We start from the raw sequence: 115,343 nt of genomic DNA, 5'->3' as shown, positions 1-115,343 counted from the left end.
CTCGCTATTTAGGTTTAAGAGCAGTCATTGCCAAAAGTTTTGCCCGTATCCATTGGCAAAATCTGATCAATTTCGGCATTTTGCCTTTAACCTTTAAAAATCCTAAGGATTATAATGCTATCCACCTCAATGCTGTGGTTGAAATCAAAAACCTTCCGGACATTCTGGAGAAAAAATCATTCACGATAAAAATAAACGATAAAGACGTAGAAGTGGAACAAACTCTATCCCAACGCCAAATCGAATTATTGGTTGAAGGCGGCTTAATAAATTGGGTGAAAACAGATTTGAAAAAGAAAAATAAAAGCAAATAAAGTGGAGAATTGCTCTACGATTAATCAAAATTCAATTTTGGCCCTAAAGGTACGATTTGCGTTGGGTTTATGGTTTTATGACTGAAATAATAATGTTGCTTAATATGTAAAAAGTTTACCGTTTCACGCACTCCAGGATGGTGATAAAGACGTTTCAGATAGGGTTGGAGCCCTTCATAATCACTAATTCGTTGCTGGTTTGTTTTGAAATGACTGTAATAAACGGCATCAAAACGGATTAATGTCGTAAAAAAACGCCAATCAGCCTCTGTTAACTGTTCACCTAACAAATACTTTTGGTTACGCAAGCGCACATCCAGTTCATCAAGCAAAAGAAACAATTGGCCATAGGCCTCTTCATAGGCCTGTTGTGTGGTTGCAAAGCCACAACGATAAACACCATTATTAATTGCATTATAAATTCGGTCATTCAAGGCATCGATTTCAGGACGAATTGGTTCCGGGTAAAAATCTTGATTATCCCCTGTTAAATGATTAAACGCCTGATTAAACTGACGAATAATTTCTGCTGATTCATTATTAATAATCGTTTTTTCTTTTTTATCCCATAAAACCGGTACGGTCACTCTGCCCGTATATTTATCATTTGCTTGCAGATAAAGTTCGTATAAATAATTCAATCCATAAAGCCTATCTCCAGTAGCGCCCATCCCGTTCTTAAACTCCCATCCTTTTTCAAGCATGTGCGGATGCACAATCGAAACCTCAATATAATCCTCGAGTTTCTTGAGCTTTCTGAAAATCAAAGTACGATGTGCCCAGGGACAAGCCAGGGAGACGTATAAATGGTAACGTCCCTTTTCAGCAGGAAATCGAGCATTTGGTTCATTGGTGATTGCAAAGTGAAATTGGGATGATTCTCTTTTGAACTCCCCTCCAGTTTTAGAAGTATCATACCAGACATCATGCCACTGACCATCAACGAGAAGCCCCATGATTTTTCCTTGTGAATTTAAGTCATTCTGAAAAGAGCGCCTATTAACCGACTGCTTTTTTCATAATCATAGATGATGTTATAGGTTTAGGCCACAGCAGAAAACAATCCAATCCCGGCTGTGCAGCCTGGATTTATAGGTCTACTCTAGAAAACCCAGGTGCCGAGCACAGTTCTGTTTCTCTACCCTCGAATACCGAAATGCAATCTGATTAGCGCCATTTAATGTTCCTTTAATAATCAAACGATATAATGGATCAACATCATGTATTTTGTGCAAGCAAGGATGCCTCATTAACGAATCTTAAATATGAGGTAGAGAAAATGAACAGCAAAGAAGAATATTACATTGGCGTTTGTGTCAAAGATACGAATCAGGAGAACGGGCCTGGACATGTATCAACATTTGTTCACAAGGTCAAAGATGATACCCCGAAGACCCATCACTTTAGTTTATTCCCAGGACTAATTGGAAGTATACTTAATGGATTATCATTCGGATCAATCCCTGTTCAAGGACAATATGCTCAAGATCATAAAGAAGATATCAAAGAAGCAAATGATGTGTTACTTAAAAAGGTAAGTAAAGAGCAATACAAAAAGGCGAAGCAAGCACAAAAAGAAATAAAAAAAGAAGTAGACAACAACCAATGCATTTATTCGGTGTTCGGAGAACAAAATCCACTTGCATCAGCGTTTACCAAGCTATTTACAGGTGGTACAGGAGCAAAACTATCAATAGAAAACCATCAGAAGGAAAATGGTTGTTTCGTACCAGAAGATTTTGACGGCAGTATTGGCACTCTGTATCGAGATCATCATCATCCAACTTCAGAACCGAAGATTAAAGTCGAAAATTGTGCTTCTTCTGTAACCAAGATATTAAACCAAGCTAATATTTCCGTTACAAATCCCCAAATACCAACTTTCTTTAAACAAGTAATGCAAGAACAGGGCTTCGTTAACGTTAAAAAAGAAAATTTAAGTACTTTTGGTATAAAACTTGATTAAACTCCTAAGAACCTTCGGGAAATCTACCTGCTTAACGGACCATTCCGTTGAGCTCGTATGATTCCCGAGTTTCTGCTTCACGCACCCGGACTCTTATTTTAATTTCTTGTTCTCATGCTATGATGCATAACTCAATCATTTTTTAATCCATTAATGAATAGAAAAATAATATGCATTGGCGGTATCACCATTGATCGAAAATTAACATCAATTCATAAGTTGCAATTGGGAACTTCTAACCCTGTTTCATCTATTTCAACCTTTGGCGGTGTGGCTCATAATGTAGCTCAAAATCTTGCTTTGTTGACTGACAAAGTTCATCTTTGCAGCGTGGTCGGTCAAGATAATTATGGACTAGAAGCAATAGCCCATTTAAAAAGTCTGAATATCCAAACCAAAAATGTTCTTACCCTTCCTAATAAACCGACAGCTCATTATGATGTCATTCTTGATCAAGAAGGAGAATTATTCTTTGCTTTAGCGGATATGGACATTTTTGATCATGTTCCGTTTCATTCGTTTACCCAATCCTGGGATGAATGGGATAGTGACACACTTGTTTTTTTGGATACCAATTTACCGAAAGCAATTATCGAACATACAATTCAAATAGCACGTACTAAAAATATTAAATTATGCATTGATCCGGTCTCTGTAACTAAAGCACAAAAGCTCCCCACCCGCCTGGAACACGTTTTTCTACTGAAACCCGATCGTTTTGAAGCAGAAGCACTGACTGACATCCGCATTCATTCAGTAGCGGATTGCATCAAAGCAGGTCATTTATTATTGGATAAAGGGGTAAGAAATTGCATTATCAGTTTGGGTAAATCAGGCTATGTACTGGTTAATGAAACGGTACAGGAACATTTCCCAGCATTTTTTATTGACCCGATTGTTGATGTCAGCGGCGCAGGCGATGCATTTGTTGCAGGAATTCTGTATGAGTTAAAACACCATGCCACCTTAATTGATGCCTGTAAAACAGGGGCAGCGATGGCTGCTTTAACCATACAATCTTGCCATACAGTAAATCAACAAATTAATCATGAGACATTAAAAAACCTTCAGTTAACCCAAACATTAAGAGAAACCGATCATGCAGCAATTTTTTGATTATTCCCCAGAAGTAAAATTAGCTCTTGAGCATAAGAAACCGCTATTAGCATTGGAATCCACCATCATTTCTCATGGCATGCCCTATCCTGATAATTATGAAACGGCTCAGGCAGTAGAGCAAATTGTCCGCGACCATGAGGTAACGCCCGCAACCATTGCGGTGATTGATGGAAAAATAAAGATTGGTTTAACCGCAAATGAATTGCAACAATTTGCATGCAATAAAGATGTTTTGAAAGCCAGTCGACGTGATTTACCTTTCATCGTTGCCAATAAATATTCTGCTGGAACTACAGTTGCTGCCACCTTATTTTGTGCTGCGAAGGCAGGAATTAAATTATTTGCTACAGGTGGGATTGGTGGCGTACACCGAGGTGATGCGCACGATATTTCCGCAGATTTAATTGAAATTTCAAGAACACCGATCGCAGTCATTTGTGCTGGTGCGAAAGCAATTCTTGACCTGCCACGTACTTTAGAATTTTTAGAAACGATGAGTGTACCCGTCATTGGTTATCGCACTCAAGTTTTACCTGCTTTTTATACTGATTCTACTGATTATCCGTTATCAACCTGGGTAGAGGATGTACCAACTCTTGCTAAAATATTAGCTGCTCATTGGGAGATAGGTATGTCTTCAGGTATCTTAATCACTAATCCGATCCCTAAAGAATTTAATATTCCAATAGAGATCATCGAACCGGTAATCAGGAATGCCATCCAAAAAGCCGCGCAAAATAATATTTCTGGAAAAGCATTAACCCCTTTTCTACTCGCCGAAGTGGCTCAACTGACCCAAGGAAAAAGTTTACTTGCCAATATCGCTTTAATTAAAAATAATGCTCGCCTAGGGGCTGAGCTCGCACGTGCAATTTTCTAGTTCATTATAAGATATGAATCTCCTCTCCCACTTATAGGAGGGGAGTAGAAGTGAGCGGTTAGAAGGGAAAATTCCGACATTAATTAGTAGTCCCTTTAGCCATATAAGCTCCAATTGTGTCAGTTGTTCGTTCTTTTGCAACTAAAGAGCCTGACTCCGATGCTGAATAGTTCATATGCAGAGGATTACAAATCATGGCGCGAATCACTCTATGCCCCATTCCAGGCATACCTGCATGCATGACTTTTTTATTGTCTATGAGGAGTACATCCCCCTTTTCCCATAAACAGGATGAATAATAATTTCGCATTAATTGGGCCAGTTCTTTAACTTCTTCCTTATTAAAACAACTTCCTACTTTCACTGTATTCAAGGAAGAGCGTTTTATTTTTCTGCTGGCTTTAAAATGAGTTAATTTGGTGCGCAAAATTTTATACGAATTGGTAGGTGAGTTAAAAAAAGAAATAAAAATAATTGCAAGTTGTTCTACTGAGTTAAAAACTGAGGTGGGTAATTTCCAAAAAAACCGATGCCAAAACCATTTCTTCCCTTTATAGTCATTCATAAAGCATTTTCTCAGCTCATAGTTCAGGGTAGGAAGCTCAAACATATTGATTTGTAATGCTTTTTCTTTAGTAATCGGGTGTTCTAAGACACTTGGTTTATACATTAAAACAAACTGCTCCTCTCCCTCGCCAATCACCGGGAGTTTAAAGTCATTACATATTTTATGTACCGCATCCTGGCTAATCTGGTATCGGTCAGCCACTTCTGCAATGGACCATTTACAAACAAAAAAGGAATTTTTTTCCAATTTCTGTCTCAATGCATCGTGCAAATGGCTGTAAATTTTTTGTGTATTGATCAAACCAGTTTCACCACCTAATTCTGAAGGTTGAAAACAACAAAAACAAAGATAACTAGGCACATCAGCTGAATAATAATTTTCAGTATGAAATCCACCAAGATAAAGTGTTCCTCCAGTTTTATATACTGAATTGGTATGTAAAACATATTTGAGATTATTCACATGAACCCGACCATTTTCAGACATAAACGCTTCGCTAATACCGCGTAACTCAGGAATACTTAAAATGATCCGTTCAAATTGTTCATCCGTCTCGATATTAAAGCCTCTTAAGAGCACAGCTCCATAACGAGCCATATCATCGAGGATTTGTAGGGAATTGGATGCTAAAAATTGTTGCAGATATCCGACATCCGAAGATCCATTTGCTTCGATAACTAATGGCATTTCATGTTCTTCGGATAGAATAAGTCGTTCCTCCTGGCGGAGAAATCGGGTGACCACACCTTGGTATTCCTTGCGCATATCCCAAAACTTCCTTATTAGATAGCCATAAAAAACTATACCATAAAAAATGTAACTGCGATCAAAAGCGTTGTTGCTGAAAGAGTTCCTTCGCAAATAATATGATCTTCGAAGGAACCAAATGAAGCCCTTAGTTTGATTTAGAGTATTGCACTTTTTCAGAAAGCGATATTGCCAAGTTATATTCTTGCTGCCTATAAAAATCAGGCCAAGCTTTAATAAATTGGCTTAAATTTTTATTATCTACAAGAATTTTTCCTCTAATGTTTTGATTGGTTATTGGATCGGGAATAGGAGCGCTATTACTCACTGTAGGGAGATTAACGTATTTACTGTTTATCCATGTTTCTATAGAACTTTTTTCAAATGAATGTCCACTAGGACTTAAAACAGGCTCCTTCAGGGTGTTTAAAAGTATCGGATCCTTGATATCCTCTTCTACTTTCTGCAATTTTGCCCAATACTCTTCGGGACTTAAAGAAGTTGCTGAGACGTAATTAATAATCGTCTTAAGTTTGATATTGGGATAAAAATCCTTTCCTTCCTCCAAATCAGGATGAAGCATCAATAACTGAGAACGTTCATAGCTAATACCATCAGCCACCCATGTAACCGGATCTTTCATCACTTTCATTTGGCCAGAAATTATTGTTACCAATGGGCAAGAAAGTGCAATAAGTATCCCTTCTGGCAAATTGACAGTCGTCGATTCCAGTTTCGATCCCTTGGAGCCGTGTTGGGGAACATCGGCGTCAGTGCGGTAGGAGGTATAACCTTTCGATGGTGTTTCTTGTCCAAATTTAGGATTTATTCTATTTTCTACTTCATAACCATTTGCAGATAGAGTTTTTAATAATCCAGGAAGGTGAGGTTGTGTATTCTCATCGGTCATGTGAATTATCCCACCCACTGAATCAGCAATAACAAAAAAATCCTCAGACTCTGGATGCGCATTATTCAAAACCCACCCGTAGTCATTTGACAACATAAAACGTTGGGGTCCATCCGCTTGCCATTGTGCCAATTCTTTATTCCAGCTAATGGATTGAACCGTGAGCAATCCATCAACTCGGCTGTCACGGATCAACCATAATTTTGAGCCGTTTTCTTGCAAAAGAGCGACCTTTGAGGAGCAGTTCGATTGATTGCTTAACCAGGCAACCCTAGAAAAAAGAATGAGATTGGTTGCATCTGGACCCATTTTACCATAGATAAAAACATTCGCTTCTTGAGTATCTTCTTCTATCTTAAGTCGCATTTTTTCTCCTCATTATCAATGGGTATGCTTTGAACAAAGCAAAGGTTGTAGTTGGGACCACAAAACAATTTATTTTATTAAGGATTATTGATAATTCATGTTGCTAAAATCCCGCGATGTGTTCGCGGGATGCCGGACTAAAGCAAATTAGTAATAGATTCTAAATCGACTATTTGCAATTTTTTGATTAAAAATAAGAAACCATCCCAAAAAACGACTGGTCATCGAGTAGAAGCAACGGGTATTAATTACAAGCTCACTTTAGATATTTCATGATTATGTGCTTCGTCTTCTTTTTCTGGAGCATTATTTTTTTCTTGCCACCAAGACTTCAGTTGTTGGCCACCATGAACGGCTGCTTTATATAAATCGGGAAGAATGGATACAATCGCATCAAGAAAATCAGTAAATCCACCTTTATTAAAACCATAAATGCAACGGCTAAATTCAGCACCCTTTTTACTGAGGGCTATGGTATCGTCTTTCTTAGAAAAAAATCGATCCGTCTTAAAACCTAATTCGAATCTTTGTTCATAATCTTGTAATTCCTTGGCAAATACTTCCTCAACATCATCCGCAATCAAATGTCTAACTTGCACTTCAGTAAGAACCGGATAAAGTACAGCCATCATAGCCCGTATTGCTTCATTCTTGGTGAGATTAGGAATGGTATCTTTACGCTCCTCAGGACCTTGTCCAAGGCTCCAGTTACATGCTCCAACTAAAAGTGTTAATGCTTCATGATATTCAGCATAGGCTGTGGCGCGTTGGTTTATAAAATAAGCGGTAGCGGCCCAGCCTACCCAACCTAAAAAACCTACCACAGGAAGAAAAGACAAGGCGGTTGCGGTAACACCAAAAACAACACTTCCCGCAATTTTTTGATCAGTACTTTTTAATAGATTTGATTTTTCTTTAACAAGTGTAATGCATTGATTTAAAAATTCGATATGTTGTGGATTGGATGTTCTAAAATCCTGCCCCTTTTTAGTGTGAATAGCCAGCTTATTGCCATCAGCAGCCTCAGCAGCACTTTCAATAGTAAAATACTGCTGTGATTCTATTTGCCGTTTGTACAGAGCATTATTGATACCCAGTTGAGGAACTGGTGTAGAAAGTTGCTTTTTTATCCCTAGAAATTCGAATACTGATGGCATTTTCGCTTACCCTTAATAAAAAAAGGCATTCTAAATTTTCTTTAGCGGAATAACAATAAATAGATGCGCAAAAAATAGTTCTTATGAATTATTTAATACCGTAAAAAATCGTAGTGAAGTTGAGGACGCTCATTAATTTGAATTATTATGAGTCGGATAGATGAATTGATGTATTTAGATCTTTTTAGCGATTAATTGTTTAATATCAATTGCTATTTCTCGAATGGTTTGTTCTTTATAAATATCATTACGAATATCCAAATCAAACTCATCCTCTAAGTCAAAGAACAAATTAACCAAGTCCAGAGAGCTAGGAACTACCTGGTCAATTGACTGATCCAAATCAATTTCATCAGGTGGAATTTCTTGCGTTCTAGCAATTAAATTAACAACACGACGTTCTACTGTCTGCTCCATAAAAAATCCTTTTTTTATTCGACCGATATCATTTATGTCAAGACCTTTTATGAGTATACAACCTGCCTCCATTCAACTCCATTACTATTTATCTCTAACTTATTTCGGGAAAATTTTTCATTTCAAGTTCGGGGTGTCGATTTAAAATCCAAAACGTTTAAAACACTGTGCGCCCAATGATTTCATTGCACTGCATGGAATGATTGTAGTTGTCGCATCGGCATCATTGGCTATCTGAATAACATAGGAATGGCCATTAGAGCAGGCAACATTCCAATATGCTGCACCATTTTTATCGACCCCTTGATAAAAAGAACCAAGAGGAATACAGGGTTCGCCTGCTGCATTGATAATACCGCTTAATATTTGCGTTTTCTGATCGGATGTTCTGCTTAATAAGATGTCATTGGCAATATTGGCATAAATACCGAAAGAAAATGCCAAGAGGAAAAACATCATCATGGACTTACGCATAATACATCCTTTAATAGAATTGTATCCCCACAGGAAAATTTTGGTCTATATGATGTTATTCTAGGATATAGAATGGATTTCTCCATCTCTATTGGAAAAATTGATAAACAGATATATTAAAATTTTTACGATCGCGGTATGGGAGAACCCGTTCCAAAACTCATTCCAAACCGCAATCAATTAACGCTTAGCGTTCGTCACAAACCGTATAATATCCATGGCGAAAAGGATTGCTACGCGCTCTAAACTGATAATCACGACAATGTTGCCCGTGATCATCGGTATATCGTCTGTCCAAACGAAATGAAAAATCACCGAAATTCATATCTTGTTGCCATTCTCGTTCTTGACGGGCTCTATCTTCTTCGTCCATGTGTTTCAAAAATTTACTGAGTTTACTGGCATGACCTACAGAGAAAAAAGAAGCCATAAGTACAAGCACGATTATTTTTTTCATAACTAGACCTTAAAAAACACAAAAAGCATGTTATTAAACCATAATTGTTTTAAATAAACAAAAAATTAAAGGAACAATAAAGTATGTGTATACTATGAGATATTTAAGCCATTGAATTACAGGGATTTCTACATGACAGGACAGCCATTTAAAATCACTCTGCCTTTCTTTTTGTTCAGCATGATATTTTATCTTATAGTGCTTTCTTTTATTCAGTTTCCTTTAACTACCTTACTTAAACCCATTCCCATTGCGTTACTTATGCTCTTTGTCCTACAAATTAATTGCCACAAACAAGTAAAAGTCTTGTTACTTTTTGCCTTAGGATTTTCACTCATTGGCGATATTTTTTTAACCCTACCCATAAAAATGGCATTGCAAGTGGGAATCTTGGCATTTATGGCAACGCACGTTAGCTACATTTGTTTATTTTTAAAAAATAGGCAATTTCGAAGAAAAAATGTTCTTTCTTTTTTACCTGTCTTGGTATTCGTCTTAGTCAGCTTCTATTTTTTATCCCCCTATTTGGGAGAGATGAAAAAACCAGTAGCAGCTTATTTATGCCTGCTCACTTTAATGGTATTTTGTGCATTTCAAGTAAAACGGCAATCGCTTTTGACTCGGCTTGGAGCGATCCTTTTTTTATTGTCTGACTTTGTTTTGTCCTTAAACTTATTTGTTTTAGCAAACAATAAACCCATAGCCGTGCTCGTTATGCTTTTATATTACACCGCTCAATTTTTATTGGTCGTCAGCATCACACAGACCAAAGAAATAATCTTCCTTACATTGTATAAGCTATTTCGAGGGTTAAAACTGGCTTAGTAGGTTAGGTAACAAGGGAAAACAATCTCAAAAAATGTAACAAATAAGTGACCAACATAACCGTGGTGATATTGGCAATGAAACCCATCTTGTTTCTTCCTAAAATCAGCGAAGAAACGTATCTTGCCAATTCAGTCATGAACAATAAAATCAAATAGGTAGCCAAAATGATGAAGAATGCCCAATAAAGACATTCCTGGTTAAAATAGAAAGGAACAAATTCGCTAGTGAGGCCTGTCCCTTTTTTATAACATAAATTAAAAAAATAATGCCGGTCATAGATAACTAAAAAAATTATCGCGTACAAGCGAAGAAAATGGATATTGTACAACATAGTCATTCTCTGATTCCTTCAGATTTATGCTCAACCGTATTTGATGCAGCAACTGTCTTGAAAAAACGTTCAAGACAGTTGCTGCATTGATTGAGCTACATGATGCTTGAGTGTTTTTATCCTATTTTTTTATAGGAGTCATGGCCAATAAATCGAGCACCGGGTCCCTCATGAGTAATATCGGTTGCTTGCTTGTTCAGTATGGAAATTGCATCAATATTTTGTTCCTTTTTATCAAAATGACCACTCACACTCAATACTGACTCACACATGGGGTAAACAACGCTGAAAGAGAGCACATTTCCTACCTTATAACCGGTAATAGGTCTTTTTTGATTGATTGCTTGCGGGCAGGTTTTGGAGGCGACTGCCGTGGTGAAATAACCTTCTATTTTATTATCTGCCAAGTCAGTAAGCACTAAAATTGAACCGCGTTCATTTTTATAGGTCACTTCTTTTTGCGCAGCAAAGACAGAGTGTGCAAATAAAGAGGATAATGCTAGTGTCGCGCAAAAAAACGATTTAAAACTCATTCAGATACTCCCGGGTAATTTATATATTTGCAGCGGTTTAACAACGAGTTGGTGTGTAACATTTTAATCAGATAAGGTCAAATAGTATCGGCATTTCTACTGCTTTGCATCAATTCACGAACTCTTTTGACACGCAGAATTCTTGGGAATAATATACGTAATTAAAACCGTAGTAGTATATCTGTTGATATTCCTGCAGTATAAACAAAAAAGATCAGGATGATTTAAATGCGTAAATTGCTGTTCCTTGGATTGACTGTCTTACTGTTAACAGCCTGTGGGGAAGAAAATCAATCTTTTAGTGGGTATATTGATGCAGATCTTGTCTATTTTTCTGCCGATTTTGCTGGACGATTGACTGATCTCGCCGTACTAAGAGGACAACGAGTCAAAAACAATCAATTTCTACTTAGACTGGAACAAACCAGCGAGCTTTATAATGTACAAATGAGCAAATTAAATAAAAAAGATTTGCTTGCTCAACGACAACAAACTTTGACCCAACTTCAATACAATGAAATCAATTATCGTCGTGTTCAGGAGATGCGGAAGCAAAATGCAGCAAGTCAAAATGATCTTGATACAGCGCAAAGGGATTTAAATATTTCTAAAGATCAACTTGCTGAGATTGACGCGAAAATTAAAAGCAATCGGGTTGATACTGCTGATAAAAAGTGGCAGGTGACGCGCAAAGAAAATTTTGCTACCGATAATGGAATTGTATTTGATACTTATTATACAAAAGGTGAATTTGTCCAAGCAGGAGCCCCAGTTCTTTCGCTAGTGACCCAAAAAAATATTAAAGCCATATTTTTCGTTCCAGAAGAAAAACTCGATGGATTACGCCTAAATCAACACGTTACAATCAAAACCGATCATAATCCTCATTTTGCCACAGGCCATATCTTCTACATCTCAAACATTGCTGAATATACTCCCCCCATCATTTATTCTCGGGAAGAACGTCAACGTCTTGTATTCCGCATAGAAGCCAAAATTGACTCGCCCGATCTCGAAAAAATTCATCTCGGCCTTCCTGTCACTTTGGAAATAACTCAATGAGTGATCTAACAATTGATGTTAAAGGATTAACAAAGAAATTTGATCAAAAAATCGCGGTTGATCACATCAACTTACACGTTGAAAAAGGATCCATATTTGGATTCTTAGGTTCGAATGGTAGTGGTAAAACGACAACGATCCGAATGATTTGTGGTCTTTTAACTCCCACCGATGGAGAAGGGACTTGTCTTGGTTATGATATTCGCACCCAGAGTGATGAAATAAAAAAACGTACCGGTTATATGCCTCAAAAATTTAGTTATTATACCGGATTAACGGTTCATGAAAATCTTCGTTTTGTTGCGGATATTTTTCAAATAAAAAATTCGGCTAAAGCAATAGAAGAAATTATAAAAGATCTTGAGCTTGAAGAGTATCAAAAGGTACAAGCAGGCAATTTATCTGGAGGGTGGAAACAACGTTTGGCGCTGGCATGCAGCTTGCTGCATAAACCTCAACTATTATTCTTGGATGAACCTACTGCTGGTGTTGATCCCAAAGCTCGTAAAGAATTTTGGGATTACTTACATAAAATTTCCTCACGTGATGGCACCACAATCCTTGTGACAACTCATTATATGGATGAAGCGGAAAAGTGCAGTAGCCTAGCGTATATTAATGTGGGCAAGCTCTTATATACAGGCAGCACCAGAGATTTGATTCCTCACTCCCAAGTCAAAACTTATATATTAAAAGTGGATCGAAAACAACAAAGTCAGTTCCTGGAAAAGGTAAATGATGCTTATCCTAAGCTGTTGGCCTCAATTGTAAATAACGAGTTACGGATTTCATCAAAGGATCATCAAGCACTCAAACGGATGATTGACGAAAACAGTGAACTGTCTTTTAAAGAAACTACTCCTTCTTTTGAGGAAGTTTTTATCGGATTAATGCGATGAAATATAAGAATCTATTACATGGATTATCTATAGCGCGTCTCGACGGGTTAATACGCAAAGAATTTATTCTAATCACTCGGGATCGCGGCACTATCGCGATGTTAGTCATCTTACCAATTATGTTGCTTATTCTCTTCGGTTTTGCCATCGAATTTGATCCCAAACATCTCCCTACTACAATAATTAGCTATGATAATTCTCCATTCACTCGAAGTTATGTCAGCGCTCTTGAGGCTTCAGGATATTTTAGCGTGATTCATGATGAGAAAATGAACGAAAATAAGAAAAATCAGGATTTCGCCAATGGAAAAATAAGCTTCGCCTTTACTATTCCCCCTAATTTTACTCGCAAATATATTCGTAACGAAAATCCACAGTTACTGGTCGAAATCGATGGTTCAGATCCCGGAAGCAGTGCCAGTGCACTGAGCAATGCACTTCCCATTCTGAACCAGACTATGGAGACCTTCAATAAACAAGGTTTAGGCTCCCCATCCCCTACCCAGTCAAAGCGAAGTGTCAATCTCACCATTCATCGACTTTATAATGAATCGAATACAAGTTCTTATAATATTGTTCCAGGGTTAATCGGCGTACTACTGACGCTAACCATGGTGATGCTTACATCAACCGCCATCACCTCAGAAAAAGAGTCTGGGACAATGGAAATGTTGTTAAGCACGCCATTAAAACCAACCGAAATAATTCTTGGTAAAGTCATACCCTATATTGTATTAGGTTATGTGCAACTAACCAGTATTTTAATTTTTGGTAAATTATTAATTCATATTCCTACTGAAGGAAGTATCTTCTTGCTTTATATCGCAGTTGCACCGTTTATTATTGCCAATTTAATGGTGGGCATGATTTTTTCCACCCTGGCACGTACTCCGATGCAAGCAATGCAATTGAGTGTTTTCTATCAACTCCCTTCAATGTTTTTATCAGGTTATATCTTTTCTTTTTATGGAATGCCTACTTGGGCACAGATGATAGGGTACTGTGTGCCCATGACGTACTTTATACGGATTGCACGTGGAATTTTGCTAAAAGGCAATACGTTTAGCCAAATTGTTCCCAATATTTTTCCTATTTTATTAATAGCATTCATTTTGATTCTTTTAACAGGGAAAATATTTAGAACAAAGCTCGACTAGGGTCTGTTTACAATTCGTTCGCTTGAGCCAAGACAATAGAAGTGTACCTAACCTAATTAAATTTATTTTAAATTGGCACAATTATGAAAATAAAAATTATCTTATTTAATCTATCCGCCATTTTGCTTGCAGGTTGTTGCAAAAACTGCCTTATTCCTGAAAAAGTAAATTATCCTAAAAATTCGCGCAGTGGAATAAAATACCTCGATAATAAAAGCGACCTAAGTCGAGTCGCATGGTGGAAAAAACTGGATGATCCAGAACTTAATCAGCTGATTATGCAGGCGTTGACTTGTAATGATACCATTAAAAGGTCGTATGCAACGATAGAGCAAGCACAAGCTCAACTTAAGGCAGCGCAATATGCATGGCTCCCCACACTTGATGCGACCGCTACGGGTTTTTCTGGCGGAACCTGGAATTCCCATGTTACTCCCAGAGGCCAATTGGCGAATAATCCTTTTTTTTCAAATCTTTCTCACATGAGATTTAGAGGATACTACACTGGCTTTACTCCAAAATACACAGTGAACATTTTAAATAATATTTATAATATCAAATCAGCCAAAGCCTCTTTAGCCATGGAGCATGCCCAGGCTCAATCAACAAAGTTAGGGATTATCAGCCAAATGAGCGGCGCCTACTTTATGCTCTTAAGTCAAAGAGAACAACTGGCTGTTGAGAGAGAACTGCTTCATGATTTAAGGAAACTGCATCAACTGGAACAGATTCGTTTCAAGAAAGGAGCCAGCAATATTGAAGTACCAATCAACATCGATCAACAGCTGGCCCAGGAACAAGCTAAAATTCCTCAAATTGAAAGTGTCATCGCGCAAAATGAGAATACCATCCACCTCTTATTGAACCAAAATCCTGGTCCGATTACGACGCATCGAAGCGTGCTTTCGTTGAACTTAAATCATTTGATTCCTAAATCCTTACCCTCATCGGTCTTGAAAAATCGCCCAGACATCATGATTGCGTTAAATAATTTAAAAATAGCTCAAGCACAAATTGGAATGGCTTATTCGGCTTTTTTCCCAACCATCGCATTAACCAGTTTAATTGGAGGTGCCTCTATTGATTTAAGAAATATTTTAAAAGTGAGTACGAATATTTGGGTTGCCCAAGCTGCCGCATCAACCAAAATTTTCAATGCCAGCTCCTATGAAGACATCAAATCAACTAAAGCGGGATTCAAAGCAACTTATTATGAGTATTTGAGTACGCTGCATTCCGCATTTGCAGATGTAGATGATGCGCTGACGAATGAACAGAAAAACCATTTATCCTATTTGCTAATTGAAAAAGGATATTGGGCAGCAAAAAAAGCATATGCTGTCGCTTTAGCGCAATATAAAGCAGGAGCCAAAGACTATCGTAATGTCATCAATGCAAAAATAAATCTTGATCGCAGTAAATTGAGTTTGATTCAAGAAAAAGCCCAATTACTTGATAGTATTGTCCAGGTATATGATGAAGTGGCTGGTGGGTATGATGTTGCTTAATATGGGGCGCTTTATGCTGCCTGTTTTTTAGAATTCTTTCCCTCACCCCCGCCCCTCTCGCGAAACGGGAATGGAGATGTTATTACTCCTCAATTTCTCATCTCAAAACAAGAAAGGGGATTTTTATAGTGCTCCAATTTTTCTGCTGAAATGAGGAATAGGATTTTATAAGGTATAGCAATTTCACGTCACGGAAGAGGAGTTTTTTATAGTGTTCCTAAATCCCTTCTCCCCTAAGGGGAGAAGGTGCCTGCTAGGGTGGATTAGGGTTTGCATTAAGCTTTTTCGTCAAGGGCCTTTTCTACAACTTTAACCAATCGTCCTGCCTCAGGAGAGGTAGTTGAATAGAAATAATCGATTAGCTCCCCTTTGCGATTAATAATGTATTTATGGAAATTCCATTTTGGTGCCGTACCAAATCCTAATTTCTCTCTAGCCCAAAGATAAAATGGATGTGCATTTTTTCCTGAAACTACCTCTTTGGCAGTCATTGGAAACGTAACCCCATAATTGACCTGGCAAAAACTTGCAATTTCTTTCTCAGTTCCTGGCTCTTGGCCACCGAAATCATTTGACGGAACTCCCAAGATGACTAAACCCCGATCTTTATATTGTTCATAAAGCTTCTCTAACCGCGCATATTGAGGGGTAAAACCACATTTTGAGGCCGTATTTACGATCATTAACACCTTTCCTCTAAATGATGATAGGGGTAATGGTTCATTCCCACGTAATGTATGAAAGGAATAATCATAGGCATTATCATTGAGTTTAGGTGAATCAGCTGCTGCGGTATTAGAGGTCATAATGTAACATCCTAGTAAAATAGTTAGAAAACGCATGGTTATCCCTTAAATGTTCGTTCAGGAGCTGAATCGCTGGGATGTCTATTAACTCCTTTATCATAAAGGAATGATCCTGTATTGCAAGAAAAACCACTAATGAGAATGCAACTGCTTTCTAATTTTTTCTTGCACTTCAAGCATATGATATTCATCTCTATAATGAGTTCGTGGCCAAAAAAAGCCCTTCAGCCCATCGTGTTTGTTTCTGGGAACTATATGGATATGAAGATGGGGTATGCTTTGACTGATGGTGTTATTCATTGCTATAAAACTTCCTTCCGCGTCCATTGCTTTTTCAACCGCTCTGCCAATTCTTTGCGTTAATGAAAAGAGCGGCGATAGCATCGAATCTGGCAAATCATAGAATGTTTTAATATGCATCTTTGGGGCCAATAAAGTATGCCCTGGAAAAAGCGGACGAGAGTCCAAAAAGGCGATGAACCCCTCGTCTTCAAAAACAATCAAAGATTTTTCTTTTTTTGCCACAATTAAATCAATAACACATTCAACTGTCATTTTTATATCCCTATTCATCCAAATGGATCATTTAAACAGTTAGCGCTTTATCCATCGCATTATATGTTTTTCCTTTATGTTCCAACAAATTCTCTTTTTCATCTTTATATCTCATCTTGAGCAAACGACTAAAAAAACCATCCGGACAATTGGCAGAGGACTTAATTGCATGAGGCGTTTCTTCAGCAAGCTCTTCTATTTTTTCTGCATTGATGCGATTGCGCCACCTATAGGCTAATCCGGGAAGAGCGATAATAACTCCTCCAGTATAACCTGCCGCTACACCATAAATCCCAAGTTTCGTCTTAAGTCCAAGAAGTGCAGATCCCGTTATTCCCAAAGATAATGCGGAAACTGAAATCATCGTTGAACCTCTAAGATCCTTCAAAACTCTTAATTGCTGTAATAGATTATACCGTGCCGAATCCAAAATGACTCCTGCCGACATGATGGGCGCCAAATATTTAAGCATATCTTTGACTTCATTAGGATTATTTCCCATCACCAGTACACCGGGCATCACTGCAAAAAATAAAGGGACAGGGGCGGTGTAAATCAGAGTAGTTAATAATCCATACTTTCCCATACTGCTTGCATTTTGATATTTTCTGGCGCCCATCAGTCGATTCAGTTCTTGTGAATTACCCTGCCCAAACCCTGCTAAGAGTAAGAAATTAAAGAATATATACTGATTTAAATCAGTGATGGCGGATTGTTCCTTAGTTCCCAACATACCTGAGAGAATGCTTACTGAAAGAGACATCGCCATTTCACTTGCAACAGAAAAAGTTATCGAACCACCTATCGCCAACAGCTCTTTAAGTTGTGCAAACTGGCCGGAAAATTTTTTAAAAATCTTGAAAAATTCGTACTGACTAAAATCTTTATGTTTTGCCAAGTAAAGAGCATACGCCAAGGAAGTTAAATAAGCTTCAATGATATAACCGATAGCAACACCATCTCCTCTCATCTTAGGCATTCCTAAACCACCAAATCCGAGCCAGGAAGAAATGCCTGTCCCCACTAAAAGACTGGCAAACCCCATAAACATCGCAGCTTTAGAACGTCCAAAACTAAACATCATTTGCTCCGTAGATATTCGCGTCAATACCCCGGCTACTGCAGGTGAATAAACTCGTAAAAAATGCTGCGTAATCTCTGCGACCTGGTCTTTCTGCCCAAAAATAGTAGTTAATAAAGGTTTGGAAAAGATCATTCCAGCCATAATCGGTGGGGTGAGAGCGGCAGATAACCAAAGACCATTACGATTGATGCCAGCAATATACTCACGCTTTGCTTGCAAGACTACTTCGTTGGTCTCCCCTTCTTTTTCAGCTTCGGTAAGTTCACCAATTTTATTGCTTGCAACCACACTCATGGAAAACAACGGAGCCATGCCAACGACTAAAAGGGTGTTGATCATAGTAGAAATTAATGTGGCTGAAGCAGCTTCATCTTCATTTTCACTAAGTGCATTAAGCAATACAACAATTAAAAAAATCTCAAAGCTAAAAGTAAATGAAAGCGCCATTGGAACAGAAAGCGAACTTAGCGATTTAAAAACATCCCAAAGTCCATATGCAACCTCATCTACGCTGTCAGAATTATTAATTGGCGTAATTAACGCTTCATCGTCATCTTCCAATGAGACATGATCTAATGATTCCTCAGAAGCATTGGCAGCATCAGAAACATTGATTATTATTTGTTGGTTTTGTGGTTCTTCAGAAGCTGCATTAATACTCTTTCCTACTTTTTTTTGATTTCTTGATTCTTCAATTTTTTTTTGCATTACCATTTCCTTTAAAACAACTCATTCCAACTATTAAGGGACACAACCTAGACTTCATTTAGAAATATCTCAATCAATGTGCCAACAAATTAAATTCAGTGACAAAATATTGGGCGAGACTTGGGGGCGTGAATTATATCAATCTTTAAAATCTTTGCACCTGAATTTTTTTATTCAAAAGATTGTGTAAGTACTTAATTGAAGATAGGCAAACACTGCACTATCATGTGTTTTTCTAATCTAAGAATTCACAGCGGCTTTTTCTTTCAATTAACTCATTTTTTAAAGGTTGGAGTAAAAATAAAATGAAAAAATATTCTCTGCTTTTGTTTTTTGCATTCTCTTTTTTTCACTGTCATGGTTTTGCAAATACGTTCACTATCGAAAGCCCATCCTTTAAAATGAATTCCATGATCCCGGACCAATATACGTGCAGCGGAGTGGATCAATCCCCCCCTTTAACCTGGCAAAATATACCAAGCAATACCCAGTCACTGGCCTTAGTTGTTGATGATCCGGACGCAGCTGAAGGTACTTGGAGCCACTGGATAGTATTTAATATACCGCCCACGGTAAAAGAATTAGGAGCAGGAGGCCCGATTCCTCCTGGAGCCGCAAATGCAAAAAACAGTTGGGGAGGATTAGGATATCGAGGTCCTTGCCCTCCTTTTGGTTTAGCTCATAGTTATCATTTTAAATTATATGCTCTGGATACCGTATTAACTTTGGGGGACGGGACGACGCGAGATATACTTTTAAATGCGATGACTGGACATGTTATTGGTAATGCGGAATTGATTGGACTTTATCAGAGATTAAAAAACAATACTCCTGCTCAGTAATTGTAACCGAGCATTGTCTCTTTAAAGAGATTAGGTTGGGACCTCTTGACCCAACCTACATCCTATTTAACTACTCCCATTACAACTTATCTGAGCTTACGCCAAACCATTTCTTATAAATTTTTTCATAGGTCCCATCGGCTTGCATTTCTGCTTGGGCCTTGTTAACCACTTTAACCAATTCCTGATTTGCTTGATTCATGCCAAAGCCTAATGGCTGAGGCGCATTAGGGACAGCAGCAAGAATTTTCAATTCGGGATGGTGCTCAACATAATAATAAGCTACAGGAAATACCTTCATCACAGCCCCAACCCTACCTGCGATTAAGTCATCTATAGCCAGGTTAAAATTTTTAAATGGATATATTTTTATTCCGCGGATTTGTCCCTTTTTTTGCATCTGTTTGGCGATATCAAAATCGGTCGTTTTGGCTTGTACACCCATAGTCAGATTGTCTAAATCAGCAATCGTTTTTGCCTGCGGTGTTTTTTTGGTATTAATCAGGATGCTTAAGGTCGTTGTCATATAGGGCTTGGAAAAGGCAATTATTTTCTCGCGCTCTTTGGTGATCGTAATCGCTCCCATAATGAGATCATAGTGCTGGTCTCGCAATTCATTTATAATTTGTTCCCATTGGGTGTTTCTAAACTCTAAATGTAAATGCAGTCTTTTGGCAATTTCGCGAATTAAATCCACTTCAAAACCAATTTCCTGTTTATTTTTTAAATATTCAAACGGCGGATTGGTAAAATAAGTAGCAACAATAAGGGTTCCTGGTTTCAGAGTATGCAATGCAGGATGATTTTCATTGTCTGAATAAGCCAACCTGCTCGTAAAGGAAGAAAATAGAAACACAAAAAAACAAAGAAATAATGTTCTTAAACATTGTCTTAACATACATAACTCCTTTTGCATTCATGTAGAACCTATCTCACGCGTAGTCATTTTTTTTGTGAGACTCTTTTAATCAATAACGGTATAAACCCCAAGAGGATACCTCCCAATGCAACAATATCCGTCACTAAATCGAATTTAGGGATACTAAAGCAGGCGATAAAAACCAAAAATAGCGCACTAAAAGTAGGCCAAATAATATAGCCAAGTAATTCAGCACTACTTTTCCACAAAAACCGATGGTACCAAGCACAGGCAAAACCCGTTAACGAATAATAAAAAGCAACTAAAAGGCCAAGTGCATGTACCGAATCTTTAATAATTAGGTTTACCGTTGAAAAATTAGAAGAAAGTACTAATAAAATCACTCCCAAAAACCAGATAAAAAGAATAGCTACCCACGGGGTATTTCGAGATTTATGTAAGGTCGCATAACGTGGATGAATTATTTCATCCCGGGCCTCAGCAAATAAAGTTCGTGTAAACTGAACAATGGTAGTCTGCAAGGTACCGATTGTACTGATCATCACGCAAAGAACTGCCAAGTAGCTCCATGGACTGGGTACTATTTTTTCTGCGACTGCAAAAATTACATTTGTCCCTGCATGCTTTATTTCATCATCATTGAGAGCCAGGAGGGTTACAATAGCAAAACTGACATAGATGCAAATAATAATCAATACAGACCAAAAGGCTCCGATCCCCGGCGCATGCCGAGTATTCTTAGTTTCCTCATTTAAGTTAAGGGTAACATCCCAGCCCCAGTAGAAAAATACGGCGGTTAATGCTCCTGTTGCAAATAATTCGGGAGTGAAGCTGGTAAAAGAAAGCCAGGAAAATGAAAAAGGATGTGCTGGATGAGGTGCAAATTTGATAAAACCCACACTAATAATTGTAAATAGGATAAGCACTTCAAAACCAGTCATTAAGATTTGAAGATATGCCGTGGGTTTTATTCCAGCAATAGCGATTACTGAAATCATGGTTACCCAGAGTATGCTGGTAAAAGTAACCCAGCCAGGGCTTTCCACTAAATGAGGCGCGACGAGTAACAAAGTTGCTGTAGCTGCAGGAATAGAACCCGAAACCATAAATACAGCGGATGAAACTAAAACGGCCCATCCAGCAAAAAAACCTAAATACATTCCAAAAATTTTGGATATCCACGCATATGAGGCCCCTGCATTAACAATCACTTTATTCAGGTGAATAAAGGCCAAGGAAATACCAAACATGATAAATCCACAATATAAAATACTTCCCGGGGCTAAAGTACCCACCGTAGCCACAAGTGTTGCTGTCGCAGCGGCAACACTAAAAGCGGGCGCGGCTCCTGCCGTTCCCATAATGATGGATTCACCTATTCCCAGAGAATCCGCAGCAAGCTTCCCTTCATTCTTAATATTCATTTGGTCAAAGTTTCCAACTATAAAATTAAGTCATCTTTACTAAGCATATCAATTTTTAAGGAAATATGTGCTGACCACCAAAATTTCTCAAAAAAATTTAACCCTTTCGCTTTGACAAAAAATAAATCAGAATAAATAATTAATTATCAAATAAGAATGAAACAGGACTTACAGAAACCGCTTTATTGTGAGCGTCACGAGAGATCTCCACTCAAGCACAGGGTTAAGTGCGAGGGAAGTTCCCTGGTTACGTTTGGGTTGAGGATTCGTAAGCGCTGTAAAATTCCATTCACTCAATGAATTGAGAGCAACTATGCAAGCAGATCTCTTTTATACAGTAGATAGTGTCAGACCAATCCCTCTTTATCTCATGTCCCAAAAACAATGGGAGGAGCAAAGTCCTTCATTAACCTCAGTTGAACGTAACTATTTTGGACAAATGCAATTTAATGGAGCAATGGGCGATTGTTGTTTGTTTTATGACGCTGATGGTTTATTAGAGAAAACATATATAGGGACTGGGGATGAAAATCAGGTATTGGCAATGGCTCATGCAGCTCAATTATTACCAGCGAACACCTATCAAGTTCAAGAGACTTATTCGCCAGAGGCCGCCTTATATTGGGCATTGGCACAATATCGCTTTGAAAAATATAAAAAAAATTCTTCATCACCTCGTATCTTAGCGGTTGAGTCACAAAAGTTAGATGATTTACTTCAAATGGCTGAGGCACATTTTCTTGTTCGTGATCTAATCAACGAACCGGCCAGTGATCTGGGTCCTAAAGAAATGGCAGAAGTAGTTGCAACATTAGCCCATACTTATAATGCACAATTTGAACAATGGATTGGTAATGAATTGTTACGTGATAATTTTCCAGCCATTCACGCAGTAGGCCGTGCTGCCCAGTCAGAACCACGTTTACTCTCTTTGACCTGGGGAGATGAAACATATCCTCGTGTTACGTTGGTGGGAAAGGGTGTTTGTTTTGACACGGGGGGTCTGAATATCAAATCAGCTTATGGTATGCGCATAATGAAAAAAGACATGGGGGGTGCAGCACATGTGATAGGCCTCGCCCAATGGATTATGGCTCGTAACTTGCCTGTTCGCTTACATCTGCTTATTCCCGCTGTGGAAAATGCCATTGGACCCAATGCCTACAGACCTGGCGATATTTTAGTTATGCGTAACGGCTTAACCGTGGAATTAGATAATACTGATGCAGAAGGACGTTTGATTTTGGCTGATGCTTTAGTCAAAGCATGTGAGGAGCAACCTGATTTACTGATCGACTTCGCAACCTTAACCTCCTCAGCTCGTGTTTCAGTAGGTACTGAAATGTCCGCTTTTTTTACCAATAACGAATCATTAGCCACAGAAATCATTGATGCATCCTATAAAGCGGCTGATCCGGTATGGCGTTTACCCTTATTTGCTGCCTATGAAAAATTCCTGCGCTCTTCGATTGCGGATATGACCAACTGCAGTGATTATCCTTATGCTGGAGCTATTATAGCCGCATTATTTCTGCAACGTTACATCACCAAAACTACGTCTTGGCTGCATTTTGACATTATGGCCTGGAGTGAACAAAGCAAACCTGGTAAACCAGAGGGTGGCGAAGTCATGGGTTTACGTACTGTCATGGAATATTTGTTACGTGTTTATGGGTAATACTTTGCAGGCAACAACACTTAATGTTTACCACTTTTTATTTAAGCTAAACTCTGCCAAAGAATAGTAATTTTGTTTCCCTTTTTCTGGCCTGCTTTCGATGAGATAAATCTTATCTACCACAATGGGGGGAATACTCGGCATTTTTACTGTTTCTAATAGTTCGCGTGGTACCTGATGCCGAATCAATCGTCCCAGGGTTAAATGCCCCCGAAAAGGGCGAGTTTCAATCGGAACATTCAAAGCAATTAGAGCCTTTCCGATCGTATCTGACAACATAGCTAAAGCAGCTTGGGGTTGAACTGTTAACGAAAGAACTTTAGGACGTCGTAAAGCGGGAAACCACTCCAACTGCCCCAATTCAAGTTGAAATGGCGATAGATTTTTTAATGCCGCATGCACATATTCCGTCACGGATACTAACTGTTCTTGTGGCAAATTACCTAGAAATTGTAAGGTAATATGCATTTTTTCAACATCGACCCAACGCATATAATCCGATAGGATCGTGTCTTGCAAAGACTTTAAGCAATTGGATAGTTTAATTTGTATTTTTTTTGGAAAGGTAATGGCAAAAAAAACCCTTAGCGTATGCATTATCCCTCACTAAAACAGTATGTTTGGGTCTTAGAATCCTATTTAAAGCACCCATCATCAAAACAACTGAGACTATATACAATAATAGTATCAAAATTGCTTAAATAAAATTGCATGTGCACGGAACATCGGTAACATAAGATATGTGGTGAATTACTGTGATTCTTAAACGCGCATAAAAATAATTAAATTTCTCGATAATGGTCGTTGGTGTGCGTATTTTAACTCGGGGATTCCATACCTTATATTGCCCCCCAAACACGCCGCACATTGAAACAATGTTATTCCTATTTTACTGCAGCGACGATGGTTATAGATAAACTATAACTGAGATGATAGCATTATTATTTTTTGTTCGAGAGCGAATGAAATACCGACCCGATATTGATGGACTCCGGGCTGTTGCCATTATACTGGTCTTAATTTATCACGGAGGACTCTCCTTTTTTCCATCTGGCTTTATAGGGGTGGATGTATTTTTTGTTATCTCAGGCTTTCTTATCACTCAAATCATCCATGAGTCAGTTGATAAAGGTTCTTTTTCTTTTTTAGACTTTTACAATCGAAGGTTATGGCGTTTACAACCTGTTTTTGTGGGTTTGCTTCTTTTGACTACCGCATTGGCACTCTTGTTTTTTTTACCCGATGATTTAATCTTATACAGCAGAAGCGCACGCAAAACTTCTTTATTTTTATCTAACTTGTTTTTTGATAAAACAACCACTGGATATTTTTCACCAGAAACATACCAGCTTCCCTTGCTTCATACCTGGTCTCTTTCAATAGAATGGCAATGCTATCTGTTTTTACCTTGTCTCATCTACTGCTTGCATCGTTTCTTACCTAAAGGATACTTGATCCCAATTATAGTTGGACTGACTTTTATTGCTTTTATCAACTCGATGTATAATGCGAGAGCCTTACCTGCACATACGTATTACCTATTTTCCAGCAGAATTTTTGAGTTTTTGATTGGCTCTTGTGTCGCCTTCATTCCAGTGACTTTTTTTGTAAGCAATCAATATGTTATCAACCTGTTTGGCAGTGTCTCATTGCTCACTCTATTGTATCTTGCCCGTCTTAATCCCTCTATTGCAGGTTACCCGGATGAACATGCTTTTGTCGTTTGTATTGCCACAGGATTACTTATTTTCTTGGGGGCATGTGCTCCCGGGAATAGACTAAGCCAAATACTTTCCAGTAAGCCTATGGTATTTATAGGATTATTATCTTATTCCCTCTATATTTGGCATTGGATTATTTTTTCATTTCTAAGATATCAAAGTATTGTAGAAACCCCTGCTGTTTTAATAGGTGCTTTCGGACTTACTTTTGTTTTGGCCTATCTCTCCTGGCGCCTCATTGAAAAACCCTCAAGACGCGCGAAACACATGCAATTTCGTTATACTTTTATGCTGCTGTTTTTAATGCCGATCATTGCATTACATTTGACCGATTATATGATTAAGAAAAACCAGGGATTTCCTCAGCGTTTTACTGGTGAACTATCAACTATCCATCAACAATTAAACCAATACGACAGCCCACAAAGAGCTGTATGCGTGACTGATTCACAGAGTAAAATTAATAAGCAGTGCCGTATCGGTTCAAAAAAACCAAATCGCAAGCAGGCACTCATGATCGGAGATTCTTTTGCCAATCATTATTGGGGTTTTATGGATGAGCTAGGACAAGCAGCAAATATCTCTATTTTAATGCAGACCGTATCTTCGTGCTTAACCTTGCCCGGCATTTATCTTTTCGATTGGTGGCATTTTAAAAATCAAAACTATCAGCTCTGTCATGAGCTGACTCAAAAATATTATCAAATGATTCTAAATAATCACTATGATTATGTAATCATTGGCCAGCTATGGGGTAATTATTACAGTGATAACATCATAACTAAGTTAGGTGATAAACGTTCGTTACACTTAGGCCTAAAAAGACTAGAAAATGCTTTAGACAGAGCACTTTCAATCATCACCACCTCAGGGGCAAAGCCTGTATTAATTCATTCAACAGCAACAATGCAAAATAGTTTTCATGATTGTTTTTATAAACATATAAAACGAAGAACTTCTTATAATCCTCACGAGTGTGATTTTACCCTTGCGGAAGGAGAATGGTTTAATCAGTTATTTAATAAAATGAAAAACAAATACCCACAGTTAATTATTATCGACCCTAAAAAAATACAATGTACGCAAAATATCTGTAAGGCAGACATCAATGGGATCCCCATCTATCGTGACGTAGGTCATATTACAGATTATGCCTCTTATCAATTTGGGAAACTTTACTTACAAAAATATCCTAATCCTTTAGCCTAATCTTCCAAGAGTATTTTTTACATTCAAGAGCTAGGTATGAAGCGCAATGGAAATTCATTACCTCGCTACTTATCGGCTATCCATCGCCACATCAGTTTCTTTTTAATAATTTCCACTAGAAAAAGATAAGTGATTGTTGCAGCGATTAGAAAGAGGAAATAGGATGCGGGTAACGGGACGAATCCCCAAAACTTTGCAATGGGCGTGAAAGGCAATATCGTAGCAATAAACACAATGGATAACACCATGATGATTAACGCGTTACTGGGTTTACTTTGCCAAGGACTTTTCACTGAACGAATCACAAATACGACCAGTGTTTGCGTCGCCAAAGATTCAACAAACCAGCCGGTTTGAAACAATGCTTCCGTTGCGGCAAAGACCTTCAGCATCACAAAAAAAGTGATAAAATCAAAAAGAGAACTGATGGGGCCGATATAAAACATAAATTTGCGAATAATTCCTATGTCCCAATGCTTGGGTTTACGTGCAAAACTAGGGTCGACGTTATCGGTTGGAATCACAACTTGTGATGTATCATAAAGAAGATTATTTAAAAGAATTTGTGTCGGTAACATCGGTAAAAATGGCAATACTAGAATCGCGCCGGCCATACTTAACATGTTCCCAAAATTGGAACTGGTGCCCATCATAAGATATTTCATCACATTTCCGAATGACTTACGTCCTTCCACAATCCCTTTCAACAACACGCTTAAATGGCGCTTTAATAGGATAATGTCCGCGGCTTCACGCGCTACATCAACCGCACCCGCAACCGAAATTCCTACATCCGCCGAATGCAAAGAAGGAACATCATTAATTCCATCCCCAATATATCCTACTACATGACCCCGAGCGCGAAGGACACTAATGATGCGTTGTTTTTGCATGGGAGAAATGCGCGCAAATACATCGACTTCTTCCGCAATCTCCCCTAAAGCCATATCGGTTATGTGATTCAATTGTTCACCAAGTATCATTCGGCTTGCATCAAGCCCCACGTGTTGACAGATATGACGTGTCACTAAATCATTATCTCCGGTCAAAATTTTTATTTTGACCCCTTCTTTAAATAATTTCTTGATGATTGTTGGCGTTTCCTCAAGAGCTGGGTCGAAAAAAGCCAGGAATCCCGCTACCACCATGTTTTTCTCATCCGGAATATGATAGGAAGACTTAGTTTGGATTTCGCGATAAGCTACAGCCAATGTGCGATAACCCTGCTCACTTAAAGATACAAAAGTGGCTTCAATCCTTTTCCGTGTCGCGTCATCCAATGGATGGATTGCACCAGCCAGATCATAATGAGTGCAATCGCAGATCACAAACTCTGGAGCACCTTTGGTAATCAGTAGATGAGATCCACTTTTATCAACAACAACGCTTGAGCGGCGACGTTCAAAATCGAAAGGAATTTCATCTACTTTATGATAAGTTTGTACGTCAGGATGATCGTGTTTTAAGATCGCAGCATCCAAAGGATTAATGTTTACTTTTTTTAATACTGCAATATTAAAAGGGTTAGGAATCTCCGTACCATATAAACTATTTAAATAAGCCAGTAACATCACGCTTTCGGATTTATTCCCCAAAGGATCTATATGTTGCTCCAGGACCATTTCACCACTGGTTATCGTACCGGTTTTATCACTGCAAAGAATATCAATACTGCCAAAATTCTGAATTGCAGATAAATTTTTGACAATCACTTTTTTCTTTGCCATATGGACTGCACCTGCGGCGAGCGTCACCGTGGTAATCATCGGCAATAACTCAGGAGTAAGCCCAACGGCCAAGGCTACAGCAAATAATAAAGATTCAAGCAAAGAACGTTTTAAATAAATATTGACCGCAAACACAAATACCACAAGAAAAAAAACCACCTTCATAATGAACAAGCCAAAGCGAGTGATGCCTTTTTCAAATTCAGTGTGTGGTGCGATTTTGGAAAGGCTTTTGACGATATCACCAAACTGGGTATTCGCTCCAGTTGCGACAACTACAGCCGTAGCCGTACCACTAACCACTGAGGATCCTGAAAAAACAGCATTTTTTGCCTCTTCAGGATTTTGAGGGGTAGTGCTCTCTTGAATTGCTTCCTTTTCAACGGGTAAAGACTCCCCAGTGAGTGCCGCCTGTTGGACATGTAAGTCCTTCGCTTTTAATAATAGCGAGTCTGCGGGGATCAAATCACCCGCGACAAGGCGGATAATATCGCCAGCAACCAATTCACGGCATGGTATTTCCCCCCATTGGCCATCACGTAAAACATTTGCAGTGGATGCGATATTCTTCTGCAGTTTTTTCACCGCCACTAAAGAGCGATGGCTTTGAAAATAATCCAGGCCAATGCTCATCACCACCATAATGATGATGATTACCGAACTCACCAGATTCCCAGTAAACGCTGAAACTCCTGCCGCAATCAACAATATAGCAATCAGTGGATTTGTGGAATGAGAAATGGCCTCGATAATAAGCAGACGATAAGGGCTTTGAGTCACTTCATTAAACCCGGACAACGCCTGCCTTTTTTGGGCTTCCGCGCAAGTTAAGCCATCGAGAGAACTACTTAGTTTGCTGAGTACCGTTTGGTTATCCAAAGTAACTAATGATTGTAAATCCATTTATTTCAACCCATCCTATGTTTCGCCTGTTCGCGTCATTCAATGCAGCCGTCTAACGTAATGGCAAGTTCACTGGATTTTTATAGTAGTTATTAATTTTATTGGCAAGCCAACCTCCATCATCACTAGGGAAGCTACCGACACTGGTCGTATTACCTCCTCCCCAAAGAATGGCAAATACATTGCTGCTGACCGCTTGTTGTAAATTATTTGTTTGCCAAACATAGGTATTACCCCCATGGGCATCCATCATCAAATAATCCACGATATTGCTTGTACCATAAATTGAACTCGATAAAGAAGTGCCTAGGATATAGGACTTTAAATTGCTTAAAGGATTATATGAATTCCCAAAGAAAAAGTCAGGTTCGCTTGAAGCATGACTTGTTCGCGTGTCCACATCATTATTTTGTTGTAAATGACCTCCAGGGATTTGCCATAACATCACCGGAATATTACCTAAAGAAACGCTAATGTTGTTGACGTAATTCAATACATTAAACCAATCTCGCGCATTAAATAAATATCCTGAGCCAACTGCCCCAGGAATGGCATCCATTTCATATTTATCAAACACGATAAAATCCGGTTTGTAATTGCCTTGATATGCGGTAGTCGCATCAATTAAAGCAACTGTTGGATCAGAAACATTCGTCTTTAATGTCGCTGCATCATAGTTTTGATGCACCCAATTGGAACTACCAACTCCCCATAAATTCACTTGCCAGCCAAAAGTTACATTAGGCGCAAATTGCCGAATAAGCCAATTAGTGGATTGTACCCAACCAGGAAAATCATTAGTAAAGCCAGGAATAGTAATCGATGCCGGAACAATTGGGTTTGCAGTGCAATTATTAAAATAGTGCATCTTATAGGTATCCCAGGTACTCATTGCCGACCAATTATCGGTAGTTTTGCTACGAATTGCCTGAAACAAGGCTTCATAATTTAAGCCCGTACCATAAGTTGTATCAATGGTTGAGGTTGCAAAACACACCGCTGTCTGCAATGCTTTTTGCAGTTGCACTTGACTGATCGCTGTATTGGCATCGTTTAATAAGTTTTCTTGTTGCAGCATTCCGAATAAATCCGGATTTAAGATAATCGCCCCCGGATAATTGAACTGTGCTGATTGGAATGATTGGAGTTTTTGCGCCTCCATGATGAGATTAATATAGTGCATCACCATATTGGTGTATTCAAAGTCAGTAAAACTGGTTCCACCACTCATCTGAGCGGTATAAATAACCATTGTAGGGAGTACTTTATTGGGTAATTGTTGCTGCTGATAAAAGGCAGAAAGTGCTTGTGCCTGTTGTGCCGTTTCCAAATCAAAAATTGGATAAACAATTTGTCCAGGATCACCATTCCCACCTAATCCACCGTATTTGAAAATGGCATCGATTGGGCGTGATTGCAATGAAGTTTGTGTCGCAGGTGAGTCATCAGTAACCGCCCCCATGGCAAGATAGTTTGGCCATCCAGGAACTTTGCTTGAACTGGGCGAAAAGGTAATTGTTTCAACCACACCGGCAGCCGCTTGCAAGGGTTGCGGACTAAAATGTACGGAATAACCTGGGATAGCGCTGGTAGACAAAGTATAGATTGTCTCGGCGGTCAATGAGACGGATGCAGAGCCCGAGCCATTGGTCAAATTGACAATCTGGGTCAAAGCAGCAGAACCATTATTAGGCGTCAAAGTAACACTTACCTGCATCAGCGATCCAGGGGCCCCGCTGACGTTTATCGTTGCTGCTTCTTGTGCTACGGGAGAACAGACATAGGTTAAATGAACAGTTGGAGGGGTTTCACTAGCCACCACAGAAGCAGGAACAAAAGTAGGAACGCAATTCGTGCCATTAAAAATAATATTAGGGGTAGAAAGGGAGTAGGTGCTGCCACTTTCAAGTTGTGCAATTGGAGTTACGGCATTCCACAGTGCATTGGCATTGACTGAAGCCCCTGTGTCTATCTTGGTCGCGGTAACATTAGGTTTATTGGTATAACCACTTAGTTCTGATGGTAACGCTTGTACACTAACAGCTATACTCCCTGTATTAGGAGGTGCTCCTAAATAAACAGAAACACTATTCGCTACATAATCGGCTGTTGGTGCACCATAATAGAGCACAATGGAACCACCTTTAGGTAAGATACTATTTGAGCCAGTGGTCGTCGGAAAATGTAAACTTAGGCTTGCTAAAAAAGTTCCGTCCGTCTGTTTTTGAGAGATAATTTGCAAAACATTATCTGGATAGGACAAAGAAGAAAAATCGCCCCAAAATGAGGTATCAAGAGAAGAGGCATCCACAAAGGTTATTTTGGTATTCTGAAAATCAACGCTTTGTCCGCAATTATTCGTTAACTTCAGCGAAATGTTTTGCCAATTTGAATTACCAGTTGCACTGAAACTGGAGTTGATACACGAAGTAGGCTGTGCTGCAAAAGAATCACTTGCGCTCGCCGAATTAAATGGGGCTGTAACAACAAAAACAGCCAACACCATACTCATCAACTTATTCATTATCTAACGAGCCTTATTGGAGTGTCTGGATTAGTAATAATCAATTACGTTAATATATTATTAATTTTTTTACAATCAATGATTGGTTTGGGAATAAACCGCGCCATTTTCAGGGCTAATTGTTTCATCAGGATTTCCTTTTTGAGGTCCGGCTAAGAAACTTTGTTTTGCAATTGAATGGGAAGTAGTCGTGTTACGCCATTTGCCCATGATGGGTGGTACAGAATGGCTCTCGCTTTGCAGAATAGGGCCTGAGCTTAATGTGGATTGCTGCACATGAGTTTGCTGTTTTTTAGACGCATCCTCTTGTTCATCATCGTGAATTTTTGCTTGTTCTTTTTGGCCCGATTCAACTTGAGGTGAATAAAAATATGCGAGCACCCTGAGTTTCACAACCAACCAAAAGGCTTTCCCGGGGGTCAGTTCTTCATATCCATGCTGGCTTGGATTTTTCGCTGTCTCCGTATATTCACTCGGGGATAACATCTTAATGTGTTTCACATCGGAACGAAAATAAATTTTTTTATTCTTGGGATCCTGAATAAATAAAGGTTGCGGTTGAGATACCTTGTAATTGATTTGCGGCAAAAATTCCAAACCTCCGTAATCAACAGATTGTCGCTTTTCACCAGTTTTCATCAAACGCGCGATATCTCCTAGGGAATTATCCATCCCATTGATCAGCATGTTCGCGTTTGCATCATTCTCATGGTAAAAATAAGTTCCGTCACCATAGGCTTTGCTATCCTCCTTGATCATGTCTTGCTCTCTACTTAAGGGCTGAAAAGAATTGGTAACGGCAACGCTGTTTTTATTGTCTTCATTATGCATGTTATTAACAAGAATACTGCCCCATACACCGAACTCTTTTGGAAGAAGCTTTCTCATTTCGCCCATGCGGCTCAAATGGCCTCCAGCAAAATGGTCCGAATAAAAATGCATTGCAAATAAATCACGAGCCACTGCCATAGCATGAAAACGATGCCCCAGTTCCGTAAATAGTTCTTTCTCGGTTAACTTCCCTTCTGTTGATTCAGGGTCCAGTTTATATTTTGCAGGGTCTATTTCAATTTGCTGTACAATTTTCGCTAATCGATCTCGAATTTCTGGAGGAATTTTTTTATCTTCTTTACTGACTTTCCCTTCAGCAATTTGATGACAATAATAAGCTATCTCCGCCATATTTAAGGCAGATTGATGTCCTACAATATATCCACGCAGTGACCATGGTGCAAAATGATCTTCATTGCTTGCTAATTTTGCACCATAATCTTTTACGGTGACTGCATAAATTAATTGTTTCAATAAGCTGGGAATAAAACGTGAACCATCGATAGCGAAAATTTGGCTGATCGCGCTTTTTGTTACAGCGGGTGAGGCTAAATCATTATAGGCTTGTTTGAACGCATCGGTTTCGGCTTGCATCACCGGGGCGTGGAGTAATTGCTTATTTTCTTCAGTGCCATCTCCGGTTTTTTCAGGAATTTGTAATTGTTCCCACCAGCCTGCTTTCGTATAATAATCACCAGCTAAAGCAACGACATCCCCAGCGCTTAACTTCATATCAAGCGGCACAGGGATTCCATCAATTTCCTGCATCATTGTAAGATTCAAATTATTGACAATGTCTGGGGATAAATTTTCACTGCCTCGTAAATAACGATGATTACCTAAGGTTACAATGCGTATTTGATCGCCAGCATTTTTATGTTCGTTAGTTTCCATAAAAAACACATCATGATTCTTAATTAAACATAATTATAATCAATAAAGATTAAAGGAGCCTTAAATAGGTTGCTAACTTGCTTTTTTATTAACCACAACATCGGCATATGCCTGTCTGAAAGGACGTGAGCAGGTGAACTGTTGCGTGCCCGGTGTGGAACGACACCCTTCATAAATTTAACGCGGTGCTGCATCACTACGATATTTACCGTCCCCCTCTTTGCTTTCTTTTCCGGGCTCTTTAAAAAACTCACTTCCCCTTCGTCTATCTGTATCGATCAGCCTAATTTTTTCATCAGGTTTTTCCCCTCCAACAACTAAAAAATCAGGTTTTGTTTTCAGCGCCAAGTCATAACTTTTGCGTACCCCATAAGTTACCTTTGCCCTTGCTGGAGCTAAAGAGCTTGCGGTAGATAAAGCGTTGATCTCTTCGAGGTTTAAACGATATTGAATTTTCCAATGACATAACTTTTTATAATACTCCTCTCCAGTCCGGGAGTGTTTTGCATAAAACCATACCTCAAATTCCTCATCGATTTCCATGGATGAAAGAGAGACCTTATGTGTTTCTGATTTTCTTGGGGCCGAAAACATTGGGGTATCTTTTAATACCAGCGTTGCTTTCTTATCGCCTCCAATACTTCGGCTCGCTACATCATAAAATCGATCCTGTTCAGATTGGCCGCCATCTCTGATTCGACCTGAAGAAACATCGTGATTTTTACTGTATTTATAAGTCGTGTTCCTCTCTGGATCCCAATATAAGGCTTCCCGTTTACTGGAAATTAAATTTTGGATTAAGCCATATTCGTACTCCTCTTGAGGCATCAGGTCCTGGAGCACATCACAGCGGATTTCTAAAGCTGGGTAACTGGGAGTAAATGGACTGACGATCCCTATATCGCGAGCAATTGAAAAATCAATAGACAGTACGTCTTCAGCGATTGCCTTGAATGAGACGTTGGGATTTGCTTCTTCACTAAATCCAATCGCTACTCTTACTGGATTGATGATACCTTCTGATTCGTGCTTTACTTGCATACCGTCACCTCTTCTCATGAGCAACAAGCATCGACAAGATTATTTTTATCGATAGTGGTTATTTTTTGGCATGTATACTCCATTTGCAATTTAGAGTCATTACCTCCCATGAAAAATTTCCTGTTTGCAATTTTAATGGGATTGTTGAGTATCTGTGCGCATCTTTTTCCCACGAAAAGAATCCACTTTGTCAATGAAGCACAATGCTCTCTTTGTGAGTCGATTTTTACAGGCTGATTTTCAACAAAGTTTACTTATGCGACGTGCGATCAAATAGCGTATAAACCATCCAAGATTCGCCTTTTCCCATTTTATCGTAAAGAGCTTGGGCCACCCGATTATCGGGCCTAGTGAGCCAATATACTCGACTCCAGTGCCTTAGGGCGCTGAGTTGCTTTAACTCATCCATGAGTTTTTTGGCCACTCCCGTCTTTCGATATTCCGGTTTCACGTATAAATCATGTAAATAACATTCTGGCTCTATAGCCCAAGTACTCTGATGTACGATAAAAGTTAAAAAACCAACCGCTACATTTTGAGAATCGCAAGCAACAAGACAACCTGAATTTTTGTTATCAGAAAGTAGGGTACGCAGCGTATTATCCACCACTTCGGAAGGTAAAGATGTGTCATAAAATTCCATATACTCCTGCCACATCGTTAACCAATTTTCTTGGTCATCCGGCTGTAACCACCTCACCTCATAGTTCTTCATTCAAAGTTCCCTAGCGCCCACACCATTCCCTACCAATAAATAGAGCAGATGTGCAGCGGCAGTTGCTTATGGTTACGTATTTGATGGGGTTTAAAGGATGCAAAGTAAAAAATATCCTCAGCATTAACTCCATAAACCTCCCCCTCATAAGTCAAAATACCACTCCCATTTAATACTATCCAAATTTCTTCTTCTTGGTGATATTCGATTGGCGTTTCACACTGGGGCAATACTTGAAAATAAGTGACTTGAACAGGAGGACAAGCTCGATTTGCTACAAAATCAACAGGGTTAATTACAATCCCAGGAGCAAGATGTTCTGAAGTAGAGAAAAACAATCTTGGATTAGTTACGGCAGCAGACTTAGGCAAGCAAGGCATTTTTGCGCTCCTCAGGTATGAACTGTCGTTCCCAATCTAAAAAGGTATTCTCATGATTGAGATCATAAATTTGCGATTGCGCTATGCTGTTGATAATCTTTGCACTTCGCCATGCCATAACGTTTAAATTGGGATCCGCAATTCCATGGGAATGGCGTGCTGCATTTTGGACATAAATACGATGTTGTTTCGGTCCTTCCCAAGTGATGGAAAAATCCTGATTGACACAAAACCGTCCCTCATCATTTAAAGGTATTTTTTCAGCTAATGAAGAAAGATAAGAAGGAAACTCCCATTGATACCCCGTGCACAAAATCACAATATCCGCAGAAATTATGCTTTTTTTTGCAGTACCAAGCTCCGTCAACAGGAGTTGATATCTCCCTAATTCGCTGTCCATATGAGTTAATTCATGCCGTGATAAAAACTTAAAAAATTTATCCTTATGCTCCAAAAACTCCAGGCTATACAGTTTTTGATAGATGGTTTGTAACAAGTGGTAAGAAATACCGTCACTCGCTAGGTGCTGCTCTTTTAATAAAAATTCTTTTTCTTTCTCGGATAAATGGAAGAAATATTCAGCATATTGCGGTGTGAAAAACTCACTCACAAAAGGAGAAGTATCCATAGGCAATAACTGATATCTTTTTGAAATCCAATTTAATTCTGAAGGTAATTGATCACCATGAGATAAAATATAGTGTACGATTTCAGCACCACTTTGTCCTCCGCCAATAAGTGCCACTTTTTTTCCTTGCCAATTTATCGGATTGAGTAAGAAACTCTGATTATGAAACACATTCTTACTTAAATAAGGTCTGGCGCAAGCAGGAATTTTTGCTGTTAAACCGTTGCCTAAAATAAGATGCTTTCCTTTAGTTTTCCTTTGTGTTGTTTGCATGACAAAATGGGACTTATCGAAATAAATATCCTCAACTTTTTCTTTAAAAAATAAATTGGGTAAAGACCGGCTCACCCAATGTAAATAATGGCTAAATTCAGCGCGTAATACATTTTTGAATTGGGCATTGATAAAACGATACAATCGTTTGTGCTGTGCCAGATAGGCAATAAATGAATAGGGATTAGTGGGCTCAACGAGTGTCACTAAATCATTTAAGTAACTGACTTGGATTTCGGCATCAGGAAATAACATCCCCGGATGCCAAATCATCGCTTCTTTTTGTTCAAAAAAAACACTGGAAATTTGTTCAACAGACGATAAGAGAGCAGCGATACTCAAATTAAAAGGGCCGCCCCCTACTCCTAATAAATCAAACAGCTCATCATGATGCGTTGGGTTCATAACTTAATCCTTTAATATGCGATTCAAATTCATCAGTAATTCGTTTTAGAGTGAGTTTTATTTCCTTCCGCAATGGGCGAGTAGGTTGAGCAAAAAAATCAGTTTGAACGGGTGAATGGTCATATCCGAGCGCACTCCAAATTGTTCCCCCCACTTCCGGCATATAGGGATAAATCACCAAAGTAAATCCTTTGAGCCACCAAAAATAATCATTTGATTTTGGATCTAAATTTTGTCCCAATATCATCCAATCATTGAGTGAACGAACCCCAAGATGTGGTAAAAAATGATTCGGTTGTAAGGCATGCTCTTGGATTGCGAACAAATCAAAGAGTTGATGTTGTAATCGTTCCTCACAAGAGGAAGTAATCACTGCAGGTATATTGGGTATTCCCTGCATTACATAGCACTCAAGCCAATCTAAGGTCCTGTTGTAATATTGGATAAACTCATCCAGGACAAAATTTCCTGTTTGATTACGTACATCAAGCGAGGCAAGATAGAGTCGAATAAGGTCACTGGAAAGTCCCTTGTGATTAATCGCGTCATCTACAGCAATCATATGCTGGCGACTTGTTGAAAATTTACTGCCATCAAGATAATAAAAATAATTAACCAGGTAATAATCAAACGGCTTATATTGCGGGCATCCGCTACTAATCCCTAAGGCACTGCTTAAAAAGGGCAACGCATTATCGATACCAAAACTGGAAATCGTAATCACCTCAGAATCGACAGCAAACGCATTTTTGTTGCTCCCCATGAAGGTTCCTGCGATTTCCCCAAACATTAAAAAATAGGCAAATACAAAACCGTAACTAAACAAAGTTCGAGTACCCGTATTATCGGTGTTATCTGCTAAACCCCACTCACACTGGGTAGTGAGCCTAAATCGATTGTTTTGCAACATTTGATAACGATGAAACAATGTTTCTAAGTTTTTATTGATTCCTTTGGAATTCAGTTCAACGTGTTTTGGAAGCTCTAAAAATATATTTTCAACTTCCCTTGGTAGTAAATGAGCATCGCCAATCATTTCTTCGGGACGAAAATGCGCCCCGCAACATTCACAAAAATAACTTGCTGTTTTTTCAAAACACACTGGGCAATTGCCTTGGAGCCAATATCCGTTCAAATAGCGCTGATTCTTCTCATCCCAAGGCATCTTCTCTTTTAATAGGGCTGTTGCCTTATTGAGCACTAATTGTTGAAAAATTTGTTCATGCCATGTTTGATAAGCTGTGTTCCACGGTTCGGCTAGTGGATTAACGAATTGATCGCATTGGATATGCATGGACTCTAAATCGTGAGCAATTAAGTCATGATAATGATTACCTGTTTCTTCAGGGGTTAAGCCTTCTTCCTCTGCCTTTCCTGCTGCATAGGACTCATAACTGTCTGTTCCCGAGACTATCCACGCCGAATGCCCACACAGACGCAGGTACCGTGCCAGTATGTCCACACTTAAAAAGGGCCCGCCAATATGTCCCAAATGCAACCGCCCATTGGGCGTAGGTACGGAAGGAATGAGTAAATAATTTTTTTTATACTTAGCCATCGCTAATCCTTAGCTTTTTTTATCCTTTAAACTGTCTGCCATAATTTTGATTGAGTTATCCCATCCAGCCTGCGAAATCTGAATTGCCTTTTCTTTATCTCGTGCTAATACCGCAGCGACCAGCGCCTCATTTTCTTGTCTGAATTCAGCAAGTACCTTTTCATCCTGATGATGGCGTCCCAAACATAGAAAACGATAACGTGATGAATGGTCGTACAACATATTTTGTATTTTGAGCAGCCAGGGAGATTGACACGCTTTAATGAGGGTAAAAGTAAACTCTTTTTGTAATGCATTCCACTCCAGCAGATCCAATGGATTATTGGGTGGTGGGGTAAGATATTTAGCGTATCGATGCCAACAGGCGAGAACTTCCGCTTCCCAATACGCATCGCCATGTTGCATGGCTAACTCCAGAGCACGTGTTTCAATCTGAATTCTGACTTCATAAAGATCATATAATTCTTCTAACGATAAAGGAGGAACAGAAAAGCCACATAAATCCTCAAAGTTGACCAAGCCATGAGAGACCAATCGCGATAAAGCTTCACGCAAGGGACTATATCCTACCTCATACCGTTCTTTTAAGTGCTCCATTGGTAATTTTTGGCCTGGGTCAAAATAACCACTTATGAGGTCATTGCGTAATTTTTCTAATACGGAGCTTGTCTTGGATTTTTTTATTTTAATTTGAGCCATGTTTTTGATACTCGTTAAAAAACTAGAGACAGTATCAATTATTTTCGAAAATTTGTAAATTATCGAAAATAAAATAACTGAAATTTTTTTATTGAAAACTGCTAGCCGAATTTTATAAACTTTTGGGTGTTAAACTTTCGCGTTCCTCTAATACAGGCCTAATAAATGCTTTTTCAGAAAACCAATGTGCATACTCATTGATATCTGGGGTAAAGAACGCTTTAAAATCCCACCCCAGTTCATTATGATTAAAAGGTCCCAATTCAATATTCTTTTCTTTGGCAAGCCCTCGGATCATCAATTCAACAATTGCTGAGTTTCCTCGGCCAACGGTTTGTAATTGCGCAAGGCGATAGGCAATTTTTCCTGCATTTATTAAAAACTCCTGAATTTCTTGATTAGAATCCCAATCGCAGCAAGCCTGAAAATCAGGCTCAATTAATTCAAATTGCACCTGAAAATAACTGGATCGATCACGATAATTTTTATTAAACGGGGTTGGACGATGATCCACGACGAGCGATGTTCTGCTGTCCTCTTTACCGTAGTCGTCAAAAGTAATCGTAAGAATCACATCGTCTTCGATAAATGGAAATGGGGACGCTGTATTTTTTTGATGTACTAGCTCACGTTCCTCAAGGGTTAATTTAATCCTAATCTCATATTTGGTACCATTTTCCGATTTTTGTCTGTTTACCTCAACATGCTCCTTATTTTGATGAGTTAAATCCTCGAGATGCTTGTAAACTAAGTTCTTTTGGGTGGGTAGATCCCGACACAAATTAAATTGGTCTGTAGAGACAAAACCCGCTTTATTAATCAACCCAAATTGATGTCGAAATGGACCTTGTTTCAACATTTTAGCGACTTCACGACGTTTATCGGCCAACCAAGCATAAGTACAGCCTACTCGAGACAAGAACATCTCAGATGGGCAATGAATATCTTGATGAACTACGGGGGGTACTTGCGGAAAAGAAGATATTTTTTTTCCTAAATCTTCAATAATGTTTTTGCTCAGTTCAAGCCATTGACTCTGTTTCGTTGCATCAAAATCTTTGCTGCGATCTTTAGAGGAGGCAGTACTTTGCTCTGAAGTCGAAAACAGGGTGTTACGTAATAAGCTTAATGATTCTTTTTTTTCATCAGTCATCACTATCTCAAGCTGCTCTTTATTTTTATTATAGAAGTGAAAAAGCCTCCTCGCTTAAGGAAAAAAATCCACGCTTTAAGCACAGCGATTCATTTTTTTCCAGGGACTCTCAGTTTATTTGAAGATTTTATAGTTCACTTCTATAGTTAATTTCTCCCCCTTCTTTCTGAACATCATGCTGGCATAGCATTAAGTAGTTCATAATTTTCGTAGTGTACTCAAAATAAGACAAATGGAGCTTGCTTATGGATACAAAAGAACATACGGAACTGGGCGATGCCTTACGATTCTTAGACTGGGCGATCTTAAACAACAATCCCTATATCACTATAGATGAGCAGGGGCTCTTGCATTTACACGTGCAAGGGTTTAATGAAGGGGGGCTTCCCCAACCTACTGGATTAAATCTTTCAGCGGGTAACCTTGTAGCCATGTCTGGGGATTATTTTGGTGGTCGCGAAGTATCGCTGAATCTGCCAAGTATTGCTGAATATAATGCAAGTCCAGGAAGTTATGATAGTACAGGCTCTTGTGAAACCTTAGGACAATATTTAATTAAAGAACCCGTTAACGAAAGCGAGGAACAAAAATTAATTTGTTCTTATAAACGCCTCGCTAACAACAACGTACATCAAAGCGATATTGACACTATTTATACAATAAATAATGCCAACTACGTCCCATTTTCAAGTACGCTAAATTTCTATGTACAACAACTGATGTTTGCCCTGAGGGTCAAAAATTATAGTGAAATTTTGAATAGAAATTTATCCCATTTTACTCCATGGTCAGTGCGTGTATACGCTATAGGTCATCATATAGCGCTTCGCTATGCACGCATTTATTATGAGCTAACCCAATTGCTGGCTGATTCAGAGTATCAATCAGAAAATAGCGAATTCAATGCATTACTCAAGGTTATCGAACAGACACCTCAGGGCTTAAATCGTGATAACTTGCAAGATATAGCCTATCGCTATCAGGCTTTGGCTTTGGGAATGGAATTTTTTTGTTTTCACTATTATACCGATCACTTTGCTGCGGGCCATATTGCTTTCGTAGGTGACTTACGTGACTTACTTCCTAAACGTTTTGGAATTTGGGGCAGTATTTTAGTCAATAATTTACACGATGAGTTAAACCGGGTAACCGTCTACACCAAACGTGTATATGATCCAACTCCCGATAGCAGCGAGCCCCCTGTTGAAGCAGGTGGCGATGGTGATTTTGATGTTTCAAATAATTATTTTAATAAGCAAGCCTGTTTGGCGGGAATGATGTGTTCATTGCAAGATCTCCATCAGGTATTTAAAGGCCATGAACTACCTGCACAAACAGAGTATGGTGGCCTGGAACAAATGCCGGATGTTGATTATCACTATCGCCAACCCCAACCACTGCTGCTGTTAGGAAAAGATCAAAAAATTTATTATCGTACCGATCTCAATCACATTGATATCTTATCTCCGTCTCAATTGCGGACAACCTTTAATGATCCCTTGAGCCATGGATACACTGAGTTAAGCAGTACATTGGCGGCATTTTCATTAGTGTTCAAACTTCGCGTACTCCCCTTCTACAGCAGCCAAGTCATACCCCTTACTGCCGAGCAACTGAAATTGCTGGAGGCGGAAGAAAGTGAACTCAATCCAGGGAGAAAGCCGATACCCCAACCGCCAACTGTACTCGTACACAAGCCTGTTGCGACTCCGGCATGGCAATACGCTGCAAGCGATCACGCTGTCATGCAGGGACTAGTCAAGAATGGTTTATTAGCTGCTTCTGGTAAAAAAGCTCGTTCCGTGGACCAAGAAATCATTTTAGATAGCGAGACCGCATTAAGCCCTTCTTTGTAAAGGAACGAGTAGTCTGAGTACCGTACAACGGGGTTAATAACCTCGTCATTCCAAGCGTAGTGAAGGAAATTCTGGCAGGACAACGCGCTACGGCGAGGAGAACCCTCGCTACGCTCGGGATGGCGTAAGGGACTGGGAATGGTTGAAAAATATCCTGGGTTACGCTTTTGCCTTCACCCAGGCTACAACTCGCTCATATTCACCCTACACATTGCTCAGCGCAGAAGAAGAAGGCTTATCTTCCATTGGGTGAAAATTATCAAGTTCCAAAAGATTACCTTCCGATTGTGTTCTTCTAAAACGAGAAAATCTTTGCAGTGGCGATAAGTGCGGCTCTTTTTTAGAGGATGCAGCTTGCTTCTCGAGAATCAATTCGCCCTTCAAACGCGATACATCTTTTTCCAAATCCGGTACGCGAGATGCATTTGTTTCCAACTCATCGAAACGAGAGGCCTTTTTCTCCAATTCCTCTATTCTCACTAGATGACTAATGCCCGTATTAAGATCAGCAATCGCTTTTTCCAAATTGGCGCTTTCTTCATCGACAACGTCTGATTTGCATAATTTATCAATCTTTTTCTTATCGAGCCCACGCCAGCGACTGATTAGGTTTTCAATTCCTGGACGTTCAACAAACCAGTACACACCAAGTGCCGCTAAACCGACAACAAACCCGAAACCAATACTGCCAACCACAATAGGCCACGCCGTTGCTGACATGCTCGCAAAGAAAATGCCTGCAATAGCCAAAGCAACACTTTTTCCCGCAAAAAAACCACCGTTAAAAAAGATCAACCCAGCAACGCCGGCGGTGAGGTATTTCCCAGCTTTTAAGTAAGGATTATCCAAAGCAGCATGCAGCTCATCTCGTGCTGCTTTTAAATCCTGATGTCGTTGTGCCAACATGCGTAAAAGATCGAGATCCGCTTGAAGTTCGTCCTTAGTTTTACCAGAAATTTTACCAAGTCGTTCCCGAAGCGCTTTTATTTGTTTAAATTGCTCGAGTAAAATATCGAGCAATTGGGGTGTTTCTGAAGATTTGATTTTTAAATTTTTGGAAATTTCTACCAAGTCAAAGCTATAAAATACAATAATGGAAAGGATGGAAAATAGGGTACCTGCGGCAAAAATAACAGCGCTAGGAATTGAAGAAAAAATTCCCATGAATGCGGTAACCCCATCGAATCCCTCACAACCAAAATAAACTGTTCCTGCAAGTGCTAATAACCCATATTTGAGTCTCGCTGACGCATCTGCACTGGTGCTATCATCCTCCTTTTCTCCAGCAGGACTTAATGATTTATTCAAATCGTCTAACAACGAAGCTTGTAATGAGGCGATTAAAAAAAATGCTTTATCACTGGTCTGGGTATTAGAGGTTTGCTTAATCCATTGAATCAAAACCTGTCTTTCAATCGTTGTTGTAATATTGTGCAACAGCGAGGTTTGCTTAGAATCGCTTTCGATTAATTTTTTAATTAGATCTTGGCTTGTCGTACTCAGTTCAATGGTCATATAGTCTCCCCCCCCTAACTCTTTGGTGCTCTTTATAAAGCAATGCAAGGGAATATCTGCATATGATACTGATTATTTATTAAACAAATATTAAGTTGTAGATGTAATTTGTAAAAAAATGCTTTTGTTTTGTTAAATAGGAGTAAAATCAAGAGAAATAATCTAAATAACTCGCTTCTTTATTGTAGCGGCAGAAAAAATGTATGCTTATGAACAGTGGCATCTGGATGATGTGCAATATCAATAAAAATCGCTCTTACTCCATTTTTAGGAGAAGAGCTTGACTTCAATTACTGCTTCACCTAATGAATAAAAGGAGATTTTCGATGATAATTTTGTATTCCTATCCAGAACTCTTTGGCTTACCCGATAACAATCCTTTTGGATTGAAGGTGGATACCTTTCTTAGATTAGCCCAAATAGAGTTTCAGCATGAACATATTGTTAATACCCGGAATGCACCGCGAGGACAGTTACCTTATCTGGATGATGCAGGACGTATCATTACGGACAGTAATAACATACTGCATTATCTTTCACAAAAATACGTTAACCTGGATCACCATTTAACATCAGAACAAAAAAATACTCATTTCTTAGTGAATCGCATGTTAGACAATCATTTGTATTGGGTTATGTCCTATTCGCGTTGGCAAGATGATCAATTTTGGCCTTTATTCAAAGCGGAATTCTTAAAACAGCTTCCTCAATTATCCGAAACCTCTCTTGAAAAGATAAGAAAATACAATATTGAGAAATATCATTATCAAGGGATTGGCAGATACTCCAGCAAGGAGGTATATCAATCAGGCATTGAGGATTTGCAGGCAATTCATCATATTTTAGAAGCTAATGAGTTTATATTTGGTACTACCATCCATGCTTTGGATGCCTGTTGTTATGGATTTTTAGCCAACATTGTTTATTTTGATATCGATACGCCGTTAAAGGAATTTATGATGAAAACCTCTCTAAGTGATTATACCCATCGAATCAGAGCGTTATTGAGCTATTAGTCCAAATGAGTTCTAGAGCGTGCAGCTCTTTCTCGGTTAAAAGTTCATATTTGCTCATGGCATTTGTGGTAAGGTTTGGGTAATGCTCAAGACATTTTTTAATTAGCTTTAATAAATCACTTTCATTTATAGGCTTGATTATAAAATCAATCGCCCCTGCTTTTATCGCTTTAACAGCCATAGGTATGTCTCCATAGGCTGTGATAATAATTACCTTGAGCAAGCTGTTTTGCCGTTTTAATCGTTCAAATAGCTCTAACCCATCCATGTCCGGCATACGCACATCAGTAATCAAACAGCCTATATAATCCGGATTATATTGTTCCAGAAAAGTTTTTGCATTCAAATAGGTTTTCACTTCAAAGTTCATAGACTCAAAAAGCCATTTTAAAGCACGTAATACATTCTCATCATCATCGACAATATAAATAGTCTTATTCATTGTAAGGCCCCGAAGTTTGCTTAGGCAGTCTAAAAGAACTTATCGTCCCCTCCCCTGAGGGGTTTTTTTCTATCTTGAAATGCCCACCATGGGCTTCAATTATTTTTCTACAAATACTTAAGCCAAGACCTAAACCATATTCCTTAGTGCTATAACATGAAGCCAGTAGATTATCGAGCACATTTTGTGCAACTCCTGGACCATTATCCCTAATGATAACCAGTACCTCAGCATCATTATTTTTTATTTGAATCAACAAGATTGGGTTCGTTGTTTGTGCATCAGCCATGGCTTCAAATGCATTATTAATAAGGTTTAAAAATACTTGTCGCATTTGATTTCGATCTAAAGAGACTTCTGTTAAATCTTCATCTACTTCATATTGAACGGTTCCAGAAAAATTGGAATACAATTTGGACAAAACTACAGATTGTTTGGCTAATAAAGCCAAATTAACTCGCTCAAAGTGTAGTTCCCCATGCGTTACAAAACTTTTCATCCGCTTAATAATCGTATTGATTAATTCAACTTGTTCCAGTGCCTTTTGAAGGACATCTATAAATTCATTTGCCTCCTTACCACCCTGCTGCAAACGTAAAATACTCCCAAGAAGATAAGAGTTTAGGGCTGATATGGGTTGAGCGATTTCATGAGCTAATGACGATGCAGACTCCCCTGAAAAATAACATCTTGAGATACGATCGAGCGTTGCCTGCTGTAATTTAATTAATTCCTGATTCTTTTTGTGTTCGGTAATAAAATGCCACGTCCCAATCATTTTAATCGCATTATTCTCCGCATCGCGAATATAACGACTCTGAGCCGATACCCATTCATAATGCCCTTGCATCGATTGAATCCTGAAATCCGCCTTATGATCCTCAAAATAGGCGAAAGATTCGAGTAATGTATTAGCAACCTCTTCACGATCTTCTGGATGAAGTCGTGTTATAAAATGATCAATATGTCCCACTACGCTGTCTGGGTTTAAAACGGATAAAGATTTAGAATAACCAAAATCAATGACTTCATTGGTGCTCAAATCCCACTGCCAAACGTTTAATTTGCCGACCTCTAATAATTCCATTAAATAATCACGAGAGATTTCGTAAGTGAGCTTATCTGCGAATAGATCCTCAACGCATTTTAAATCAATAGACATCTTGGATTTTATCATTATGTATCCTCTGTGATTGAGTCATCCTTTCCATGACTCATACAGTTCGTCGCATAAGAAACCATTCTTTCGCTTTTAAAAATGATACCACAGTATTAATACATAATATGAGTTAATATATACCATAATGTTTTTTTATATAAACATTTAGTTGAGCATAAAAAAAATACGACTTGGATTCTTTTTTCCAAGTCGTTATTGAAAGGGTTTAAATTGAGCTCAGTCAGCTAATTCATAAGGGATATAAATTGGATTCCATATATTGGCAGCAAGTTCATTTTCAAGCTCAGCCTCATTGACCCCAGCCAGACCTTCTGAAATGGCTTGTTTCCCCACGGCTTTAGCTACCGCAAGACTAATTGCGCGAAGATCTGCAATGGGGGGGAGAAGATTTGCCGACTTATTTTTTCTTGCAGGAGAACATTCTGCTAGCGCAAGCGCCGAGGCCTTGATCATACCATCAGAAACACGTTTTGCTTTTGCTGAGATGATACCTAATGCTAATCCTGGGAAGATGTAGGAGTTATTTGTTTGGTCAATATGAAACACTTTTCCATTATACTGAACAGGTTCAAATGGACTTCCTGTTCCTATCAGAGCACGTCCATCAGTCCAAGTGAGAAGGTCTTGTGGCACTGCTTCACTATGAGAGGTTGGATTAGAGAGAGGGAAAATAACAGGTCTGTCTGTGTATTTAGCCATAGTTCGCACCACTTCTTCGGTAAACGCACCTTGTTGCGCCGAAACCCCGATTAATGCGGTAGGTTTTACATTACGAACGACATCCAGCAAGCCAATTTCCTCACGGTTACTGACTTGCCATCCGGCGACTTCGGAACGTTTGCGAGCAAAAGCGGCCTGATCATCTGTCAATCCTTTACCACCTTCGACCAGAAGGCCATACCTGTCTACTGCATAGATGCGATCTCCAGCTTCTTCATCGCTTAATCCTGCCCCCTTAAGAGCGCCGTGTATTAATTGCGCAATTCCATGGCCAGTTCCCCCAAAACCAAGGAACACAATTTTTTGATCCTTGAGTGGAATTCCAGTGACATTAATAGCGGAAAGCAGTGTACCTGTCGCCATTGCAGCAGTTCCCTGTATATCATCATTAAAAGTACATAGTTTGTCTCGATACCGGCTCAACAAACGAGCCGCATTTGCACCAGCGAAATCTTCCCATTGCAGTAGAACATGTGGCCAACGACGTTTTACTGCGGATATAAATGCATCAACAAATTCATCATACTCAGCTCCGCGAATTCGCTTATGCCGCCAGCCAATATAAAGCGGATCGGCCAATCGTTCTTCATTGTCTGTTCCTACATCCAGTAAAATGGGTAAACAATATTGAGGTGGAATACCAGCCAAAGCAGTGTAAAGTGCCATTTTACCAATCGGAATTCCCATTCCACCAGCACCTTGATCACCAAGGCCAAGAATACGTTCACCGTCACTGACGACAATACATTTAATCAAGTCATAACGCGGATGAGAAAAGATTTTATCAATCAGGTTCTTATTGGGATAACTAAGAAATAGACCGCGAGGCTTACGAAATACTTCACTGAACTTTTGACATCCTTCCCCAACTACAGGGGTATAAACGATAGGGAGCATTTCCTCAATATTGTTAATGATCAATGAATAAAAAAGGGTTTCATTGTTATCTTGCAGATCGCGCAAAAAGCTGTATTTTTCTAAGGGGGTTGGCAATGCCGTCAATCCATCATGACGACGTTTTTGCTGTTCCTGTAAGGTACTTACTTGGGGCGGTAATAAACCATGAAGTGCGAAACTATCCCTTTCAGCATTAGTAAACGCAGTGCCTTTATTTAATCTGGAGTTATTGAGCAGATTATAACCGGTTAATTTTGTTTTGATGACGCCATCTTTGAGATATTGAGTTTCTTGATCCGACTTTTTCATTTCAAGGTCCTTTTTGATAAGATTAAGTGTATAAACGTTTACGTTAACAAAGCATCGCAATATTGAAGGTAAAACTCACAGCCATTAAGTGACAACGAATCCCCTCTCCCATTAGTGGGAGAGGGGCTGGGGTGAGGGTTCATGAACCAACTCAACACCCTCATCCGCTCTAAAGAGCCCCTTCTCTCCATGGGGAGAAGGGAAATGTATTTCACTTAATGAATGTGAAGGCCCCTACTCTGGCAAAGGGATAAATTCTTTTTCATCACCAGGTATTTTCCCAAACTTTCCTTCTTTCCAATCCAGTTTCGCTTGCTCAATTCGTTCTCTCGAACTGGACACAAAATTCCACCACACGTAGCGTCTCTCCTCTAAGGCAGCACCTCCCAGAATAATCATATGCACCTCAGAATCCGCCACCACTTTGAGCTCAGCTCCAGGCTTAAGAACTAACATCTGCGTGGCATTATAGATTATATTGTCAATGATTATCTTACCACTTAAAAGATGAATTGCGCGTTCTTCTACGGTTGGTGGAATGATCCACTCAGAATGTGCCTCCAACTTGCATTCAACAAAAAGTGCATCGGTTTGAGTCATCACAGAAGATTTAAGTCCCATCCACTCCCCAGCAATGACTCGAAAATGCATTCTCTTATCATTATGAGCAGGGATTACGCTTTTATCATAATGTGTAAATGAAGGATTCGTTTCTTCTTTATTAAGAGGTAATGCAAGCCAACATTGAATGCCAAAAAAATGTTGGGGATAAAAACGGTCCTGTTGCGGCGAACGCTCTGAATGAGCAATTCCTCGTCCAGCAGTCATTAAGTTGACCTCACCTGGAACAATAATTTGATGGCTTCCGAGCGTATCTCGATGCTCCAATCGACCCGAGAATAAATAAGTCATCGTTGATAAACCGATATGAGGGTGTGGGCGTACATCAATCCCCTTTCCCGTATCAAGTTCACTAGGGCCTGCTTGATCCCAGAAAACAAAAGGCCCCACCGTTCTTCTTTCTTTAGCAGGTAATATACGTTTTACTTTAAATCCACCAAGATCCACTGCTCTCGGAATCAACTCCACGCTGATTTGCTTGGGACAATCCTGAGTCTCACCGCGTGGGTCTTTTGCATTAAAATAACTCATACTTCCTACTCTCCTAGACAATTCTAGGCCACAATATTCGTGCTGCAGCATTTGATAAGCATAGCCTAAATTAAGCGTTTCTGTCGCTTGCAAAATAAAAGAAAATTCTTAGACATAATGATAAAAAATTAACTCTCAACCTATTTAATGACTATACTTATAAATAATTTGTGTCAGGGAAGAATTAATATGAATGTTCATTACTTTGATTGGTCTCAAATAAAAAAACACTTTTTTAGTTTAATCATCATCTTTTTATTTCTAGATTGTTTGAGCATAACCTCTTTTGCAGCGCAACCTATCCTAATAAAAAATCCGGATGGCTCATCTGTAGAAACCAAGGCCGATGGGACGAAGATTATTACCAACGCGAATGGATCTTCAGTGGTAACCAAGCCTGACGGAACTAAGATTATTACCAATGCAAATGGCTCATCTGTAGTAACCAAATCCGATGGCACTCAAATTGTGACGAATGCGGATGGCTCCTCAGTTCAAACTAAGCCCGATGGAACCAAAATTGTAACTAACGTGGATCATTCGTCTGTAATCTATAAACCCGATGGAACAAAGATCATCACGAACACCGACGGTTCATCAGTTCAAGTGAATCCTGATGGAAAGAAAATTATTAAGGATCCTAGTGGCAAAATTCTCAACTAGTTGAGAGACGTAAAAGCCCTACGCTTATTAGGTCAGTCCACTCACTTCTTAAAAAATTGAATGTGTTGCCAAAGCTTCAATTATTTTAATCAGCCTTCTTACAGTTTTGCTTAAATTTCGCGACGAATTCATCGAGCATGTTTTGCGTTAACTTATTTTTACCCTCAGCATGATAAGAAGCAAATAGTTGATTAAAACATGGCTGGAGTGTTCCTTGCTCAGTCATCTCTTGCATGTCTTTAGCATGTTCTAAATCAACAAAATTCAACTGCAACTGCGCATTGGAGTTCAGCTTATAATATGCTTTTGCAACACAACAAATGGCACAAGCCGCCAAATCATCATAGGCTTTAACTTTTAAATCAGATGTCTTAGATAATGCAATAAGATCATAGGCAGTCTGGTTTTGACTAAAACTTAAGTGATTATTTACTACTGATACATCTTGTACGCCCCCATTACAACGATCACCACCAACCAGCATTTCGATTTCTAAAGTACGGGTATTTTTTCTCTTTACCTTATAGAGGGTAGTGAAGTCTCCGGTACCTCCGCCGCTATTGATGGTGTAAAGCCAATACTCATTATTTCCAGCATTAAAAAATTTATAATAGCTATATCCTTCTGCTGGACCTGGATATTCAGGATCTTGCCAATTATAGCCTATATACCCTTTAGCAATTAAACTGGAATTATGTCCTTTTACAGCATATTTAGCTTTCGCTAATCCACAGTCTTCCAGATCAATTTCCTTGCCTTCGGAGTTAAAAAAACATAGCGCATCAATGGGTTGATTATGGAACATCAAATCAGCAGGAACAGCTGCACTAATTTTTGCGGCAAATACCGAGGAAAAAATAATAAAGCCGAGTATTCTAATCTTCATTTTAAAAGCCATTCCTTAAATGTTTTACTGCTGCTAACGTTTTATTCAACAGAATAAACCATACCCGTTTGTGCACCCTCAACACTTTTACTAAACGCCAAAGCAACGCGACGTGCAGGTACCGATTCAAATCCGCGAAAAAAAGGAGCATATCGATTCATTGATTCTGAGAGAACAGTAGGGCTTACTGCATTAATACGAATATGATGAGGTAATTCAATCGCCGCACTTTTTACAAATGAATCAATCGCGCCATTGACCATGGCTGCAGAGGTACCCATAGGGATTGGATCATGACTTAAAATACCACTAGTTAAAGTAAATGATCCCTCTTTATTGATGTATTTTATCCCCTCTAACACCAGTCGCACTTGCCCCATTAATTTACTATTCAGACCTAAAGTATATTGTTCCTCAGAAAATTTGGTTAATGCTTCAAAACATACTTCTCCGGTAACAGCAACAACGGCATCGAACGAACCGATTGATTGGTACAGTAATTCAATCGAACGGGTATCTCGAATGTCAACTTGAAAATCACCACTCGTATGCCCCACTTTAATTACCGTGTGGCGTTGAGCTAATTCTTCACAAACTGCATCACCTATTGTTCCAGTTCCACCGACTACGATAACTTTCATTTTGCTTTTCCTTTTGTCAGAGATCAGTCCTTACCAAGATCTATTCTAGACCATATAGCTGTTCTAGAATGTCATCAATGCCTTTTCGAGCAGCTAAAATTGCTGAGGCAGTTTTACAGTTCATTTGATTCGCATCCCCTAACAGCCTGTAAGAACGATGCAAATTCGTTCTGGCATTAAACCAGTATTCTTTTAATATGAATTGCCCGCCATGCTCTACTAATCGGGCAGACTCTTGCATCAAAGAGGAACAAGCGTTTGTCTGATTCGTACTTAATTGGTCAATTTTTTGCGATAATTCATCACATTGATTGGCAAGATAAGCTTTCTCCTCTTCAGGCATGCTGTATGCAGAAAGAGAACATAGAAACAGTGAAGTACTGATAAGAAGTTTTTTGAGCATTTGATCATCCTTTAACAATTGAGGTCCAAAATGTTCACACAAGATTCTTACATGGTATTTTTCACTTTTCAATCCTGGCTATCATGAACTGACGACTCGTTACTCAATAAAAAAAATCAATTAATAAAAATAGGACGTGTTGCCAATTTATCCCCACCGGCTACGTGCCGCGACGTGTTCGCGGCATCCAGGAAATGGTCAAGTTAAAGAACTTAATTCATTGCTCTAATCTAATGATTAATAAGAGCAAACTCATAATATATCGATTTCAATATCAAGTATAAAACGAGTTTGCAATGGCTAGACTAGGAAAGAAACATCAAGCGATAGGGAAATCCGTTGGTGGTAATACAACAAAAATTCATAGGGCAGTTGATGCTTGCCGCCTTCCGATTGAATTTCAATTGACTGGCGGAGAGGTACATGATGCTAAAGCAGCTTCAGGTCTCATTGAAACACTCCCTAAAGCTGATTACACCATTGCAGACAAAGGATATGATAGCGAGGAAATTCGAGATCAGATTAGGCAAAAATCATCTACTCCAATGATTCCTCGGAAGACGAACTCTAAAACTGGGAATGCTGATATTGATTGGGGTCTATACAAATATCGTCATCTAGTTGAAAACGTATTTGCGCGACTTAAACATTTTCGAGCTGTTGCCACAAGATATGATAAATTGAAGAGAAATGATGCGTCAATGCTCGCAATGGCTTGTTCCTATATTTGGCTACCAATGTAATCCGTGAAATTTAGGTGATATCATCGCATTGAGTCCAACACTCTGATCAAAACAAGGAAGCCAAATGAAGTCATTTATGTCTATATTATGGCAAGCAAGCGAAATGGTACACTATACGCTGGTTCAACATCAGATTTAATTAAACGAGTATGGGAACATAAAAACAGCCTGATTCCGGGATTTACAGCTAAGTACAATGTACATATATTGGTTTATTACGAGGTTCATGAAACCTATATAGAAGCTGCTCGACGTGAAAAGCGATTCAAAAATTGGCCCAGGCAGTGGAAGTTAAATTTGATTGAGAACCTAAATACAGAATGGCATCATCTTTATGAAGAAATTTGCCACTGATTAAGATCGGCTGGTTGCCGCGAACACGTCGCGGCACGTAGGCGGTGGGGATGAATTGTCAACACGCCCTAATGAGTGTGCGATAATAAATCTTAACTATTCGATAATATTTAAGACTTTGTTAATAATAGACTGATAGTATGAAAAAAAATTAAAACCTGGGACCACGAAGATGTTTTACTATTACGCTGATAAGCAAATTGCAAATTATTATAAATGGGGAACGAACGAGAAAGGAGAGCCCGAGTTTTATCATTTAGATAATAACCAATGGACACCATTTCCCATTCTAGGCAAGAAAAAAACCGACATGGGTTGGGAATATGATCTGGGTAACATTCATTCAGTTCGGATTACTCTGCATACATTTAATGATTCCAATAGCATGAGTTTGTCATTTTTTACTCGTCCAAAAGAAGGTCTTTTTGGAAAAACCCAAATTATTCCACTTCATTTAATAAATAAAAATTTAGTGCCATTTCAACAGGAGACCGCGAAGGTTCCTGTTGAAACCATATCCCATAAACCGGCTCCTTCATCTCAACCCAACAGCAAGTTAAAAACTTATAGCCTGACCCCTGATCAAAAAGAAAGGCTGGAGCAACATAAAGAAATGCTTAAGGGTCGTTGGTTTGAACGTCGTATCCATGATTATCTATTTTTTTGCCAGGGACGTACCAAAACTGAGAAAATCAGAGAGATCACTAAATTGCTTCATGGCGAAGCCTGCGATCCTGATGTGGTGGAACAAGGACGTACTGGCAAAATTGTAAAGGGATGAATGGTTATTTTCAGACTGTATTTATTGCGACCGAAACCAATTTAAGTGCCGCCGCAATGTGGCACTGATTCTCAGAGAGAACCCCAATAAATCGTTCATTTTTATAGGGCTCCTCATTACCTTATCCTTTTGTATCACATAGAGGTTACGCTTACTTATCTTGGATTCTTTATTTCTGTTATTGATTGCATGATAATAAATGCTGCAAAAAAAAATCATCTATTTTTATTCGATAAAAATAATAAAAAAGGACAATTATGTATCGATTGATTACTCAATTACTCTCTTGTGTTCTGATGATCATGAGCACTTCCGTTTTTTCTGCCCCCATCGAAATCAATCTTGAACCCAATAAGGCTACTGTTTTGGCCAATACGAACACACAAACACTTTCTTTATTATGTGAAATACATGCGGTTGCAAGCGCAAAAAATTATATTTCCATTCAGGTTATTAGTGGAAAAGGTATGTTCAATGGAACGAGCCTGAAACAAGGTGATTCTTTAGTTTCAGCTTTAACCAACCTCCAACAAATTCCCGTAGCAGCAGGTCCTGGGGCCAAGGCGCAAGTCACGAATTTAGGCACGCAACCAATAAAAGCAGTATGCATCTAAGGTGCCTCACATAATCCAGGCTGGTTCCATCCAGCCTTCACTTGCTGCCATCATCTGCATTCTCACCTAAAGAGTCAGCCTGATGTAGGGCATCATACTTCCTGCTTTGTTCTTCCAAGGCCGCTATATCATTGCTGCAAATATACTGCTGCAAGCGATTAAATTTTTCTTCATCCCAACCATAGATGCCCAAGCGAAGAAGGCGATGAATCACCGTGTCGTCAAAACGTTTTTTAACCAATTTAGCAGGGCTACCGGCAACAATACTGTAAGGTTCAACATCTTTCGTCACCACACTATTGGCTGCAATAATCGCTCCCTCACCAATGGTGATACCGGGCATAATCATCGAACGCATGCCAAGCCACACGCCATCATGAATGATTGTATCTCCCTTGCCTTGATATGCTTGCACATAATTGTCTGCAAAAGGATACAAGCAAAACCAATCCGCACGGTGATTATGATTCCCTCCCAACATAATAATTACCTCAGCCGCAATACAGACATAATCCCCAATAAAGAGTTGGTCAATATTCCATTGTGGCTGCCAATTTTTTAAACTGAACTCATCTCCATAGAGATACCTGACGACCGTTTCCTCGAAACTTCCTGTCCATGCATCACTGTAGTAACTGTGGGTACCTTTAACATGAATATTGCGATTCTTAACATTCTTGTGCAGGTACTCTACTCGAGACCAATGTTTCTCTACTGCCGTCATGATGATGATCGTTCCTTTAAAAAAGTTTCATTCTATCCAAAAAGGCAGCAAAAACTAAATTTTTTCAAATATTGTGGATAACCCAAAAAACATTCGTTATCCTCAACGAGGAAGGAGTACTATTAAATCAAAGGAGTGATAAATTATGAATTTTTTCAAAAGAATGGCTATTCCTGTTCTTTCCCTTATGTTTGCTTTACCAACTTATGCAGCAGATACGGCAGGTGGCGGAGACTTTCAAACGCTTTGTACTAATGCTTGGATGAAAAAAGCAGATGAAGCAAAAGATAAAGTAGACTTTAAAAATTTTGGCGAAAAATATTGTGGTTGTGCTGCCAAACAACCTTTAGATAATGATGCCGCAGTTCAAAAAGCAGTCCATCTCTGCATGTCAAGAACCCTGCTGCATGATGCAATGGATTCGTTGGAGGATGAAGTAGGATTGAGTAAAGCAAAAGACAGCGACGTAGCTGATTTTTGCCAAGACAGATGGAATCTCGTTGATCCCAAACAAACAGATGAGGATAAGAAGTTAATAAGTGCTTATTGTGAATGCGCTAAGCCCAAGTTAGTGGATCTGCTCAAAAGATCAAATGATATGACTGATAAACAATATAGCGATGAAATAGATAGCATTGCTGATAATTGTGCTGATAATGCTGTTGCCTCAAAACCCACACCAACAAACTAATCAATGTCCCGTCTCCCTCAGAGGGGGAAGACGGGGACATTTTCTCAAGTGGGATCCGATAGATTAATCGAAACTCCTTCCAGGAATAATAAAGGTTTTTTTATCGCATTGGCCCACTTACTCCCCCAACATATTCGGCAAGGAACAAATCTCCTAATGCAAGCAATCTTTTCTTTGGAGATGTAAATCATGCAGGTGCGAAAAGCAATATGATATTCCAAACCAGCACCAATTTTTTGTGCAATCGCGTCACAATTAGGTTCAATAATTTGTGTTGCTAATGCTTCAGAGGCAAGTATGGATGCTTGGGGAGGTAAATTACTATAAATGCTTTTAAATTCGTTGTCATAAAAAACCATTTCTTTCTCTAAACAATAAGCATAACGATCCCGAGTCAGAGAAAATTGGCATTTACCGCTGTATCGCAAATAATTCGCATGCACATGAGCCGAAGCTAAAAAAAAACTGAATAAAAAAACAAGATAATATGTTTTTTTCATCATACCCTCACCTGGTTTAGTAATCCGGCTTTTGTGCCTAGTTTAGTTAAATGGAAACGACTTAATCCACTATAAATGCTAACGACGCATTAATTCAACTAGGCTGTGTGTTATGATTAATAACTGAATAAAAAGTAGTGATTCCCCCATGCAACACACAAAATATGGTTATAAAGTAAAACAAATCAGCGAAAGTCCTGGATGCAGCTGGTTATTCTTACCCGGTGGTCCTGGTTTGGGCTCTGAGTACCTCACTAACTTATGCAGCAGGTTGCAGTTGCCTGGATCTATTTATCTATTAGATTTCCCGCAAGATGGCATCAATACTCAAGGCAAACTTGATATCAAGTATTGGCAAGAGGGTTTAATTGATTTATTAAAAGACTTTCCTAAACCGGTATTAGTCACCCACAGCTTTTCCGGGATGTTTGCATTAAATTTGCCGGAACTAAAACATCATCTGGCAGGTCTGGTATTAATGAATACCACCACCGAAAACAGTTTTTTTCAGCATGTGAGTTCCATGCAGCAGCAACACCATTTACCTGATTTACTTCCTCCCGCCAGCCAGTATCATTTGGCACCTTCGGATGAGGCATATAAAATGTTTTGGAATACCTATAAACATTACTGTTTTACAGCGGAAGAATTGGTGGAAGGAGAAAAAATCATGCCTCTTTTTGCCTTTAATAATACTGCTTATCATTATGCCATTGAACATTTTTATCCGGATTATTCATGTAAATGGTTTCCAGAAACAATACCCACCTTGACCATTGCCAGTGAGAATGACTTTATTTGTCCGCCCCTAATTTTTATGAACAATGAAAAATTCCAAGACAAAAATTGTATCCATAAAATAATTAGCAAAGCAGGTCATTGTCCTTGGTTACTGTTTTTCCATGAGGTGCAGCTTTGCTTTGATGATTTTGTAATGAAACTAAATTCTGTGACAACAAATGAGTTGCCCTATTGATTAGGAGAATAAAATGTATCCAATGACAACCGTAACCGGCTCCCTGTTAGCCTTTGCCTATATCTATCTTTCAGCACGTGTTATTACCTTACGTCGAAAATATAAAGTGCGAGTAGGAAGCAACGAGTTTGTTGATTTGGAAATGGCAATAAGAGCTCACGGCAATTTTGTTGAGTATGTTCCGTTTACACTGATCTTACTCTTTTGTGCAGAAGCAAATAAAGCCAACTGGATGGTGCTTTTAGCTTTGATTTTTTTGTTTATCTTGGGACGAATCTTTCATGCTTATGCGTTTCTTACCAAAGAGCATCCCCTTAAATTTCGTGTCCGTGGGATGATTTTGACCTTTGTCGTTATTGCCTGCCTTTCATTTCTAAATTTAATACTTCTTTTTATAAAATGACAAGGAAGTGAAACGCCCTGAAAAATTTTAACTGCTACAGGTGATTATATTTGCCCGTCCTCAGGGGTGATTTACATGGTCTTGATTGATATTTTTGATTGAATCCATTATGTTTGTTATGAAAATCGCTCCATTTAGGTTAAGGAATGACCTACCGTCTTATAAATAAACATGTTGATATTTATAAATTTCCTGATGAACTGGAATCCAATTTAGGTTCAATTACTCTTGGCGATTTACATGGCAATCCAATCAAACTCATTCATTTTCTTTTTCGCCATCAAATCATTCAATTCAAACATAAAATTAAGAATGTTGAGGCAGCTTATCAACAATTTGTAACGCTTTATGAGCAGTACGGGGCGCTTCTTGAGGAATATTTGGAAAACCGTACGCTCTTACAATTTACACAAATCAAAATAGATAATGCACAAGAACGAATTGCCAATCTAGAGAAACAAATAATAACCGCTGCAACTGCTGAAACCCAAACACTGAGCACCTTGTCTCAATTGAGAGAACAAGCCCTAATCAAGCTACAAGCCGCTGAAGAGGAGCAAAGGAAGTTAAAACAAAAATTATCTGAACCCAAAGAGAAGCTGGCTTACTGTGTCAGCCAATTTAATGATTTCATGTCCCAATTAGAAATCCACGATAATCAAACCCTGATTCGCCTCATTGGAGATGAAGTAGCTGATCGCGGAAATTGCGATTATTTCACCTTTAGAATCCTTAGTATGCTTCGTCGAAACCATTGTCCATTAAATATTTTGATTTCAAACCATAGCAGCGAGTTTATTTATGCCTTTGAACAATTCACGGCGGGGCAATCCTTTATTCCCCCAGGATATATTGGTGATGTACAAATTCCTTCTTTTTGGGGTCTTAAACTGTTACTTGAGCATGATATTATTCACCATGAGGAGTTAACCCAGTTAATCAACGAAAGCTATAAACCCTCACTTAAGATATTGGATTATACACTCAATGAAAAGGGTATAACTTTATTTAGCCATGCTCCGTTTCGTTTCGATACCATTCAATTGCTGGCAGCACGTGTTGGAGTAAATTATGATGATTCCACGGCGAATGCTTTAGCGGAAACCATTGATCAGATTAATCATCAATTTCAATTCTTCATTGATAACAATGTCATGCATTCACTTTTTCATACGGATGCAATTCATGACAGGACCAATATGTCAGAACAAGAAAGAACAGCATGGCCTTTAATTCATCTTTTATGGAACCGTTGGGAGGAGGCTAAAGAAAGCGAGATGGCAAGGCCTGCGACTCACAAAGGATACTCTATTACTTATGTTCATGGTCATGATGGTTTTCAAAGTCTTCTGCCGCACATTTATAACCTGGATACCCTTTGCGGCAAAGATTCGCGAAAAAATGAAGAGGGACAGATTAACAAAGCACTTCGCTTTATCAAAGAGAATCACAATACAAGCATGGATACAACACCATCAGAATCCTATCTTCAAGAAGTTTTAAGATATAAAGTGTTTGACTCAGACGAACGCAGCTTGGCCTTTGAAGTGCACAATAAACAAAAATCACCCAGCGCGGATCTCAATGAGAGTATAAAAAAATTAGGCCTTCTTGGAAAACCTATAGTGCAGTGCTTCACTTCATCCGTGGAATTAAATACACCAACAACGCAACCCAGCCCGAGAGAATTAATTATCAGGCCAGAAAACGAAGAAGATAAGGTAGTCTTGACCTATGATCAATATAGATCAAGACCCAATGGATACTGAATTATCGTTGGTGCTGGAAAAATAATTTCTTATCACCGTAATTGGAAGCCAATAAAGGACTTTCCAACATTAATGTCCCTATACGATACTCGATACCTTGATATTCTCCATAGACTTCATAGATTGGGCCCATGGGTACTTGTGCCAAAGAGATTCTGAAGTCTTCTCGTGAATTTTCAGGGATTAAATCCTTAACCAGGCTCGTTGGTCGAAAATAGATCCGCTCAGGGAACACAGGGATTCCATCAAATTTTCCATCACTCGTCCACGCTGCTAAATGCCATAAAGGAAGATTATTCGCCGGGTCGCGAGTCCATTCAAATATTTTCTCAATAGCACTCAAGGTCCAACTGGTAGGATGAGGTATTTGGTTCGAAAAATCTTTCGCAAAATAATTCCAATTGCCTTTTTGTCCCTCAAGCAAATTCATCACTTGCAAATTTAAAGAAGGATGCTCTGTGATTAAAAATTTAATCGCCATGCCAGGAATATAAGTATCATCAGCTGGAGGAGTTGCTAACGAAAGACGTGCTATGCCTATTGCCCCCGTCTGATAAATACCTGTGAAGGGATGATCCGGTGAGGGAATTAAAGCAATTTTTCCTACTGAACCATTGGCGTGAATGATTTTTACTCGTCCTTCAGGAATTTCATCACTGGCAGTATCAAATGTAGGGCTTAGGTTAAACAATCCTTTTAATTTTTCGAGCACTTCATTAAAACTATTGCCCGTAAGCTGGGGTAGGGGATCTTCTTCATGGCTTGAGGTAATTTCAGCCCATAATAAATCACGCTTTTCATCAGCAGTTAATTCCTGGTAGTAGCAAGGTAATTGAGCATATAAACCAAAACTCATGAAAAAATAGATGAGCCCACTAAAAATCAAAATCAAACGACGATACATCTCAACCTCCTTGTCTTCAAAGTTATTTTTTTGACAGAGTATACGAAATGACAACGGTTTTCCAGGTCATGTATTCATTAAGTTTTTTAAGAAAAATAGGGATAATTTGCAACACAAAAGATAAAAAAAGACTCACCAAACCGAACGTAGCAAGAGCGTCCCATGCTGTAGCATAATACAACAAGAGAAGATTTTCGCGGCACTTGGAATAACAGCAAATAACCTCGGTTAGGGCTTTGCCTTCACCCTGGCAACATCGAGCGTGTCCCTAATCATGACTTCATAAAATGGTCATAAATAGCACGACTTGCTAGCGCGATGGCGCGACTGCGTGGATAATCACTGGCTGATTTCGATTTAACATACACGGCAATGGCAACATGGCCTTTATTATTAGGTAATGTAATAATGCCAACGTCACTAACGAAACGATACAGTTTTTTCGACCCGGGGTATCTTAAATAGTCCCGCTCATAAATAGACCATGTTCCCGTTTTATGGGCTACTTTAACATTGGAAGGCAATAATCCTTTTATTCTGCTGCGACCGGTTCGGCATTGCTCCATAATGTTCATAAGAAGATTAGTACTTGATTCTGAAAGTGCTTGTTTTTTATATAATTTAACCAACAATTTTGCCATATCATTAGGTGTGGTGGTATCGCGGATGTCCTTTTCAAAACGCTGCCAAGCTTGCTGCTTTTCTTTCAGAGGAACACGATTCGATATTTTTTGCCAGGAATATACCGGCTGGCGTTTTGTTAAAAAGGAACGATCCACATGATTTGTATCCACAAACATTTCCATAATGGAGCGATTAATAAAAATATTGTTTAAACCAAGCGCGCTCATACGCTGTGCTACATATTTAGGGCCATTAGCGGCCTGTAATAATGCATCACTTGCGCTGTTATCACTATTTTTGAGGGTATGCATCAAGATTTGTTTCAAAGAAATATTCAATTTTTTCTTTTCGAATAAATAATGAAGTGCCCCAGAGCCAGGAACCGAATTACGTGCATCCATTTTAATTACACGATTTAAAGAGTCTTTTTTCTCATCAACACGGTGTAAAAAAGCCATCGCAATGGGTAATTTAATTGTGCTCGCCATGAAGAAACGCTGATTGCTATTATGCGCAATCACTTTATTTTTTTCTATATAAATGGCAGTAATCCCCATGACTGTATTTGATTTTTTTTCAATAGCATTTAATTTTTTAATCAGTTCTGCATCGCTTGGAGCAGCAAAACCGCTCACTGAACAGACAAGACCCAAAAACCAACACGCCAGTAATTTTTTCATAAGGTATTTAATCCATTGCTCATTATTTTTATTCAATTTTTTAGCGTAATAACCAGTAATATATTCACTACTGTATCTTTTAAATCGTATGATAAAGCGTACGTTAGAAATTTCCCTATCCGCATGCAACAGTCCATAGTGTGTTAGGATGGTTTGTGACTTAGATAAGGGATTTAATTTTCTTTATCGCATTGTGACCATTTTCACTATCGATGCAATAAAACTTATAATGCATGTAGCAATTTTTATTCTATTTTTAAATTGATTACAACCTATTGCACATTTTGAGAAACATATTGCCCGCCATTAATTCACAAAGAATAAAAAACACCCATCGCACTCTCCTCTTGGTTCACCTCCTTTAAAACAAATTCATTCCTATTATCCTGAATAAAACTCCGGTCGCTTATTTCTCTATTGTGTATTTGCTGCAAGCGGCGATTAAAAGTCCTAAATTAACAAAAATATGGCCGCAAATTATATACAACCCCCAAAGATCATCAAGAATCATTTTGATTTAAGTCTTCGCGCTTACTCTTTTGCCTCATCCTTTAGCGTTCGTAAGAAGATACCAATTTTCCATATACTTGATTAATTCCTCCCTATTCACCGGCATCTGAGTTAAACCTATATATTTATCTGGACGAACCAATACAGCAGTAGGTCGCTCAATTTTAAATCGCTGATGCATCGTTTGATTTTCATCAATCAAGATGGAAATCTCTTCATCAACTGGAGTCATTTCAGATTGAGGCAGTATAATATGAGTCTTGATTAAACCTTTAAATTGCTGCGTAACAGCCCTTGCAAGTTCAGAGAAAACCAACCGTTGGTTATTATTGTCAGGTTCCAGTCCCATAAATAAAAATAAATGATGCAGCGTTCCTTGAGTAATTTGCTGCAATTCCTTTTTTTCTTTGCTTTTTGCGTCAATAAAAGGAGAATTAATGAGAAATCCACCTATTTTGAATTGGGTTTTTTCACCCAATACTTTGACTATAGGACTGTTCGCATAGCTCACCGACAACTCAGCAAGATTATACATGACAAAATTTTTAACTGCGTCGAATGACATGGCCATCTTTAATAGGAAATTACGTAAAAAAATCATCACCGGATTACTCATCATAATCAAACGAGTCATTACTCCAGTATCTTTTAATACCCCCGCAGCAATTGGATGACGTTCGCGATGATAACTATCCAGTAACGCATCGCTTGCCAGTCCTTTTTGAACCAGTGCTAATTTCCAAGCGAGATTATAAATATCTTGTAATCCGGTATTTAATCCTTGCCCACCCATAGGACTATGAACATGAGCAGAGTCCCCAGCAAAAAATACTCGCCCATAACGATAGTTTTCGATTTGCTTGTGATCAATACCAAATTGACTGATCCAAACTGGATCATGTAAGGTTGCAGCATCTGTACAGCGCGCTTTAAAGACGCGAATGATGTCTTCGATTGTGGGGGATTGATGCATGACTTTTTCAGGCGCAGTCATGACCAAACGATAACGTTTGTCTCCCATTGGGAAACACGCAGCAGGTCCTTCATTACTTACGTAGATAATAAATTTATTCTCCGGGAGTTCCCAATCAATAAGCAGATCAGCCAGCCACCAAGTTTGTTTAAAAGAAGAGCCTAAAAATTCAGCATTAACTAATTTTCTTAGCGTACTGTGCGAACCATCGCAAGCAATAATCCAGTGTGATTGTACTTTTTCAATGCTGCCATCAGCTTGTTTTATAGTAGAAACGGTATAGTTTGCTGTTTCTTCGATTTCAGTTAATTCAGTTTGCCATTCAACATGCAAACCTCGATCAACTAACCCCTGATGAAAAATGTGTTCCGTTTTGCTTTGAGGAAGATCAATTACAAAATGATAATCCGCTTCAACATGTGCATAGGTCGCGTGGATTAATTCTTTTCCCTTAGACTTAAACAAAACGCCATCTACTTTTTGTCCCTGGATGAGTACTTCATCAAGGAAACTACAATCCCTAAGCAGATCAAGTGTTCGAATATGAATGGCCAATGCCTTAGATTTATCACTGAGTGCCGACTTTTTATCAATGATCCGACAACTCAAACCTTGACGAGTCAGCTCGTTTGCGCAAAATAAACCAACAGGCCCTGCTCCAACTATCAGTACATCCAATAACTTATCAGACATATCCACTCCGTGTTTTAATCTGGTCTTTTAGGGCAAAGAACTATTATTCGAACTGCTTAATCCATACGGTTCATTATAGTATATTAAGCCTTGTTAATCTTCGCCATAGGCAAAAAAACCTATTGATTTTTCTTGTATTTTCCTATTTAAAAATTCAGCTGCTGTGAACCAACTTCATCACACGATTGAGAAAGTCGGGACCAGGATCATCTTTATCTGTTTGATAATTGGGATCCCGTTCGAGCCAAAGAGAAGTTTTTTTAAAATTTAAATAGTCATTATGTCCGATAACATATTTTATTTTTGGATATTTCTTTTTGAGATAACACACCAAAAAAGCATTTGCTTTGGTTTGGGCGTCGGTTAAATCATCTTTGCTGTCAATTCCACCTACATTTTCAATGCCAATTGCATAATGATTCAATCCTATAACATGTCGTGCCATCCAATGCTCCGGCATGAGTTGATAAATACTTCCATCCCGATCCACTACAAAATGGGTTGATACGTTCAAGTCACCAGGTAGCTCTTTAATTCGTGGTGAATTTTTAGGGAAGGTCGGTGGATTAAATACACGAAAAGTGGCGGCCAACGTCGGAATACACGTCCAATGCAAAACAATCATTCTCGGTTCAATTTCAATGGATGTTGAGTCAATTCCATAATGAGTTAATTGATACTGGCGTGTTAACGCAATACGTTGTTGATCAAATTGAATTGGTGCTTTATGGATTTCTTGTGAATCATTGCAAGAAAAAGCATGCACCATCGAACTTATAAAGAATGAGCAAACTAAGAAAATTTTCATATTATTTTTTTAATACCATAAAATAAGCGGCCACATAATCGGGTAAGTGGCGGGTTGCTTGAGCGAAAGCCCCTCTTCCTGCATAGCTACCCGCTAAAAAATCAACTTGATACACATTATTTTCGAATGCTCCACCTGTGTCCGCAAAAATACCCGCTCGCGTCACGAGATTTCCTGTCCGACTAGGATATTGCACCATCAATAATTTTCCCAAACCAAACTGCTCAAGATCCGCTGCAAAAGTCACCTCCGTATTTACGGTGATTTTATGATCAGCATCCTTTCCATAACCTTTGATGCCTGCCACCTGTTTAAAATACCAATAGCGCTCTTGCTGATAAGGGTTTTGGGTTTTATCGTAGGCAATATTGTTACAACGATGAACATTAAAGGTCTTTGTCTGGTTCTTACCAAAATCAGCAACCACAGTCCCCTGCATTAATGCCGCTTCAATGTCTTCTCGACTCAAATAACCCAGAGCAGGGACATTCTTATTCGTTAAGGCACCTTTTAGGATGGCTTGTTTTCCATATTGAAAACGTGTGAGTCCAGGCTTAGCATCTGCTTCCTCTAGAGTCAGTAACGCCTCATCCTTAGGAAGACCATAAAGAGCAAAAGGATAGACTGCACTGCGCTTGCTTGATGCCGGAGCACGATGAACATAATACTTGGTCATTAAAATTTTATCTTTGGGTAAATGAGCAACAAGTGGTTTTTGCACACTCAGAGACCTGGCTTGCTCAAGATCGGGATACCATCGAACAAAATCGAAGTGATCTTTAACAAAAGCAGGATTATTCAATTCGCTTTGATGCTCGCATATAAACACCAAGGTCGCTTTAACTCGGGCAAGTGGGACTTTAAAAACTTTTCCTTCATGAATCACTCGAGGATCATAACCATTGCCCTTATTTAAATAAGCCAAGGTTTCTTTAGCTGTAGCGCATAAGGCAGGCCCGTTGATTTCATAGCGAGCTGTTGGTGATGGTTCAGCTGGCACAAAATGAGGGGCAGCAACAGCCCCAAGGTTCATTAATAAGAAAAAAATACCAAAAAAAACTTTTATTTTCATCGTAGACGACAACTGATTGTTAAATCAAAAGGATATCATAGATAGGTTGTTAATTCTAAAAATGAAATATGAAAAACCAGGGGCCCTTAGTTTCAAGATCCCATGATTTGTTTTTTTCTGTAGTCCAATTTCCTAAGAAAAATTAAACAATACCAAACCATTATTGTCTTCGCCATTACTGATATTGCAAAGCCAATCGACTACTAATTGTTGCTTATGCAAAATGGGATCAAAAAAATTCACATGTAAGGTTGCTGTATTATCTTCGAAAACACTTAAGCGACCTGATAACGTTAAGAACTCTCCTGAAGCATTCTGGATAAAAAACTTCATGGAGGTGGTCACAGTATCGGTTAACTCGTTATTAACAGTCTCCTGGCCATGGAAAAAGTTAGTAAAATTAAATCGAGTGGTCGCTCCCTCTAACCGTCTTCTCAATTGAGTCGGGAGTGCGGGTCCTGAGACCTGGCAATTATCAAAATGGATGATTGCGCGTACATCTTCCCCACTCTCGACAGCTTGCACTAATTGAGCAAAATTAGTGATATTATTATTGATTGTATTATTGATCTCCGCATTTTGTGCATTCGCCTGATTTAATAAAAGGAGACATGAAACTCCTAGTGCAACAGCTCGCCATATTCTCATTTATATCCTCCATGACTCGTGCTTTTGGTGATAAAGTCAGCCAAGTGACTAAGAACAAAACCCCAAACACGTTAATTGTACAATCTGTTTCTCCACTTTGCCAAATTTTCTAACCCAAAATTATAGTCCCAATCCAGATTTTAAGTAAATTTGCAAGCTAACTACCACCCCAACTAATCAAATATTGATCAAATAAGCTATAATTAAAGCATCTTAGAGCATAATCTTTAAATTCCTCGGGAGGTAAATGATGAGATTTTTATATGAAGCAAAAGCCATAACCACCAAAACATCTAAGACAACAAGCATCATGCAACAATCCCTACAACAAAGTAGAAGTATATTTTCTGCAAAAAACGCTACTGCTCCAATTTATGATAACCACCTCCCAGGAGTCCCATTAATTATTTCAAACCTTAAATTTTTTACAGACACTACGTTTAGAGGACAAGCTATTGGCAAAGATTTTCTCTCTTCCGTATGGTATGAATCTGGTATCAAGCTAGGGTTTAGAGGTATGTCCTTAAGTGAATTAAAGAAAAATGAATCAAGAGCCATGTTAGGAATGGTAGGAAAAAAAGAGATTGTGGCTTATAACCCTGATGGAAGCAGAGACTTAGTACAAACCAAAGCAAACCTTGCAGCCCATGCATCAGATACTGCAAAAGTTCATGGAATATCTGTTTCCGATAGTATATTTGTGGGATTTAAATTCTCCAGCTTCTTATTACCATCCACTAAAACAGTGGTCGTTGTTGATTATACCAGCATCCCCGCCGATCAACAGTTTTCCCCATTAGCAGAGCATGCTGATACCACTCCATCTCGTAGCCCAGACGGCGAGCCAGCTATATATACGGGTGAGTATGAAAGAACGATAAGCAACGTGCCAGCATGGGCTATTCTCATGAAAATAACCCGAGATGGATTCACATTCAATGTTGACTTGAATCCGTTATATGTAGACCAAGCCATTTTATCACCCCAGCTCAAAGAGGACTTTGATAATTTGACTGAAGAGTTTTATAAAGCATGTCGTGTCGTTAGAGAAGATATTGATCATTCAGACGTACGGGAGTATCGCAAGAGCCTGCATAAATTTTATGAGAATTATGCTATTGAAGCAAAACTGGGAAGCAAGCAAATACAGGCCATAAAGGAAAACTTAGAACAATATGGCATGGCAATAGAGGATACTCCAGATACCACACCCACCAAATCTTAAGGCAGAGGCAAAAGTCTTCCCTATAAATTGCCAAGAGAAATTTATAGAGGAGACTTTTTACACATACTCTTCTTCATTCGAAGCATTATAATATGGGGATAACTATCTCTTCTGCTCAGAAACATAAAGGTCGCACCAAGCATTAGCGAGATGCTGTATACTTTTTATAGCACTGGAGACATCCGGTGACTCTCAGTTGATTGCTCTATTTCATTTCGGATAGCATCCAGCTGATTTTGTCCAGATTTTGCTTCAATAGCATAATTCTCATAAAATTTATGAAAATTTTTGCGATATTGATGGACATCAGGATGATCAATATCCTCTTTCACCACACGACATACCCTATAAAATTCTGCGGCTAAATTATCAAAATCAGCTTTGAGCTGGGGTGATAAAATGGCTTGATCTACATAGAAAGGATTCAAATCAGCTCGCACTTTCATTGCATCTTTGGCTAACTTCATAATAATGGCCCAAGCAGGAACTGCACTGATTATTCTTCCTGTTGTTTGCAAGGATAATGTCTTTGTCTCATTCATCGGGGTGAGTTGTGACTCATTAGGGATGTTGTTATAGTCAACCACTAATACATCATGCATTTTTGGGGGGACAAAATCAGAGAAATGAAACCCTGCTAGCATGCCTTTTGGTTTTTTCGTAGTATCATCTAGTGAGGATTCAAGAAATTTTTGTTTCGTTATTTTTTTCTTTTTACCTAGTGCCAAATCTTCATCCCATAATAAACCTAACAGAGTTTGTGCAGGCTTACTACCTAACTCTTCTGACGATACTTCTCTAAATCCAACTGAAACTCCAGATTCTTTCAACACATCGCTTACAAAATTTTGCCCAATTGGTTGTCCTCTAAACGTAGTATCCTTGAAAAAATTAAGGTCAATAACTCTTAAAGGAACATCTTTTTTGACTTTATCAAAAGCATTACTATGAAAAAAATTAGGTTTCTGATTCGTAACCACTTTATTAGTACGAAGCAAGCTAAATCGTAACATCATAAGATCACCAAACTCATCAATAAATTTTTGATTCTATATCGACTGATTGTTTATAACAAGCAGCACGATGATCAAAAAATAAACATACTAAGCTGCTTCTGCCCCATCAAATTCAGAATCACTCGTCGTCAAACGGTTAAAATACCAAGAACTGTAAAGAGCACCTAATCCACAAACAATTAACCCTAAAGGCAAGGCAATGAGTGATTGCATGAGTAAATAGGCACTTAAAATAGTTAATAGGGATGAGCCAAACATCCGTACCGTATGAATTATGGCCAGTGCAAGACCTGCATTTTCCTTATAGTCTGCAAGCATCATCGACATCGTAGCCGGTGCAGTTAAACTAATACCTAAATTACAAATTAATGCAAAAGATAAGACGTATAAATTAAATTCAGAGAGATTTGCGCACAATAACATCGCAAAACCTCCACTTATGATAAACCAGCTACCAAGATAAATTGTCGAAGCCATGCTGAAATACTTACGCAGCCAAATACCTAAGTAATTTCCAACAATAATATTTAAGCCATTAATGATAAAAATAATACCGTACACTAAAGGTGAGTAACCCAATTGATCGATAATAATATAGGACGAATTAATCACTGAAAGCATTACGGCGGCAAAACTAAACATCATAATAAAAGAACCACTCCAAAGTGTAGGCGATGGAATGATCTCTTGATACGCTTTAATCACTTGTTTCACATTAAAAGGCTCTTTAGGCTGAGTCCAAAATGGCGATTCCAATAATCCATTACGCGATTTCAGTAAGAGTACTAAACCAATAACGGCCATTAGCATGAAATTCGCTTGCCAACTGCAATAAGTAAAAATGAGCGAACCAAATACTGGAGCCAGAATTGGAGATATTGAAACGATCATAGAAACATAGGATAAAACCTTGGCGCGCTCTACAGTATCTTCAAAGTCTCTCGAGATGGAAAATGCAACCAGATTAGCACAACACAGAGCAAATCCCTGTAATGCGCGGCCTAGAATGAGCACAAAGATATTTGGCGCAAAGGCACAGATTAAACTGGCTAGAGCGGCAATGAGTAAGCTGCCAGGCAACAAACGACGCCGTCCAAAATGATCAATTAGCGGCCCCCAAACTAATTGAGTCACCCCAAAAACAAACAGATAAATACTTAAGGTTAATTGACTTAAGTTATGTGTTGTACCAAAAAAATTGGTGATATAGGGTAGCGAAGGTTGATAGAGATCAAATGTAAGTAAAGAAAAAGCGGATAGTAAGCCAATAAATAAAATCGAAGGTTTTGCTTGTGACATAATATTCATTTTGAAAAAAAATAGTGGCCATTATAGTAAAATCTCTATACTTTTGCTCTAAATTCGCAAAAAAATCTGCAATCAAGATTTTATATGTCTTTCCCTTCTCCCCATGGAGAGCAGGTGCACATCAGCGCGGATGAAGGTTAAATCGAGTAATAACCCTCACCCCTGCCCCTCTCCCAAAAATGGGAGAGAGGCTTTTTAACAGAAAATTTCTTGGCGCCACGAACTACGACTCGCTGTACCAGGCTAAAAAATCAGCCTTGGCGAATCAGATAATTACTGCCCGCATGAATTATTTTTTTCATCCGATTATCTTCTTCAGGATTAGGCTCACAGGATTTAAATACATCTTTTACTGAGGCAATGCTTAGAGGTAGAACAGGCCGACTATCGGTTTCTAAATAACCGTCTTTATTCTTAAAAATAGTAAACTGGTCAGTAGCAAATTCCTGGCAATCAGTTAACGTTTCATCCTGGCAAATGGAAAACTTGATGGAGCGTTCTACACGATAGGACTCACCCACTTCGTCAGCAAAAACGATATCTCCATAGACTACGCTATGGCGGGTCCCGCAAAAATAATAGCCAAATTTGTATTTACCATTCTCAACAACATCAGTACGAATAAACCGTCCTTCGCCTTGAGCTAGACCATTGAGCGTCACAATATGCCGGACCTCTTCTTTGGGGTTGTTTGCAGCTACTGCCAAACCCATTAAAGTCCATCCCATGATTAACAAAGCAATTTTTTTCATTTTCATTCCTTATTTGAAAAACATCCTCAAGGAACATGTCTTTAAGGATCAATAATCAACTCTAATGTCAATCTAGAAAGAAAAAATTTTAACCAAACTGACATCGCAGCCATTATGCAAAAAAGAAAGCCTTTTGAACAGATGAAAAAAGTTGACTTTTTGCACAAATTTTAACCTGGTGATTCTGTCAAATAAGGATAAAACTTCGTCAGTACGAAGAAAGATTGGGGACTGTTAAGCTCCCCAACCTTGAGGTGAAAACCCAATTTTATGGCTTGTTTAGATGTTTGAGGCCTTAGGTTGCAGGTGAGAATGACAATCATTAATAAATGCCAGGACACCACCATCTGGGGCACAATCTTTAGGACTATGGTGCGACTTATCAGGAATATCTATGGAAGCACCTGCCTCTATAAGCATTTTGATCATTTCTCGATCACCCCGTGCCACAGCCTTATGAAGCGGCGTTTGCCCCTCGCTATCCTGAAGATCTAAAGATGCCCCAGCTTTCACTAATGCGCGCGCGCAATCCAAATTTTTGCTATAAACGGCCCAATGCAGGGCTGTGCGATGAAGATTAGCGTCTGTTTTATCCAAATCCGGTTTCGGCATTGATTTGATGAGCACTTTAAGCTCAAATAATCGCCCCCAAGTTGCAGCTCTTCTGAGGGCCTGATCGTGCACTGGACTACCCAATTCACCTGTTTTACGTAATGAAGCACAGACATTAGCGAGTTGAACGGAATCGTTTGTCTTGCGTGACTCACCCAAAAAAGTAAGCAGTCTTGGGGCGAGTTTGCCACTGGCTTGATCCATAATCGTCTGGTTCGTGTCCACCAATCTGGAGCTTATAGAAGAGATTTCTAAAAGCTCATGGGTACGCTCCATATCAACCCGACTGAGTGGCTTGTTTGCAAAAAGCAGATTTGATAATTCGATAATCATCTTCGGCATGGCGCCAAATAAAGTGGTATCACTTGCAACCAGTGATTTCACAGCAATTAAATAAGCGGCAACAAATTCGGTATTGTTTGACATATCCTGATAATAGGTCAGCTTTTTATCCCTCATTGCTTCCAAAGTACTGGTAACCCCCGTTGACAAAACCAAATCGCCTGATGAATGAGCAACTGTTTGGCGCATTACTCCATTAGGTAAGCTTTGATGGTATTCGATTGCTGGCAGCGACTTGGAAGTAGGCAATGTCGTATCATGATAATATGCATATTGGATATCCGATTTATTACTGCCAAAATCCCCGACAAGAACATATTTATCTTGGCCACTCAACTTAATGTATTGTGCAATTAATTTATAATCTTTAGAAGAATCTACTGCGGCAAGATACATAAAACCATATTTACCTGTCGGAAGTGAGACTTTCTCAGGATTACTTAATGCCGGTAAATCTTCTGCTTTAGTAATGGTAGGTAACCCCAATCGATCCTGGCCAATACCTGCACTGCCAATCAACATATCCTTATCACTAAATGATTCATAAACCCCCGGTTGATCCGTCTTGGCTTGCATACGATATAATGTTTGCATAAACATATCTGCAAAGGCCGCTTGGTTTACGTTTCCTACAAATAAGAATTTACTGTCAGGAGAGAGAACTCGTTTCACAAGATGAGCAGCTGAATGCTTGCAACGATTAGCATCGATAAAGGCTACCACTGTATTTTCAACGGCATCAAACTCTTCCAAGGAAGACAGTCCTACATCAGTCCCCTCTATTGATACACGACCCTTAACTGGATTACCGTACATACTTTTAAATCGAGGAATCCCATCAAGTGTACTGACTAAAACGACATCAATATCCTTTACTCCCTGTTTTTCGAACTCGCGAACAACATCCTTGGCAATATTACCTGCGAAAGCAAAATCACCTTTTGCAGTTGGATTATGACAATTAGCATGAATAACAATAACCTTACCCATAATACTATATCCTTCAATTGACTGTTTTATGAGCAATATTATAAAATTTACACCTTAACAAAATATTAACAATTAGTAATTTTTATTGCTTTTTAGTGCTTATTGGTGTCATTTTTAAATAAAAATAATTAAGTTGTATTCATATGAATACTTAATGAATAAAATGAATTCTAATGGATTTCAAACAAACCACCATGATTAAATAATTAAGTATTGAGGATGATTTACTTTTCTGGTCTTGAATTCACCTTTTGCAGTCTGGCTCTTTCATGGTAGAATAATATTTATACATTAGGGGTGCCCGTTGTGGCTGAGAGGATGAACCAACCCTTTGAACCTGATCTCATTTGTCTGAGCGGAGGAAAATGTGTCTATAGTTATGCTCTCAGGTATTATTGCTTTTATTACTTCTTTTATCGGCTTATTGCCGCAAATTATCAAATCCTTAAAAACACGATCAACTCATGATCTTTCCATGCTCATGTTGGTTAATTACTTCATATGTTCTCTAGCTTGGATTATTTATGGGAGCAGTACGGATTCATTTTTTGTGATCAGTTCTAATGCAGTAGGTTTGATTGTCAGTGTGCTGCTTATTCTTTTAAAAAGACATTATGATGCACGATGTAATTAATTTAACAGGCTATCGATCGATTCTATGCCTCAACGGAGAATTACCTGAGTCATCCTTCTTCAAAACATTGAACATGCCCATTATCGCAGCGGATGGGGCGGCCAATAGTTTATTAGGGCGTGGAATTAGCCCGCACTTAATTACTGGGGATTTGGATTCTGTCCGACCAGCTCTCTTAGAAAACCATCCTGTTCTTCATTCAGCCGATCAAAATTTTAGTGATTATCAAAAAGCGATGCACTATTTAAAAGAGAATGATTTATTACCTGCCATCATTGTAGGAATCAATGGTGGGCATTTGGATCATGTGTTGAATAACATAAATATTTTTATGGAAACAAATTGTCTTTTGTATGCGCCCCCCATACGCGGCTTTGTTTTAAATGAAAAATCAAGTATAGGGTGCTCATTACCCATGCATACAAAAATTTCATTAATCGGAATACCCACAGCAACTATTTCTTCGCAAGGGCTTCAATGGGAGCTCAATCATTCGCAACTTTCTTTTCCAGGAAAAACTTCGTGTTTTAATCGAACACGACTATCTGACATTGTTTTGGAAATTCATCAAGGCTCGGTTTTAGTTTTGATATATGAGCAAATGATTAAGGATGCGGGGCTCATGTTCGCTAATTCATAAAGACACTACAATCGTCTTGCAAACCCCGGGTATCGGAGAATGGTAGACAGCCCCTAGTCAATTTCAATGGAGCAATGATCTCCTGTAGTCACTAAAGTCACAATACTGTCTTTTGCCAGCTTTTGGGAACCACATAAAATATCTGGACCAAATGCTGAATTTTTTCGATAACCAAAGATATATACTTTATTCGCAGGTCCCTTGCCTGAATAGAACTTCCCGCGAGCCCCGGATTTTTTACCCTCCACAGTAAACCCTAAAGCAGCAGCTGTCTTTTCATCGGTTTTTACTTGAACACTGATTGTATCCTTGGCGATTGCGTGAATTGCAAAAGAAAATAGAATGAACCCAATCCCATTTTTTATTAAATTTTTCATCATATAAACGCTCCTTGTTCTATGATTCTCTTAATATAACTTATTTAAGGCTTCAGGAACTGATCTATCCCCACGAATTATGAGTTGAAATAAAGAGCGTCTCATGATCAAATGAGCGTCATTAAGACTCATGGAAATTAAAATGTTAGCTGTAGAAACCTATCTTTATAATTCGCTTACAGAATCATGTCCTGAAATTCATATATCACGATTGAATGCAGTAATGGATGTAGCATCAGGCTTAAGACATAGCCAAAACCTTTCATTAAGTGAATTAGGGAGGAACTTGCCTGGAGATGCAAAATTAAAAAATAAGATAAAGAAAGTTGATAGGCTGGAAGGCAATAAGGCACTGCATAATGAACTTTTTTCCATTTATCAAGGGTTATCAAGCTTTGTTTTTACTTACATCTCGCAAGATACAACCTTACCTTTGATTGTAGATATTTGCTGCTTAAAAGACGACCGAGAAATTCAAATGCTCAGTGCAGAAATAGCGTTAAAAGGTAGAAGTCTTCCTCTTTATCGAGAAGTGTATAGAGATACCGAAACAAAAGGACGAGCTAAGGACTTTTTAAAAGAGTTGAGTCTTTGTTTGCCCAAAAATCGTCGAGTAATCGTAATCATGGATGCCGGTTTTTATGAAGAATGGTTTAAAGAAATAGAAGCGCTGGGCTGGTATTGGCTAAGTCGTGTAAGAGGAGTTAAATCGGTACAATTATCCGAAGAACTGGGATGGAAACTCATTAAAGAACTAATCCCTGATATTAAATCTAAAACGACACATTATGAGCATGCTCTATTAACCAAAGAGCATACAAGACCTTGTAGGGTGGTTACAACCTATCGTAAGCCTAAGGGAAGAAAGGTAAAGACATCACGAGGAAAAACCACCTCGACACTGTCTAATGGAAGTTATAGTCAAGCTAATAAAGAGCCATGGATTTTGGCTACTAATTTACCATTGGATGTAGGGCCTACTGATATTATCAATCTCTATTTTAAAAGAATGCAAATAGAAGAATCGTTTAGAGATGTTAAAAGTCATCAATTCGGACTAGCAGGACGTTATGTGCGTACTCATTCAGTAGATAGATGGGGAGTAAAAATGCTTCTTGCTGCTATTGTGCAAATTACTTATTGGGTTATTGGAGTAATTGCACATAGTCAAAATAAACAACAATACTTCCAAGCCAATACGGTCAAAGATAAGAAAATATTCTCTTATTTTACCCTGGGTAAGCTTATGATTGAGCATAATCAGCTCTGTTCCTTAGCCCCTGACCCTAGAACCTTACAAGAGATTATAGAACAGGAGCTTAACCGTGTTTGGTAATTTCGTGGGGATCTTTCAGTTCAGGAATATAAATTCAACTAAATACTGAAAATTTTCTAATTTAAGCTTGTTTCTCCTTATTCTCTTAAGAATAAACCAGTGGAACGAGTCAGATTAATCAATTCCGTGTTTCATATCGGTCAACAAATGGAGACCTACGTGCTGCTCTTGAATTCCAAATCATATACACTATTATCAATATATAGCCAGATAAATTCGTCTGCGAATAGAATTAGAGCTTTTCTACTCTAATTTTGATAGCAATGTATGGATATAAGGTCCTTCCCAGAACCCTATATTTAAATTTTTGTTGTCTGTTCGTTTGATGCATTGATTTTAAGATATTGATTCAGAGCGCTCTAGCCCTACAAAGAGGCACTTTGAGTCCAAAAAATAAGGGTTTGTGAATTATGTTGCTAAAATTTTTTAGAGGAAAATCTCCCAGCTCAAGTCATGCAGTAGAGCATGCTGCCATTTTTGGTGTTCATGAAGCACATAAACCCAGTTTGTTCCAAGGTGCTCTTTCTGGTGAGCGTTGGCGTCATGAAAGCATGGGTAAAACTTTAAGTACGATAACTGATTTTAAAAAATTAGAGGAATTAAAAAAGACAGCAACCGAAAATTTAATTTCTTGGGCGAAAAAAAAATCTGAGCCTCCTTCTGAGGTTGAAGTCGTATACCAAGATTGGGGTGTTACAGCGATGGAGGCTACCGAAAAGTATGCAAAAATTTATTCCATATTAAATATGGCCAATTCCCTCTATCCTGGAGGAGGGTCATTGGAAGGTGGAAGTGCTCAAGAGGAAAATATGTGGCATCGAACCACTTGTGCGCTTTCATTATTGGATAAAATAGTCCGACATGATAAGGATTATGAGAATACATTTCTTTATACTCCTGAAGGCGTAGAATTAATAGAAGGCCGAAGGAGAATGACCAATAAAGAACTCGAAATTTTAAAGAAACGCTGTAAAGAAGCCTATTCACCAAACGCATGTAAAACATTCCATAGTGATGAAGCGAGAATTTGTTTTAGAGGTCCGGAGGTATTGCTTACACCGTCAATGGATGATTTTTCAACCAGTAAGGTTTCTGATCCTGATATGAGCTTCTCATTTCTTGTGCCAACAAATATTTTTCCTTTTCGTGAATTAAGATCTGCAGCACCAGAACACTTTGCTGAATCCCATTCAAAGGCGCCCGAAGTAGTCAAAGAACACCGGGATGATTTACGACGACGCATTGCGGCACAACTGGACACATTAATTGTTGCCAACCAACCTTATGCGATGTTTGGCGCTTGGGGGTGCGGCGAATTTAAAAATGAGCCCGAACTCATCGCTGAAATTTATGCTGAGGAAATTGAAAAAAGAGCCTCTTTTTTCCAACATATCATGTTTCCAATCATTGATACCCGTTCACAAAGCAAAAATTTTGATATATTTCAAAAAATATTGACTGGTATAAAACTTGGAGAGGATAGCGCACCGCAGCCTTCATCCCATATTTAAAAGCCTGCTCTAATGTGCAATGCCCCTCCCGCGACTTATTCACCAGACCTTGGCAGAGAACTGCTCAAGGTCTGCCTGCGCAGAATGAGAATATCTCCTATCGCTCAATACTACTTCGAGTTAGAACGTTTTCTCTGTTCTTCCATTTCTATTTTCTCGTCATCACTTGTTTCAACCTCTTCTTCATTTTCACTTTTTTCACCCTTTTCTAAATCGTCCTCAGCAGGGCTCTTAATAATCGATTTAAGGAGAAGAGGTGCGACTGCATTGTTGGTAGGTGTTGACGTTGTATCTTTAGAAACCTCGCTACCACCCCAGGTAACGAGAAATAAGGCTCCATAGAGGAGTTGAAATAAGAACATGACTTGCTTGACTATTTGATCATCATGAAATACCAAACTGATTGCCAATCCCAGGATCACAGCGGAAAAAATTGCTTGAAGCCCTTGGATCAATTTTTCATTGAGGTGGGTATCGGACCGGACTACAGCATATCCGGAATTTAGGGTCTGGGCAAAAGCGATAGGGATTAACGCAATAGGACTTGTTGTATTATTAATTTGCATTCCTGCTTGTATTGTACTTTGCGTCACCAATAAACCACCATTCGTTCTCTGCGTATTCCTATGGGCTGAGGAAGAGGTAGGCACACGTGCCTGAAGACGATTTAATATGTTTGAAGTTGATCCTGGCATTTCAAAATCCTTTTAAAAAATATTAATGGGGATTAAATCCTGGCTTAATCCACTGCGTAATTGAGCTACTGAAAATTCCTGTTCATTTTTTTATTAAGGTTTTCCAGAGGCAAGTTATTATTTTAACTCGTTTTTTTTCAACTTCAACTTTATTTACAGAAAGAATTTAACGGTTTTCAGTAGCAAATGATTTCTTATATAAATTCAAAACTTACTTTATAATGTCGCACGATAAAAACGATTTTTATAATTTACAATAACAAGGAGTAGTGAACATGGCTTATGAAAAACAACCAGCAGCAACCTCAAAATCGGTGACTATGTATAACCTGTTAAGCTGGAGCACTGTATATCGAGGCTACAATGCATTGGTTGCTGGGCTTGTTATGTATCAATACATCAATAATCCAGAAGCGGCAGTAATAGAGTATCTCCCGGATGTTGCAATTCATGCGTTCGAAGCAATCGCCCCAAATACATTAAATAATTGGGCCGCAGGTGCCAACATCGTTCGAGGAATTCAAGCGGGACTCGCATTTTTCTCACCCAACTCTACAATTCCCAGGGTTGCTAACGGTGTGGATGTAATCAATCACGGAGTCAACACGTTCCACCGAATCCTACAATAACAAACAAAACAGATTCGATCAGGTTAAGAAATCATCCTTAACCTGATTGCAATCAGGTTATTGATCGGTACTCTGGGTGCGATTCCTTATTGTTTATCTCATTCTGAATAGAGTGGAAGCCCTGAATTTTTCTTGGATACAGCAGCTTATTTTTGTGAATCGATGAGGCAAGTAGTATTTTCAGTTCTATTTCCATTAGCTATGTTGTATTCAGCCTATACTACCAATTCATTCACCCCATTTACTCAAGGTGAGATTGCACGTTCACTAGATGGCATTATTTCATTGGCGCAAGCTGCACTAAACATCGACAAAGAATCGGAGCAGTTTGCACATAAGACCCGTGTTAGCTAACCCACAAAACTCCTTGTCATAAGCCCAGAGAATAGCGAACTGGGCTTATTAAGAGCTAATGAAGCTTTGTTTTTTCTTTATCGTTGCCAAACAACCAATCGGCACTGACTTCAAGTTCATCGGCAATTTTTTGCATGGAATCGCCATCTAAAGCAACAACACCGTGCAAAAGCGCTTCAATTTTAAATTTAGGTAATTGAAATAATTTGGAGCATACTTGTACGCGCTCAGTCATTAACTCAGGAACACCAAGCTCATCGAGCTCCTGGTTCAAACGTTCAGTGAATTTTTTGTTTGACATGGTAGTCTCCTCTTTCGCTTTTTATCAGTTTAAAACAAATAAGCTTAAGGATTGATTAACAACCAAAATTTAATGCCGGTTCACAATCGCCACACGTCATCTTGAGAACAACCAGTGACTTCCGCGCTGTAGCACAGGAGTCGGCTAGGGAATACACCCGTTATGCTCGAGATGACGTGGGATTGGGCGAGAATGGAGAATTGTTATTTCAGAAAATAGCGAATAAAAGGAAGAAGAAGTACATTTAACAGGCCAACTAAGATCATCGCCAAGCTTGCAATTGTCCCTTCGGTTTGCCCTATTTTACGCGCCTGGGCAGTTCCTGCTGCATGTGCGCCAACACCTAAAAAAGCACCTCGGGCAAGGGATGAATTGAACGATACATACATGAGGATAAGCTCACCAATAACGGCTCCCAAAATACCCGTAATAATAACGAAAATGGCCGTCAGATCAGGTGTACCGCCAATGGCACGAGAGACTTCGATTGCGAATGGTGTACTAATCGATCGCGGTAATAAGCTCAAGCGTAAATTTTCATCAAGGCCTAAAAGAACAGCTAATGCCCAACTTGAGAGTACGGCAGTTAAACTTCCAGTAATGACACCAATGGACAGCACGGGCCAGTGTTTACGAATGAGCATACGTTGTTCATATATAGGAATTGCAAAGGCGACAGTAGCTGGTCCAAGTAATAAGACCAACCATTGTGTTCCTCGAAAATAATCCTGATAACTAACATGCAATAGATGAATCATCACTGCAATCAGAAGGGGGGTAAGAATAAGCGGCATAAGCCACCAAAATGACCAACGGCGGTACATTTGTTTAACAATAAAGTACAGGCTTATGGTTATAAAGGACCAAAAGACCGTGTGGGTCGCGGAGTTAGTCAGTAGATGACGGAACATGAGCATTTCTCCAACGATAACAGCAATCCACAACCACCGCGGTAACTAACATCACCAAAAGTGTACTTAACACAATAACAAACAGAATTTTAAGACCCAGGACACTCAAAAACTCATGATGCTCCAGGACTGCAAGCACCGCTGGAACAAAGAAAAGCAGCATATCCCCAAGGAGTAGTTCTGTACCACGCTTTATAGTGTCTAATATCATGCATTGGGTCATCAAAAGAAGCAAAACCACACCTAAGCCCAGGACGCCGGCAGGCACAGGTAGTTTGGTAAGCTTAACAACCAGATCGCTTGCCAGCCAAAATAGGCAAACCAATCCCACTTGGAACAGGGGGTTTTTTACACATTTTAATGACATATATTCAGCCGTTATGACCATTATTCTTTCAAATAAGTGTACATCTTTATTTATTATGAATAAAATGAATTTATAGACTTGTATTCATTCTATTTTGGAATCATTATGGAATTTAAACCACTTCGTACATTTGTCGAAGTCGTACGCCAAGGAAGTTTTTCCAAAGCAGCGGAGCTCCTATTTACTACTCAGTCAACGGTGAGTAAAGCAATAAAACAGCTTGAAGATGAATTGGGTTTTCCTCTCATTGAGCGATTTAAGAAACGTAATGTACCTACGAAAGCGGGTGAAATTGTTTATCACCGAGGGCTCAAACTAATTGCAGAGCGGGATGATCTTCTGAAAGAACTTGATGAGATACGTGGCTTGAAGCAAGGACGATTACGCCTAGGTATTTCTCCGGTAGGGAGTAGCACTCTTTTTGCCCCCCTTTTTGCTCGTTATAACCAGCTTTATCCTGGTATTGAGGTTGAGCTCATTGAACATGGAAGTGATAAGCTCGCGGAATGTTTGCGGGCAGGAGACATAGACTTCGCGGGAACCTTATTGCCCATTCCTGAAGAGTTTGATTGTCAACCGATCCGCTCTGAACCCTTAGTTGCGCTCTTAGCATCAAAGCATCCATTAGCAACAAAACATTCCGTTTCTTTATCTGAGCTAAAAGAGATTCCTTTTATTCTTTTCGGTAGTGGTTTTGCTTTACATCGAATGATTATGGATGCGAGCCACCAAATAGGTTTCGAGCCCAAAATAGTGGCACAAAGCAGTCAAATAGATTTTATGTTAGAGCTGGTTTCTGCAGGTCTTGGGGTTACTTTTTTGCCACGAATGATTGCGATGCAAAGGCAACACAGCCAAATTCATTCTCTGTTACTTAAAGAAAAAGAACTTCAATGGAATATGGCAATGACATGGCGCAGAAACGCTTATCTTTCTGAAGCTGCGCAAGCATGGCTCGCTTTAGTGCGTGAAGTTCATGTGAATAATCAGGGAAGATAAGAGATGCCTTCAATTCCTGCCTTCTCCTACAAGCGGGTGAGGAAATTTTTAAAGTTAAAAGCGACCTTTTTCCCCCGCTCCCGTCATCCCAAGCATAGCGATGGGCTCTCCATATTACAGCACCATATCACAATGAGGAGATCACTCATTGCACTGGGGAAGTGAGAAAAGATCCGCAGCATGGAGGATGGTTATAATTTTGTGCGCTGCACTTCATTACCCTACTGGAATTAATCCACAATATTAAGTACCGTTATAATGAAACAATAGGTCGAATATTCACCATGAAAATAAACTTAAAACAGTACATGCAAACAATAAAAATTGCTCCCTTACCAGATAAAGCATCCAGTGAGGAGAAAATCAATTATTTAAACGCCATCTATTTTGCGCATGTTCAAACCTTTCCCTATTCAAATTTTGAATTAAGGAAAATTTCTCGCCAGCACCCTGTCTATAGAGATTCATTATCTTTTTTTAGCTATAAAAATTTACTTACCGCGGCTCATGGTGGATATTGTTTTCAAACAGCTGCCTTATTATTAGATGCATTATCACAACTAGGGTATGCCGTTTCATTTTGTGCTGCGCGGGTTCTTATGGGGGCACTAGTCAATTCACCCGAAATACTTCAGCTTCCTCCCACGCATCTCATTTTAACGGTACAAATTGATGAACAAAAATTTCTTTTAGATCCCGGCCTCGGTTCTTCCGCACCTCGATTTCCGATACGGATTACCGGAAAAGATGAGTCGATAAGTCAAAATGAAGATGAATTCAAGTTTCACTCGATTGATAACGTTTATGTGCTCGAGAAAAAGACAAGACAGGGATGGCTTCGCTTAATGCAGACTAATTTATGTCCTATAAGTCAAGAAAAAGCAGCAATGAACTTACTCAAACTGGAGCGTTATCCCTTGGCAATTGGAATACGCGATTCTAAAACTGTAATTGGGATCATTACTGAACATGGTCGTAAATCATTAGCTTGGGATGCCCAATCGAAACAATTAAAATTCTCTAAAAGCGAAGGGAATGATTCCATTCAAAAAATAGTGACTGATTTTGAGGAGGCACATCAGCTCCTTGTTGATGAATTCCATATTGAGCATATTTCAACTGAAGATTTAGAAGAGTACTGCACAGAAACCGTTTTACCACAACCCGCCAAGCCTTGGACCATAAATTTTCCTATTGATAAATGGGAACAAATCGAAATGGAAAAAAATCTAAAATTTACATGACGAGTAATACAGAAAACGAATATGTGCTGATTAGTGAAATCGGTTTTCAACCCAGTAAGTGCTGAAAAATATGCTATACTTATTGACGCAATATTAATCAATAAGGATTGTTTAATGACAAAAAAGAGGAGGAAATTTAACTCCTAGGAAGGAGTTACCAGTTCAAGGAGAGAAGCCATGGACGATAGAAATCATGATGATACACGCCAGCGGATTGTTGCTATTAATGGCAAACCTTTTTCACAAAATATTGCTTTAAAAGGAATGGATTATATAGAGCAAGAGCTCAAAAAAAAGATGGACTTACGTGAGTCTATCAATGCGGAGAAATTAAAGCATTATACCACCATTTTTAACCCTTTAGCGAAACTCATTTATGAAGATAAAGAGGCACAAAAAAGTCTTAAGGAATTGCGGAAAATATCTGAGCATTCAAAGACTAAATTGGTTTTACCGACCTATCCTAAAATAAAACCCAAAATAAAAAGTGGCTCATTGCTTATTGTGACCGCTCCTCCATATGATTTTGAATGGACCTTTGATTCGTTAGTTCATGATAATACAGGAGGCCAAGCAGAGGCATCCAAGGCAGATGGTCGCTTTATCGCTGACTACAGTGTTTTTAGTGGTGGTACCGCATTAGGCGCTTCCGGTGTGGGGATATTTTTTAGACCGATTGCTGAGAGTACCTGGGTTCGCTTTTCGCCCTTCATAAAATACAGTTTTGCATGGCACGATTGGTCCAATTTGGGCCCCACGGCACATAGTGATGGCTTTCTTGCAATTCGGATCATTAGTTTTGATTTTAATGGTAATGATGTTCGTATTGAACAAGATCCCCGCTTTCAACTATGGAGTGATGGAACAGGTTGGTCTGAAGATCACTCAAACTCAGATGATGACGAATTATTTCCCGTAGCCCAAAGTACACTTTATTTTCAAGCAACCAGTGATCGTTTGTATAACTTATGGGTATGGGGATACTCGGATGGTGACGGAACTGATGGTGATGTGTTCTGGAGTAATTCCTGGGGAAGCCTGAAGGTATTTGTACCGTTTGCTGCAATTGAGCAATGGAGTTAGGCTCCCATACTGTAGCTCAATTTTAAAAATTGATAAGGATTTATTGTACTGTCACTTTGAGAAATTTCTTACACGAATATGAGATAAAAAAGCGATGATAATTTAGAACAGTTTGTTATGCTTAAGTCAACGAGGAATGACAGTGGATGTCTTAAAGGGAATTTATAGCATCATGGAAGACGCTATGCCACAAGGATGTGGTTACTCTCCTCGTATTAGTCTGCAATATAAGTCTGGTTATGCCCATTAATCAGACTTAATTTTTTTGTATTTCATTAGATTCACTAGCCCATTATTTATTTTAGCTTGAGAAGACCTCACCCCCCGAGTATCCCCTATTCTTCCGCCAGTAGGATGAGGGCTCTAGGCGCTGCCCCCTGAGATAGAATCTCATCAAATTTTTCCATCCATCTTCACCATGTTTGACACAATTTTTTCTCAATTCTTATTTTATTTTTGGCTAATTTCATTACTGTTTAGATTCATTCTAAATAAAGCACGCATTAAAATAACATCAAGAACAAATTAGCATCTTAAAGTCCAAATAATATCTTGACTAGAGATTATTTGTAGTACATCTTATGCTATCTTTACCCGCTCGAGCCAAAAGATGATCATTAATGAGCTGTTTAACTGGCTTCATGCCAATGAAGAATCACTTCATCTTTCCGATCACTACCTTTGCAGAAATCTTCTCGAATCAGAACAAATCCAGGCAAAAGCAACACACCGAAGACTTTTGGCTGAGATACGCCTTGCTAAATTCCATAGCCAAAAAACAGATGAACTCATAAACAAATTAGAACAGCACCAAAGGTTCATGGATTATCTTGAATTTTGCAGCCAAAAATTTGTTGAAGATTCGGCAAGTTCTTTATTTTTAATCACATTTAAATATGTGTTATCTAAATCTCAACCGGAAATAGCGTATCTAGGCGCTCGATGGAATGAATTATTTTTTGCCTTATTGCAAACAGATAAAAACAAACTCCTTTCTTTTTATCAAGGCAATGAAGCTTTATTTAAAAATCATCCTGAAATTCAAAAACGCGTTGTACTTGAGTTGCATGAACAAAAACGTAATGAATCAATTAAACAAGTTGAAAACCATTTAATTCGTTTAAACGAACAATTAGCCAATCAAAAAAATCCACTAGGAATCATTGGATTATGTCGAGAATGGGTCAGCGAACCCGAGTTGTTTGCTGCATTAATACTCTGGCTTTTACAGCGTAATGTCACTACGAAACAAATTCTACAAACCTACTTATTTCATGACTTTCTTAAATACCATTTATTTACTTTGTACTCGGAAGACAATGAAATTTTTCACTTATTTGCTCTACTCAATCACTTTCCGGAAACCAAGCCCCTCCTGGAAGCAGCGAGACAAACACGTAGCGATGAGCAAGCATTTCAGCACTATGCACTCGACGGAACTTTGAGCAAGAATAAATTACAGGATATTCCTCGCTCAGTACCCCCTTTACAATTTTCTTTAAAACCAACCAATTTTTTAGCGTTACACAAACTCTTTGGCCAACAATTTCTTATCGCGGCGATCACTTCAGAGGAACAAAATAATTCAAAATGGTTACACACATTAAACCAAACCTTAAATCAACCTCAAGTTATTGCGCATGAGTTACCGACTATTATTGCTCTTGTTGCCCGGGAATTTTCCCCTCAAACTTTAGAACACTTGGCTCATTTAATCGATGATGATACCGCACAACAACTTTTATCCAACAATGAAGGTGCGGTATTTTATCTATTACCCTATAAACCGAAGCTTTTAGAGCAGATCAATGAAGAAAATGTCACTCGCTTTATTCAACAAATCACGCTAGGAAATACGTCGGATCCCGAAATTATTTTTCAATTGATGGCCTTATTCTCGATGTTGTCTAAGGAAAAAAATCCTGTGACTGAACGTGTATTTGAGGCAATTCTCGATAACCTTGCGCTGCATCCAATGTTGCTGGAAGACGAAAAATTACTACGCCGGTTAAGAAAATACCCAGATTGCGGGCGAATCATTGACCAAAAAAGTGAAGCAATAAAGCAATACGTGAATACGTGCATTATCGCCCAAACGCGCGAACCCACATTAAGTAGCGACAATTATCATCTCATCGAAGATACCTGGCTTCATGCAACTCGCAAACTGAGCGTATTGGATTTAATCAAACCACAAGCAAAGTATGAACTCGATAATAAATATGCTCTTCAAGCAAAAATAGCTGAAGTCGCTTTCCTTTGTCATGGGCAACATTTTGATTTAAATGCCTTTATCGATGCCCTGTCTTTAGCGCCGGTAGTTGCTGATGAAGTCAGTGAGTACGAACGGGTTTTGATTGAAATTCTTGCCGTCATCGATGATGAGTTCATCCGAGAGCAAATTCTTAAACTTTTAGAAGATGAGCCAATACAACGGCATAATTGGGCAGCAAAAGAATATGAAGGCAAAACAATTTTTATCAAAGCGGCCCAACATGGCAATTTGGGTTTAATCGCTCTTTTAGAAGATCAAATTGCCCCCAACACATTGAATAAAGCGATAAGAACTGCGGCAAGATCAAATCAATGGCGCGTTGTAGATCATCTTTGTCGAAACAATAAGGTACAATTGAGCTCAGCAGAGCTCGAAAAAATAATTTTCCTGGCTGCAGGACAAGGCCAATTAAAAGTTATAAAGTATCTTTTAAGCACTTATGATTATGAGCCATCCTCAACAGAACTGATTCACATTCTCAATGCGGCAATTACCTATGATCAACTGGGTGTTATTCAATTGTTTTATTATTCTGCGGATAATATGCCAAAACAATCAGGGATTAATAAGCTGTTTCAGGCAGCGATTGAACTAGGGCATTGGGATATCGCCTTGTTTATCGCTCAATCAGAGAAAAATCCCCCCTCTCTTGTGGCTATCGAAAAAGCATTTACCCACGCAGCAAATACCATGCAGCTGGAGGCAATGAAAAAACTTTGCCTTTCATCAACCAATGCCCCTAGTGCGCAGACCATTCAGCGCGTATTTGTAAAAGCGTGCCAAGAGGGCAATTTACCCGTGGTTCAAAGCCTTGCTGAGTTTTCTAAACAATTCCCCCCAGCAATACTTGGAGAAGCCTTGGCACAAGCAAGTATCTATGAGCATATGGACATTATTAGTCATTTATGTAATTTATCCACTAACCCTCCAAAACAATCTTCAATAAATCATGGGCTGGTAGCCGCAGCAAAAGCAGGAAAACGAGGACCTGTTGAATTTTTTTGCTCCATGACTACCCCAAATCAGCCGACTCAACGCGGTGTCAATCAAGCATTGCTTGAGACAGTTAAAAATAACCGGGTAGAACTATTTATTGAATTATGTCGTTCACATCAACATGCTCCAAGTAAACTGGCTATAAGAGAGTCATTTCTTCTCGCAGTGAAAATGGGGAACCTGGATAGTGTTGGATGTATCTGTACTTATGAAATGAGCGCGCTCAACCAGCGCACTGTTGAGACGGCATTAATTTTGGCAGTAAAACATAAAAAACCCGATATTGTTCGTTATTTATGTGAACTTTCAACCAATTCGCCCGAAAAGAAATCATTAAAAATGGCTGTTAATAAAGCAGCTGCAAGCAATCAAACCGCAATGGCTGAATACTTAAGTGAACAAGTGCGAAATAAAACAAATGCTCAGAAAAAAATAGACCATGAACTGGATAATAGTTCAGGGACTCATAGCGATTCAGAGTTTGTTCCCTTTTCAGAGCTTGATAATCATTCCGAAACGGAGATAGAAATTGCGAGCAATCCAGGAGAAGATAATAGCAACGCAGAAAATCATCACGACTTAACCGTTGATAATCCTGTAGAAATTGAAGGTCGCATTGAGATGAGTCAAAATACTGAGGTTGGCGCATCATTGAAGACTCATGGGCTTTTCAAAACGAAAAAACGGCACCATAGAAATACTCCATCCGTAGATTTAGGGGCGAGGCATAGTTTATGTTAATAATGGGGTTGTTTATCCTGAGAGCACGTCCTGTTTTGCAGTTAATCGACCCAATGAAAACGTCACAAGTTTAATCTCATGGTTCATTGGTTTTTGACCAATGAGTTACATCTCCATGGAAAACTGCAAATCATCGTCCTCCTCATTTTGTTTCTGCGCTACAGTTTGAGTCCTCTGCTTTGGTTTTGCATAAAGTTCTAGCTTATTAGCATTTTTTTCTAATTCTTTAACACCTTGGTCCAAAGTTTTTTTATGTTTTTTTAATCCTTTAAGTTGTTTTTGCTTGGTTTCTAATTTCTGAATTTCTTCTTGTTTTGAATCTAAATCAGACTTTAACGTTGTATTTTTCCTTGTGAGGGTTTCGATTTGAGCAACTAATCCTTCACGAGCTTGCGATGCTAATTCATACGCATCACATAGTTTTTGCGCCGCCTCGACTGATTTTTTGGGTACAAGTAATAAGAATAGACTCTTGAATGGTCCAGGGTTCTTATCAGCAATAAACTTACTCCAGCCTCCGGGTTCCTCAGGGGGAGGCAGACGTAATTTGCCTTGCTTGTTACTAATGGCTGCACTGTTGCCTCTCATCGTCCTTACTATATCTTCATGTTCCTGTCTGAGTAGCGCGAGGCCTTTTACCTCCTTGTTCATTCTTTCGATCTCTGCCGAAACGTTGGGAAGTGATTTTTTAAATTCAGCAATCACTTCTAATAAGTCCTCATCGGTAAGTACGTCTAAAATTGAACATTCTTGATCAGTGCGTTGACTATTGCGACAGGCCTGCCTTTCGGCTTTGCTTAAAATTAAAAAAGCATCGGGACATACCATACTGATCGGATCTTCATCTAAGCTTAGAATCTCAGCTATCGCTTTGCTCATCCACCTATGTATGTATCCATCATAATGGCGCAGATTAGAAATCGGCTCAGCCATTGTAGCACCACCAAATATTGTTCATTTAGAATAATTTTAGCACATTTATCCTTAACGCTTTCTTAGGTTCATACTTCACAAAATAGGACTGTTACCCGATATGAAATAGCTTCTATACTCAATGTATTAGGGATAACGAAAAAAAAGAGATTAGGAAATTCAATCAGGGACACGACTGAACGGGAGATTTTTATGACCTATTGCATTCAAGCGGCTATGTTTCGTTTACCCATCCCTTATTTTAATTGTTTTGTGCATGACTTTTGGACTTTAAGAGATCTGGAGCGAAATACGGTAATCGCCCAATTGCATGGCCTTGCTATGTCACGAAGTACTGGATGCATTGTACCTATTGGCTACCGCAGAGACCATAGTTTAAGGGCATTTGGCCTTACTTATGATCCCCGGTTCGCGCATCAACATGGTTTACCACTCAGTTCTTTTGCACTGCCTATTCATGCTTACTTCACCGTATATCAAAAAGAGGATTGCGTGCACCATTGGCTACGCGCAATAAACGCGGTAAAGGCAATTAATGATTTAGATCTTGATTATCCTTTCGCTGGATTCACTATTCCTCTATCTGCGACCGTTAATAGTAACTCTATCTATCATACTTTTGCGCAAGTAATGGACTTACCCTTACATGCTTTCGATGGCTTTTTCCATATTGGGATAGAAGCTTCCGTATATGAGCAAATTAAACCTCACTTATAAAACAATCAGACCGTAACAAGATGCTAAGCCAAGTGCAAGCCGCTTGTTGGACTTCAATCGACTTAATAACCAAGCGAAGTACGGCTTACGCCCAACCCAGGCTCCCCATTTACAGTGCAATAACGTCTGTTTGCGAGGGCACCGAATAAATGCCCATGGTGTTCGTATCATTTGACAAAGTAACCGTCATCCCTAGATTATTTGCAGGTAAGCCATCTATAAGTACATTAAAGGCACCGGTTAAGGGGGTCACTAAAGCCATAAATGTGCCTGAAATAACGCCACCCATGGTCCCCGCTTGATCCCCATTCGATTCAGGAATAATAGTTCCTGTATTACAGCTTGGGGATGCGTTGATTAATACCGTGGGCACGAAATCAACGCACGTGAGCCAGGTACCAATATTCATAAACGGGTTAGGAGTTCCGCGCGGGGGCATTTTGCATACATCAATTGGGCCCGGAGTCATCACTTCTCCACCTATCATACACGCCATTGTCATTTTACTTATCCTAACTGAACTTGTTTCGCTGCAATCTTTGCATCACCCTGAGCATAAATTTCCATTTCATCACAATCGATCCGATAGGTGTGTTTTACAATACTTCGTAAGTGGCCTATTAATTGATGCTCGAGTTCATTGATTTGCTGATAAAAACGTATTGCTTGCGTATTGATTGTGTCACTAATCGTTTGAATGTAGTGGCACATCAGATTTAATGATTGATATGAAAAGTTAAGTACATCCCCTTTAAATGAAGCATTTTTTATTGAAAATGTCCCTTGATTGCAATCAATATTTTGGGTGGACGAACTTAAATTTATGGTTTCTTGAGCAACCAAATGAATATGAGGAGCATTCAATTTTAAATCGTGATTCTCGCCAATAAGACTCAAGTGCTCCCCTAGCTTCATGGTCACCGGAGCAGGTTTGGGACGATGGATAATCGACAAAATATAATAATTATTTGCCTCTTTAAACAACAACACTTCATCATCAACTATAGGAGTGATAACGCATGAAAATGCAGGTTGAGCATTCACTAAATGACCTTGAATCAAGATATGATATCCATCACCTGAAAAAAATTTAATTTTTCCTTTCACTAATTCACCTTGAGAGCCGGTAATTGTTAATTCGGGTTCAAGCATTATGGACTCCTTTTTTCTTTCTATGACCACTGTTCTGCTTCCAATAATTCTGGGTTTGTTGTCAATACATTATCGCGCTCTGCACGCGCCCAATTGACCTGTTCTTCAGTAACATGGTGTAAAGAAGCCAGGTTTAATTTTGCTTCGGTGAAGTCACAAGCCGTTAAATGACTGTTATTGAAGCGAGCGTAATTGAGTACCGCCTTAGTGAATGAAGAATGCTGAATTTCTGACTCTTCAAACAAGGACTGCGTTAAATCGGCAGCAACAAAAAGACAATGGCTTATTTGGGACTGACTCAAATTGCATTGATTGAGGTGACAATGGGAAAAATCGACCCCATTTAATTGAGTTTTCTGCAAAACCGCTGGTGCCAAGTCCATTCCCTTAAACGTGGTTTGATTAATTGTTGCTTTAAATAAATTGATCTGTTTTATTCCTGAGGCTACAGAAAAATCAGACTCATAAATCTTCGCATCAATAAATAGGCTTCTAAAAAGATTGCAGTGATTGAATTTTATTTTATTGAATTCACTGGCCTGAAAATTTGCTGCCGTTAAATTAACTGTATCAAATAAAACAGAAACAAAGCGTGTGTTTTTTGCGGTAATTTTTTCCATGGTTGTATTGATGAACACACACTCAGATACATCACATTTTGAAAGATTTGTTTGGTTCAACGTGCAATTTTTAAAATGACTCTTTTGCAATTGATGACCAAGCAATTTGCTCTTCGAAAAATTGGATTCTGTTGCATGGAGGGAAATGGTTCCTTCATTTAATTGAAACATAGAAGAACTCCAATTAGTTTGAGTACTGGTTAAATGGTTTATGGTGCAGGAAATAACCGTACACAGCTGCATGTCGCATGCTTCAAATGTAACCTGTTCAAATCGGCATTTTTCAAAAACAGAAGCGATAAACTTCACATTCTTAAACACGACTTTCTTAAATTCGACCTCCACAAATACAGCACGTCTTGCTTCAATACCTTCAAGGGTTATGGAGTCAAACAAAACTTTTTTGACGATTTTTCTTTGCGCCAGATTTGTTGCCAATTCTTCAGCATTCATGAGGACTGCTCCTCCTGATTCAAAGCAATATTTTTCACGAGGCAATCCTGAATTGTTACCTCCCTTCTTTGGCAATCGGTGAACGCAATACTGTATAAATTACAATGATTAAATTCAGTATTTTGAAAAGTTGAGCTATGGAATATACCTTGAAAGAAATTGATGTCTTGGAACGAACACGAATCAATCTTTGAGTTCACAAACCTGAATTTTTTCGCACTGCATTTGCGGAAACTGGCTTTTTTCCAGGAGTTTTTCACCAGCTGAGATGCATCCAGGGTGGAGTCACTAAAAGCAAGTTCTTCATAATGACCGCCGAGTAATGCCGAATTGCTCAGATTGCACTGTTCAAAATGACTCGTTGATATTTTGGTCAGTTCATTGCCACGTATTTGAGTCAGGTTGCAATTGATGAAACGGCTTTGTACCACTTTGGCGTTCTGCAAATTGAATCCGGTTAATGCACTACGAGAAAAAGTACTCTCAGAAATGGTTGACCCTTTACAACTAAGGCGCTCACACTGACTGTTATTCAGAACGAGCTTCTCAATAGAACAATTAGTTAGCGAGAGATGGGGGGCGCTTAAATTATTCCCGACCACCTCGGATAATTGAATGCCTTCGAAAAGCGCGCGAGACAAATCTGCTTTGGTGAAATTAATCCTGCTCCAACTCCCTTGATGAACGTTCGCAAATTGCATTCTCGCTTGAGAAAAATCACTCTCCTCAAATCTACTGTCTACAATATCAAGAAAATTAGCTTTTATGCCAACAAAGTGTCCCTTACTTAAGTGGCATTTCTTAAAATGTACTCGATTTAAAATAGCATTTGCAAAATTACATTTTTTACCGGAACAGTCTTCAATCAATGCATGTTGCAGAGCACATTCTGAAAAATTTGCTCCATCTAAAGAAGCGTTTTTTATTAGCACGTGGATTAAATTGGCATAAGCCAACTGTGTCTCAGATAAATTAGCATGGAATAATGTGGCCATCGATAAATTGGCTTGAGTTAATCGGGTACGGGTCAAATTACATTCGCTTAAATTACACCCGGATAAATTAATCCCTGATAAATCCAAATCGGATAAATCAATCCCTGCCAAATTTTCTCCAGAAAAATTTTTTCCCTGTTTAAAACCCGCCACAACTTCCTCACGTGAATGTGTTGATTTTCCAGGTGCCCCTGATCGAAATTGAGTTATCGCACTGAGTTTATCCAGGTATTCAATCTGTTGTTCCAACTTCTCAATCCGACCCAACGCTTCGGTGGGTGATGATGTTGTAGAAGTTCTATTAGTAATCTGCTGTTTAAGAAAATCCAGAAACTGCCGCCCGTGTCGATTCCCTCCATAAGGGCTTTTTTCAGTGTGTGCTTCGGTCCTGAGAATATTTTTAAATGAAGCGTGTGCTGGTAATGCTTGGTTGCGATTTTTATAATAGCGCTCTATTGCCATTAAAGACTCTGCCGGCGTTTTTCCCTGAAATATCTTGAGCGCTTCGTTTTGCTCCAAAAATTTTTTCCTTTCTGGGAACCAATGTTCTGCTATTTCATTTATTTCCGCCTCTAAATTAAAACCCATTCCCCTTAGAGAGGATTGATTCGTAGTACTGGAATCGCTGCGTGCTTTTCTTGGGATTGCCTCTTTAGGTTTGCTGCGCAGGTTCGCATAAAAATCGATATCCTTAGGTGCTTCGGCCAAAATTTCATTGGCACTATAAATAAACTCAATGTCATTAGCAGCAATATCTTGTGTATCGATGATACCATGCCAAATAAGTATTCCTTTTTCTTGATCGGGCAGTAGCCAAAGGGTATCCAGATTCACATTCAGTTCGCTCAGGCGGTCAATACTACCAATCCGTTTATAAAAACAGCGTAGGCGCACCCCAGGCAATTGACCATTGATGATTTTTTTCTCGGGATGCATATGAGTACACGAAAATGTCTCATCCCCTTTAAAAAAATGTTCTCTTTGTTGATCTGCTGGGGCGAGATTAAAATAGAGCCAATCAATATCTTGGGGATAGTAAGGACTTTCATTGCGTAGCCAATCGTTATCAATCGTTCCGAATTTGCTCAGTTGTTGCGTGCAGGTTGGTGAGTGAGGCAATAATAATGCAGGCACAGGGATATCGGTTGGCTGTTTTATCGATTGCCCAGGTAATTCCACATTAGGCAAATTGATGTCAGTAATCAAATCCATAGGCGCAAGTCCTCTCCCATCAGGATTGAGTGCATGACCAATACCACCATAAGCATTGTGTAAAGTAATGGGTATTTTGTCAAAGGTATTAGGTTGAGATAAATGGTAGCGTGTATCGTCTTTTATCCATCGTCTGTCGCCCCATACAGTAAGTTGTTTCTCCAGATTATCCAATATGATTTTCACAAAACTTTGGCGAGTTTCACTATCATAGCTGTAGCAAGAGCCTTTAACCAAAAATTCCGCTCTTTGCTTTGCCATATGCAAATCAATAAATTCGCCTTGATTAAAATTAAAAGTTTTTTTGGCGACACGCCAAAAATCAGCATAACTTAGGAATTGATTTTGCTTTGCGAAAGAAAACATGGCCATGATCGTAATGGCTAATTTTGATTTGCCTTGATGTCGGTAATTGAAGGTGATTACGGTGTGTGATTTATCTTTAAATATCTTCATCTTTGAAGAATAGTCCTAATGCAACAATCAACTTCGAGCGTTGCTGACAATATGCGTGATGTACTAATGGTTGTCAATGAGATACACAAGAGATTTTAATAATCAATATCCAGGTGGTTATACATTTTAATCTAAATGCCTGTCCTTCCGGGGTAAGCATACTGATCTGCCTTGACATGAATGAGAATCCTTCGTTATTGTCAATGCATCCCTTATAGTGCAAAAACCTCATTCTTTTAGAACAGGATGTTTTTCATATACCGTAACAATCAAGGCAACAGGAGTCTTCATGCAAGCCAAGGTATTGATGCCCAAATTACAAATCCCAGGCGGCGCTCAGTCAGAAATCATTGTCATCGAATTTGCAGGCACACTGGCTATTTCCTCATTATATCGCTTTACCGTTGAGTTTGTGAGCAAAACCCCCATTCATGCGCAACAAGTGATGAGTCAAAAAGTGCAATTAAGCTTTGCTAAAAAAGGGGGGGGGACAACCCCGTTGAATGGTGAGGTTGTATCTTTTACTCAACTTGATAATTACGATAAGTATCACCGCTATAAAATTCAATTCATGCCTAAAGTTCATCGTCTACAACACATCCGTAATACAGAGGTATTTCTTAATAAATCAATACCTCAAGTTATTAAACAAATATTAAATAAAAATGGAATGACACAAGTCGAACTGGACTTAATCATGGAACATAAACCCAGAGCGTTTATTTTTCAATACAATGAAATCAATTGGGATTTTATTACCCGCTGGATGGAGTTTGAAGGATTATTTTATTATTTTAGCCAGGATAAAAACGAGGAAAAACTGGTCATAACTGATACCAATTCTACTTTAAAGAATAATCAAGACATCCATGAAATGTATTACCAGTCTTATACTATGGCCAGTCAAAATAACCCTACCGCAAATTTGGTATACAATTTTCAATTGACTACCGAGGCACTGCCACAAAAGGTGACCGTCAAAGCTTATAATTCAGAGCAATCATCAAAACCCTATTCTTCGAAGGCGATTATTGATGCAATGGGCCACGGCGAAATAATGTATTGGGCAGAGAACATCAAAAGTAATCAGGAGAATCAGCAATTAGCGAAATTCATTAGCGAAAGTTATCAATGGAAAAAAGAAATTTTAACGGGAATTTCTTCAGGATCATTCATTAATCCAGGAACAATCATTCACCATAAAAATTTCAAAGTGGCTTCATTAAATTGTCCAATGTTGATTGTTGAAAGTACTTATCATGGCTCGCAAAAGCGCTCCTTTGCATCACTTCACAGTGGCGAGGAACACCACCCTGAAGATTATTTTAAATGTGAGTATAAAGCGATCAATAAATCCATCGCCTACCGACAGACCATCCAAGATCGTACTCCGCGCATCAATGGCATGTTGCCCGGTTTTGTCGATCATGAGGGCGATGATAATACCGTCCAAATCAGCAAAAAGGGATTCTACAAATTTCGAATTGCCATTAGTGATGACAAGCCAGGGAAAGGATCGGGATGGGTACGCAAAATGGAATCCTATATTGGCGACCAATACGCATTCAGCCTGCCACTTCGTAAAGGCGATGAAGTATTAATCGGCTTTCAATTTGGTAATCCTGATCTACCGATCTTACTGGGTACAGTGAGTAATTCCACGCATCGAAACGTCATTACCTCAAAAAATCAAAATTATATGGGGCTCTATACTAAAGAAGAAAATCTGTTCTTTATTAACGAACAAGATGGCGATACCAAAGGGATACAACTGTCAACACCTCATAATGAGACCACCCTCACTCTGGGGACCGATAATGTATTTGAATCAAAACTTGATGCAGGTTTTTTTCTTAACACGAAAAGTAATGCATATCAACGTATTGAGAAAGACTCTATAACTGACATATCTGGACATCAAGCTCAGTCGATTGGCGGGAACAACTTCACTGATGTCTGGGGGGTTACATCTTACTCGAATAAGGGAGCCGCTTATTACGTTTATTATGGTGCAAGAGCCCAATCTGTACTTGGGCTAGATTTTATTGAACGAACAGGTGCCACGATTGACGTAACATCTGGATTTCAAGTGAAACTCACAAGTGGTTGGCGCTACGAAGAAGACAGCTCTACGAGTTTGAAAACGGCTCCTGTTGTTATGCTGGAAGCCGAAGCAAGCATTTCACTGACTGTAGGCACCAGCTCCATTACCATTACCGATGGTGCAATTACCTTACAAGCACCGGCACTTGAGTTTGTAGCAGAATCAGCAATAACCTTAGCTGCGCCAACAATAAATTTGGCAAGCGCCATTGTCAATATATCAGGCGAGATGTCTGGAGGACCCATGGCTGAACTCGGTCCTGGTGCTGGGGAAGCAGCAGATGCAGCGGCAGCACTAGCTGAGGCTATTGTTGAAGAGGAATTGGTAATGGCTACCGGTTTAACAGCAACGCTTAAAGCATCCGCAGCTGCAGCCTGGGTTGCAGCTAAAGAAGAGATTCCTGGGTTGGAAGCAGCTGCAGAGGCAGGAGCAACTTTGGTCAATCAGCTGAGTAAAGCCAATGAATCACTTGTTTCTCCTGTTTTGGCAAAAGCGGGCAAGGCAGTGCAACTAGCCGATACAGGCCACGTATTGGGCCCCACAATACATACTCCGGGTTATATCGCAGAAGCAAATGAATAAATTACCCCCTTTAAGATTGTTGAAATGTTTTGGAATAACTTTGTAAATCCTGAAATTTATGCTAATTTTTTATTATTACAGGATTGTTTATTATAACGAATTCGATTTATTAAGGATAAAAAATGACGAACAAGGAACAATCTGTCGCTCCAAAAGAACGTATTAATATTGTTTATAAAGCGTTGATAGAAGGGGTTGAGGAGGAAATTGAACTTCCTCTACGACAACTCGTTCTCGGTGAGTTCTATCCTGGAGGAGACAATACTCCTTTAGAAAAGCGTCGAACCGTAAATATTAACAAAGACAATTTTAATGATGTGCTCAAAGAACACCACATTAAATTATCCCTACGCGTACCGAATCGTTTTAGCAAAAATAAAGATGATACCGTAAGCATTGACTTAAAATTTGAAACAATGAGAGACTTTGATCCTGATGGAATCCTACATCAAGTCCCACAGTTACAAAAACTATTTGAGATACGAGAAGCATTAAAAGCACTAAAGGGCCCACTGGGAAATATTCCGGAGTTTCGACGCAGACTGGATGCTATTGTTAAAGATTCTGCGGCACGCGAAGAACTAATCAAGGAAATTAAGGACAAAAAATAAGCCCAAATAGAGCCGCCGGATCAAGGAGACAGCCATGGCTGATGCACAAGATAATGCTAAGAAAAAAGAAGAAAAAGCACTAAAGGAGTTATTTGCAGGAACCAATATTACTGAGGATGAAGAGCAATATGCCCTCACCCAGAAAGGCTTGCTTGCTTTTATCGACAATATTATTGAAAACAAACGCACCGATGAAACTGTAACCCCTGCTCTAGTGGATGACGTGATTGCTATATTGGATAAGCAGCTCTCGGTACAAATGGATGAAATCCTCCATAATTCTGAGTTTCAAAAACTCGAATCCGCATGGCGCAGTTTAAAATATTTAGTGGACCGCACCGATTTCCGTGAAAACAGTTTGATTGAATTCATTCATGTATCAAAAGATGAACTGTTTGATGACTTTATTGATGCACCTGAAATTCCTAAATCAGGCTTGTATAAACAAGTTTATACGAAAGAATATGGGCAATTTGGTGGTAGACCTTATGGTGCCATCATTGGTAATTACTCATTTACTCCAAGTTATAAAGATGTCACGCTGCTCAGAAATATCGCGGCTGTTTGTGCGATGGCCCATGTTCCTTTCATAGCCGCAGCGAGTCCTGAATTTTTCAATATCAAATCAATGTCTGAATTACCCCATTTGAATGACATCGAAGCAATATTTGAAAGCCCTGTGTACATTCCTTGGCACAGTTTACGGGAATCTGAAGATTCACGATATATAGGCCTGGTTTTACCACGTTTTATGTTACGAATGCCCTACGGTAAAGACACTTATGGAGTTCGTTCATTCAATTATGAGGAAGATGTAAGTTCTGGCGAAAATGCATTTTCATGGGGAAATAGTGCTTTTGCTTTTGCTGGATGCTTATCTCAAAGTTTTGCCAAATATCGTTGGTGCGTCAACATTATTGGTCCTCAAGGCGGTGGGGCAGTCGAAAACTTACCTTCTTATTTTTTTGAGGCAATGGGTGAAATTCAAACGAAAATCCCGACTGAATTACTCATTTCCGAACGACGTGAATATGAGTTGTCGGAGCAAGGATTTATTCCACTCACGATGCGTAAAGGGGCAGACAATGCTGCGTTTTTCTCAGCAAACTCAATCCAAAAAGCGAAACATTTTCCAGATACCCCTGAAGGTAAAACAGCTCAAACGAATTATAGATTAGGAACTCAGTTTCCTTATATGTTTATCATTTGCAGACTTGCTCATTATTTGAAAGTAATACAACGTGAAAAAATTGGTCTAGCGAAAGAACGTGATGATATAGAACGGGAGTTAAATACTTGGATTAATGGCTATGTGGTTGATATGGATAATCCAGTCCCCGAAGTCAGAGCAAAAAAACCATTGAGACTTGCTAAAGTGAATGTAGAAGATGTTCCTGGTGAGCCTGGATGGTATAAATGCGTCTTAATTGTTCGACCTCATTTTAAATTCATGGGTGCTTACATCACATTACAATTAACGGGTAGTCTCGATCTTAAACAAGGAGAATAAAAGTGGCTTCAAATGAAAGTGAAGGCAATGACATAGCCATATTACCTATGTTGCCAGACTCTGAGATTGCTAGGACTCAGTATAAACTCATGGCAAAAATTACTACTCAAGCCTCCGGAGTCGTGAAAGGCAGCAGTACTGTAAAAGGATATGAAGGATGGGTCACTCTACTTGATTTTAAACAACGCATCACGCGAGCATTCGATGCGCAAAATCAACTGATTGGCGTTCCCGATTGCAAATATTTTCGTCTCACTGGATTGTGGGATCAGGCAGGCGTTGTACCACATACTCAAAGTATCTTTACCGGCGAGGACATCAATTCGGCCATTATCCATTGCCTACGCTCTAGTGCTTCGGGAGAAGTTGAAGCCGCAGTTGAGATTACTCTAGAGAAAGCCAAAGTCTTAGAGGTAGATTACGCCTATTCTCATCCAGCAGGCCCTCTATTTATTGTGGATATGCGCCCCACAGTTTATAAAGTAATGGATAAGAAGAACAATCAAGAATTTGGATGGGATTTAACTAAATTAATGCGAGTTGGTTAATGAGAGAAGAGCGTTTAACGGAACGAGTTCGTCGCTATGCTCGTCAAGGATCTCTTTTATCCGCTAGATTAGATTCATCCATATTGATTGAGTCCATACGCAATCACGTTGAAAAAATCTTATCCACAAGACAAGGTAGCGTCCCCATTGATAAGGAGTACGGATTATCTGAGTTACCTATACTTGTTGAGGATTACTCTTTTGCTTATCAAGAAGAATTAAGAACTCATTTGGAAGAAACCATTCTGCGTTATGAACCACGTTTGGAATCTGTTCAGGTGTCTCAAATTTTAATTGATCCAAGTAAGCAAATTATCACATGTAATATTTTTGCGCAATTACAGAAATCATTTGATAGCCTCAACGTTTACTTTACTACTATTTTAACAAACAAAGGACGCGTGCTTGTTACGTTGTAACTCTAAGAGCCGCTGCAAAGTCTTTAGCGTGAGGGGCTTTGTTGAATAAATAGTTTGGAGGGATACGCAGATTACCCAACTGCTTTTTTGTCATTTCCGCCATCGTGGAATTGACATCCGATTTTCAACAAAGCCGCTTGATGCAGGAACATCAGTGTTTTATAGCCAAGCTAAGAGACTTTGAACAGGCTCTAAGGCAGAGAGATGATAATTGATTATTACCAGAATGAATTAAATAAGATACGGAAACTAGCCCGAGAATATGCAGAGCATTATCCAGCAATCGCTCCTTTGTTAAGGGAACAAAGTACTGACCCCGATATCGAGCGATTGTTGGAAGGCGTTGCTTTTCTTACGAGCCAAGTACAGATGGTAATTGATGAAAAATTACCCGGAATGGTAGATGACTTAACCCAGTTATTCTTTACGCTTTATTCAAAACCAGTACCCAGTACGTCAGTCATTCAGTTTATTCCTAAAAGTAACTTAGGTGAACCGCTTTTCGTCCCTGAAGGGACTGAATTAGCCTCTATTCCAATTAATGAGATGAAATGTATATTTCGTACGACGACCCCGATACAAGTAGAGCCCGTTACGATTACGAGTATTCACTTTCAAGATTCAATTAGTGGTGTGAGTCAATTCGAAATCAATTGCCATCTTTGCGGCATCACCTTAAAAAATTGGCAAGCCTCTTCATTACGCTTTTTTATTAATCAAAATTTGCATGATGCATGTAATACCTTTTATCTACTGCAAAGGTTTGTTAGCCGAATTACAATTGAAGCACCAGGAGAAGAAAAACTGGTTTTAGCACCAGAACAGTTGCAACCGTGTGGCTTTGATAATGAAGAGGTGTTATACCCACTTCCCCCCAACATTCATCACCCTCATCGCGTTTTGTATGAGTATCTTCATCAACCCTATAAGTTTCTATTTCTTCGTTTAGTCGGTTTAGAAAAATGGCAAAGGAAGACTGATGGTTTTGATTTTAAAATCAATTTTGAATTGGAAGAAGTGCCTCAGTGGATGGCGAGTTTAGACAATTTACAATTGGTATTGCATGCCGTCCCTATAATTAATTTATTTGATCATCATGCTGAACCTATTTTTCTTGATCATAAGCAGCCCGATTATCAAATTATCCCCAATAATGATTTTGGCGAAAATTATGCAGTATATGACGTGAAGAAGGTTACCGGATACCGCCAACAAGAAAGAAAACGTATCGAGTATGATCACTTATTAAATTTTAACCAGGAATTGAATTTAAACTATAAATATACCTATCATCATCGGCCTTCGGTTACTGGTCCTGGGCGAAATACCTACATTAGTTTCTTTTATGATTTTAACAAAGGATTTCCTGTTGATGAAACCTTATCTATAGAACTTGTGTGCAGTAATGGGGCTTTACCCAGACTTTTAGATAAGGGCGACATTACGTTGCCCACTGACAGCTCGCCTGAAAATTTGACTTATACAAATCTTATCCCTCCCTCTTCTTTTTTAATTCCAACTTATGATAGGGCTTTAATATGGAATTTTCAGTCATTATTAGCACTGAATTTACTGCAACTATTGGATAAAAATCGCCTCAGACATATTTTTAATTTGTATCTCTATGAAAAAGGAGAGAACTATCAATTGAATATGAGTAGAGTAAAAGGGATTGAAAATATCATTGTGAATAAAGCGCGTCGTCTTTATTATGGAGAGATGATCGCAGGGTCTCATATTACTCTCATTTGTGACCCTGACTGTTTTAAATGCATTGGAGATATGTATTTATTTGGCTGCATGATGGATGTTTTTTTCGGACTCAATGCCCCCATCAATACATTCACTCTCTTACATTTACAAAATGCTCGAACTAAAGAGGTATGGAAATGGCAGCCGAGGTTGAACAATCCGAGCTTAATATCTTAGAGAAGCTATTAACTCAACCTAAAAGTTTTAATTTTTATCAAGCAATTCGTTTGATTGGCCATCTCATAGACTATGAAGCAACACACGAGGGATTAAAAGGAAAATTAGATATCACTCCCCTATTAACCTTGGCCTTTCCTGAAACCGACATTCATGAGATTCGCCGTCATAGTGACACAAATCATTTTACTCTAATCGCGACTTTTTTTAGTTTATACGGCACAACTTCTCCGCTTCCTACTTTTTATACAGAACAACTTATCCAAGATAATGATCAGGATTCGGATGAGGTAAAATGTTTGCTCGATATCTTTCATAAGCGACTTTATAAAATCCTTTTTCAAGCATGGTCGAAAAATAGGATATTTGAACAATTTGCAGAACATCACGATGCCATTTATAGAGAAGCACTTTTTGGGTTTATCGGGATGGCAGGAAAAGAGCTGCGAGACAAAATACCGAATTACAATGACTTGCTGCGCTATTCCAGCCACTGGGTGGCAGATAATAAATCCATTTGGAGTCTAAAAAGTCTATTAAATGATTACTTCAAGGTGCCGATTAATGTCGCTTCATTTTTCCGATCAATACAAGATATACCTGAGGAGCAATATTGCCTTTTGGGTAAAGCAAATCATCACTTAAGTAAAACAGCGTACCTAGGAAGCCAATTCAAATCGACTAGCAATAGCTTATTAATTTCTATAGGCCCACTAAGTGCCGATGTATTTCCTAAATTTTTAATCAATACTGAAAACATCAACCGATTAAAATTACTACCTCATGTTACGCACATGACCTTGTAGTTTGAATAAAAAGCATTAGAATTTCGTCCTTATTTTAGGGAGGAAGTTAAATGGATATGCTTGATCTTTATAGTGATTATTTAATTTGTCAGAACAAATATGCGACAGCCACCGGATTATCTGATTTGGTTGATGGAGCATTTGCGCATGACAAGGTGACTCGATTTCTTCGTTTTGAGTCTTTTGATTCAAAATCCCTTTGGCGCTATGTAAAAAAGCCAGTGAGGTCGCAAGAAACGGTTGGTGGTGTCTTAATACTGGATGACTCCATCGAAGAGAAACCCTACACGGATGAGAATGAAATTAATTGTTGGCATTACTCTCATGCTAAAGGGAGCGTGCTCAAAGGAATCAACATCTTGTCATGCATGGTTCGCTATGCTGACTTCAGTGTACCCATAGGGTATGAGGTGATTAAAAAAGATGTTGCCTATTGTGATATTAAAACCAAACAAGCCAGAAGAAAATCATCGGTTACCAAAAATCAATTATTTCAAAACCTGATTACTCAGGCCATTACCAATAAAGTGATGTTTGATTATGTGCTTGCAGACAACTGGTTTGGCTCGAAGGCCAATATGGTTCACATCCATAAAGACCTTCAAAAATCGTTTATCATTGGGATTAAATCTAACCGCACGTTAGCTTTATCTGAAAACGAGGCCAAAAACGGACGGTACCAACAAGTAAGAGCTTTAGAATTAGAAGAGGATGTAGCCCACACAGTCTGGCTTAAAGGCCTAGACTTCCCCGTGAGGCTCCTGAAAAAAGTGTTCAAAAACGAAAACGGTTCAACAGGAATTCTCTATCTTGTTTCTAATGACATGCCAAGTAGTGCCGAACGTCTTTATGAAGTGTACCAGAAACGGTGGCGGATTGAAGAGTATCACAAATCAATTAAGCAAAATGCAAGCTTAACCAAGTCGCCCACTCGAACCGTTAAAACTCAGTGTAATCATATTTATGCTTCTATTATTGCATACTGCAAGCTGGAATTGTTGAAGATAAAAACTCAATTAAATCATTTTGCCATTAAGTACAGATTGATCCTTAGAGCAAATCAGCTTGCATGGCGGGAGCTTAAAAATATGGCTGCTTAAAATAGATCGTGCGTAACATGAGTTACTACTCCAACTCTATGTAAAAGAGCCCTTCTCCTATTTTATTGAAGTCATTTTAGATAAAGGGTGTTTCAAACCCATACGACTGGCACACGAAACAACGAGTATTTTAGGCGTTGTAAGCTGGTTATCCCCACAGAAAGATATTGAGATGTTTAAAGTACGTTACTGGTTAAAATAATTTCAAAAAAATGAGCTAAATGCAGAGTACTTATAGCGATATGTAATCCCGGATTAAGACCGTGTCTCATCCGGGCGACACACACTGTAAATGAACTAGGTTTGTAAATTCCCACCCTCGGAACCACCTACGCCGAAAAGACCAGCGCTTAGAGCACCTGGAATAGAGGATATACTTGGTAACGCGGTAGTCCAAGTCATCCCATTATCCGCACTATAGTAGGCCAATGGAAACCCATTATTACTTGGGTCAGAATAGGAACCCACGGCCGAACAGTTTGTGCCAATGCAACTAACACCTAGCAAGCCGCCAAACTTAAAGCCCGATGGCAGAGTGTTGGTTGGCAGAAGCGAAACGGTTGACCATGTTACACCACTATTGCTACTGGTATAACTAATTGGTGCCCCTTCGTAGCTTGCATTCCGATATAAACCTACCGCAACACACTGCGTGCCAACACAACTCACTGCATTCAGAGTAGCCCCTTTATTTCCGACAGGGAGGCCACTGATTGAAAGTATTGTTGCTTGAGACCACGAATGTCCGGCATCGGTACTTGTATAGCTAAGCGGTAGCGTAATCGACGTATCTGCGGGATCAGGTGTTTCCCCAACAGCACTGCAATTATTGCCAAGACAACTGATCCCTGTCAGTTTGGCACCTCCTTGATATCCACCAGGAATCCCGGTAGTGGATTGCAGGATAGCTGATGACCAAGTCACACCATTATTGGTACTGTAATAACTTAAAGGTTGACGTTGACCTAAACTATCATAATAAAAACCAACAGCAGTACAATTTGTTCCAGAACAACTCACCGCACCTAACCTTGCGCCTTGGTTTGATGCAGGAAGTGCTGCAATAGAAAGCAAATTAGGCAAAGACCACGTGGTACCATAATCAGCACTAGAATAAGTCAGTGGCAAAGGATTAGCTCCACTTAAAGGACCAGAGAAGCCTACGGCAGTGCAATTTGAACCCACACAGCTTACTGCATTAATTTGGTTATAATTATTTATCGCAGGAATGCCAGTAGTTGAAAGTATATTGACAGCAGACCAAGTCGCGCCTCCATCTTTAGTCGAATAACTTATTGGCTGCACCGCGCCCGTATTGGTAAAATAATTACCAATAGTCGTACAGAATTTGCCAGTACATGCGACCGCAAAAAGTATTGTTTGAAAATCTGAGACTCCCGTAACAGATGGAAGCACGGCTGTGGGCCAGGTCATCCCATTATCGCTACTTTTATAAACAAGCGGAGCCGCAGTTGCATTCGTTCCGTAACCACCAACCGCTAAAGAAATCGTAGTTGGACCAGGTCCATTGTTATCTACCGTCACATTTAATGAGTTTTCTGGCGTAGGGCCTGCGCAGGTTTTACCGCCGGGAAGACAAATAAATAAATGATGCTCAGAATTGGGATCGGCTCGATTTACCTCACCCGATACTGCGAGTTTTAATGTACAGCTTTGATTCACCGACCCCATAGGTCCTAAATCAAACGTGCTGCCACAGACAGTTGGATCAGTAGGATCCGTCAGTTGTTTTACATTGGGCGGTAGCCATTTAACAAAATTTTTGACACGTGTTGTTCTCGTATTATTTGTCACTGTATATAAAGCGTTAACCGTTTCACCCTTAAAAACCGTCGTTGGCAATTTGCCTTGTGGTATGATATTGAAGGGTAAAGCGTAACTTGTCATTGAATTTAAAAAAATTGCTAAGCCAATTGAATTAAGAGAGTAACGTTTCATGTTCATCCTTTTACATGATAAAAGTTAATTGCCCCATCACTTCATTCGTATAGAAATGGGATTGTGATAAATTATTAAATGTTGGGACCTGATCTATGGAAGCATTTCCTGACTTTACTTTACCGAAGTCTGCAAATCGATAACCAACACCCACTCGTACCCAGTTGTTCACGTCAACATCAATACCGGCACCAACCCTGTATGAAAAATTAGTATGAGTCTCATCGGTAAATTGATTGCTAAAGGTGGTGAATGGCGGAGTAATCGTTACCTCATAATCCTGAAAAGAATTAATGCCCACACCTATCCCTCCGGAAACATAAGGATGAAGCACTACAGGTTGAAACGCCAAGTTATATAAGAGTTTATTTTCAAACAAAACTTGCCGAACCTGAATATCGTATTCATATGGAAATGAATCAGCCGATAGCTCATCCAAACCTTGAGTGACAATGCCGTTAACATGGAACGATGCAGGTTGATAATAACTGAACCCTGATTGCAAATCCCAAGAAGGATTTAATAAATACTCTGCCCCCAAGAAGACACCGAATAAAAATTTGGATTGATCGGATCTAGCGGGTGAATAATCAAAAAATTCGTCTTCGAGCGGATCGGCAATGGGAATAAATTCTGAAGCCCCCACACTGTCCCCGAATGCTGCGGCTCCTGAAAGAGTCAAAACAGCCCGCCAATTCATTGATTTCTCAGTCTGGTCTTTCCAAACAGCATCCTTTTTTACTGATGGGTCCGCAGCAAAACCCACTGGAGAGAGCATTCCGGTGACACAGGAAACCATTAAAACAAGTCCATTTATTTTTCTTAACAATTTCTTCATCCCTTTAATAATTCAGTCCGTAATTTTTTTGCCTAATTAATTCATTTTTTTTAAGGATTGTTGTTATAACCCTTAAAAAAAACATATATTATCAACAAATTATAAAGAATCATAGTAAGTGACCCGATGGGCACGATTGATTTGTTTTGAGTTAAATTTGCTGGTTAAAATTTATAATTTTGGCCTTTAAGGAAGGTTATACACTGGGCTTCTATTGTTTTCCTTAAAGGTTCTGATACCATGGAATAAATATTCATTCCCTTAGAAGGACTATGTCCCGCGTTCATGCGCGGTACGTAGAGTGAAAAAATTTGTGGGGATTTCTCAGAAACACGTCACAGGACGTGGAAAGATGAATTATCAAAGCCCCTAATTAACGCTCAGGTTTAAGGATAATAAAATTAAAGTCATGCTAAGAATAATATTTTGCCTCTTAATCTTCGTTATGGGTGGCTGCACTACGGGTGGAAAAGAAAAAGAGCCCCAATTAGCCAGCAGCTATCAGGATAATGCCATTCTTGTTCGTGCCGTAGCCAGCAAAGACTTAAATGAATATGATCATAAAAAACATACTTTAAAATTCAGTGTAGTCCAGGTTGAAAAATTAGATGATGTGCAAAACCAAATAGTTACTGCCGAAGGAATTAGTCAATTACTTGATGCGGATACTGAAGCGGACAACATCACACAAACGAATAAAAAAGTACACATTCGCACTTTTTTTATCGCACCTGGAATGACCCAAACCTTTACAATTGCACGTATGGCTGAGACAAAAAAAGTTCTCGTTGTCGCAGGATATTATAATTTAACCCCTGCTGGGGTAGTTCGTATCTATGAAGTTCCCGTATTTAATAAATGGAATCCGCTTACTTTTTGGAAAAAAACAAAACAGATGGGACGACTTGGAATTTATTTGGAATTTGGCTCGCAAGCGATTAACTACACTGAAAGCTCTTCAAGAAAGACCGTAATCACGAAAACAAAGAATCGTGTGTCCTTAAAAAAATATTGGGATAAATAAATATGATTTGGAATACGCCGATTGATTGGGAACATGGACTTTTTTTACAACCACAACACTTTCAATACACTGAACTCAATCAGCATTATATTCATTCGCAATTTTTGCGCTACATAACCCCATTTTTTTGGGGTTTTTCCGAATTAGAAGTCAATGACAAATCATTTAAAAGCGGCATTTTCGATATAGAAAAAATGTCATTTTTTTTACCCAGTGGGGAGTTTGTTGAGATTGATGTGAATGCCAAGTTTTTACCCCGCTCCTTTAAATCAGATTGGCCAGCAAACGCCAATTCACTGAAAGTATACATCGGTGTAAAAGAACTTTCGAAAAATGTAGCCAATGTAACCACTATCGAAAATTTAGAAAACTTAAATAGTGTGGGTACTCGTTATATTAGTTACAGTGCAGGCGATGAACTTCCCGATTACTATCACCAAGGAGCACAAGCTCATTTACGATCATTATTTTATGTAGTCAAATTATTTTGGGAGTTCGAAATTGAAAATACGCATAACTACTCCATTATCCAGGTAGCAGAGTTACGACGTACCAACGATGAAATTTATTTTGCTCCTGACTTTTATCCTTCTTGTGTCAGCATTAATGCGCACAAAAATTTAATTGCACTCCTAAACCGAATTCAGAATGATTTAGTCAAAACAACAAGCAAATTAGAAAAATTTAAACAGCCACTTGATACCTACAGCACCCATATTGATAACAGCAATTTTGCGCGTTTGTTTTCACTCCGATCATTATTACGAAATGTTGCCGTAATGGAGCATTTGCTCAATGCCAAAACCGTTCATCCCTGGGAAGTTTATGGTCTTTTACAACAGCTAATTAGTGAATTAAGTTTTTATTCAACTGAAATTAATTTTTTTGAGGGCGGCAGTGGAACTATCTCAGCAATGCCTGTTTATGATCACAGTGATTTGAGTAAAAGTTATAAACTCATCGAAGCATTAGTTACCAAATTATTAAACATTATTACTGCTGATCCGGATCGCATTCGTCGAATGGTTAAAGAGAAAAATCATTATTATGCCGATCTTGGCAACAGTTTTATCCGAAAGGATAGAAGTTATTTCTTGGTGATTTATGCTCAAGATGATCAAGAAGAAATTGCGGAGATGATTAAAGATTTTGGTAAGTTATGTGCTTATTCAGAAATTGAAAATTACATCGATTTTGCATTACCCGGAGCTCCTATCTCCAGACTTCTCTCAGTTCCTGAAGGAATACCCAAAGGGGCAAACTGTCTTTATTATCATATTGACCATAAATCCGTAATGTGGTCCAAAATTGAGATGGAAAGAAAAGTTGCATTTTATCTAGGAAAAACACCAGTAGACATCGTGATTGATATTGTCGCTGTAGGAGGATAAAGTGAATCTACAAGCCATTTTTTATGATTTATTTAAATACGTGTGGGATTTAAATGCAACTCAGTTTGCGAGCGTTAGTTATGATGAATTCAGAGGCAAAGTCACTTCGTTAATTGCTGAAATTAAAACGAAGGAACATGAAGTTGATAAATATAATTTAAATTCAGCTCTATTTGCAGTTTGTGCATGGATTGATGAATTAGTACAAAAATCAAATTGGGTAGGTGTGAGACAGTGGCAAGATAAATTGTTACAAGCTGAATATTTTAACACAACGAGTGCGGGCGAAGAGTTTTTTACTCGTTTAAGCAAAATTCCCAGTAAACAAGATGACTTAGTTCGAATTTATTACCGATGTTTGGTTCTAGGATTTGAAGGAGTTTATCATAAGCCGCTTGATAAACCTGATTTGCTAAAGTATAAAAATTTTGCATTAGAACAATTGAGCCACGGGTTTAATATGGCAAATTATCCTAGTGAGTTTGTTGCATTCCCTCTAGCATATAAAAATGATAATTTACAAATTATTCCTCCAAAATTAGATCAATATCGAAGTTTTCTCTGGTGGTTGTTACCTATTCCAGTGATTTTAATAATATATTTCTTTTTTTATTTTGTAATTAATAATACAGTTACTAATTATTTACATTTAATTAAATAGGGTTTGTATTACATCGCGAGCTTGAGTCAAAATGACTTGATTTTGAATACCGAAAAACGGCAAACAACCCTTGTCATCACGAGCGAAGCGAAGGAGCTCCACGATATAACCATCAGGATAGGAGATCCTCGTTTCGCTTGGGATGACGCGGTAAAATGTGGGCATCGGAGCGCAGAAAATCAAGAAGGTTTGGTGAAGGGAGTAGATATGGAAACAAATCCTTAGCAAGAGAGTCGAATGGGACGATTAGGACATATCATTTTTTGGATCTTGCTTGTCGTTATTTTGGGGGCTTATGCCACTTTTATAACGTTTCATCTCGATTATCCTATCTGGGTAGGTGTACTTATTTTCTTGGCCATGCTTTTGGCATTCCTGATTCTCGACAGCATTACCTGGGCTATAAGGAAGTGGTATAAAAAAAGAAAAGCAGCGAAGGCCAAAGAGACCGGCGAAAGAATCGAAACTGAAGGTTTACGTTTAACTTTAGAAAATGCGTTGAATTACATAGAAACAAATCATATTGCCGGTGGAGCAAAGCGTTTCTGGCAAATGCCCTGGATACTTTTTTTCGGTAAAACAACGATTCTCATTTCAAACGGATTGAAGCTACATACCCATTTTATGGTGGGTGATGCGGAAGATGAAGCGCTTCAGCGGAATCAAGTTTATGTGCTCGATAATTTTGTCATATGGTGTGTTGATGCAGAACTCTTTGAAACAAACACCTCAAAAAAAGTAGAAAAACAATGGCTGGATTTTCTTAAGTACATTAAGAGTCAAAAGAAATCGATTACGCCTATAGATCAAGTGGTCATTGAACTCCCTGCCTCGAAACTTTTAAATGGTGATAAATCAGACATTGCGCATCTTGCTCGAACCTTGAAAGATCGTATTGATCAAGTCAGTCTGCTCACAGGTTATCGCCAGCAAGTGCTGTTTTGCATCACTCGATGTAATGACTTAAATGGTTTTCAAGAATTCGTGGGACTCATGCCAGAGAACCTATGGACTCAAGCTATGGGTTACATTGTTGCGAATCCCCTTAAAGAGTCTACTTCAACAGAGCCGCTCAATTACATCAGTAATCGCGCTGAAGAGGTCATTGATATTGTTTTATATGAGACGCAAAAAACCATAGACGTCGCTGCATTTAATTTCCCATTGACCGTGAAAAAACTCAAAGAAAATTATTCAAGGTTCACCAATTTATTTTTTGCACCCTCACCCTATACCGAACCTGCAGTGTTGCATGGGGTTTATTTGCTCGGCGAATATCAGAACGATGGCGCTGAAGAGAGTGTATTTTATTATGATTTTATTGATCAGGTTCAGCTCTCCCTGATACGCCCTATGTCTTTATTAGGCTCGGAAATCAAACAAAGAAACAAACGAAGATGGGAGTATTTAGGTGTCTGGTATTTTGCAAGTGCACTCGCTGCAGGCTATCTAATCTATGTTTATAATGCAACATCCAATCGTTTAGTCGAACTGATAAAACCTTTACCTAAAAAAGAATCCTTCTCCGATCAATTGGAACAAAACTTACTGCTATTTGGTGATTATCATACGCTAATGAGCCAACTCGATCTCTTTAGAAATCAATTGCAAATTAAAGTATTACCTTATCGTGGTGGTTTAAATCGATTATATACTTATTACAGTGAGCAATATGTCGATCATTTTAAAAAATATATCTTAACGCTTCTTGATAATCGAATGGAGCAAATGCTTGGTCATGGTGGTAGTTTAACGGATACACAAAAAGCCTATTTAGTCCAAAATATGGTAAGCCGGATTAATTTAATCCAAGCAAAGATAATAAGCGGTGTCAGTCCCAACACTTTAATGCAAATGCCCGATCCACAAATAAGATATTTGGGATACAACCGGTTGCCTGACCGTTTTCTGAATACTTTTGGTCCACTCTACAAAGATTATGTCATTTGGGATTCGAACACCGAGCAACTAAGAGGTGAATCAGGGAAGTTAATTTTATGGCTTGATCAATCACATATCTTGTCATCGGATTTGCGTTGGCTGCTTGAGTGGGCAAATACCCAAGAAGGTGTGTCTGAAATAGGGTTAAACAGTTTCTGGATAGGCTCAAATATCGTGAGAGATTATCTCATCGCTCCAGCATACACCAAAGCAGGATTTGCAGCCATTCAGTCTCTGCTAGTACAAATTAATCATGCGTTACCCGTATATATCGACATCAGTGGCCCCAAAAATAGCTTTGAGCTGTGGTATGCTGCGACCCGACTCAGTCTATGGAAAAACTTTGCGCTTAATTTTTATAAAGGAACCAAAACACTGGCCTTTCAATATGAGTGGGATCAAACTTTTAATGACATGCTGCAAGCCAGTAGTCCGTATAATGCCTTCTTACACGATTTAGCATCAGAATTTCAAGGGAAACTCCCCTTTACAACACCTCATTGGATTCAACTTGTTCTTCAATTTTCCGATCTCATGGTGTACAGCCATAGTAGTGATAAAGGCGTTGAGTTTAAGCAACTTTCTGATCTTGTTTCCCAGTGGATGAAAAAACTACAAGAAAAACCTTCTCAATGGAACAACAACAGTGCTGGCAATCAAAATCCCCCTGTGGTTGGGCCCAATAACCTATACAACAGACCTCCTAGCGTTGCTAATAAATTAAACTTTAATACCCAAGTCAATGCAGTGAAATCGTATATGCGTTACCGTGATTTACTCAAGCAACTTTATAAGGAACCCTACGTTCAATCGGTTAAAGCGTATATGAGTGCCAGAGAACTGTATTTGAGCCAAATTGAAGTAGACAGACAATCTTCTTTAGTCATGCAAGCATATCAAGCTCTTGTCGATATGAGGCGATCACTGGAGCATTTTGATCAACTTGACTCATCCAATCCTTTTTGGATGTTGATGCGTGGTCCATTGGATTATTACATTGACTATACCAATCGTTTTGCTTCTTGCTTTATACAACAGAAGTGGCTTGATGAAGTGTACCTCCGCACGATTGCTTTAAGTGGTGAAGAGTTGAATCAAACTTTATTTGCAAAGGGTGGTTTGGTTTGGATATTCCATGACAAATATTCCCTACCTTTCGTCAAGCAAATTGGAACTCAATTCTTACCCAGGTATGTTTTGAATCATGAGTTCCCCTTCACGCCGCAGTATTATCAATTATTAAGCTTTGGCATGAGAATTAATGAAGGCCTGGAAGCGGTAGGTCATATGAAACAAAAACCCGAAGAGGGCCAAGCCGTTGATTTGATGATTCATGCGCTACCCACAAACCTAGATGCAAAGGCCACTACGCTGCCTTATAAAACTGTTTTACGCGTCGAATGTAAGGAAAAGCAATATACATTAGAAAATTATAATTACCCATCACAGCAACAAATTCCTAATTGGAAATTGGAAAGTTGTGGCCCTACCGAAATTTCTATTTACTTTGGTGGGGTTAAATTAGCAATTCAATACCACGGAGATGAAGGATTTTTGCGATTTTTACAGGATTTTAATACCGGTGTAAAAGATTTTTATCCTCATAACTTTCCAGAACATACTAAATTTTTGCAAGCGCACAAAATTGATAAAATTCGCATGAGTTATTACATCAAAGGTGGTGGTGACATCATGTGGCAGATTGAAAAATACTTTGCAGCACAAAGAGACCTCAAAGTAGCACAACAAAATCTAGCCCAGGTCTCTAAACTTCCAAGAACCATCACGGATTGTTGGGCTCAGGGGGAATACGATGTTTAAGATGGATTCCGTCACTAAGTTAGGAATCAACCCTATTCCTGGATTCAGCAAAGCCGGTCAACAATGTTATGAGTTTTCTCAGTACACGTTGATACGTAATGAGATTCAAAAACTATCACGGATTGGTCAATCATCCGAAATTGATTGGCCGCGCATTAGCGATAATGCAATTGAGTTACTGACTTATCACACCAAAGACGTACAAATCGCTTCATATTTGGCGTGCAGCTTATTTCAGCAATACCAACTTGAAGGATTAGCAGCAGGCCTTGATTTTCTTTTGGATTTCATTATCAATTTCTGGGAAGATGCATACCCGAAAGGACGTTTGCAAGCAAAAATTGAGTCATTAAACTGGTATGCAACTCAATCATTGAATCATTTATCTCAGCTCAAGCTGACCAGTGAGGATGAAGAGTTCCAGCAACCAATTATCCATACCTTAAAAAATATTGAAAGTGAACTACTTGCTCGTGCGGTAAATATCGATCTTTTTGCCAATTTGCGAGAAAAAATAGAATCGATCAATACCTTTGTTCTACCAGTTATGGAACCGAAGGAAAATTCACTTTTCGAGTTGCACGAATCAAAAACGCAGAAAGAACCAAATATCCATTTAGAACCTGCCTTACTGATGGTCACTCAATCCGCACGTGAATTAATGGAGAAGGACCCATCCAACCCTTATGCTTATTATTTAAATCGGATTGCGGCTTGGGGGGCAATCAATGTGGTACCGTATAACGAAGAGGGATTGACTCTTGTAAAGCCGCCTGAGTTCTTTAATCGAGAGCGCATCAAAAAAGTACAAAATACGGGGAACTTAATTGAAATAGTAGCAACGGCAGAAGAAATCATACCCCAAGAACCTTTTTGGTTGGACTTAAATTTGATTAGCCTTAATGCGTTAAAAAAACTCGATAAGAAATTTAATCACATTTATGATGCAGTCAAACTCGAATTAATCCATTTTATCAACAGAATCCCTGGCATTGAACAATTGCGATTTAATGACGATACTCCTTTTCTTAGCGAACTCTATGCTGAACAATTGAACCAACTTATGGTAAGGAAGGCTCCAAAGAGCGGGGGCAGTGAGAAAGCCTTGTCCGCAATAGAACAAAAGCAACTTCAAGAAATCAAAGAGGCAATCTCACAGCGAGATAAGAAAAAACAAAATTCTCCCCACCAACTTGAATTACTTCGAAAAGAATCAATAAGCGACAAGGTGAAATTACTCGCCTATATGGCTGTATCTGAATCATTGCTTGCTGCAGATGAGCACGCCATTTTAAAACCCTATACTGCATTTATTGTGGAGCTCATTGAACAGCATCAATTAATTACCTGGGAACCAAGCTTGGCCTTGGAGGCACTTATTTTGGCTTATCGCTGTATGAAATTTTTAAAAAACAATAGCTCACCACAAGAGTTAGAGCATGTATTTTCCCTGATTACGAAAATGGACGTCAACGTAGCAATGGAACTTGCTCATACTTAATTCCATGAGACTTATTAAAGCCAATTAATACTTAATCAAGACCCTCTCCCGCTTGTGGGAGAGGAGCTGGGGTGAGGGTTCATTAACCCATGACTCGACAATTCTCATCTACACGAGAATGATATAATTATGCACAAAATGTAATATTACAAATAACTTAGAGATTTACCATTCAAAGAAATAGAGCCTCAATTTTTTCTTCGGCTAAAGCAATGGCTTTAGTCTTAATCTCCTGGCCAAGATG

105 protein-coding genes, 1 pseudogene and 1 riboswitch (2 of these 107 only partly in view) are annotated in these 115,343 nt (G+C 38.9%); of the genes and pseudogenes, 48 read left to right on the top strand and 58 right to left on the bottom strand.

What is annotated here, in order from left to right:
- Positions 1–314, top strand: partial view of an aconitate hydratase gene (locus tag OQJ26_RS01270; protein ID WP_265702097.1) — the final stretch only. Its footprint begins 1,630 nt before the window's first position; the window shows 314 of its 1,944 coding nt (coding positions 1,631–1,944); its start codon lies beyond the left edge, outside the window; the stop codon is at positions 312–314.
- A 20-nt stretch (positions 315–334) separates the two neighbouring features.
- On the opposite strand, the gene OQJ26_RS01265 is transcribed toward OQJ26_RS01270, so the two are convergent.
- Complete coding sequence (locus OQJ26_RS01265) at positions 335–1,270, bottom strand: glutathione S-transferase family protein (RefSeq protein ID WP_265702096.1); 936 nt, start codon at positions 1,268–1,270, stop codon at positions 335–337.
- A 251-nt stretch (positions 1,271–1,521) separates the two neighbouring features.
- Here OQJ26_RS01265 and OQJ26_RS01260 point away from each other — a divergent pair, with 251 nt between their 5' ends.
- The 3 genes from OQJ26_RS01260 (at position 1,522) to OQJ26_RS01250 (ending at position 4,279) form a co-directional block, all read left to right on the top strand.
- A complete protein-coding gene (locus OQJ26_RS01260) occupies positions 1,522–2,280 on the top strand; it encodes a hypothetical protein (RefSeq protein WP_265702095.1) in 759 nt (252 codons plus the stop codon).
- 153 nt (positions 2,281–2,433) lie between these two features.
- A complete protein-coding gene (locus tag OQJ26_RS01255) occupies positions 2,434–3,396 on the top strand; it encodes a carbohydrate kinase family protein (RefSeq protein WP_265702094.1) in 963 nt (320 codons plus the stop codon).
- On the top strand, positions 3,380–4,279 hold the full coding sequence (locus OQJ26_RS01250; RefSeq protein WP_265702093.1) for a pseudouridine-5'-phosphate glycosidase: 900 nt from the start codon (positions 3,380–3,382) through the stop codon (positions 4,277–4,279). Before OQJ26_RS01255 ends, OQJ26_RS01250 begins: the two co-directional genes overlap by 17 nt.
- Before the next feature lie 79 nt (positions 4,280–4,358).
- On the opposite strand, the gene OQJ26_RS01245 is transcribed toward OQJ26_RS01250, so the two are convergent.
- The 6 genes from OQJ26_RS01245 to OQJ26_RS01220 form a co-directional block, all read right to left on the bottom strand.
- Positions 4,359–5,612, bottom strand: coding sequence for a TauD/TfdA family dioxygenase (locus tag OQJ26_RS01245; RefSeq protein WP_265702092.1), 1,254 nt, complete (start codon positions 5,610–5,612; stop codon positions 4,359–4,361).
- A gap of 130 nt (positions 5,613–5,742) precedes the next feature.
- On the bottom strand, positions 5,743–6,870 hold the full coding sequence (locus OQJ26_RS01240) for a U-box domain-containing protein (RefSeq protein WP_265702091.1): 1,128 nt from the start codon (positions 6,868–6,870) through the stop codon (positions 5,743–5,745).
- Between the two features lie 248 nt (positions 6,871–7,118).
- A complete protein-coding gene (locus tag OQJ26_RS01235) occupies positions 7,119–8,027 on the bottom strand; it encodes a hypothetical protein (RefSeq protein ID WP_265702090.1) in 909 nt (302 codons plus the stop codon).
- A 174-nt stretch (positions 8,028–8,201) separates the two neighbouring features.
- On the bottom strand, positions 8,202–8,444 hold the full coding sequence (locus OQJ26_RS01230; protein ID WP_265702089.1) for an acyl carrier protein: 243 nt from the start codon (positions 8,442–8,444) through the stop codon (positions 8,202–8,204).
- A 141-nt stretch (positions 8,445–8,585) separates the two neighbouring features.
- Positions 8,586–8,918, bottom strand: a complete 333-nt coding sequence (locus OQJ26_RS01225; protein ID WP_265702088.1) for a hypothetical protein — start codon at positions 8,916–8,918, stop codon at positions 8,586–8,588.
- A gap of 187 nt (positions 8,919–9,105) precedes the next feature.
- Positions 9,106–9,375 (bottom strand): hypothetical protein, encoded by a 270-nt coding sequence (locus OQJ26_RS01220; protein WP_265702087.1) that lies wholly within the window; start codon positions 9,373–9,375, stop codon positions 9,106–9,108.
- Positions 9,376–9,507: 132 nt separating this feature from the next.
- On the opposite strand from OQJ26_RS01220, the gene OQJ26_RS01215 reads away from it, so the two are divergent.
- Positions 9,508–10,200 carry a lysoplasmalogenase gene (locus OQJ26_RS01215; RefSeq protein WP_265702086.1) on the top strand — a complete coding sequence of 231 codons (693 nt, stop codon included), beginning with the start codon at positions 9,508–9,510 and terminating at the stop codon, positions 10,198–10,200.
- Between the two features lie 4 nt (positions 10,201–10,204).
- Here OQJ26_RS01215 and OQJ26_RS01210 read toward each other — a convergent pair whose 3' ends face one another.
- Together OQJ26_RS01210 and OQJ26_RS01205 are read right to left on the bottom strand one after the other, a co-directional pair.
- Positions 10,205–10,540, bottom strand: a complete 336-nt coding sequence (locus tag OQJ26_RS01210) for a hypothetical protein (protein WP_265702085.1) — start codon at positions 10,538–10,540, stop codon at positions 10,205–10,207.
- A 110-nt stretch (positions 10,541–10,650) separates the two neighbouring features.
- Positions 10,651–11,067: an avidin/streptavidin family protein gene (locus OQJ26_RS01205; protein ID WP_265702084.1), complete on the bottom strand. Its 417-nt coding sequence runs from the start codon at positions 11,065–11,067 to the stop codon at positions 10,651–10,653.
- Between the two features lie 228 nt (positions 11,068–11,295).
- On the opposite strand from OQJ26_RS01205, the gene OQJ26_RS01200 reads away from it, so the two are divergent.
- The 4 genes from OQJ26_RS01200 (at position 11,296) to OQJ26_RS01185 (ending at position 15,693) form a co-directional block, all read left to right on the top strand.
- On the top strand, positions 11,296–12,129 hold the full coding sequence (locus OQJ26_RS01200) for an HlyD family secretion protein (RefSeq protein WP_265702083.1): 834 nt from the start codon (positions 11,296–11,298) through the stop codon (positions 12,127–12,129).
- Complete coding sequence (locus OQJ26_RS01195) at positions 12,126–13,028, top strand: ABC transporter ATP-binding protein (RefSeq protein WP_265702082.1); 903 nt, start codon at positions 12,126–12,128, stop codon at positions 13,026–13,028. The genes OQJ26_RS01200 and OQJ26_RS01195 overlap by 4 nt, the downstream gene beginning before the upstream one ends.
- Positions 13,025–14,185 (top strand): ABC transporter permease, encoded by a 1,161-nt coding sequence (locus OQJ26_RS01190; RefSeq protein WP_265702081.1) that lies wholly within the window; start codon positions 13,025–13,027, stop codon positions 14,183–14,185. The genes OQJ26_RS01195 and OQJ26_RS01190 overlap by 4 nt, the downstream gene beginning before the upstream one ends.
- Positions 14,186–14,268: 83 nt before the next feature.
- Positions 14,269–15,693, top strand: coding sequence for a TolC family protein (locus tag OQJ26_RS01185; protein WP_265702080.1), 1,425 nt, complete (start codon positions 14,269–14,271; stop codon positions 15,691–15,693).
- Positions 15,694–15,968: 275 nt separating this feature from the next.
- Here the strand turns inward: OQJ26_RS01185 and OQJ26_RS01180 are convergent, their stop codons facing one another.
- The 3 genes from OQJ26_RS01180 to OQJ26_RS01170 all read right to left on the bottom strand — a co-directional run bounded on the left by OQJ26_RS01180 (position 15,969) and on the right by OQJ26_RS01170 (position 18,846).
- Positions 15,969–16,499: a glutathione peroxidase gene (locus OQJ26_RS01180; protein ID WP_265702079.1), complete on the bottom strand. Its 531-nt coding sequence runs from the start codon at positions 16,497–16,499 to the stop codon at positions 15,969–15,971.
- A 132-nt stretch (positions 16,500–16,631) separates the two neighbouring features.
- Positions 16,632–17,054 (bottom strand): HIT family protein, encoded by a 423-nt coding sequence (locus tag OQJ26_RS01175; RefSeq protein ID WP_265702078.1) that lies wholly within the window; start codon positions 17,052–17,054, stop codon positions 16,632–16,634.
- 31 nt (positions 17,055–17,085) lie between these two features.
- Positions 17,086–18,846 (bottom strand): MATE family efflux transporter, encoded by a 1,761-nt coding sequence (locus tag OQJ26_RS01170; protein WP_265702077.1) that lies wholly within the window; start codon positions 18,844–18,846, stop codon positions 17,086–17,088.
- 305 nt (positions 18,847–19,151) lie between these two features.
- On the opposite strand from OQJ26_RS01170, the gene OQJ26_RS01165 reads away from it, so the two are divergent.
- Entirely contained in the window at positions 19,152–19,688 is a 537-nt protein-coding gene (locus OQJ26_RS01165) for a YbhB/YbcL family Raf kinase inhibitor-like protein (RefSeq protein ID WP_265702076.1), read from the top strand.
- 79 nt (positions 19,689–19,767) lie between these two features.
- Here the strand turns inward: OQJ26_RS01165 and OQJ26_RS01160 are convergent, their stop codons facing one another.
- Both OQJ26_RS01160 and OQJ26_RS01155 read right to left on the bottom strand, forming a co-directional pair.
- The gene (locus OQJ26_RS01160; protein ID WP_265702075.1) at positions 19,768–20,586 is read right to left on the bottom strand and encodes an ABC transporter substrate-binding protein; all 819 of its coding nucleotides are present in this window, start codon (positions 20,584–20,586) and stop codon (positions 19,768–19,770) included.
- A gap of 44 nt (positions 20,587–20,630) precedes the next feature.
- Positions 20,631–21,992 (bottom strand): APC family permease, encoded by a 1,362-nt coding sequence (locus OQJ26_RS01155; RefSeq protein ID WP_265702074.1) that lies wholly within the window; start codon positions 21,990–21,992, stop codon positions 20,631–20,633.
- A gap of 313 nt (positions 21,993–22,305) precedes the next feature.
- On the opposite strand from OQJ26_RS01155, the gene OQJ26_RS01150 reads away from it, so the two are divergent.
- Entirely contained in the window at positions 22,306–23,670 is a 1,365-nt protein-coding gene (locus tag OQJ26_RS01150; RefSeq protein ID WP_265702073.1) for a leucyl aminopeptidase family protein, read from the top strand.
- A gap of 27 nt (positions 23,671–23,697) precedes the next feature.
- Here the strand turns inward: OQJ26_RS01150 and thpR are convergent, their stop codons facing one another.
- Positions 23,698–24,267 (bottom strand): RNA 2',3'-cyclic phosphodiesterase, encoded by a 570-nt coding sequence (gene thpR, locus OQJ26_RS01145; protein ID WP_265702072.1) that lies wholly within the window; start codon positions 24,265–24,267, stop codon positions 23,698–23,700.
- A gap of 365 nt (positions 24,268–24,632) precedes the next feature.
- On the opposite strand from thpR, the gene OQJ26_RS01140 reads away from it, so the two are divergent.
- Positions 24,633–26,600, top strand: coding sequence for an acyltransferase family protein (locus OQJ26_RS01140; RefSeq protein WP_265702216.1), 1,968 nt, complete (start codon positions 24,633–24,635; stop codon positions 26,598–26,600).
- A gap of 65 nt (positions 26,601–26,665) precedes the next feature.
- Here OQJ26_RS01140 and mgtA read toward each other — a convergent pair whose 3' ends face one another.
- From mgtA to OQJ26_RS01090, 10 genes are all read right to left on the bottom strand, one after another.
- Positions 26,666–29,230, bottom strand: a complete 2,565-nt coding sequence (gene mgtA, locus OQJ26_RS01135; RefSeq protein ID WP_265702071.1) for a magnesium-translocating P-type ATPase — start codon at positions 29,228–29,230, stop codon at positions 26,666–26,668.
- Between the two features lie 52 nt (positions 29,231–29,282).
- Positions 29,283–31,754 carry a hypothetical protein gene (locus OQJ26_RS01130; protein WP_265702070.1) on the bottom strand — a complete coding sequence of 824 codons (2,472 nt, stop codon included), beginning with the start codon at positions 31,752–31,754 and terminating at the stop codon, positions 29,283–29,285.
- A 75-nt stretch (positions 31,755–31,829) separates the two neighbouring features.
- The gene (locus OQJ26_RS01125) at positions 31,830–33,479 is read right to left on the bottom strand and encodes a hypothetical protein (protein ID WP_265702069.1); all 1,650 of its coding nucleotides are present in this window, start codon (positions 33,477–33,479) and stop codon (positions 31,830–31,832) included.
- A gap of 177 nt (positions 33,480–33,656) precedes the next feature.
- Positions 33,657–34,520 carry a hypothetical protein gene (locus OQJ26_RS01120; RefSeq protein WP_265702068.1) on the bottom strand — a complete coding sequence of 288 codons (864 nt, stop codon included), beginning with the start codon at positions 34,518–34,520 and terminating at the stop codon, positions 33,657–33,659.
- Between the two features lie 250 nt (positions 34,521–34,770).
- Entirely contained in the window at positions 34,771–35,235 is a 465-nt protein-coding gene (locus OQJ26_RS01115) for a GNAT family N-acetyltransferase (protein ID WP_265702067.1), read from the bottom strand.
- A 29-nt stretch (positions 35,236–35,264) separates the two neighbouring features.
- Positions 35,265–35,615 (bottom strand): cupin domain-containing protein, encoded by a 351-nt coding sequence (locus OQJ26_RS01110; RefSeq protein WP_265702066.1) that lies wholly within the window; start codon positions 35,613–35,615, stop codon positions 35,265–35,267.
- Positions 35,599–36,921, bottom strand: coding sequence for a lysine N(6)-hydroxylase/L-ornithine N(5)-oxygenase family protein (locus OQJ26_RS01105; RefSeq protein ID WP_265702065.1), 1,323 nt, complete (start codon positions 36,919–36,921; stop codon positions 35,599–35,601). Before OQJ26_RS01105 ends, OQJ26_RS01110 begins: the two co-directional genes overlap by 17 nt.
- On the bottom strand, positions 36,902–38,479 hold the full coding sequence (locus OQJ26_RS01100) for a methionine--tRNA ligase (RefSeq protein ID WP_265702064.1): 1,578 nt from the start codon (positions 38,477–38,479) through the stop codon (positions 36,902–36,904). The genes OQJ26_RS01105 and OQJ26_RS01100 overlap by 20 nt, the downstream gene beginning before the upstream one ends.
- Before the next feature lie 9 nt (positions 38,480–38,488).
- Complete coding sequence (locus tag OQJ26_RS01095) at positions 38,489–39,178, bottom strand: FCD domain-containing protein (protein WP_265702063.1); 690 nt, start codon at positions 39,176–39,178, stop codon at positions 38,489–38,491.
- A 112-nt stretch (positions 39,179–39,290) separates the two neighbouring features.
- Positions 39,291–40,331 carry a hypothetical protein gene (locus OQJ26_RS01090; protein WP_265702062.1) on the bottom strand — a complete coding sequence of 347 codons (1,041 nt, stop codon included), beginning with the start codon at positions 40,329–40,331 and terminating at the stop codon, positions 39,291–39,293.
- A 245-nt stretch (positions 40,332–40,576) separates the two neighbouring features.
- Between OQJ26_RS01090 and OQJ26_RS01085 the strand changes: the two genes are divergently transcribed.
- The gene (locus tag OQJ26_RS01085) at positions 40,577–42,187 is read left to right on the top strand and encodes a hypothetical protein (protein ID WP_265702061.1); all 1,611 of its coding nucleotides are present in this window, start codon (positions 40,577–40,579) and stop codon (positions 42,185–42,187) included.
- A 204-nt stretch (positions 42,188–42,391) separates the two neighbouring features.
- On the opposite strand, the gene OQJ26_RS01080 is transcribed toward OQJ26_RS01085, so the two are convergent.
- Positions 42,392–43,702, bottom strand: a complete 1,311-nt coding sequence (locus OQJ26_RS01080; protein WP_265702060.1) for a hypothetical protein — start codon at positions 43,700–43,702, stop codon at positions 42,392–42,394.
- A gap of 326 nt (positions 43,703–44,028) precedes the next feature.
- On the opposite strand from OQJ26_RS01080, the gene OQJ26_RS01075 reads away from it, so the two are divergent.
- A complete protein-coding gene (locus OQJ26_RS01075; protein WP_265702059.1) occupies positions 44,029–44,718 on the top strand; it encodes a glutathione S-transferase family protein in 690 nt (229 codons plus the stop codon).
- Here the strand turns inward: OQJ26_RS01075 and OQJ26_RS01070 are convergent.
- The 4 genes from OQJ26_RS01070 to OQJ26_RS01055 all read right to left on the bottom strand — a co-directional run bounded on the left by OQJ26_RS01070 (position 44,696) and on the right by OQJ26_RS01055 (position 49,418).
- Positions 44,696–45,160, bottom strand: coding sequence for a response regulator transcription factor (locus tag OQJ26_RS01070; protein ID WP_265702058.1), 465 nt, complete (start codon positions 45,158–45,160; stop codon positions 44,696–44,698). The two genes, OQJ26_RS01075 and OQJ26_RS01070, sit on opposite strands and share 23 nt — an antisense overlap.
- Positions 45,153–46,337 carry a sensor histidine kinase gene (locus OQJ26_RS01065; RefSeq protein ID WP_265702057.1) on the bottom strand — a complete coding sequence of 395 codons (1,185 nt, stop codon included), beginning with the start codon at positions 46,335–46,337 and terminating at the stop codon, positions 45,153–45,155. Before OQJ26_RS01065 ends, OQJ26_RS01070 begins: the two co-directional genes overlap by 8 nt.
- 219 nt (positions 46,338–46,556) lie before the next feature.
- Positions 46,557–48,266 carry an NAD-dependent malic enzyme gene (locus tag OQJ26_RS01060; protein WP_265702056.1) on the bottom strand — a complete coding sequence of 570 codons (1,710 nt, stop codon included), beginning with the start codon at positions 48,264–48,266 and terminating at the stop codon, positions 46,557–46,559.
- A 234-nt stretch (positions 48,267–48,500) separates the two neighbouring features.
- Positions 48,501–49,418 (bottom strand): pirin family protein, encoded by a 918-nt coding sequence (locus OQJ26_RS01055; RefSeq protein WP_265702055.1) that lies wholly within the window; start codon positions 49,416–49,418, stop codon positions 48,501–48,503.
- 189 nt (positions 49,419–49,607) lie between these two features.
- On the opposite strand from OQJ26_RS01055, the gene OQJ26_RS01050 reads away from it, so the two are divergent.
- Complete coding sequence (locus OQJ26_RS01050) at positions 49,608–50,081, top strand: hypothetical protein (protein WP_265702054.1); 474 nt, start codon at positions 49,608–49,610, stop codon at positions 50,079–50,081.
- 85 nt (positions 50,082–50,166) lie between these two features.
- Here the strand turns inward: OQJ26_RS01050 and OQJ26_RS01045 are convergent, their stop codons facing one another.
- The 3 genes from OQJ26_RS01045 to OQJ26_RS01035 are packed head-to-tail and all read right to left on the bottom strand — an operon-like array spanning position 50,167 to position 52,011.
- The gene (locus tag OQJ26_RS01045; RefSeq protein WP_265702053.1) at positions 50,167–50,967 is read right to left on the bottom strand and encodes a hypothetical protein; all 801 of its coding nucleotides are present in this window, start codon (positions 50,965–50,967) and stop codon (positions 50,167–50,169) included.
- Positions 50,968–51,008: 41 nt separating this feature from the next.
- Positions 51,009–51,608, bottom strand: coding sequence for a short chain dehydrogenase (locus OQJ26_RS01040; RefSeq protein ID WP_265702052.1), 600 nt, complete (start codon positions 51,606–51,608; stop codon positions 51,009–51,011).
- Between the two features lie 40 nt (positions 51,609–51,648).
- A complete protein-coding gene (locus OQJ26_RS01035; RefSeq protein WP_265702051.1) occupies positions 51,649–52,011 on the bottom strand; it encodes a hypothetical protein in 363 nt (120 codons plus the stop codon).
- A gap of 320 nt (positions 52,012–52,331) precedes the next feature.
- On the opposite strand from OQJ26_RS01035, the pseudogene OQJ26_RS01030 reads away from it, so the two are divergent.
- The 4 genes and pseudogenes from OQJ26_RS01030 to OQJ26_RS01015 form a co-directional block, all read left to right on the top strand.
- A pseudogene (locus OQJ26_RS01030) lies at positions 52,332–52,754 on the top strand (IS5 family transposase); the annotation flags it as partial.
- A gap of 87 nt (positions 52,755–52,841) precedes the next feature.
- Entirely contained in the window at positions 52,842–53,108 is a 267-nt protein-coding gene (locus OQJ26_RS01025) for a GIY-YIG nuclease family protein (protein ID WP_265702050.1), read from the top strand.
- A 172-nt stretch (positions 53,109–53,280) separates the two neighbouring features.
- Positions 53,281–53,889 (top strand): hypothetical protein, encoded by a 609-nt coding sequence (locus tag OQJ26_RS01020; RefSeq protein WP_265702049.1) that lies wholly within the window; start codon positions 53,281–53,283, stop codon positions 53,887–53,889.
- 257 nt (positions 53,890–54,146) lie between these two features.
- Positions 54,147–54,503: a hypothetical protein gene (locus OQJ26_RS01015; RefSeq protein WP_265702048.1), complete on the top strand. Its 357-nt coding sequence runs from the start codon at positions 54,147–54,149 to the stop codon at positions 54,501–54,503.
- 37 nt (positions 54,504–54,540) lie between these two features.
- Here OQJ26_RS01015 and OQJ26_RS01010 read toward each other — a convergent pair whose 3' ends face one another.
- The gene (locus OQJ26_RS01010) at positions 54,541–55,227 is read right to left on the bottom strand and encodes a CatB-related O-acetyltransferase (RefSeq protein ID WP_265702047.1); all 687 of its coding nucleotides are present in this window, start codon (positions 55,225–55,227) and stop codon (positions 54,541–54,543) included.
- Between the two features lie 145 nt (positions 55,228–55,372).
- Between OQJ26_RS01010 and OQJ26_RS01005 the strand changes: the two genes are divergently transcribed.
- On the top strand, positions 55,373–55,918 hold the full coding sequence (locus OQJ26_RS01005; RefSeq protein ID WP_265702046.1) for a hypothetical protein: 546 nt from the start codon (positions 55,373–55,375) through the stop codon (positions 55,916–55,918).
- A 44-nt stretch (positions 55,919–55,962) separates the two neighbouring features.
- Here OQJ26_RS01005 and OQJ26_RS01000 read toward each other — a convergent pair whose 3' ends face one another.
- Positions 55,963–56,421, bottom strand: coding sequence for a hypothetical protein (locus tag OQJ26_RS01000; protein WP_265702045.1), 459 nt, complete (start codon positions 56,419–56,421; stop codon positions 55,963–55,965).
- 145 nt (positions 56,422–56,566) lie between these two features.
- Between OQJ26_RS01000 and OQJ26_RS00995 the strand changes: the two genes are divergently transcribed.
- From OQJ26_RS00995 to wip, 3 genes are all read left to right on the top strand, one after another.
- Positions 56,567–57,394: an alpha/beta fold hydrolase gene (locus OQJ26_RS00995; protein ID WP_265702044.1), complete on the top strand. Its 828-nt coding sequence runs from the start codon at positions 56,567–56,569 to the stop codon at positions 57,392–57,394.
- A 13-nt stretch (positions 57,395–57,407) separates the two neighbouring features.
- On the top strand, positions 57,408–57,797 hold the full coding sequence (locus OQJ26_RS00990; RefSeq protein ID WP_265702043.1) for an MAPEG family protein: 390 nt from the start codon (positions 57,408–57,410) through the stop codon (positions 57,795–57,797).
- A gap of 146 nt (positions 57,798–57,943) precedes the next feature.
- Complete coding sequence (gene wip, locus OQJ26_RS00985) at positions 57,944–59,566, top strand: Dot/Icm T4SS effector Wip (RefSeq protein ID WP_265702042.1); 1,623 nt, start codon at positions 57,944–57,946, stop codon at positions 59,564–59,566.
- Position 59,567: 1 nt separating this feature from the next.
- Here the strand turns inward: wip and OQJ26_RS00980 are convergent, their stop codons facing one another.
- The 6 genes from OQJ26_RS00980 to OQJ26_RS00955 form a co-directional block, all read right to left on the bottom strand.
- Entirely contained in the window at positions 59,568–60,470 is a 903-nt protein-coding gene (locus tag OQJ26_RS00980; protein WP_265702041.1) for a hypothetical protein, read from the bottom strand.
- 272 nt (positions 60,471–60,742) lie between these two features.
- On the bottom strand, positions 60,743–61,774 hold the full coding sequence (gene bla, locus OQJ26_RS00975; protein WP_265702040.1) for a class A beta-lactamase: 1,032 nt from the start codon (positions 61,772–61,774) through the stop codon (positions 60,743–60,745).
- Between the two features lie 544 nt (positions 61,775–62,318).
- The gene (locus tag OQJ26_RS00970; RefSeq protein ID WP_265702039.1) at positions 62,319–63,950 is read right to left on the bottom strand and encodes an FAD-dependent oxidoreductase; all 1,632 of its coding nucleotides are present in this window, start codon (positions 63,948–63,950) and stop codon (positions 62,319–62,321) included.
- A gap of 154 nt (positions 63,951–64,104) precedes the next feature.
- Positions 64,105–64,758: an N-acetylmuramoyl-L-alanine amidase gene (locus tag OQJ26_RS00965; protein WP_265702038.1), complete on the bottom strand. Its 654-nt coding sequence runs from the start codon at positions 64,756–64,758 to the stop codon at positions 64,105–64,107.
- 1 nt (position 64,759) lies between these two features.
- Positions 64,760–65,830 (bottom strand): hypothetical protein, encoded by a 1,071-nt coding sequence (locus tag OQJ26_RS00960; RefSeq protein WP_265702037.1) that lies wholly within the window; start codon positions 65,828–65,830, stop codon positions 64,760–64,762.
- Between the two features lie 132 nt (positions 65,831–65,962).
- Positions 65,963–66,478, bottom strand: a complete 516-nt coding sequence (locus OQJ26_RS00955) for a hypothetical protein (protein WP_265702036.1) — start codon at positions 66,476–66,478, stop codon at positions 65,963–65,965.
- 247 nt (positions 66,479–66,725) lie between these two features.
- Here OQJ26_RS00955 and OQJ26_RS00950 point away from each other — a divergent pair, with 247 nt between their 5' ends.
- Complete coding sequence (locus tag OQJ26_RS00950; protein WP_265702035.1) at positions 66,726–67,703, top strand: hypothetical protein; 978 nt, start codon at positions 66,726–66,728, stop codon at positions 67,701–67,703.
- A 164-nt stretch (positions 67,704–67,867) separates the two neighbouring features.
- On the opposite strand, the gene OQJ26_RS00945 is transcribed toward OQJ26_RS00950, so the two are convergent.
- The 4 genes from OQJ26_RS00945 to ankY all read right to left on the bottom strand — a co-directional run bounded on the left by OQJ26_RS00945 (position 67,868) and on the right by ankY (position 72,723).
- Positions 67,868–68,719 (bottom strand): hypothetical protein, encoded by an 852-nt coding sequence (locus OQJ26_RS00945; RefSeq protein WP_265702034.1) that lies wholly within the window; start codon positions 68,717–68,719, stop codon positions 67,868–67,870.
- Positions 68,720–68,806: 87 nt separating this feature from the next.
- The gene (locus OQJ26_RS00940) at positions 68,807–70,018 is read right to left on the bottom strand and encodes a multidrug effflux MFS transporter (protein ID WP_265702033.1); all 1,212 of its coding nucleotides are present in this window, start codon (positions 70,016–70,018) and stop codon (positions 68,807–68,809) included.
- 260 nt (positions 70,019–70,278) lie between these two features.
- On the bottom strand, positions 70,279–70,779 hold the full coding sequence (locus OQJ26_RS00935; RefSeq protein ID WP_265702032.1) for a hypothetical protein: 501 nt from the start codon (positions 70,777–70,779) through the stop codon (positions 70,279–70,281).
- Positions 70,780–71,058: 279 nt separating this feature from the next.
- Positions 71,059–72,723, bottom strand: coding sequence for a Dot/Icm T4SS effector AnkY/LegA9 (ankY, locus tag OQJ26_RS00930; protein ID WP_265702031.1), 1,665 nt, complete (start codon positions 72,721–72,723; stop codon positions 71,059–71,061).
- A 283-nt stretch (positions 72,724–73,006) separates the two neighbouring features.
- Positions 73,007–73,104, top strand: a riboswitch (TPP riboswitch).
- Between ankY and OQJ26_RS00925 the strand changes: the two genes are divergently transcribed.
- Both OQJ26_RS00925 and OQJ26_RS00920 read left to right on the top strand, forming a co-directional pair.
- Positions 73,091–73,357 carry a SemiSWEET family sugar transporter gene (locus tag OQJ26_RS00925; protein WP_265702030.1) on the top strand — a complete coding sequence of 89 codons (267 nt, stop codon included), beginning with the start codon at positions 73,091–73,093 and terminating at the stop codon, positions 73,355–73,357. Its footprint overlaps the riboswitch before it by 14 nt.
- Complete coding sequence (locus tag OQJ26_RS00920) at positions 73,341–73,997, top strand: thiamine diphosphokinase (protein ID WP_265702215.1); 657 nt, start codon at positions 73,341–73,343, stop codon at positions 73,995–73,997. Before OQJ26_RS00925 ends, OQJ26_RS00920 begins: the two co-directional genes overlap by 17 nt.
- A gap of 53 nt (positions 73,998–74,050) precedes the next feature.
- Here the strand turns inward: OQJ26_RS00920 and OQJ26_RS00915 are convergent, their stop codons facing one another.
- Positions 74,051–74,377: a hypothetical protein gene (locus OQJ26_RS00915; protein ID WP_265702029.1), complete on the bottom strand. Its 327-nt coding sequence runs from the start codon at positions 74,375–74,377 to the stop codon at positions 74,051–74,053.
- A 127-nt stretch (positions 74,378–74,504) separates the two neighbouring features.
- Here OQJ26_RS00915 and OQJ26_RS00910 point away from each other — a divergent pair, with 127 nt between their 5' ends.
- Both OQJ26_RS00910 and OQJ26_RS00905 read left to right on the top strand, forming a co-directional pair.
- Positions 74,505–75,710, top strand: coding sequence for an IS4 family transposase (locus OQJ26_RS00910; protein ID WP_265702028.1), 1,206 nt, complete (start codon positions 74,505–74,507; stop codon positions 75,708–75,710).
- A gap of 410 nt (positions 75,711–76,120) precedes the next feature.
- Positions 76,121–77,221, top strand: a complete 1,101-nt coding sequence (locus OQJ26_RS00905; RefSeq protein ID WP_265702027.1) for a poly(ADP-ribose) glycohydrolase domain-containing protein — start codon at positions 76,121–76,123, stop codon at positions 77,219–77,221.
- Between the two features lie 110 nt (positions 77,222–77,331).
- On the opposite strand, the gene OQJ26_RS00900 is transcribed toward OQJ26_RS00905, so the two are convergent.
- Complete coding sequence (locus tag OQJ26_RS00900; RefSeq protein ID WP_265702026.1) at positions 77,332–77,916, bottom strand: hypothetical protein; 585 nt, start codon at positions 77,914–77,916, stop codon at positions 77,332–77,334.
- 275 nt (positions 77,917–78,191) lie between these two features.
- On the opposite strand from OQJ26_RS00900, the gene OQJ26_RS00895 reads away from it, so the two are divergent.
- A complete protein-coding gene (locus tag OQJ26_RS00895; RefSeq protein ID WP_265702025.1) occupies positions 78,192–78,545 on the top strand; it encodes a hypothetical protein in 354 nt (117 codons plus the stop codon).
- Between the two features lie 162 nt (positions 78,546–78,707).
- Complete coding sequence (locus tag OQJ26_RS00890; protein ID WP_265702024.1) at positions 78,708–78,899, top strand: hypothetical protein; 192 nt, start codon at positions 78,708–78,710, stop codon at positions 78,897–78,899.
- A gap of 55 nt (positions 78,900–78,954) precedes the next feature.
- Here OQJ26_RS00890 and OQJ26_RS00885 read toward each other — a convergent pair whose 3' ends face one another.
- The 3 genes from OQJ26_RS00885 to OQJ26_RS00875 all read right to left on the bottom strand — a co-directional run bounded on the left by OQJ26_RS00885 (position 78,955) and on the right by OQJ26_RS00875 (position 80,478).
- Positions 78,955–79,200, bottom strand: a complete 246-nt coding sequence (locus tag OQJ26_RS00885) for a hypothetical protein (protein ID WP_265702023.1) — start codon at positions 79,198–79,200, stop codon at positions 78,955–78,957.
- Positions 79,201–79,403: 203 nt separating this feature from the next.
- On the bottom strand, positions 79,404–80,111 hold the full coding sequence (locus OQJ26_RS00880) for an LrgB family protein (RefSeq protein WP_265702022.1): 708 nt from the start codon (positions 80,109–80,111) through the stop codon (positions 79,404–79,406).
- Positions 80,089–80,478, bottom strand: a complete 390-nt coding sequence (locus OQJ26_RS00875; RefSeq protein ID WP_265702021.1) for a CidA/LrgA family protein — start codon at positions 80,476–80,478, stop codon at positions 80,089–80,091. The genes OQJ26_RS00880 and OQJ26_RS00875 overlap by 23 nt, the downstream gene beginning before the upstream one ends.
- 105 nt (positions 80,479–80,583) lie before the next feature.
- Between OQJ26_RS00875 and OQJ26_RS00870 the strand changes: the two genes are divergently transcribed.
- The 4 genes from OQJ26_RS00870 (at position 80,584) to OQJ26_RS00855 (ending at position 87,816) form a co-directional block, all read left to right on the top strand.
- Positions 80,584–81,477, top strand: a complete 894-nt coding sequence (locus OQJ26_RS00870; RefSeq protein WP_265702020.1) for a LysR family transcriptional regulator — start codon at positions 80,584–80,586, stop codon at positions 81,475–81,477.
- A 284-nt stretch (positions 81,478–81,761) separates the two neighbouring features.
- The gene (locus OQJ26_RS00865; RefSeq protein ID WP_265702019.1) at positions 81,762–82,721 is read left to right on the top strand and encodes an arylamine N-acetyltransferase; all 960 of its coding nucleotides are present in this window, start codon (positions 81,762–81,764) and stop codon (positions 82,719–82,721) included.
- A gap of 177 nt (positions 82,722–82,898) precedes the next feature.
- Positions 82,899–83,804, top strand: coding sequence for a hypothetical protein (locus tag OQJ26_RS00860; protein ID WP_265702018.1), 906 nt, complete (start codon positions 82,899–82,901; stop codon positions 83,802–83,804).
- 610 nt (positions 83,805–84,414) lie between these two features.
- On the top strand, positions 84,415–87,816 hold the full coding sequence (locus tag OQJ26_RS00855; protein ID WP_265702017.1) for an ankyrin repeat domain-containing protein: 3,402 nt from the start codon (positions 84,415–84,417) through the stop codon (positions 87,814–87,816).
- 105 nt (positions 87,817–87,921) lie between these two features.
- On the opposite strand, the gene OQJ26_RS00850 is transcribed toward OQJ26_RS00855, so the two are convergent.
- A complete protein-coding gene (locus OQJ26_RS00850; RefSeq protein ID WP_265702016.1) occupies positions 87,922–88,749 on the bottom strand; it encodes a hypothetical protein in 828 nt (275 codons plus the stop codon).
- 192 nt (positions 88,750–88,941) lie between these two features.
- Between OQJ26_RS00850 and OQJ26_RS00845 the strand changes: the two genes are divergently transcribed.
- Positions 88,942–89,466, top strand: a complete 525-nt coding sequence (locus OQJ26_RS00845) for a hypothetical protein (protein ID WP_265702015.1) — start codon at positions 88,942–88,944, stop codon at positions 89,464–89,466.
- Between the two features lie 109 nt (positions 89,467–89,575).
- Here the strand turns inward: OQJ26_RS00845 and OQJ26_RS00840 are convergent, their stop codons facing one another.
- From OQJ26_RS00840 to OQJ26_RS00825, 4 genes are read right to left on the bottom strand one after another with little or no spacing between them, the layout of a single operon-like run.
- The gene (locus OQJ26_RS00840; RefSeq protein ID WP_265702014.1) at positions 89,576–89,968 is read right to left on the bottom strand and encodes a PAAR-like domain-containing protein; all 393 of its coding nucleotides are present in this window, start codon (positions 89,966–89,968) and stop codon (positions 89,576–89,578) included.
- A 5-nt stretch (positions 89,969–89,973) separates the two neighbouring features.
- Complete coding sequence (locus OQJ26_RS00835) at positions 89,974–90,618, bottom strand: DUF3540 domain-containing protein (RefSeq protein ID WP_265702013.1); 645 nt, start codon at positions 90,616–90,618, stop codon at positions 89,974–89,976.
- A 20-nt stretch (positions 90,619–90,638) separates the two neighbouring features.
- A complete protein-coding gene (locus OQJ26_RS00830; RefSeq protein ID WP_265702012.1) occupies positions 90,639–91,691 on the bottom strand; it encodes a pentapeptide repeat-containing protein in 1,053 nt (350 codons plus the stop codon).
- Positions 91,688–94,354, bottom strand: coding sequence for a DUF2169 family type VI secretion system accessory protein (locus OQJ26_RS00825; protein ID WP_265702011.1), 2,667 nt, complete (start codon positions 94,352–94,354; stop codon positions 91,688–91,690). The genes OQJ26_RS00830 and OQJ26_RS00825 overlap by 4 nt, the downstream gene beginning before the upstream one ends.
- Positions 94,355–94,643: 289 nt before the next feature.
- Here OQJ26_RS00825 and OQJ26_RS00820 point away from each other — a divergent pair, with 289 nt between their 5' ends.
- The 8 genes from OQJ26_RS00820 (at position 94,644) to OQJ26_RS00785 (ending at position 103,963) form a co-directional block, all read left to right on the top strand.
- On the top strand, positions 94,644–97,040 hold the full coding sequence (locus tag OQJ26_RS00820; protein ID WP_265702010.1) for a type VI secretion system Vgr family protein: 2,397 nt from the start codon (positions 94,644–94,646) through the stop codon (positions 97,038–97,040).
- 122 nt (positions 97,041–97,162) lie between these two features.
- On the top strand, positions 97,163–97,651 hold the full coding sequence (gene tssB / locus OQJ26_RS00815) for a type VI secretion system contractile sheath small subunit (RefSeq protein WP_265702009.1): 489 nt from the start codon (positions 97,163–97,165) through the stop codon (positions 97,649–97,651).
- 34 nt (positions 97,652–97,685) lie between these two features.
- Entirely contained in the window at positions 97,686–99,161 is a 1,476-nt protein-coding gene (gene tssC / locus OQJ26_RS00810) for a type VI secretion system contractile sheath large subunit (protein WP_028382585.1), read from the top strand.
- 2 nt (positions 99,162–99,163) lie between these two features.
- Complete coding sequence (locus OQJ26_RS00805; protein ID WP_028382584.1) at positions 99,164–99,709, top strand: type VI secretion system tube protein Hcp; 546 nt, start codon at positions 99,164–99,166, stop codon at positions 99,707–99,709.
- Positions 99,709–100,128: a type VI secretion system baseplate subunit TssE gene (gene tssE / locus OQJ26_RS00800; RefSeq protein ID WP_265702008.1), complete on the top strand. Its 420-nt coding sequence runs from the start codon at positions 99,709–99,711 to the stop codon at positions 100,126–100,128. Before OQJ26_RS00805 ends, tssE begins: the two co-directional genes overlap by 1 nt.
- Before the next feature lie 204 nt (positions 100,129–100,332).
- The gene (gene tssF, locus OQJ26_RS00795) at positions 100,333–102,057 is read left to right on the top strand and encodes a type VI secretion system baseplate subunit TssF (RefSeq protein WP_265702007.1); all 1,725 of its coding nucleotides are present in this window, start codon (positions 100,333–100,335) and stop codon (positions 102,055–102,057) included.
- On the top strand, positions 102,018–102,863 hold the full coding sequence (tssG, locus tag OQJ26_RS00790) for a type VI secretion system baseplate subunit TssG (RefSeq protein WP_265702006.1): 846 nt from the start codon (positions 102,018–102,020) through the stop codon (positions 102,861–102,863). Before tssF ends, tssG begins: the two co-directional genes overlap by 40 nt.
- A 50-nt stretch (positions 102,864–102,913) precedes the next feature.
- Positions 102,914–103,963 (top strand): IS701 family transposase, encoded by a 1,050-nt coding sequence (locus tag OQJ26_RS00785; RefSeq protein ID WP_265701959.1) that lies wholly within the window; start codon positions 102,914–102,916, stop codon positions 103,961–103,963.
- Between the two features lie 297 nt (positions 103,964–104,260).
- Here the strand turns inward: OQJ26_RS00785 and OQJ26_RS00780 are convergent, their stop codons facing one another.
- The gene (locus OQJ26_RS00780; protein WP_265702005.1) at positions 104,261–105,922 is read right to left on the bottom strand and encodes a sialidase family protein; all 1,662 of its coding nucleotides are present in this window, start codon (positions 105,920–105,922) and stop codon (positions 104,261–104,263) included.
- Between the two features lie 10 nt (positions 105,923–105,932).
- The gene (locus tag OQJ26_RS00775) at positions 105,933–106,760 is read right to left on the bottom strand and encodes an acyloxyacyl hydrolase (RefSeq protein WP_265702004.1); all 828 of its coding nucleotides are present in this window, start codon (positions 106,758–106,760) and stop codon (positions 105,933–105,935) included.
- Positions 106,761–107,205: 445 nt separating this feature from the next.
- Between OQJ26_RS00775 and OQJ26_RS00770 the strand changes: the two genes are divergently transcribed.
- From OQJ26_RS00770 to OQJ26_RS00750, 5 genes are all read left to right on the top strand, one after another.
- On the top strand, positions 107,206–107,784 hold the full coding sequence (locus OQJ26_RS00770; protein WP_265702003.1) for a type VI secretion lipoprotein TssJ: 579 nt from the start codon (positions 107,206–107,208) through the stop codon (positions 107,782–107,784).
- 2 nt (positions 107,785–107,786) lie between these two features.
- Positions 107,787–109,175 carry a type VI secretion system baseplate subunit TssK gene (tssK, locus tag OQJ26_RS00765; protein WP_265702002.1) on the top strand — a complete coding sequence of 463 codons (1,389 nt, stop codon included), beginning with the start codon at positions 107,787–107,789 and terminating at the stop codon, positions 109,173–109,175.
- A gap of 1 nt (position 109,176) precedes the next feature.
- Positions 109,177–109,836, top strand: a complete 660-nt coding sequence (locus OQJ26_RS00760; RefSeq protein WP_265702001.1) for a DotU family type IV/VI secretion system protein — start codon at positions 109,177–109,179, stop codon at positions 109,834–109,836.
- A 237-nt stretch (positions 109,837–110,073) separates the two neighbouring features.
- The gene (locus OQJ26_RS00755; RefSeq protein ID WP_265702000.1) at positions 110,074–113,598 is read left to right on the top strand and encodes a type VI secretion protein IcmF/TssM N-terminal domain-containing protein; all 3,525 of its coding nucleotides are present in this window, start codon (positions 110,074–110,076) and stop codon (positions 113,596–113,598) included.
- Positions 113,591–115,099, top strand: a complete 1,509-nt coding sequence (locus OQJ26_RS00750; protein ID WP_265701999.1) for a TssA family type VI secretion system protein — start codon at positions 113,591–113,593, stop codon at positions 115,097–115,099. Before OQJ26_RS00755 ends, OQJ26_RS00750 begins: the two co-directional genes overlap by 8 nt.
- Positions 115,100–115,271: 172 nt before the next feature.
- Here the strand turns inward: OQJ26_RS00750 and OQJ26_RS00745 are convergent, their stop codons facing one another.
- Positions 115,272–115,343 carry the final stretch of an FMN-dependent NADH-azoreductase gene (locus OQJ26_RS00745; RefSeq protein ID WP_265701998.1) on the bottom strand. 540 nt of this gene lie beyond the right edge of the window, so only the last 72 of its 612 coding nucleotides appear in the window; the start codon falls outside the window, past its right edge; its stop codon occupies positions 115,272–115,274.

Origin of the sequence: Legionella sheltonii (assembly GCF_026191355.1) — a bacterium.
GTDB classification, from domain to species: domain Bacteria; phylum Pseudomonadota; class Gammaproteobacteria; order Legionellales; family Legionellaceae; genus Legionella; species Legionella sheltonii.
The sequence above is the reverse complement of the archived record's forward strand: the minus strand, read 5'-3'. Positions and strand labels throughout refer to the sequence as shown.

Bases quoted from the DNA above. Each gene is read 5' to 3' on its own strand.
- OQJ26_RS01120 (WP_265702068.1), bottom strand. From the start codon at position 34,520: ATGCAAGTAAAGCACGAATCAGAAGGTATCATCAATCCAGTAAGAGTA.
- OQJ26_RS00875 (WP_265702021.1), bottom strand. From the start codon at position 80,478: ATGTCATTAAAATGTGTAAAAAACCCCCTGTTCCAAGTGGGATTGGTT.
- OQJ26_RS00955 (WP_265702036.1), bottom strand. From the start codon at position 66,478: ATGAGAATATGGCGAGCTGTTGCACTAGGAGTTTCATGTCTCCTTTTA.
- OQJ26_RS01215 (WP_265702086.1), top strand. From the start codon at position 9,508: ATGACAGGACAGCCATTTAAAATCACTCTGCCTTTCTTTTTGTTCAGC.
- OQJ26_RS00820 (WP_265702010.1), top strand. From the start codon at position 94,644: ATGCAAGCCAAGGTATTGATGCCCAAATTACAAATCCCAGGCGGCGCT.
- OQJ26_RS01200 (WP_265702083.1), top strand. From the start codon at position 11,296: ATGCGTAAATTGCTGTTCCTTGGATTGACTGTCTTACTGTTAACAGCC.
- OQJ26_RS00855 (WP_265702017.1), top strand. From the start codon at position 84,415: ATGATCATTAATGAGCTGTTTAACTGGCTTCATGCCAATGAAGAATCA.
- wip (WP_265702042.1), top strand. From the start codon at position 57,944: ATGACCTACCGTCTTATAAATAAACATGTTGATATTTATAAATTTCCT.
- OQJ26_RS01090 (WP_265702062.1), bottom strand. From the start codon at position 40,331: ATGACTGATGAAAAAAAAGAATCATTAAGCTTATTACGTAACACCCTG.
- OQJ26_RS00935 (WP_265702032.1), bottom strand. From the start codon at position 70,779: ATGAAAAAAATTGCTTTGTTAATCATGGGATGGACTTTAATGGGTTTG.
- OQJ26_RS00915 (WP_265702029.1), bottom strand. From the start codon at position 74,377: ATGATGAAAAATTTAATAAAAAATGGGATTGGGTTCATTCTATTTTCT.
- OQJ26_RS01060 (WP_265702056.1), bottom strand. From the start codon at position 48,266: ATGAAAAAGTCGGATCAAGAAACTCAATATCTCAAAGATGGCGTCATC.
- OQJ26_RS01235 (WP_265702090.1), bottom strand. From the start codon at position 8,027: ATGCCATCAGTATTCGAATTTCTAGGGATAAAAAAGCAACTTTCTACA.
- OQJ26_RS00830 (WP_265702012.1), bottom strand. From the start codon at position 91,691: ATGAATGCTGAAGAATTGGCAACAAATCTGGCGCAAAGAAAAATCGTC.
- OQJ26_RS00865 (WP_265702019.1), top strand. From the start codon at position 81,762: ATGAAAATAAACTTAAAACAGTACATGCAAACAATAAAAATTGCTCCC.
- OQJ26_RS01010 (WP_265702047.1), bottom strand. From the start codon at position 55,227: ATGACGGCAGTAGAGAAACATTGGTCTCGAGTAGAGTACCTGCACAAG.
- OQJ26_RS01065 (WP_265702057.1), bottom strand. From the start codon at position 46,337: ATGATAAAATCCAAGATGTCTATTGATTTAAAATGCGTTGAGGATCTA.
- OQJ26_RS00860 (WP_265702018.1), top strand. From the start codon at position 82,899: ATGGACGATAGAAATCATGATGATACACGCCAGCGGATTGTTGCTATT.
- OQJ26_RS01125 (WP_265702069.1), bottom strand. From the start codon at position 33,479: ATGGAAACTAACGAACATAAAAATGCTGGCGATCAAATACGCATTGTA.
- OQJ26_RS01240 (WP_265702091.1), bottom strand. From the start codon at position 6,870: ATGCGACTTAAGATAGAAGAAGATACTCAAGAAGCGAATGTTTTTATC.
- OQJ26_RS00770 (WP_265702003.1), top strand. From the start codon at position 107,206: ATGGGTGGCTGCACTACGGGTGGAAAAGAAAAAGAGCCCCAATTAGCC.
- OQJ26_RS01025 (WP_265702050.1), top strand. From the start codon at position 52,842: ATGGCAAGCAAGCGAAATGGTACACTATACGCTGGTTCAACATCAGAT.
- OQJ26_RS00845 (WP_265702015.1), top strand. From the start codon at position 88,942: ATGACCTATTGCATTCAAGCGGCTATGTTTCGTTTACCCATCCCTTAT.
- tssC (WP_028382585.1), top strand. From the start codon at position 97,686: ATGGCTGATGCACAAGATAATGCTAAGAAAAAAGAAGAAAAAGCACTA.
- OQJ26_RS00950 (WP_265702035.1), top strand. From the start codon at position 66,726: ATGATGAGATTTTTATATGAAGCAAAAGCCATAACCACCAAAACATCT.
- OQJ26_RS00910 (WP_265702028.1), top strand. From the start codon at position 74,505: ATGGAAATTAAAATGTTAGCTGTAGAAACCTATCTTTATAATTCGCTT.
- OQJ26_RS01095 (WP_265702063.1), bottom strand. From the start codon at position 39,178: ATGGCTCAAATTAAAATAAAAAAATCCAAGACAAGCTCCGTATTAGAA.
- OQJ26_RS01210 (WP_265702085.1), bottom strand. From the start codon at position 10,540: ATGACTATGTTGTACAATATCCATTTTCTTCGCTTGTACGCGATAATT.
- OQJ26_RS01265 (WP_265702096.1), bottom strand. From the start codon at position 1,270: ATGGGGCTTCTCGTTGATGGTCAGTGGCATGATGTCTGGTATGATACT.
- OQJ26_RS01260 (WP_265702095.1), top strand. From the start codon at position 1,522: ATGGATCAACATCATGTATTTTGTGCAAGCAAGGATGCCTCATTAACG.
- tssE (WP_265702008.1), top strand. From the start codon at position 99,709: ATGAGAGAAGAGCGTTTAACGGAACGAGTTCGTCGCTATGCTCGTCAA.
- OQJ26_RS01245 (WP_265702092.1), bottom strand. From the start codon at position 5,612: ATGCGCAAGGAATACCAAGGTGTGGTCACCCGATTTCTCCGCCAGGAG.
- OQJ26_RS01170 (WP_265702077.1), bottom strand. From the start codon at position 18,846: ATGCAAAAAAAAATTGAAGAATCAAGAAATCAAAAAAAAGTAGGAAAG.
- OQJ26_RS01220 (WP_265702087.1), bottom strand. From the start codon at position 9,375: ATGAAAAAAATAATCGTGCTTGTACTTATGGCTTCTTTTTTCTCTGTA.
- ankY (WP_265702031.1), bottom strand. From the start codon at position 72,723: ATGGGTAAGGTTATTGTTATTCATGCTAATTGTCATAATCCAACTGCA.
- OQJ26_RS01230 (WP_265702089.1), bottom strand. From the start codon at position 8,444: ATGGAGCAGACAGTAGAACGTCGTGTTGTTAATTTAATTGCTAGAACG.
- OQJ26_RS01015 (WP_265702048.1), top strand. From the start codon at position 54,147: ATGTATCGATTGATTACTCAATTACTCTCTTGTGTTCTGATGATCATG.
- OQJ26_RS01110 (WP_265702066.1), bottom strand. From the start codon at position 35,615: ATGCCTTGCTTGCCTAAGTCTGCTGCCGTAACTAATCCAAGATTGTTT.
- bla (WP_265702040.1), bottom strand. From the start codon at position 61,774: ATGAAAAAATTACTGGCGTGTTGGTTTTTGGGTCTTGTCTGTTCAGTG.
- OQJ26_RS01225 (WP_265702088.1), bottom strand. From the start codon at position 8,918: ATGCGTAAGTCCATGATGATGTTTTTCCTCTTGGCATTTTCTTTCGGT.
- tssF (WP_265702007.1), top strand. From the start codon at position 100,333: ATGATAATTGATTATTACCAGAATGAATTAAATAAGATACGGAAACTA.
- OQJ26_RS01130 (WP_265702070.1), bottom strand. From the start codon at position 31,754: ATGAATAAGTTGATGAGTATGGTGTTGGCTGTTTTTGTTGTTACAGCC.
- OQJ26_RS01140 (WP_265702216.1), top strand. From the start codon at position 24,633: ATGAAATACCGACCCGATATTGATGGACTCCGGGCTGTTGCCATTATA.
- OQJ26_RS01070 (WP_265702058.1), bottom strand. From the start codon at position 45,160: ATGAATAAGACTATTTATATTGTCGATGATGATGAGAATGTATTACGT.
- OQJ26_RS00895 (WP_265702025.1), top strand. From the start codon at position 78,192: ATGGCTTATGAAAAACAACCAGCAGCAACCTCAAAATCGGTGACTATG.
- OQJ26_RS00850 (WP_265702016.1), bottom strand. From the start codon at position 88,749: ATGGCTGAGCCGATTTCTAATCTGCGCCATTATGATGGATACATACAT.
- OQJ26_RS01190 (WP_265702081.1), top strand. From the start codon at position 13,025: ATGAAATATAAGAATCTATTACATGGATTATCTATAGCGCGTCTCGAC.
- tssB (WP_265702009.1), top strand. From the start codon at position 97,163: ATGACGAACAAGGAACAATCTGTCGCTCCAAAAGAACGTATTAATATT.
- OQJ26_RS00835 (WP_265702013.1), bottom strand. From the start codon at position 90,618: ATGCTTGAACCCGAATTAACAATTACCGGCTCTCAAGGTGAATTAGTG.
- OQJ26_RS00750 (WP_265701999.1), top strand. From the start codon at position 113,591: ATGTTTAAGATGGATTCCGTCACTAAGTTAGGAATCAACCCTATTCCT.
- OQJ26_RS01000 (WP_265702045.1), bottom strand. From the start codon at position 56,421: ATGATGAAAAAAACATATTATCTTGTTTTTTTATTCAGTTTTTTTTTA.
- thpR (WP_265702072.1), bottom strand. From the start codon at position 24,267: ATGCATACGCTAAGGGTTTTTTTTGCCATTACCTTTCCAAAAAAAATA.
- OQJ26_RS01160 (WP_265702075.1), bottom strand. From the start codon at position 20,586: ATGTTAAGACAATGTTTAAGAACATTATTTCTTTGTTTTTTTGTGTTT.
- OQJ26_RS01045 (WP_265702053.1), bottom strand. From the start codon at position 50,967: ATGAAGATTAGAATACTCGGCTTTATTATTTTTTCCTCGGTATTTGCC.
- OQJ26_RS01250 (WP_265702093.1), top strand. From the start codon at position 3,380: ATGCAGCAATTTTTTGATTATTCCCCAGAAGTAAAATTAGCTCTTGAG.
- OQJ26_RS00900 (WP_265702026.1), bottom strand. From the start codon at position 77,916: ATGCCAGGATCAACTTCAAACATATTAAATCGTCTTCAGGCACGTGTG.
- OQJ26_RS01180 (WP_265702079.1), bottom strand. From the start codon at position 16,499: ATGACCTCTAATACCGCAGCAGCTGATTCACCTAAACTCAATGATAAT.
- OQJ26_RS01255 (WP_265702094.1), top strand. From the start codon at position 2,434: ATGAATAGAAAAATAATATGCATTGGCGGTATCACCATTGATCGAAAA.
- OQJ26_RS01155 (WP_265702074.1), bottom strand. From the start codon at position 21,992: ATGAATATTAAGAATGAAGGGAAGCTTGCTGCGGATTCTCTGGGAATA.
- OQJ26_RS00775 (WP_265702004.1), bottom strand. From the start codon at position 106,760: ATGAAGAAATTGTTAAGAAAAATAAATGGACTTGTTTTAATGGTTTCC.
- OQJ26_RS00890 (WP_265702024.1), top strand. From the start codon at position 78,708: ATGAGGCAAGTAGTATTTTCAGTTCTATTTCCATTAGCTATGTTGTAT.
- OQJ26_RS01100 (WP_265702064.1), bottom strand. From the start codon at position 38,479: ATGGCTAAGTATAAAAAAAATTATTTACTCATTCCTTCCGTACCTACG.
- OQJ26_RS01080 (WP_265702060.1), bottom strand. From the start codon at position 43,702: ATGACCATTGAACTGAGTACGACAAGCCAAGATCTAATTAAAAAATTA.
- OQJ26_RS00995 (WP_265702044.1), top strand. From the start codon at position 56,567: ATGCAACACACAAAATATGGTTATAAAGTAAAACAAATCAGCGAAAGT.
- OQJ26_RS00885 (WP_265702023.1), bottom strand. From the start codon at position 79,200: ATGTCAAACAAAAAATTCACTGAACGTTTGAACCAGGAGCTCGATGAG.
- OQJ26_RS01175 (WP_265702078.1), bottom strand. From the start codon at position 17,054: ATGACAGTTGAATGTGTTATTGATTTAATTGTGGCAAAAAAAGAAAAA.
- OQJ26_RS01185 (WP_265702080.1), top strand. From the start codon at position 14,269: ATGAAAATAAAAATTATCTTATTTAATCTATCCGCCATTTTGCTTGCA.
- OQJ26_RS00945 (WP_265702034.1), bottom strand. From the start codon at position 68,719: ATGATGTTACGATTTAGCTTGCTTCGTACTAATAAAGTGGTTACGAAT.
- OQJ26_RS00880 (WP_265702022.1), bottom strand. From the start codon at position 80,111: ATGTTCCGTCATCTACTGACTAACTCCGCGACCCACACGGTCTTTTGG.
- OQJ26_RS01150 (WP_265702073.1), top strand. From the start codon at position 22,306: ATGCAAGCAGATCTCTTTTATACAGTAGATAGTGTCAGACCAATCCCT.
- tssK (WP_265702002.1), top strand. From the start codon at position 107,787: ATGATTTGGAATACGCCGATTGATTGGGAACATGGACTTTTTTTACAA.
- OQJ26_RS00755 (WP_265702000.1), top strand. From the start codon at position 110,074: ATGGGACGATTAGGACATATCATTTTTTGGATCTTGCTTGTCGTTATT.
- OQJ26_RS00990 (WP_265702043.1), top strand. From the start codon at position 57,408: ATGTATCCAATGACAACCGTAACCGGCTCCCTGTTAGCCTTTGCCTAT.
- OQJ26_RS01165 (WP_265702076.1), top strand. From the start codon at position 19,152: ATGAAAAAATATTCTCTGCTTTTGTTTTTTGCATTCTCTTTTTTTCAC.
- OQJ26_RS01085 (WP_265702061.1), top strand. From the start codon at position 40,577: ATGGATACAAAAGAACATACGGAACTGGGCGATGCCTTACGATTCTTA.
- OQJ26_RS01020 (WP_265702049.1), top strand. From the start codon at position 53,281: ATGTTTTACTATTACGCTGATAAGCAAATTGCAAATTATTATAAATGG.
- OQJ26_RS01040 (WP_265702052.1), bottom strand. From the start codon at position 51,608: ATGAAAGTTATCGTAGTCGGTGGAACTGGAACAATAGGTGATGCAGTT.
- OQJ26_RS00960 (WP_265702037.1), bottom strand. From the start codon at position 65,830: ATGAAAATAAAAGTTTTTTTTGGTATTTTTTTCTTATTAATGAACCTT.
- OQJ26_RS01195 (WP_265702082.1), top strand. From the start codon at position 12,126: ATGAGTGATCTAACAATTGATGTTAAAGGATTAACAAAGAAATTTGAT.
- OQJ26_RS00870 (WP_265702020.1), top strand. From the start codon at position 80,584: ATGGAATTTAAACCACTTCGTACATTTGTCGAAGTCGTACGCCAAGGA.
- OQJ26_RS00785 (WP_265701959.1), top strand. From the start codon at position 102,914: ATGGATATGCTTGATCTTTATAGTGATTATTTAATTTGTCAGAACAAA.
- OQJ26_RS01205 (WP_265702084.1), bottom strand. From the start codon at position 11,067: ATGAGTTTTAAATCGTTTTTTTGCGCGACACTAGCATTATCCTCTTTA.
- OQJ26_RS01055 (WP_265702055.1), bottom strand. From the start codon at position 49,418: ATGAGTTATTTTAATGCAAAAGACCCACGCGGTGAGACTCAGGATTGT.
- OQJ26_RS01035 (WP_265702051.1), bottom strand. From the start codon at position 52,011: ATGCTCAAAAAACTTCTTATCAGTACTTCACTGTTTCTATGTTCTCTT.
- OQJ26_RS01105 (WP_265702065.1), bottom strand. From the start codon at position 36,921: ATGAACCCAACGCATCATGATGAGCTGTTTGATTTATTAGGAGTAGGG.
- OQJ26_RS00840 (WP_265702014.1), bottom strand. From the start codon at position 89,968: ATGACAATGGCGTGTATGATAGGTGGAGAAGTGATGACTCCGGGCCCA.
- OQJ26_RS01075 (WP_265702059.1), top strand. From the start codon at position 44,029: ATGATAATTTTGTATTCCTATCCAGAACTCTTTGGCTTACCCGATAAC.
- OQJ26_RS00905 (WP_265702027.1), top strand. From the start codon at position 76,121: ATGTTGCTAAAATTTTTTAGAGGAAAATCTCCCAGCTCAAGTCATGCA.
- OQJ26_RS00825 (WP_265702011.1), bottom strand. From the start codon at position 94,354: ATGAAGATATTTAAAGATAAATCACACACCGTAATCACCTTCAATTAC.
- OQJ26_RS00940 (WP_265702033.1), bottom strand. From the start codon at position 70,018: ATGTCACAAGCAAAACCTTCGATTTTATTTATTGGCTTACTATCCGCT.
- OQJ26_RS00980 (WP_265702041.1), bottom strand. From the start codon at position 60,470: ATGTATCGTCGTTTGATTTTGATTTTTAGTGGGCTCATCTATTTTTTC.
- mgtA (WP_265702071.1), bottom strand. From the start codon at position 29,230: ATGGATTTACAATCATTAGTTACTTTGGATAACCAAACGGTACTCAGC.
- OQJ26_RS00780 (WP_265702005.1), bottom strand. From the start codon at position 105,922: ATGAAACGTTACTCTCTTAATTCAATTGGCTTAGCAATTTTTTTAAAT.
- OQJ26_RS00965 (WP_265702038.1), bottom strand. From the start codon at position 64,758: ATGAAAATTTTCTTAGTTTGCTCATTCTTTATAAGTTCGATGGTGCAT.
- tssG (WP_265702006.1), top strand. From the start codon at position 102,018: ATGGCAGCCGAGGTTGAACAATCCGAGCTTAATATCTTAGAGAAGCTA.
- OQJ26_RS00970 (WP_265702039.1), bottom strand. From the start codon at position 63,950: ATGTCTGATAAGTTATTGGATGTACTGATAGTTGGAGCAGGGCCTGTT.
- OQJ26_RS01115 (WP_265702067.1), bottom strand. From the start codon at position 35,235: ATGAAGAACTATGAGGTGAGGTGGTTACAGCCGGATGACCAAGAAAAT.
- OQJ26_RS00920 (WP_265702215.1), top strand. From the start codon at position 73,341: ATGCACGATGTAATTAATTTAACAGGCTATCGATCGATTCTATGCCTC.
- OQJ26_RS01005 (WP_265702046.1), top strand. From the start codon at position 55,373: ATGAATTTTTTCAAAAGAATGGCTATTCCTGTTCTTTCCCTTATGTTT.
- OQJ26_RS01050 (WP_265702054.1), top strand. From the start codon at position 49,608: ATGAATGTTCATTACTTTGATTGGTCTCAAATAAAAAAACACTTTTTT.